We start from the raw sequence: 115,343 nt of genomic DNA, 5'->3' as shown, positions 1-115,343 counted from the left end.
CTGGCCTTGGGCAAAATGGGCATCCAGCGCAAGATCGCCCTGCGCTCGCAGCATTACCTGATGGCCTCCCAGGTGTTGCAGCAAACCGACATGGTAATGACCGTGCCCGAGCGTTTTGCCCGGCGTCATGACCTGCACGCCTTTTATCTGCCGGTCAATGATGTGCCGCCGGTGGAGACCCACCTCTACTGGCACGAAAGCACCGATCAGGACCCGGCCAACCGCTGGATGCGTGAGCAGATGATCGAGTTGTGCCAGCAAGTGACGGCGCATGAGAAGAAGCTCGACAAAATGTAGGAGCGGGGGGACGCCTAGTTCTTGCCTGCGATGGGGTCGCTGCGGTGCACCTGATCGCCCGTGTAATCGTTCATCGCGGGCAAGAACTAGGCGTCCCCCCGCTCCTACAGGTGCTCGATCTGCTTGACGTTTACGTCAAGCTGGAATTAGCTTAGCGCCATGACCTCTTTTTCGAGCGCGCCCATGAGCAGCCAGACCTATAGCATTTCCGACCTCGCCCGCGAGCTCGACATCACCACTCGCGCCATTCGCTTTTACGAAGAGCAAGGCCTGCTGAGCCCCGAGCGTCGCGGCCAGGAACGTATCTACTCGCCACGTGACAAGGTCAGCCTGAAGCTGATCCTGCGTGGCAAGCGCATCGGTTTTTCCCTGGCCGAGTGCCGCGAACTGATCGAGCTTTACGATCCCTCCAGCGGCAATCAGAAACAGCTGCACAGCATGCTGGCGAAAATCACCGAACGCCGTGAACAGCTTGAACAGCAATTGCTGGACATCGAGCAGATGAAACTGGAACTCGACACCGCCGAAGAACGCTGTGTCCAGGCGCTGGAACAGACGATCAAGAGCCAGCAGGCTATCTGATCGTTCCCACGCTCTCAAAACAACAGGTGAATTCCTTATGCCCCTCCCCACCCATGTACGCCTGATCGAAGTCGGTCCACGCGATGGTCTGCAGAACGAAGCCCAGCCCATCAGCGTTGCAGACAAGGTGCAGTTGGTCGATGCACTCAGCGCCGCTGGCCTTGGCTATATAGAAATCGGTAGTTTCGTTTCGCCGAAATGGGTACCGCAAATGGCCGGCTCGGCCGAGGTTTTCGCGCAGATCCAGCGCAAGCCCGGGGTGACCTACGGTGCACTGGCGCCGAACCTGCGCGGGTTCGAAGACGCGGTGGCTGCCGGGGTTAAGGAAGTCGCGGTATTCGCCGCCGCGTCCGAATCCTTCTCGCAACGCAACATCAATTGCTCGATCAGCGAAAGCCTGGCGCGCTTCGTGCCGATCATGGAGGCCGCCCGGCAACACGGGGTCAGTGTGCGCGGTTACGTGTCCTGTGTGCTCGGCTGCCCTTACGAGGGTGACGTGGCGCCCGAGCAAGTTGCCCTGGTTGCACGCGAGCTGTATGCGATGGGCTGCTACGAGGTCTCTCTTGGCGACACCATCGGTACCGGCACTGCCGGCGCAACGCGCAAGATGTTCGAAGTGGTTTCAGCCGACGTGCCACGGGACAAACTGGCCGGGCATTTCCACGACACCTACGGTCAGGCCATGGCCAACATCTATGCCAGCCTGCTGGAAGGGATTGCGGTATTCGACAGTTCTATCGCCGGCCTCGGCGGCTGCCCGTATGCCAAAGGCGCCAGCGGTAACGTCGCCACCGAAGACGTGCTGTACCTGCTCAACGGCCTGGGTATCGAGACCGGCGTCGACATGGACAAACTGATTCTGGCCGGCCAGCAGATCTGCAACGTCCTGGGCCGTCCTACCGGTTCACGCGTGGCCAAGGCCCGTAGCGCCCAGTGATGTGTCGGGGGTGTTACCGCACCCGCAACAAAACGAGTAACACGGAAACAACCTGACCGAATTTTTATGAACAATTTGTCCTACAAAATGTTAATTGCTTGATTTTAAAGGACTTTAAAAAGTTGGCATGGCTTCTGCTATCTCTATGGCATAACAAGAATAAAAAGCAGCAAACCTAATAAAAATAAGACGTAACGACTCTGACATAACAAAAACAACACGGCAGAGACGCAGCTAACAGATTTTTTTGGAGAAGGTGTGCTTTTCAGGGTGCTGCTTGCAGTAACCCGCAACCGGGCAGAGAACAATAAAACTACCTTCAGGTAGCTCCCGAACTGGTTGGATCGCTTGGCGAAAAAGCAGATCAGCGCTCAAAAAAATACGTTTGCTCTTGACCCCGGATGGGGGTCGCCCGAAACAGCGGTAAAGGGTCACGGTTGCCAAAAACAACAACAGACCGCCCCTTAATAATAAAAAAAGAGCAGGCAACGACAAATTAAAGGGGAGCTTCGGCTCCCCTTTGTGCTTTCTGGCGTTTGGTTTTTTTTGTCTGAAACATCAGCCCCTCCCACTTCCCCATTGCTTTTCACCGCTTGTCAGGACTGTCAAACCTGACAGGTCACAAACCATGCTCAACGTCCTATAACACGACAGCCTATCCCATACGGGTTAGCAGGGACGCTCATGATCCATCCCCCAAAGGCTTGGTGCTTTTCCGTTGCCTGAACCGTGTTCACTCAACGTCGCTTCGAATGAGTATCCGTCCCTTTATCTGGATCAAAGGAGACGAACATGACTGATTTACAGACATTCAAACTGCCAGACACGGTAACGGGCCTGACCGCCGATATCAGCTTGGGAGTAAAACTGATTCACGCCTGGCAAACTGATGGCATTTTTCAGATCGAAACTGAAGAGGAGCAGGATTACAAGACCCAAGCGGCAATCACTGCCAGCAAGGACTTTTTCAAGAAAAAAATGGAATTCAAGAGTAGCCGCATCAGCGATCTGACCTACAGCGGCTATATCGCTTCACGCGAGGAGGTCACCGCCGGCAAAGCGGATTACTCGGAGATCTTCACCATCTGCAAGGATCTGCCCGAAACTGATCCGCACGTCGAAGCCGGCTGGCCTTGCCATGGTCCGGTGCCATGGCCCGATGACACTTATCGAATAAGCATGAAGGCGTTCATGGACGAACTCGGTTTGGCGGGCGAGAAGCTGCTAAAACTGACAGCCCTTGGCCTGAAGCTCCCTATCACCACGTTCACCGACCTCACACGCGATGGCTGGCACCACATGCGGGTCTTGCGCTTTCCGACCTCAACCTCCGAGTCTTCTCGCGGCATTGGCGCACACACTGACTATGGGTTGCTGGTCATTGCCGCTCAGGACGATGTCGGTGGCCTTTACATCCGCCCGCCGGTCGAGGGCGAAAAGCGTAATCGCAACTGGCTGCCCGGCGAGAGCTCAGCAGGTCTGTTCGAACACGAGGAACCCTGGACCTTCGTCAAACCCACCCCAAAGGTATGGACGGTATTCCCCGGTGATATCCTGCAGTTCATGACCAACGGTCGCCTGCTTTCCACCCCGCACAAGGTCAAGCTCAATACCCGCGAACGCTTCGCCTGCGCCTACTTCCACGAACCGAACTTCGAAGCGGTTGCCCGCCCGTTGTTCGATCCGGATAGCAAGGAACGCATTCATTATGGTGAGCACTTCACCCACATGTTCATGCGCTGCTACCCGAAGCGGATAACCACCCAGCGCATTCATGCCGAGAAACGCCTGAGACACCTGGAAGACCTGAAAAAATCCGAGACCCGAACAGCACGGTACGCGACAATTTCATAAGCACCATTGATACCCTGCCCGGCTACCGCCGGCAGGGAATTTTCAGCAGCTAGCGACGAACACGCGCCAACTCCTCAATGCTGATCTCGCGCATCCGGAACTTCTGGATCTTGCCGGTCACAGTCATCGGAAATTCCTCGACGAACTTGAAGTATCGCGGCGTCTTGAAGTGCGCGATGCGTTCTTTGCACCAGGCTTGCAGCTCCTGCTCGCTCACACTGTGGCCGGGGTGAAACTTGATCCAGGCAACGATCTCCTCGCCGTACTTCTCGCATGGAATACCGACGATCTGCACATCCGCCACCGCTGGATGGGTGAAGAAAAACTCTTCCAGCTCCCGCGGGTAAATATTCTCGCCACCACGAATGATCATGTCCTTGTTACGTCCGGCGATGCAGACGTAACCCTCTTCGTTCATGGTCGCCAGATCGCCAGTGTGCATCCAGCCAGCCTGATCGATCGCCTCGGCCGTGCCTTGCGGGTTGTTCCAATAACCGAGCATCACACTGTAACCGCGAGTGCACAGTTCACCGATGGTTCCACGGGGCACCAGATTGCCCGCCTCATCAATGATTTTGCTTTCCAACTGCGGCTGGGTGCGGCCGACCGTGGTGACGCGCAGTTCCAAATCGTCTGACGGACCGGTCTGTAACGACACCGGACTGGTTTCCGTCATGCCGTAGGCAATCTGCACTTCGCTCATGTGCATCTCGCTGATAACCCGACGCATGACTTCAATCGGGCACGTTGCCCCGGCCATGATCCCGGTACGCAACGTCGACAGGTCAAGCTCTGCACGGCGCGGTTGATCGAGCATGGCGATGAACATGGTCGGCACACCGTACAACGCGGTGGCTTTCTCTTGCGCAACAGTGGTCAACGTCAGCAACGGGTCGAAGGCGTCGTTGGGGTAAATCATGGTGCTGCCATGAGTAACACAACCCAAGTTGCCCATGACCATGCCGAAGCAGTGATACAGCGGCACCGGGATCACCAGGCGATCATTGGCGGTCAGCCCTAGGCTTTCGCCGACCATGTAACCGTTGTTGAGGATGTTGTAGTGACTGAGGGTCGCGCCCTTGGGAAATCCGGTGGTGCCGGAGGTGTATTGAATGTTTACCGCCTGGTCGAAATGCAGGCTGTTTTGCCGTGCCTTGAGCTGTTCAACCGGCACCCCGGCACCGAGATCCGCCAATTGCGACCACGGCAAAAAGCCTGATGGCGGTTGCGCGTCGAGGCTGATCACACCGCGCAAATCCGGCAAGCGCTCAGAGTGCAGGTGGCCAATGGATTGCTCGGCCAGTTCCGGTGCCAGGCCTTGCAGCATGGCGTGGTAATCGGAAGTCTTGAATGAACCGGCACACACCAGCCATTGGCAGCCGGACTGCTTCAGCACGTACTCGAGTTCGGAACTGCGATAAGCCGGATTGATGTTGACCAGAATCACCCCGATCTTCGCGCTGGCAAACTGGCTGATGCACCACTGCGCGCAGTTTGGCGCCCAGATGCCGAGACGGTCCCCCGTTTGCAAACCCAGCGCCAATAACGCTCTGGCGTGCAAATCGACCGCTTCGGCCAATTGCGCCCAGCTGTAGCGAAGTTGCTGATGACGCACCACCAATGCGTCACCCTGGGGATACTTCGCGACGGTGTTATCAAACGCTTGGCCAATGGTCATCGCCAGCAAGGCTTTGTCCTGTGAACCACGGCTGTAGCTGTGCTGTGGGGGAGCACTGTGTTGATCCATGACGACCCCTATTGTCTTTATTTTAGGAGCGAGGCTTACCTGCGACAGGTCTGCCCCGGCGTTACTGAAAGTCCGCGCTATCGTTCATCGCGAGCAAGCTCGGCGCCTACAGAGTCGCTCAAGTTGACGTTAACGTAAAGGGTGATTGACAGCCATTCGTCACAGGCTTACGTTAACGTAAAGGTGACAGTCGATTCGGCGCGCTATGCAGGCCGATTCTCCATTTATAAAAACAAGTTTGAAGGTGCCCCATGAGCTATCCGACCCTGAACTTTGCCCTCGGCGAAACCATCGACATGCTGCGTGACCAGGTCCGCGCCTTCGTCAGCAAAGAGATCGCCCCGCGCGCAGCACAGATCGATATCGATAACCTGTTCCCGGCTGACTTGTGGCGTAAATTCGGTGACATGGGGTTGCTGGGGATTACCGTTCCAGAAGAATACGGCGGTGCCGGTCTGGGCTATCTGGCGCACGTGGTGGCCATGGAAGAAATCAGCCGCGGCTCGGCCTCGGTCGCCCTGTCCTACGGCGCGCATTCCAACCTCTGCGTCAATCAGATCAACCGCAACGGCACCCACGAACAGAAAGCCAAATACCTGCCGAAGCTGATCAGCGGCGAGCACATCGGCGCCCTCGCCATGAGCGAGCCGAACGCCGGCTCCGACGTGGTTTCGATGAAACTGCGCGCCGACAAACGTGGCGACCACTATGTGCTCAACGGCAGCAAGACCTGGATCACCAACGGCCCGGATGCCAACACTTACGTGATCTACGCCAAGACCGACCTGGAAAAGGGCCCGCATGGGATCACCGCATTTATCGTCGAACGCGACTGGAAAGGTTTCAGCCGCAGCAACAAATTCGACAAGCTCGGCATGCGCGGCTCGAACACCTGCGAGCTGTTCTTCGATGATGTTGAAGTCCCGGAAGAAAACATCCTGGGCGTGCTCAACGGTGGCGTGAAAGTGCTGATGAGCGGCCTCGATTATGAGCGCGTGGTGCTCTCCGGCGGGCCAACCGGGATCATGCAGGCCTGCATGGACCTCATCGTTCCGTACATCCACGACCGCAAACAGTTCGGCCAAAGCATCGGCGAATTCCAGCTGATCCAGGGCAAGGTCGCCGACATGTACACCCAGCTCAACGCCAGCCGCGCCTACCTGTACGCAGTGGCACAAGCCTGCGAGCGTGGCGAAACCACCCGCAAGGACGCTGCCGGCGTAATCCTTTACAGCGCTGAACGCGCCACGCAAATGGCCCTCGATGCGATCCAGATTCTGGGTGGCAACGGCTACATCAACGAATTCCCGGCAGGCCGTCTGCTGCGTGACGCCAAGCTGTATGAAATCGGTGCGGGAACCAGTGAGATCCGTCGCATGCTGATCGGTCGCGAACTCTTCAACGAAACCCGCTAACGGAGCTGTCCATGGCAATCCTGCACACCCAGCTCAACCCTCGTTCGGCGGAGTTCACGGCCAACAGCGCGGCGATGCTTGCCCAGGTCGACGCCTTGCACACCCTGCTCGCTCAGGTCCGGCAAGGCGGTGGCGCCAAGGCCCAGGAACGGCATACCTCACGCGGCAAACTGCTGCCTCGTGAGCGGATCAATCGCCTGCTCGACCCTGGTTCGCCTTTTTTGGAAATCAGCCAACTGGCCGCTTACGAGGTCTACGGTGAAGATGTCCCCGCCGCCGGAGTGATCGCCGGCATCGGCCGGGTCGAAGGCGTCGAATGCATGATCGTCGCCAACGACGCGACCGTGAAAGGCGGTTCGTACTACCCGCTGACGGTGAAAAAACACCTGCGCGCCCAGACCATCGCCCAACAGAATCGCCTGCCGTGCATCTACCTGGTCGACTCCGGCGGCGCCAACCTGCCACGTCAGGATGAAGTGTTCCCGGACCGTGAGCACTTCGGGCGGATCTTCTTCAACCAGGCCAACATGAGCGCCATGGGCATCCCGCAGATCGCTGTGGTCATGGGCTCCTGCACCGCCGGTGGCGCCTATGTGCCGGCCATGGCCGATGAAGCGATCATGGTCCGTCAGCAGGCAACGATTTTCCTTGCCGGCCCGCCACTGGTGAAAGCCGCGACCGGTGAAGTGGTCAGCGCCGAAGACCTGGGCGGTGCCGATGTGCACTGCAAGATTTCCGGTGTGGCCGACCACTACGCCGACAGCGACGAACACGCGTTGGCCCTGGCTCGGCGCAGTGTTGCCAACCTCAACTGGCGCAAGCTCGGTGAACTGCAACAACTTACGCCAATCGCACCGCTCTACAGCAGCGACGAGTTGTACGGCGTGGTGTCGGCCGATGCCAAGCAACCGTTCGACGTGCGTGAAGTCATCGCTCGCCTGGTCGACGGCTCAGTGTTCGACGAATTCAAGGCGCTGTTCGGTACGACGCTAGTCTGTGGTTTTGCACACCTGCACGGCTACCCGATCGCGATTCTCGCCAACAACGGCATCCTCTTCGCCGAAGCTGCGCAGAAAGGTGCGCACTTTATCGAACTGGCCTGCCAGCGCGGGATTCCATTGCTGTTCCTGCAAAACATCACCGGCTTCATGGTCGGCCAGAAGTATGAAGCTGGCGGCATTGCCAAGCACGGCGCAAAACTGGTCACCGCCGTGGCCTGCGCCAAGGTGCCGAAATTCACTGTGATCATCGGCGGCAGCTTCGGCGCCGGTAACTACGGCATGTGTGGACGGGCCTACGATCCGCGGTTCCTGTGGATGTGGCCGAACGCGCGAATCGGCGTGATGGGCGCCGAGCAAGCCGCGGGCGTGCTGGTTCAGGTCAAGCGCGAACAGGCTGAACGCAGCGGTCATCCGTTCTCCGACGCCCAGGTAGCCGAGATCAAGCAACCGATCCTCGATCAGTACGAAGAACAGGGCCACCCCTACTATTCCAGCGCCCGGTTGTGGGACGACGGCGTCATTGACCCGGCGCAAACCCGCGACGTGCTGGCCCTGGCCTTGTCTGCATCGCTGAATGCACCTATCGAACCGAGCCGCTTCGGCGTGTTCCGGATGTGATCTGGAGAAAACCATGAGCGACTTCAATACCCTCGAACTGCTGACCGACCCGCGTGGTTTCGCCACGCTGTGGTTGAGTCGCGAGGCGAAAAACAACGCCTTCAACGCCGAAATGATCCGCGAACTGATCCTCGCGCTGGACAAGGTCCAGAGCAACCCGAGCCTGCGTTTTCTGCTGGTGCGCGGACGTGGCAAGCATTTCAGCGCTGGCGCTGACCTGGCCTGGATGCAGCAATCGGCCGAACTCGATTACCACACCAACCTTGACGACGCTCGCGAGCTGGCTGAGTTGATGTACAACCTGGCCAAGCTGAAAATCCCGACGCTGGCGGTTGTCCAGGGCGCGGCCTATGGCGGCGCTTTGGGCTTGATCAGTTGCTGCGACATGGCGATTGGTGCCGATGACGCGCAATTCTGCCTGTCGGAAGTGCGCATCGGCCTGGCGCCGGCGGTGATCAGCCCTTTCGTTGTGCAAGCCATCGGCGAACGGGCCGCGCGCCGTTATGCACTGACCGCTGAACGCTTCAGTGGCCAACGTGCCCAAGAAATCGGCCTGCTCAGCGAAAGCTATCCTGCCAGCGAACTGGAGTCGCAGGTCGAACAGTGGATCAACAATCTGTTGCTCAATAGCCCACACGCCATGCGCTCAAGCAAGGAGCTGCTGCGTGAAGTCGGCAACGGCGCCCTGAACCCGGCGTTGCGCCGTTACTGCGAAAACGCGATCGCCCGAATTCGTGTCAGCCCTGAAGGTCAGGAAGGCTTGCGGGCGTTCCTGCAAAAACGTCCGCCAAGCTGGCAGTCCGAATCCACCACCAAGGAGCTGCGTTGATGAGCGCGCCTGTTCTCACCACCTTGCTGGTGGCCAACCGTGGTGAAATTGCCTGCCGAGTGATGCGCACCGCCAAGGCGCTGGGCCTGACCACTGTGGCCGTGCACAGCGCTACCGATCGCGATGCGCGGCACAGTCGCGAGGCAGACATCCGCGTCGACCTGGGTGGCAGCAAAGCCGCTGACAGCTACCTGCAAATCGACAAACTGCTCGCTGCCGCCAAGGCCAGCGGCGCTCAGGCGATTCACCCGGGTTATGGTTTTCTCTCGGAGAACGCCGGATTTGCGCGCGCCATTGAAGCCGCCGGTTTGATTTTCCTCGGCCCACCCGCTTCGGCCATTGACGCCATGGGCAGCAAATCCGCCGCCAAAGCCTTGATGGAAACTGCGGGTGTGCCGCTGGTACCGGGTTATCACGGCGAAGCTCAGGACCTGGAAACCTTCCGCGATGCCGCCGAGCGCATCGGCTATCCGGTGCTGCTCAAGGCGACTGCCGGTGGCGGTGGTAAAGGCATGAAAGTGGTCGAGGACGTCAGCCAGCTGGCCGAAGCCCTGGCCTCGGCGCAGCGTGAAGCGCAATCTTCGTTTGGCGATTCGCGGATGCTGGTGGAAAAGTACCTGCTCAAACCGCGGCATGTGGAAATCCAGGTCTTCGCTGATCAGCACGGTAACTGCCTGTACCTCAACGAACGTGATTGCTCGATTCAACGTCGCCACCAGAAAGTCGTCGAAGAGGCGCCGGCCCCTGGCCTGAGCGCGCAACTGCGCAAAGCCATGGGTGAAGCGGCAGTCCGCGCGGCGCAAGCGATCGGTTATGTCGGCGCAGGCACCGTGGAATTTCTGCTGGATTCGCGCGGTGAGTTCTTCTTCATGGAGATGAATACGCGCCTGCAGGTCGAACACCCGGTCACCGAAGCCATCACCGGTCTCGACCTGGTGGCGTGGCAGATTCGCGTCGCCCAAGGCGAGCCGCTGCCCATGACGCAGGCGCAGGTGCCGTTGCTCGGCCATGCAATTGAAGTGCGTTTGTATGCCGAAGACCCGAGCAATGACTTCTTGCCGGCCACCGGACACCTGGCGCTGTACCGCGAGTCGGCTGCGGGCCCGGGCCGGCGTGTCGACAGCGGTGTCGAGGAAGGCGACAGTATTTCGCCGTTCTACGATCCGATGCTTGGCAAGCTGATCGCCTGGGGCGTGGACCGCGAACAGGCACGTTTGCGGCTGCTGAGCATGCTGGAAGAGTTCGCCATTGGCGGGCTGAAGACCAACATCAACTTTCTGCGCCGAATCATCGGACACCCGGCCTTTGCTGCGGCGGAGCTGGATACAGGATTCATCCCACGTTATCAGGACCAATTGCTGCCAGCGCCAAACGAACTCAGCGATGCGTTCTGGCAAGCCGCTGCCCAAGCCTTTGCGCAAAGCCAGGCACACCACGTACGCGCCGATGACCCGGGTTCACCATGGGCCGTTGGCAGCGGTTTCCGTGCCGGGTTGCCGGCAGAAACCACGCTGCACTTAAGCTGCGAAGACCAGGACCGGGCCATCACCCTGGCAACGGCCGAGACCCGTAACACCGAGCTCAACGGTGAGCAATTGCTGGTCGAGCATCACGGCTTGCGCCGTCAGCATCGCGCCATCCGTCAGGCTGAAACCCTGTACCTGCAATGGGAGGGTGAGCTGCGCTGCATCAAGCTTTACGACCCTATCGCCGCGGTCGAAGCCAGCCATAGTCATCAGGGCGGTCTGACCGCGCCAATGAATGGCAGCATCGTCCGTGTATTGGTAACGCCAGGGCAAACGGTCGAAACCGGTGCGCAACTGGTGGTACTGGAAGCCATGAAAATGGAGCACAGCATTCGTGCGCCCCATGCAGGCGTGGTCAAAGCCTTGTATTGCCAGGAGGGCGAGATGGTCAACGAAGGCAGTGCGCTGGTGGAGCTGGAATAATCGCGTTCTGATAACAGGTCCTACGCCGTAGGACCTGTCTGACTAGAACTTGGCAGTTGCCTGCACCACGACTCCGATAATTCGGCACTCGTCGGTAAACAGGGCTTTCGGGTAAGTCGGATTCAGCGGCACGAGATACCGTTGACCGCCCTCTTCGATCAATTTGCGGAACGTCGCTTCGGCACTGTCTGGCCACTGCGCGATCACCAGTTTACCGGGCACGGCTTCAACCGCCGGGTCGACCAGAATCAGCATGTCTTGCGCAATACTGATACCGCTCGGTGCGGTCATCGCATCGCCGACCACGACCAGCCAGAACGCCGGACCTTGGGCGTGATAATCCGATAACTCGTGACGCCCCTTGGCATAAGCAGCCGGCGCAGCCTCGCGCACCTCACTGATACCCTGCCAGTCACTGACCGGGTAACGGAAGTACGGGTTGTACTTTTGCGCCAGCGATACCTCGTAATCGCCCTCTTGCGGCTCGTCACTCGCAAGCTCGGGTTCCCTGATCACCAGGGCGACTTCGAGAAACCCCAGCCCCAACTCCCGAAGCACCCGGTTCATATCCTCGAGGCTGGGCTGGCGACGCTTGTTCAGCCAATGGCCGATGCCGCCCTGAGACATTGCGAGACGCTCTGCGAGCTTTTCCTGAGTGATTTTGAGCTCACTCATCTTGGCCTTGACCAACTCAATCCATTTATCCATGGGCGGAACAATACTTCGCGTAGTCGGACCCTCAACACACACATTGTAGTATTTAATTTTTCGTCATGAATACAGTTTGTACTAGGATTCGAATTACCCAATCGCCCCACCCACGGAGCATTACCCACCATGGACATCACCCGCAAAGACACGGCCGAACAAGAGATCGACGCGAACTTCACCTCGCTCAAGGGCTGTGCAGCAGCCCAACGCGCCCTGGACTATTACTTGAAACCAACTGTTTCAGAATTCGAAGTCGCGGAGCGATTCTTCGATGTAAACCGTAACATCAGCAGCGAAGAAGCTCTGGTCCATGCATCGGACTTGCTGCGCTGTGCGGCCGCGACTGCTTATGAGTCGGCAGACAACCTGCATGGCGCAAGCCGCGATCTGGCATTTTCAGTCGTACACATGATCGACATGGCCAAGGCCATGGTGGACAGGTCCCTGGACGGTGACCAGAAAGGATGAACAGGAAAACACGATTAGAAAACGCTGCGATCTGACTCAAGCCACAGACGTTTGGGGCAGCCACAGGAAAAATTCTTCCTATAAGGCAGGTGAAAACATTTGACTTGCAAATGATAATGATTATTATTGCATGCAGCTGGTCGCGAGATCAGTCGATAGACCAAGAGACCTTAGGTCGGACTCCTGGAATATCTCCTCATCAGGCTAATCACGGTTTTTGACCCGGCTTTTTGCCGGGTCTTTTTTTGCCAGTTATTCTGGCTATGGCTTCAGGCTAATGAAGTCGGGTGCTGCTGAATTCGATGGCTCGGATGATATCAAAAGAGCATCTTTTTGCAACAGACCGCTCAAGCACGGGCTTTAGGGCGCCAAAAATAGCACTTGAGAATCAATCGCATAAACACTAAGCTGCGACTGCGTCAAGGACGACGCCCCCCATTTTATCCCCGCGCAAATTGCCCTCGGCTTTCCCACCCTTGCGTGTAAAGTAACAGCCATAAAAATCATACTCAGGAATAGATTATGACCGTGGCCCACCGCTCCTTTGAGATCACCGCCAACTTCGACAGCGGCAACATCGAGGTGCTGGACATCAGCAATCCGCTACAGGCCTTGCTGGCCATCAAACCCGATACCCGCAGTCAGCATTTCCAGTGGTTTCACTTCAAGGCCAGTGGTCTGCACGTCGGCCAGGAACATTGGTTTCGACTGAACAACGCCAGTAAATCCTCCTATCACAAGGCATGGGACGGTTACCAGGCGGTGGCCTCGTATGACCACGTCAACTGGTTCCGTGTGCCGACGATCTTTGAAGGCGACTGCCTGCGCTTCAGCCTCGAAGCCACCGAGACTCACGCCTGGTTCGCCTACTTTGAACCCTATAGCCGCGGACGCCACGATTGGCTGATCGACCAGGCGTTGAGCAAGGCTGGCACCGAACTGCTGGCCACCGGCAAAAGCGTCGAAGGTCGGGATATTCAATTGTTGCGCAAAGGCAGCGGCGCCGAGGGCCAGCGCAAGATCTGGATCATTGCCCAGCAGCATCCTGGCGAACACATGGCCGAGTGGTTCATGGAAGGTGTCATCGAACGTCTGCAACAGCACAATGATCCTGAGTTGAACAAACTGCTGGCCAGTGCCGATTTGTATCTGGTACCAAACATGAACCCGGACGGCGCTTTCCATGGTCACCTGCGGACCAACGCCATGGGCAAGGACCTCAACCGCGCCTGGCAGAGCGCGAGCCAGGACGCCAGCCCGGAAGTACTCTTCGTTCAACAGCAAATGGAGAAGTACGGTGTCGACCTGTTCCTCGATATCCACGGTGATGAAGAAATCCCCTACGTGTTCACTGCTGGCTGCGAAGGCAACCCGGGCTACACGCCGCGAATCGCACAGCTCGAAGAGCACTTTCGCAGTCATCTGAAACACCTGACCCGCGACTTCCAGACCACCCACGGCTACACCCGTGACCTCCCGGGCAAGGCCAACATGACCCTTGCCTGCAACAGCGTCGGTGAGAAGTTCGATTGCCTGTCGTTGACGCTGGAGATGCCATTCAAGGACAACAACGACGCACCGAATGCCCGCACCGGCTGGTCGGGCAAGCGTTCGATGCAGTTGGGCAAGGATGTGCTGTCGACGATTGCGGAGATGGTCGGCACCCTGCGTTGATGCCTCTCAATGGCTGCGTGCCGGTACGGCGTGCAGCCATTTTTCACTCGACGGCGCTGATCTATTGGCTGCTGATGCTGAAAAGCGGCGCACCTGAGCGATGCGCCGTGCCAGCCAATCAGTGATCCTTGCTGTGCAACATGCTTTGCAACACCCCGTCACGACGCACCCAGCCATGGAACAACGCCGCTGCCAGGTGCGACAGAACGGTCAGAAACAGCAGGTACGCCAGATAACCGTGGGCCCTGCGTAGAAAGGCAAACAGCAACGCATTCGCCGGCACAATCGCGGGCAATTGCCACGAACTGCCGAGCATCACCGGGTCCCCTGCTGCCGATATCATCGCCCAGCCCAGCAACGGCAAGATCAGCATCAATGCGTAAAGCAGCCCATGCGATGCCTTGGCCGCCAATGCCTGCCAGCCCGGCAAGTCTGTCGGCAACGGCGGCTGGCGAGTCGAGAAGCGTACAAACAGACGCACTATCACCAACAGCAGAATCGCCACGCCCAACGGCTTGTGCAGGTGGATCAGCCATTCATGGCGTTCGGATACAGACGCGACCATGCCAGCACCGATAAACAGCATGGCGACGACCATCACCGCCATCAGCCAATGCAGCAGCCGCGCCAGCGGAGTGAAATGATGAGGGTGCGCGCTCATTGTGGCGACTCCTGTTTGGCGGTGGGTAACTGGTCGACTTGAGCGGTTCGACGCAGGTAAGAACGGGCATAAGCTGCCGAACGTGCGGCCAGCAACGGGTCATCGGAACCCTCGATACCGCTCGGCAAGACCAGCGGGTCGTAATTGATGTCGCGGCATTCGCCATCGTTCTGTGCCTGGGCGCTTTCCAGCACCAGCGTCCCGGCGTTCAGGACCTTGCGCTCACCCAGCCAGGCCTTGCTGGCGTCGTTGGTCGGGTCAGTAGCATTGGCCAGCGTCATATTCAGTTGCCAACGCAACGACCCGCTCTTCAAGCGCTGGAGCAAATCTTTTTCAAGAAAGTCCGCACCTTCAGGGGCACTGGCGCCGACCGCATCACGCGCCACGGGGACCACGCTCCAGCGCACTGCCTGACGCTGACCCGCAGCGTTGACCAGATAGAAAGCGTTGATGCCGTTGTAGGTCTCGGTCACGTAACTGGCCGACGGCTTGGCGCTCTTGACCCATTGCAGGAAAGGCGCGGTTTCCGGGTGTGTGGCAAAAAACGCCGGGACGCTGGCAGGATTGGGTTTGCCGGTGGCCGGATCGGGTGTCTGGGCCTGTTGTAGCTGATAGAAGGCTTCAGGCGTGCCCACCGGGAACACCGGCATGCTGTTCATTCCCGTGCGCCATTGTTGACCATTGGCCTGCTTGAAGCGCAACGCCAGGCTGCGGATCGGTACGCTGCTGTCCGGTGCATAAGGATTGCCGCTGGGCAACGCAAAACGCCCGACAACCGGCGTTCGCGCCGCGCTGAAGACCTGGGCGGTTGAATACGGGCGCGCCTCGCTGGTGCTTTCAAAATACCCGGCCACGCACACGCCCTTGGCGTGATTGCGCCGAAAGCCCGGGTGTACACCATTGTTTTTCTCCAGCACGTCGACCAGCGCTTTTGGTGTCAGACGCTGTGGGTCAAACGTGCCATTGACGTAGGCAAAAGCCCCGGCCAGGGCAGCGACTACTGCGCCGATACCGGCCAGGCGCAAAGCCAGGCTCATGCGGCTCAAGGGGATTTTGTCTGGCCGTGGCGGCGGTGAACGATCAACCATGTGAACATCTCCAGGGCCGTGGGCCACCGGTGGAAAGGATCAATCAGACGAAGCCCGCAGAGGTTTATTCCCTGACCCGGTGTTTATTTTTCCACTGCTGGAATAACCTCCACTGCCGGACGTCTTCCTGATCCAAAGCGTAATGACTAGCCAGCATTCCATGAACGATCTCGACGAACCGTTACGTGAACTCATCCCCAGGCTGCGGCGTTTTGCCGTGTCGCTGACGCGCAACCCCAGCAACGCTGACGATCTGGTGCAGTCGTGCCTGGAGCGGGCGCTGTCGGGATGGGGCGACAAACGCCCGGACGGCGATTTGCGCGCCTGGCTGTTTTCGATTCTGTATCGACAGTTTCTCGACGCCCATCGACGCTCAAGGCGCTACGCGCGAATGCTTGAGTTCTTCACCGGTCGCGACGATGCCCAGCCCTCGGTCGAGCGCACGGTGCTGGCGCAATCGACGCTGCAAGCCTTCGACAAACTGACCACCGAACAACGCGCGCTGTTGCTCTGGGTCTCGGTGGAAGGCTTGAGTTACAAGGAGGTCGCCGAGATTCTCGACGTTCCTACCGGCACGGTGATGTCTCGTCTGTCCCGCGCTCGCCAGGCCTTGCGCCAACTCAGCGATGGCGAAATCACCAGCCCCTCTTTGCGGATACTCAAATGATCAGCATGCCCCCAAGCGTCAATGACCTGCACGCCTACGTCGACCATCAACTCGACGACGCGGACCGGCGACTGGTGGAAACGTACCTGGCGGCCAATCCGCACGTTGCCGAGCAGGTTCAGGCCTGGCAACAGGACGCCCAGCAATTGCGCGCAGCCTTGAGCGGCGCCTTGCAGCAACCGCCCAACCCGAACCTCGACCCCAGCGTGATTCGCCGGCGTCTGAAACGACAGTCCCGCCGCCACTTGGCCAGCGCCGCCGTGTTGCTGATCGCGGTCAGCGTCGGTGGCTTGGGCGGCTGGCAAGCACGGGAAATGACCACGGTTGGCGCAGCACTGCCGATGACCGATGCGATGCAGGCGTACCGGATGTTCGCCCAGCAAGGCATCCTGCCGGCCGATTACACAGTCACCGATGACGGCGATATGCAGGGCTGGCTTGACCATTACTTCTCCCAGGCCAATCGCCTGCCGAACCTCGCCAACTCGGGGTTCAAACCGGTCAGCGGACGGTTGTTGAGCACCGAGCAAGGTCCCGCAGCGATGGTGATGTACGAGGACCAGAGCGGCCGCAAGATCAGTTTCTACGTCCGTCCGCCAGGCCCGAAAAACTACCTGCTACCACGCGGCAGTCGCAGCGACGGCGAGTTGCAGGCCGAGTACTGGTCGGGGCCCGGGTACAACTACGCGATGGTCAGCGAGGCCCGGGATCCGGCGACGCAGATGCTCAAGCAGATGCAGCGGTTTTAACCCTTGAACACTGAATGGCAGGCTTCCAGTGCCAGCTAAAACCCCACATCCAGCACCACATTGTCCACGTAGGTGCCGGCCGGTGGAGTGCTCTGGTCGGTGTAGATCCTGGCGTTGTAATTGAAGATCTGGCTGCCATTCCCCAGACCGTTGCCGGGATTGACCTCGGCGTCGGAACTGGCCCGTCGCGCAGTCGTAACACTGCCCCAGCGGGTGCTGCCGGCACTTTTGAAAATGTCATAGGCCAGGTAATTGCCGCCCGAGATCATCCGCCGGCGCCCGCCAACGCTGACAGCGTGCTGGCCATCGTCCAGCCCCACGGTGTAGGCGCTGCCCTTGGTGCACGTGAGGTTGACCGTCTGATTGGTGACCGCCGCAAACCCGCTGATGACCGGAGCGCTACCGAAACTGATATTGGGTGCGGTGATCAGGCAGTCGTTAGTGACCGTCATCGAGACCGTCAGGCTGACGGTACCGCTGCCGGTATCACGCAACGCGCAAATCCCCCCCGTACCCAGTGCATAGCAATAGTTCCAGCTCCAGGCAACGCTCAGGGTTTCCGAGTACACACCTGCAGCAACATTGCTGCCGATGATGCTGTCCAGATAGATCGGCACTGTCTTGGCCACCAGCGGGTTGCTCAGCAGCCCCAGGTTATCGGCAATCGAGTTGCGGGCGAAGTCGAACGCCGTGCCGCGCAGGATCGGATAACTGGTGCTGTTATCGCCATACAGCGTGTAGCTGATCACATCTCCGGTAGGACCAACCAACCCTGAAGTCGCCGCAGTAAACGTGGCATACAGGTGGTCAGTGGCCGTCAGTTGCGACGCCAGCGATCCGGTGCAGCTCAACCCGGCATTGGTGGTCGAACTGGGCTGCGAAGTAGTGCGCACCGTGATCGAACTGACCGAGCCGAAGCTTGCAGGCACGGTGCTGACCGTCGAGCACAGCGCCCAGGTATGCCCCGACAGTGCCATCGCAAGCAGTCCCAGCCCTCTGCCGACCCATCGACTACATTCGTGCACAACCCACCTCCGTGCTGGTTGCCTGGCCACTCATTGGCACACCAAAGGCCCGATCAACGGCACCTGTTCCTGTCTGATATCGACGTTGAACTGCGCCCCGCAGGTGCGTCCGTCGGCCAGGGTCACGTGCAAGGTGTTGCGCGTTTGCAGGTTCTCCAGGTAGACCAGACCGTCCCAACCGACGACCGCGTTCACTCCGCTCTGCTCGTGCAGCACGTTACTGCCCAGCGGCAATTCCTGTTGCCGAGTGTCCACCAGCACCACGCTGGCGGCGACGACCCGGGTCAACGGGAACTCCAGCAAATACCCGCTGCCACGCCGGACCGCGACACGCTGTTCGACATTCGGGCTCTGCACGTTACTCGGCAAGTTCAGCGGATCGATTTCGTATTTAGCGCGGTAATAAGCGCTGCTCCATGGCACCAGAAGATGCCCCTTACCGTCCGTCTGGCCGACCAGCTGGTTTTCATAACGCACTGGAATGTCGGCGAAACCCTTGGTGCTGACCACCACAAAGGCGTCGTCGATACGGTTGGCGGCAAACACCTGACGGTCCATCCACACCAGCGATCCACTGGCATCGGCCCAACGGGTCTCGGCTTCACTGCTGCCATACACGCCGGCCTGCAACTGCACCGACTGCAAGCGCCAGGTCAGGTCGGCCTGGCGGTAATCCGGACCCTGGCCATGGGCGTATCCAAGATTGAAGCCCAGTCCGCCTTGCGTGGGCACGGCCTGGCTGTAGTTGACTCGCTGCCGGCTTTCGCCGGTTTTGCTGCGCTCAGTGCTTAGGGCAAGACTGCCGCGCAGGTCGAACGGAATCACCAGCTGCGCCTGCATCGCCCAGTTGCTGTCACCGATTTCACGGTTAGCCGACAGGTAGAAACTGGTGTTGCGCCACAACGGTTTGCTCCAGGTCAGGTTGAGCAAGCGCGTGCGCGAGTCATCGCCGGCGCGCACATCGAAATAACCGGCCCCCAAACTACCCCAGGTGTCGAGATTGAGGTTCAGTGTCACTTGTTCGCTGCGCTGGCTGAGGCTCGCGAAGGGGCTGTCGATCATGCTCAGGTCAGCATATTGATCACGCCGTTGCACGCGCTGATACGACAGGCTGTAACGCTGGCTGCTGTATTGATAACCCAGGCTCAACTGCTGACCGCGGGTGCCGTCGAACTGGCTTTGACTGACCGCCGTATTGAGCACCCCGACGTTGCCCAGCCGCAGGTTGCCGCCAACACCGCCAAGGGTCAGTGAGTCCGAAGCTTCGGCGTGACTTTCCAGGGTCAGGCTGTCCGTCAGGCCATAACGCAGGCTGCCGGACGTGACACCGGGTCCATAGCCGAAATCGCGTATCCCGAAGTCACGACGCAAGGTGCCCGCCGCCACCGAAAAATCGGTCAGACCTTGTTGCAGCAGACTGCTGGTCACGTAAAACGGTACCGTGGTCGAGACTTGCCGACCCAGCGCATCAGTCGTCACGACCACCGCTTCACCGGCACCGTTGATGAACGGAATGTTGGTCAGGGTGTAAGGGCCGGGTTGCAGGTCGGCGCTGCTGGATTTGTAGCCGTTGATGAACAGGTCGACCGAAGAAGGCACCGCGGCCTCGCCGGCAAACTGTGGCAAAGGGTATGTCACCAAGTCTGGCCGCACACCGAAATCGCGCGACAACTGCACGCCTCCCAGGCGCACCGAACTGCTCCAGGGCAAGGCGCCGCTGACCAGGTCACCGGCCTCGTAGGTCAGTAAACGATCGTCATCGGAGTAACGCCACGTGGTGTCGTATCGCAGATAACCGTTGTTCAGCGTACTGCTCGCGTCCCCGGATAGCGTGCGTCGGTACTGCCCGGTGTTGGACAGCGTGCCCCAGCTGTCGAAGAACCGCACTTCGTTCCAGGCAGCCAGGTAGGTGCCACCATCATCGGTGTCGTTGAGGTAAAGGTCGTAGTTGAGCAACGCGCCGAAACTGCTCAGCGCCGGCGTGCGTGGATAGGCTTGCCGGTTACCGATAAATTGCTCCGGCAACCACTCTGGCGGAACGTTCAAGAGCAAGCGCTGCCCCTGGCTGTCGTATTCGCTGTGCAAGCCCTCGAGGCTGTCGAGACCGACTTCCGCGCTCAGGTGCTCGGGCAGTTTCATACCGGTCTCACGCAACACTGAAGCTGGCAGGAACAAGCGCCCGCCCCGCTGCTCGACCGCCACCACCCGTCCGGTATTCATCTGGTTGACCACCAATTCCAGAAACAACTGCGCATCCGCCACCGCCTCCATGCCGGTGGGAGGTGGCGGTAAATCACCGGCGTTGCTGTGAGGAACACCGGCCAGCCAGCAAACCCCGACCACCGCCCACGACAGACACTGAATACTGCGAGCCTGATCCTGGCTCAATACCGCTTTACGCCCCTCTATGGACATATCCCTCCTGTTCACGGGCGCTCTCTATCTGCCCGTCACCTCCTCCTGGCTCCCGCTATCAATGCGCCGGGGCAACACTTTGCACCTGCGGTGCACCGTTGACCCGCACCTGCAACGCCGGATCACCGGCAATCGCCTCGGGAGCCGGCCAGCGCATGATTGCGCCAGGTAACACATAGCCCAGCAGCCCCTCCGCCAGCGGCCGGGTCTGGCTGCCCTGCTTGAAGGCCACATCGGTCAGACGCGCATGCACCGCCCCCTGATTGCGCACCTCCACATAGGAACGACCATTGACCGCGACTTTGCGCCAGCTCAGGTCAGGCACCCCGGCACCTTTCGGATCGCGCTTGCGGGTCGCGTCCTCCTTGCTCCACAGACCTGTCCCGTAGGCGAACAGCGGCACCGAATAGCGCATCTGGAAACGAATCGCCGCTGCCGTCTTGCCGTCTTCAACGGAGGGCGGTGCGGCTGAAGGGATTTCATCGATGATGATGCGGTAGGCCAACTCCTGACCGGGGGGCACGTCACGGGTGCGGGTCAGGCGCACCAATTGCTTCTGGCCGGGTTCGATCTTCGCCACCGGTGGGCTGCCGATCACGTCGCGCTGGTTCTGATACTGATCGTCGAAACCGCTCTGGCTCCAGGCGAACACCCGGATCTGCAGGTTCGCAGTTTCCGTACCGCGATTCTCCAGCCACAACGCGCTAGCCTGCTGGTCAGCTTCCAGCACCGGATCGATCGGCCAGATCAGCACCGAACTGGCGGCCTGTGCCAAGACCGGACCCAGCATCAACAGGGCGAGCACCGCGCAACGCACGGCCTGCTGCCGCTGCGAAGGTAAACACATACGCCTACTCCTTAGCCTTGCGGGCCTGATCAAAAACGCCGCATTACCACGACAGCTGCACCTGCAGCACATCGCTGTACGTCCCCCCAGGCTGATTGCCCGGCAACTGCACTTGCCCATAAATCGGCAAGCTGATGTCATTTGCATCGCTATAAGCCACGGCCACGCTTTGGCCGATTCCCAGGCTCTGGCTATAGGCCGCATCGCTAAACAACGAATAGGCCACCCGGGCACTGCCGCTATCGAGCTGCATGTGCCGACCGCTGCTGTTGTACAGCCCGCCATCGACCGTCATGTTCAGCGTGACACCCGGCGTGCATTGCAATTGCACCCCGCCGGTCAACGTGACCTGCACGGAGCTGGTCGACAGCGCCGAGCTGCTGCCAAAGTTCAGGCTGCCGTAATTCGACACCCCGCCCACCACCAGACACCCCGCCACTACCGTCGCACTGACCTGAAAACTCTGGCTGGTCACCGCCGACAATGGCATCGGCAAGCAACTGGCACCTATCAGCAGCAGGCACCTATAGCCATGACTGGCCATCGCACTAGAACGCCAGTTCAACCGCAACGGTGTCGGTGTAGGAGCCCGCTGGCAGACCTGCCTTGCCCACCGCTTTACCGTAGATGTTCACTGTTTGCGCTACACCGGTGCTGGTGGCCAGGCTGATAACGTCATCTATCGCCAGAAGCGTTGTGTGGCCCGAGTCGGAGTAGAGGTCGTACGGTACGAAGTTGCCACTGCCATCGGCCAAGGCCCGGGTACCGCCGGCCGATTGTCCGTCATTGGTGCCCGCCCGAACCTTGACCGTAGGGCTGGTGCCACTGGAGCATAGAATCGATAGCGCCCCACCGCTGCCGCTGAGTACCTGACCACTGGCGGTGGTAAACAGACTGGTCGCTGTACCGAAGCTCAAGGTACCGAAGTTGATGCCAGTCCCCGCCCCCGTGCCGGCACCATTGACCTGACAGGCCGCGGTCAGGGTCAGGTTGGCAGAAATCTGCCCGGTGACAGTGGTGACCGCCTGGGCACTGGAGGCCAGCGCCAGACCGAACAACGACACGGCAATCCTGGATATAAACATGTGCATGAGGTTCCTCCTCTTGAGGGTTACCAATCCAGCCGTACCTTCAGGGTGTCGGTGTAGACCCCTGCCGGTACGGCTCCGGTATTCACGACCACTGAACCAAACACCGGAATCGGTACCTGGACGCCTCGGGCAACCGCGAAATTGCGTTGCTGCCCGATGCTGTAGCTGTCATTGCCAGCAGCATCGAGAAACAGTCGATAAGGAATGGTCTGGCGTCCGTTGCTCAGGCGTCGAGTGACGCCGTCACCATGAGCGCCGCCATCGATGGTCACGGTAAAACCGGTGACCGAAGGATTGCAGGAAACTTTCAGCTTGCTGCCGCCGGCATCGCCGAGCCCTGTCTTGAGCGGACGGGTCCAGGTTGGCCCTTGATCACCGAAGTCCAGCAGAGCAGCACCTGTAACCGGGTTGGTGAGGTCGATGACCCCCTTGGTCACTTCGCAGCCGGCAATGATCAGCAGGCGCACGTGGATTTGCCCGCTAACCGTTGCGCTAGCGTCATTCGCCAACAAGAGTAAAGCGCCCAGGGCAAACAGCGTCCGGTGTTGTTTATTCATTGCGTCGATCCTAATTCCATCAGGATTGAAACCAGTGACCCTTCGCCTGCGAAGGCCCTTCCCTGCACTGCCCGGTTTCCATCAGGCAGGTCATGCACAAACGTTGCTACCAGGTGACCGTGACCTTCACCAGGTCGGAATAACGGCTGACCCATGGCACTTCGGCCAGGCGTTCAATGCGCCCGTACAACGGCAAATTCACCGAACCTGAATCCGGCACGCGCCCGCTCAACGGCACATTCACCGGCAACGGCAGCCGCCGCGCGGCGTCCTGAAAGAGTCGGTAAGGAATGGGTTTGCCGTGTTCGGCACTGGCGGCCAGATAGCGCATCTCGCCGACGCCGCCATGCAGGCCACCGTCGACGCGTAATTGAAAAGGAGTGTCGGGATTGCATTCCAGCCGTGGCAGGCGTCCGCTGATCAACGCGGCGCTCAGGGGACCTGCCGGGTCGTCCAGGCGTGCGGTACTGCCGAAGTCCAGCACACCGAGTTGCTCGATGCCGGCGACGCGCTGCTGACCCACCAGCTGACAGCCACGCTGCACATTGACCCGCACCTCCACCTGGAGTTCTGCGGCCGATGCCGTCGCACTGAGCATCATGCTCATGACTACCACCACCCTGGATCCTTTCACGGCCTCAATCCTTTTGAGCGTGACTGATGTAGGGTCAGGTTAGCTACGTAGGGCAAATCCGCCAGTTAAACCGGGCATTCCCCCCTATCAATTCTGTCTGTGCATCGAAATCGCTGAAGCCACAGCATTATTCACTGGCAATAAGCTGTACAGACCGCATATTCCTGTCGAATAAACCATGATATTCATCAAGGCCAGCGCAGGAAAATTCACCGTCCAGTCAGATGGGTTTTGTCGTTATCATGGCGGCGTTTTTTGTGGGCGACTTGCCGTTCTCTTCTCATTGGTTGGATGTGTTCATGCATACCCTTGCACAACTGCGGGCCGGCGCGCTTGCAGGGCTCAAACGTCTGGATCTGTCGTGCGGCCTGACCGAGTTCCCCCGGGAAATCTTCGACCTGGCAGACACGCTGGAGGTGCTCAACCTCAGCGGCAATGCCTTGAGCAGCTTGCCGGATGACCTGCATCGCCTGACGCATCTGCGCGTGCTGTTTTGCTCGGACAATCAGTTCCGCGAGTTGCCGACCTGCCTCGGTCAATGCGCGCAACTGACGATGATCGGCTTCAAGGCCAATCGCCTTGAGCGAGTCCCGGCCGCCGCGCTGCCGCCGCTGCTGCGCTGGTTGATCCTGACCGACAACTGCATCAGCGAATTGCCAAGCGAATTGGGCGAACGGCCGCACCTGCAAAAATTGATGCTGGCCGGCAACCATCTGCAAAGCCTGCCTGCAAGCTTGAGCCAGTGCCATCAGCTGGAGCTGATCCGCATCGCCGCCAACCGCATGACCGAACTGCCGCAGTGGCTGCTGACATTGCCCGGGCTGGCCTGGTTGGCGTACGCCGGCAACCCGCTGGAAACCGAAGCCGATGCCGCCGCTCTCGAAGCCACGCCGAACATTCCCTGGTCGCAACTGAACCTGCAGCAACAATTGGGCGAAGGCGCTTCCGGGGTGATTCACCAGGCCGTGTGGGAGCAACCGTCGCAGCCTGAGCGCAAGGTCGCGGTGAAACTCTATAAGGGGCACATGACCAGCGACGGCTCACCGCTGCATGAAATGAATGCCTGCATCACCGCAGGTATTCATCCCAACCTGATCAAGGTCGAGGGGCGGATCGTCGGGCATCCGCAGGCTCAGGCCGGGCTGGTCATGCACTTGATCGAGCCGAGCTATCGCAACCTGGCGGCGTTACCGAGCCTGGCCTCCTGCAGCCGTGATGTGTACGCAGAGGACACCCGTTTCAGTGCAGCGGTGGCGCTGCGGATCGCCAGCGGCATTGCCTCGGCGGCTGCGCACCTTCATCAACAGGGCATCACCCACGGCGACCTGTACGGCCACAATACGTTGTGGAATGAGCACGGCGATTGCCTGTTGGGCGACTTTGGCGCCGCATCCTTCCATGCCACGTCTGACACGCTGGAGACGCGCGCGCTGCAACGCATCGAAGTGCGGGCCTTCGGGATTCTGTTGGGTGAGTTGCTGGAACGGATCGACTCAGGCTTGAGTGCTGAGCGCCGTGAACGCTTGATGGATTTGCAGAGCCGCTGCTGTCAGCCAGACGTGCTGGCGCGCCCGGGATTCAGCGAGATCGTGCAGGAGTTGGCTGCCTGTAACTCAAATCACTAACGGCACATTCAAAAACCCGTGGCGAGGGAGCTTGCTCCCGCTCGGCGGCGTAGCAGCCGTCGTTGTTGGGACGGCTTTGCCGTCCAGCGGGAGCAAGCTCCCTCGCCACAGGTCAGGTCAAAATCGACAGTGCGGTTTAACCTGCCAACCCGACAAACATGTCCTGCACGTCGTCATGGTTATCGAGGCCTTCGAGGAAAGCTTCGACTTCTTCCATTTGTGCATCGGTCAGACCGCTGACCGGGTTCTTCGGCTTGTAGCCGAGCTTCGCCGACAGCACCGTGAAACCCTGCTCAGGCAAGGCTTTCTGGACGGAGTCCAGATCGGTGGCTTCGGTGATGAACAGGGTCGCGCTGTCTTCGCCCGGCTCGAAATCCTGTGCACCGGCTTCGATAGCGGCCATTTCCGGATCGGCATCCGGGGTGTCCGGGGACGCCTCGATCATGCCCACGTGGTCAAAGTCCCAAGCCACGGAACCGGAAGCCCCCAGCTGGCCTTTACGGAACGCCACGCGGATTTCTGCCACGGTACGGTTGATGTTGTCAGTCACGCATTCAACGATCAGCGGCACCTGATGCGGGGCGAAGCCTTCGTAGGTCACGCGGTGGTACTGCACGGTTTCGCCGAGCTGGCCCGAGCCTTTCTTGATTGCACGCTCCAGGGTTTCACGCGGCATCGAGGCTTTTTTCGCCTGTTCGACCACCAGGCGCAAGTGCGCGTTGGTGCTGACATCCGCGCCGTTACGTGCAGCAATGGTGATTTCCTTCACCAGTTTGCCGAAGATCTTGCCCTTGGCGTTGGCTGCCGCTTCTTTGTGTTTAACCTTCCACTGTGCGCCCATTACTCACTCTCTTGATCTGTGGCGCCGAGACATCTATTGGCCGACGCTTTGTGCAAGTTTATACGGCAAAAAGTTGGCAATCGACCAAAAAGTGTTGTGAGTGATCGACATCTTCACAACCTGTTGTAGGGCTTTTCTGAAAAGCAGGTTTACGGTGACTATTGAGCGCCAGTGTTTCGTAACCTCTGTGCCCCGTACTTCATGGCAGAAGAGTGTTTGATGCACAACGACATGGAAAGTCCCTTCATCCTCACGCTCACCGAGCTCGCCTTGGGTTTTCAGGTCCGACAGTTCAGCGGCCGCGAAGCCCTCAACCAGGTCTATCGATTCGACATCGAAATGCGCAGCCCGCAGCCCGCAATGAATCTGGACCTACTGCTGCATCAACCGGCATTCCTCAGCCTGAGCCCCACCACCGGCATCCACGGCATCATCCACAGCGCCGGTTTGCAGTACTGCGGCGCGCAGCAGATCGGCTACAGCCTGAACCTCGCACCCCGTCTGCTTACACTTGAGCAACAGCACCGTCGAAGGGTATTCCAGCACCTGAGCGTGCCAGAAATCTTGCGCCAGTTGCTGGCCGAGCATCGACTGCCACCCGACAGCTACCGTTTCGAGTTACCAAACGGTGAATACCCGCCGCGCCCGTTTTGCATCCAGTACGACGAAACCGACCTGAACCTGCTGCAACGATTGTGTGAAGAGGAAGGCATCCACTATCACTTCGAACATCAACACGACCGGCACGTGTTGGTGTTCGCCGATGACAGCGACAGCTTTGCGCAGCGACCGGTCGAGAGTGCTTTTCACCCCACAGCACGGGATGCCGGACACCCGCGGATCAGCCGGCTCTTCCAATGCCATAGCCGGCCGACCACAGGGCCGCAAACCACCTTTGCGCAGCACGCCAACGCTGACCCCGCATCCACCGCACCTGACGCCTGCGCCAACCAGACCTACCTCGCCAGCCCGCACCCAACGGGTCGAATCGACCCGGTGCAAGCCCGTCGCAACCAGCTCGGTCGTCGCGAACTCGAACGTCTGCGCAGCCTGCATCGTCTGGTTCAGGGCCACAGTACACTGCCCGAACTGCTCAGCGGGCGGCTGCTGCAAGTCACCGGGCATCCGGTCCCGGCGTTCAACGATCAATGGTTATTAAGCGAAGTGCTGCACCAAGGCGAAACGCCTGGCGTGGACAAGGTGTTGTCCGAGGCAACGGGTTATCGCAATCAATTCAAGGCAATTCCCTGGTCAACCGCGTTCCGCCCGGCCCTCAAACATTCCCGCCCAAGTATCTGCGGTTACCAGACCGCTGAGGTCATCGGCCCGGCAGGAAAGCCGCCGCACCTCGACAAACACGGGCTTATCAACATCTGCCTGTGGCCTGACGCGCAATCCGACAGCCAAGGTTCCTCAGGCATCTGGTTGCCAATTGCCCATACGGGGACGGGACGTCCAACCTTGCCACTGGCCGGCAGCGAGGTACTCGTGAGTTTCCTCGACGGTGATCCTGATCGACCAGTGCTTTGCACGGGTTTCGCTGATGCACAAGCACGCGAACCGCAGCCGGTGGTGGCGGCTGAACCGAAGGCGCCGCCGACAGGCTGGAGCGGCGAGATCTACTTGTTCGAGCGCCCCCCCGCCACCACCGAACGCCTGGCCGACACCACGTGGTACATCGTGCGCATGCCGCGTCCCGGGCTCAAGGATCTGGGGAGCCTCAACCGTGACGATGTGCTGATGACCGGTAAAAGCCAGGCACTGGGCAACCTGTCGCTGACGATAGAACAGAAACAACGCCTGGCCAGCGAGTTCGCCCGTACTCCCGAACAACTCTGCCTGCTGTATCCGGGGCAATGCGTGGCGCTGGCCGATTATTTCCAGCAATACTGGAACAGCGAACAACGCCTGGGCTTCATCGAAAGCGCCAACCCCGCCAGCGCTCAGCGCCAACCGCGAGAAGCGCGTCTGCTGTTCGACTGGCTGGTGAACGGCCCGGACACTACGCCCTAGATCGCCGCCCCTGAGATGTTCACCCCCGCGTAGCAGCTGCCGAAGGCTGCTACGAGGTACCCCGTGCCAAGCCGAAAAACGCCTGTATCAAGCGCAAATCCCGGCGCCGTTCCATGCAACCGATCATGTGCCGGTTGACCAGTCCTTCGCCAATGATCGGCACCGCCCGCACACGCGGGTCGTGGCTGACTTCCACTGAAGACACCACGCCCACCCCCAACTCGGCCGCCACCGCCTCAGTCACCGCCTCCCGACTGTCCAGCTCCAGCAGCACCCGAGGATTGACCCCGACCTGGGCGCAAGCCTCATCGAACGTACGACGGGTGATCGAGCTCGGCTCGCGCAATACCATGATCACCTGATCCAGTTGCTTGAGCGCGATACCTTCGTGCAGCGCCGACCACGGGTGCCCCGCCGGCACCAGCGCACAGATCCGCGACTCGCTCAAGGCTTGCAGGTGCAAACCTTTGCGCGGCTCGACCTCGGTCAGCACCGCCACGTCGGCGTGCTCGGACAACAACGCCGCAAGGGTTTCCTGGGCATTGCCCAGCCGTAAATTCACGGTGATCCCCGGATACCGCGCACGCAGGCTGGCGAGCATCGGCATGACCAAGTGCGGACCGTCCGCTGCCACTTCCAGCCGACCGGTCAACAACTGCCGATTGGCCTCAAGCATCACTTGCGCCTCTTCGGCCAGGCCGAACATCGCCCGGGTGATGGCCGCCAGTCGGGTGCCCTCCTCCGTCAAATCAACCCGCCGAGCGGTGCGCCGCAGCAGGGTGACCTGATAGTGCTCCTCCAGCGCCTTGATATGCCCGGTGACCGCCGGCTGGCTGATGAACAAACGGGCAGCAGCCCGGGTGAAGCTGCCTTCGCGGGCCACGGCATCAAATGCGCGGAGTTGGAACAGGTTCATAGCTATCGGCCTGACTGATGACTGGCATAACAACAAACAATTTGATTGATGGAGCGGCAAATTGCAATTTATCTCCCGCAGCTTCATCCCACCGATTGCGAGAACACCCGAATGAGTACTGCCGAACCCATCCTGCTCACTCCCGGCCCATTGACCACCTCGCAGCGCACCCGTGAGGCGATGATGGTGGACTGGGGTTCATGGGATGAGCGCTTCAACCAATTGACCGCCAGCCTCTGCGAACAACTGCTGGCGATCATCAACGGTGCCGACAGCCACCACTGCGTGCCGTTGCAGGGCAGCGGCACCTTCGCCGTCGAAGCGGCCATCGGCACTCTGGTGCCCCGCGACGGCAAGGTGCTGGTGTTGATCAACGGCGCTTACGGCAAACGCCTGGCGAAAATCTGCGAAGTGCTCGGTCGTTCCTTCAGTACCTTCGAAACCGCTGAAGACCAACCGACCACCGCCACCGACGTCGACCGCCTGCTACACGCCGACAGCAGCATTACCCACGTGGCGCTGATCCACTGCGAAACCAGCACCGGGGTTCTTAACCCGCTACCGGAAATCGCCCACGTCATCGCCCAACACGGCAAACGTCTGATCATCGACGCCATGAGTTCTTTCGGTGCACTGCCGATTGACGCCCGGCAAGTACCGTTCGAAGCGCTGATCGCCGCCTCGGGTAAATGCCTGGAAGGCGTACCGGGGATGGGTTTCGTCTTCGCCAACAAGTCCGCCCTGGAGAATGCCGCCGGCAATTCCCCCTCGCTGGCGATGGACCTGTTCGACCAACACACCTACATGGCCAAGACCGGCCAATGGCGCTTCACCCCGCCGACCCACGTGGTCGCGGCGCTGCACGAAGCGTTGCTGCAATACAACGAAGAAGGCGGCCTACCGGCGCGGCATCAGCGTTATGCGAACAACTGTCAGGTGCTGCTCGATGAAATGGCCAAACTCGGCTTGTGCAGCTTCCTGCCAACCGCGATCCAGGCGCCGATCATCATCACCTTCCATGCGCCGAAAGACCCGCGCTACCAGTTCAAAGCCTTCTACGAACGCGTGAAGGCCAAGGGTTTCATCCTCTACCCGGGCAAGTTGACCCAGGTCGAAACCTTCCGCGTCGGCTGCATCGGCCACGTCAATCAGGCCGAGATGCGTGCGGCAGTGGCGGCGATCGGCGAGGTGCTGCGCGAAATGGAAGTCCTCGATACCTGACCTCCCCCCGCCCGTAGCAACTGCCGAGCCCGCGAGGCAGCTGCTACGGGCGAGTCATGGCTTTGCTTGCCATTCCCCCAATTACAGGATTTGAGACATGAACTACAACAACCCGACTCAGCTGCAAGCTGCCATCCTCGACTGGGCAGGCACCGTGGTCGACTTCGGCTCTTTCGCGCCGACCCGGATCTTCGTCGAAGCCTTTGCCGAATTCGACGTCCAGGTATCCATCGAAGAAGCCCGCGGGCCGATGGGCATGGGCAAGTGGGACCACATCCGCACGCTCTGCGATCAACCCGAAGTGGCCGAGCGTTATCGCCGGGTCTTCGGTCGTACGCCGACCGACGATGACGTAACCGCCATCTACAAACGCTTCATGCCGCTGCAAATCGAAAAAATCGCCGAGCACTCGGCGCTGATCCCGGGCGCCCTGGAGACCATCGCCAACCTGCGCCAGCAAGGGATCAAAATCGGCTCGTGCTCCGGTTATCCGAAGCAAGTCATGGACAAAGTTGTCGAACTGGCCGCCTCCAACGGCTATGTCGCCGACCACGTGGTTGCCACCGACGAAGTGCCGAATGGCCGCCCATGGCCGGCTCAGGCCCTAGCCAACGTGATCGCCCTGGGTATTGACGACGTCGCCGCCTGCGTAAAGATCGACGACACCGTGCCGGGTATTCTCGAAGGTCGCCGTGCCGGCATGTGGACTGTCGCGCTGATTTGCTCGGGTAACGCGCTAGGCCTGACCTACGACGGCTATCGCGCGCTGAACAGCGACAAACTGGCCAGCGAACGCAAGCGTATTCATGCCCTGTTCGAAAGTTCGCGTCCGCACTACATGATCGACACCATCACCGACCTGCCGGAAGTGATCGCCGACATCAATCAGCGCCTGGCCAACGGTGAGATGCCGCAAAGCAGCTGATTACCGCCTCAAGTGCCAAAAAAAGCGCCAGTCCCTGAACCGGGACTGGCGCTTTTTTCTAGCCAATAGGCTGTCGCAGAGCGCTCGATAAGGTACGAAGCCTGATCTGACTCAGGCAAATCCTCGCAAACAGGATTACAGTTAACCCACTCCGTCATACAAGAACGGGGGCTTCAGACCTGATAAGCGAGGAAAAACCGTATGCCCTGGAAGAATTCCGAATCACGCTACAGCACCGTATCAATCATGTTGCACTGGTTGATGCTGGTACTGTTGGCGCTGGTTTACGCCAGTATCGAACTGCGGGGGATGTTTCCCAGGGGCAGTGGCGGCCGAGCCCTGATCACGGAAACGCACTACATGCTCGGCCTGACCGTGTTCACACTGGTCTGGTTACGGCTGTTCGCCCGCAGCCTGGGACGCGCTCCGCAAATCTTCCCGGCATCGCCCCAGTGGCAAACCGTGCTTGCCCGGCTGATGCACTGGGCGTTGTATATATTCATGATCGCCACACCGATTCTCGGTTGGCTGGTCACCAGCGCCAACGGTCATCAGGTGATGTTCTACGGCATCGACCTGCCGTTGCTGATCAGCGAGGACAAACCGCTGGCCAAGCAGATCAAGGGCTGGCACGAACTGGCCGGCACCCTCGGCTATTGGCTGATCGGCCTGCATGCCGTGGCCGGGCTGTATCACCATTACGTGGTTCGCGATAACACCCTGCTGCGGATGATGCCCAAGCGCGTCAGCCCTGACTGAGTGACGCAAAACCCCGACGCCCCTGCAAGCCGCCGGTGTGCACGAAGATCAAGCGTGTGCCGGCGGCAAAAAATCCGGCATCAACCTGTTGCTTGAGTGCCCATAGCGCTTTACCGGTGTACAGCGGCTCCAACGGGATACCGCTGGCCCGCTCGCAGTGTTCGATAAACGCCAGCAACGGCGGGGCGACTTTGGCAAAACCGCCACAACTGCCGTCGAACAGCTCATATCCCCCGTCCGGCAAGCCGCATTCGCCGAGAATCGCCTCGACCTGCTGCGCCACGCCATGATCATCGGGCACCGCCAGCACGCCATACACCGGATGCCTCCCCGCCTCGGCCTGCACCAACCCGGCCAGCGTGGTGCCGGTTCCGCAGGCCAGCCACCAGCCGTCATGGTCATTCCAGCCCAACTGGTTCAACTGATTGCCGACCTGAGTCAGTAACTGCCCGCAACCACGCGCACCGAGCAGACCGCCCCCGCCTTCGGGGACCGGATGCAGGTGCGGGTATTGCGCTTGCCATGGCTGCCAGAAACCCGGCTCGTGGCGCGCACGATAACCACCGTAACCCAACCAGTGCAGTTGCATGCCAAAGGCCTGTAAATCCTCCACGGTCGGGGTGTCTTGCGGATGCCCGCGCAACAGGCCGACGGTAGGAAAGCCAAAACGTTTACCGGCTGCCGCCAACGCATGCAGATGATTGGACCAGGCACCACCCAGGCTGATCACACCCTCGGCACCGGCCTCGCGGGCCACCCTTAGATGCTCAATGAGCTTGAACCACTTGTTGCCGGAGATCAGCGGGTCGATCCGGTCCAGGCGCAGGATCGCCACCTCGATCCCGGCGCTGGTGAGCCAGTCGAGATGAAGACGTTCAAGCGGGGCATGGGGCAGCCAGTCGCTGGGAGGAGAAAGCATTGATGCCGGCTCTTTGGGAAAGAGCCGGCATCTTAGCAGCAGACAGAACGCCATCGCAGGCAAGCCTTGCTCCTACGGGTCATGTGTCGACACATAATCCGTAGGAGCAAGGCTTGCCCGCGATAGCCATTGGCACGCTTGACCTGCGTAGCTGATTACAACTCAGCTGCCAGGCGCGAACCCTGATTGATCGCACGCTTGGCATCCAGCTCCGCCGCTACATCCGCGCCACCGATCAAATGCACGTTCTGCCCGGCAGCTACCAGGCCGTCGTGCAATTCGCGCAACGGATCCTGCCCGGCGCAGATCACGATGTTGTCCACCGGCAGTACTTGCGGCTCACCGGTTTCACCGATGCGGATATGCAGGCCTTCGTCATCGATCTTCAGGTACTCGACGCTATTGAGCATCTGTACGTGCTTGTTCTTCAGCCCTGTACGGTGAATCCAGCCGGTGGTTTTGCCCAGACCGTCGCCAACCTTGGATTTCTTGCGCTGCAACAGGAACACCTGGCGTGCTGGCGCGTGAGGCTCGGCCTTGATCCCTGCGACACCGCCACGGGCCTCAAGGTGAGTATCGATGCCCCATTCTTTCCAGAACGCTTCACGGTCCTGGCTGGTGGCGACGCCTTGATGCACGAGGAATTCCGAGACGTCAAAACCGATACCGCCGGCGCCAATCACCGCAACGCTCTTGCCGACCGGCTTGCGTTCGAGGATCACGTCCAGATAGCTCAAGACCTTGGCATGCTCGACGCCCGGAATCGCCGGCACACGCGGCGCAATACCGGTGGCCAGAATCACCTCGTCATAACCGCCCTCCACCAGTTGCGCGACATCGACCCGCGTGTTCAGGCAGACCTCGACATTCGTGGTCTGCAACTTGCGCTTGAAATAGCGCAGGGTTTCGAAGAACTCTTCCTTGCCCGGCACACGCTTGGCGACGTTGAACTGGCCGCCAATTTCGCTGGCGGAATCGAACAGCGTCACTTGATGACCACGCTCGGCAGCCACGGTGGCCGCGGACAAACCCGCAGGGCCAGCGCCGACCACGGCAATTTTCTTGATCTGCTGCACCGGCAAGTAATTGAGCTCGGTTTCATGGCACGCCCGCGGGTTGACCAGACACGAGGTCAATTTGCCGCCGAAGGTGTGGTCCAGGCAGGCCTGGTTGCAACCGATGCAGGTATTGATTTCATCACTGCGACCGGCGGCGGCCTTGTTGACGAACTCCGGATCGGCGAGGAACGGCCGCGCCATCGACACCATGTCGGCATCGCCTTCGGCGAGGATCTGCTCGGCGACTTCCGGGGTGTTGATGCGGTTGGTGGTAATCAGCGGAATGCCCACCTCCCCACGCAACTTGGCCGTGACTTTGCTGAACGCGGCACGTGGAACCTTGGTGGCGATGGTCGGAATCCGCGCTTCGTGCCAGCCGATCCCGGTGTTGATAATGGTCGCACCTGCTTGCTCGATGGCCTTGGCCAACTGAACGATTTCTTCCCAGGTGCTGCCACCTTCCACCAGGTCGAGCATCGATAGTCGGAAGATGATGATGAAATTCGGGCCTACCGCCTCGCGAACGCGACGAACGATTTCCACCGGCAGGCGCATACGGTTTTCATAGCTGCCGCCCCAGCGATCGGTGCGGTGGTTGGTGTGGGCTGCGAGGAACTGGTTAATGAAATAACCTTCCGAGCCCATGATCTCGACACCGTCGTACTCGGCTTTTTGCGCCAGGGTCGAACAGGTGACGAAGTCGCTGATCTGCTTCTCGATGCCTTCCTCGTCCAGCTCTTTGGGCTTGAACGGGTTGATCGGTGCCTGGATCGCACTCGGCGCGACCTGTTTCGGGCTATAGGCATAACGCCCGGCGTGCAGAATCTGCATGCAAATCTTGCCACCCGCCTCGTGCACGGCACGGGTGACGACCTGGTGCTTGAGCGCCTCATCGAGCGTGGTCAGCTTGGCAGCGCCGGAGTACACCCCGCCCTCATCGTTCGGACCAATACCGCCGGTGACCATCAGGCCAACACCACCGCGAGCACGTTCGGCGAAGTACGCCGCCATGCGCTCGAACCCGCCAGGCTTCTCCTCAAGGCCGGTGTGCATCGAGCCCATCAGGGTGCGGTTGCGCAGCGTGGTAAAACCCAGGTCCAGCGGGGCCAGCAGGTGCGGGTAATGAGCGGCGGTCATCGGTAGCTCCACAACGAACAATCACGAAAATAGTGCGGGTGCTCTTTGGCACCCATCGGTTATGTGCCACAGACTAAGAGCAGGCCTGTCATCGCTCAATGACCGTAACTGACAACTTATTGATCCAAACGCGCAGCACCTCTTGGCATTCCTCGGCATGGGGCCTACCCTAGTCGGCGAATCCTGCACAAGGCCGCTGACTGTTTCCCCATGCGCAAACTTCTTTATCTGACCGTCACCATGGCATTTGTCGCCCTCATCGCCGCGTACGCGATGTGGACCGCCGATCGTCCGGTTGGCCATTACCTCTCGGACCTGCGCATCAACCTCGCCGTCAACCAGGGCGTTCCTGCCGATCGCGGCAACTTGCTGGGCATCCAGCCCGAATTGTTCCCCACCGATTATCAAAGCCCCGAACACCTGCACCGCAAGCTCGCGGCCTATCTGCAGCGGGCTCGCGAACAAGGCCTGCTGAACGAAAAAACCATCGTTGTGCTGCCGGAACACATCGGTACCTGGCTGATGGTCAGCGGCGAGAAAGACGAGCTGTATCAAGCCAGCACGCTGGACGAAGCCATGAATTGGCTGGCGGTGAGCAATCCCCTGAGCTTTTTGCGCGCGTTGATCAGCGCCAAGGGCGACAACCGCCTGGATGACGCGCACCTGCGCATGAAAGCCAAAAGCATGGCCAGGCAGTACCAGGCGCTGTTCGGTGGGCTGGCCAACGAGTTCGGCATCACCCTGGTGGCCGGCAGCATCGTGTTGCCCGAGCCCAGTGTCAGCGACGGCACACTGAAAATCGGCCGTGGTGCGTTGTACAACAGCAGCCTGGTGTTCGGTCGCGATGGCTTGCCGATCGGCCAACCGCAGCGCCAGCTGAACCCGACCTTCGATCAACGGGGCTATATCCAGCCGAGCACCGATCAAGTGATCAATGTCATCGACACCCCGGCCGGACGTCTTGGCGTATTGATCGGCAACGACAGCTGGTACCCGGACAACTATCGCAAACTCAATGATCAGGGCGCTCAGTTGATCGCCGTGCCGGCCTTTGTCATCGGCCGAAATGCCTGGGACAAACCCTGGCGCGGTGACAAAGGGCCATCGACCCCGAGCAAAATCGGCCTCGAACCCGGCGCGCTCAGCGAGGGCCAGGCCTGGCATCGCCTGACGTTGACCAGTCAGCACCCGGCCAGTCAGGCCAGCGCTGGTGTCAGCGCGTTCCTGCGTGGACAATTCTGGGATCAGGGCAGCGCCGGCCAGAGCTTTCTCAGCAGCAACGGCCAACACTTCGCCGACCGCGAGGCCCGCGGCGCACGTTTGCTCAATATCTGGTTGTAAGTGATGAAACCACAGCCGATGCGCCTCGGGGATCTGTCGGTCGGCTTCGTCCATAGCCTGGCTGACGCAGTGTCCAGCCACGGTCTGGACCCGCAGCCGCTGCTGGAACAATACGGGCTCGACTCGGCGCGGTTAGCCGAAGCCGGTGCGCGGCTGTCGATCCCGCGCTACATGCGCCTGGGCCACGCGGCCATTCAACTGACTGGCGACCCGGCGCTGGGTCTGCGTATGGGCCAACTGAGCCGCCTCAGCCAGGTCGGGCTGGCCGGCGTGACTGCCGCTCAGGCGCCAACCGTGCGCGAAGCGGCGCGTTGCCTGATTCGCTTCGAGGCCTTGTACGGCTCCAATTACCGCGGCCAGTCGAGTTTTCATGAAGATGCCCAGGGCGCATGGCTACGGTTCTATTCCATCAGCCCGTACAACGCCTATAACCGCTTTGTGGTGGATTCGATCATCGCCAGCTGGTTGCAGCAGTTATCCAGCGTGAGCCACCAGCCGCTGCACGCCGAACGCATCGATATCGAGTTCGCCGAGCCGGATTACCGCGAGCGCTACGCACTGCTGGGTGATTGTCCGATCCAGTTTGGTGCCGAGCACAACCAACTAAGGCTGAGTCAGGCCAGCCTCGCACTGCGCAACCCCGAGCACTGCCCGAGTACCTGGCGTCTACTGCTCAAGCTGTGTGAACGGGAACTGGAGCAATTGACCCGCACCCGCAGCCTGCGTGAACGCATCACTCAGTTGCTGGGGCCGTTGCTCAATGGAGGTCGCGAACCCGACCTGGAAGAAGTGGCGGCACGCCTGAAGCTGCCGACCTGGACCTTGCGTCGCAAGCTCGCCGAAGAGGGTACGCAGTTTCGCGCGATTCTCAACGACACTCGCCGCGATCTGGCCATGACCTACATCCGCGACACGGAACTGGCCTTTGGCGAAATCGCCTACCTGCTGGGGTTTGCCTCGGCCGAAGCCTTTCAGCGCGCCTTCAAACGCTGGAGCAACCAGACACCTGGCGAGTTCCGTCGCAGTCACAGGCAATCAGCCTGACGGCTAGCCTGCAGCTGCTTTGTTACAACTCGGTGGCGTCTTCGGCAGGCTCCAGAGGGTCCAGTTCAAACGCCTGGTATTCAAGCAGCTCTTCTTGATAATCGTCCATAGGGATGTCCTTTTGAGTCGAGTTAAACCGTTATACCAATGACCTTCGCCCTCAGCATAAAGTGCCCGTATGAAAGAAAAATGACGCGGGCACAGCGGTACGTTCCTGCTAGTAAAACGTAGCAGGCACTCAAGAATTTATCACGGTGGACTTTGAATAAAAGCTGAAGAAAATCAGCCTCTGGTGGTGCAGATGACTCTGAACAAACGCTACGGGGGTTGCCCCCGCAGCGCTCGCCTTCAGATTACTTGCCGGACGATGGCAGTGCCGGAATCGGCTCGGTCGGCGGCGGCAACGAACTCGGATTCGCCGGTGGCGTAATGACTTCAGGTGCCGGTGTAGGCTCAGCATGGCTCGCAGGTGCAATCGACGACGCAGGCGCTGACGCCACAGGCACCGATGCGGCAGATACCGGATCTATCGGCGCACTCACCGCGGGTGCTGGCGCGACCGTCACAGGCTCGGCCGCCGCGGGTACGACAGGTGCTGGAGCTGGAGCTGGCTCAGGCGTCGCTGCGGGCGCTGGGGCTGGCGTTGCGGGGGCTGCCGCTGGCTCAGGCACACCCAGATCGGCCTTTGGCTTCTCGACGATATGCGCCTCTTTCTTCACCTCAGGCGGCAGGAACAGCTCGACCAGGGTGAAAAACCGCTCGTAGAACTTCCCGGAGGACACGGTTTCACTGGCGACCTTGACCATCGAATCATCGGAAGAACCAATCGGCATCGACACCGAGCCCAACACACCGACGCCGAGGCTGGCGGAGTTGTTAGTTTTCTTCAGCGCGTAACGGTCCTGCAAGGCATTGGCGAACATCGTCGCGTGATGCTTGCTGTCTTCGGCGCAGACCACGTTAAAGCTGATCTCCATATGCGTGTCGCCGGTCTGCTGAAAGCTCTTGTGACCGCTGACCAGTTTCGGATCAGTGCTGGTGATGATGTAGCCCTGGCTCAACAACGCCCGACGAGCGGCCTCGCAGGAAGCAACATCGGTAACCGGGTATTTGCGCGAAAACGTCCCGGAATCATCGAAATTTTCATGCTCATAGATGGCCTGGTCCTTGGTACAACCGGCTGCTGCAGCCAGTACCAACGCCAGCCCGGCGGCACGCACATGGAATGATTTGAACATTGAACATCCTGAAGAAAACGATCCGGGGCCTATTGTGCAACAGATCACCCCGTAACGGCGCATGGATTAGTGTCTTGTAAACGATACAAGTTTACTGACCTTCGTTTACCGGAAAAAGTCGCTGGCACAAATGATCGATGAACACCCGTAATTTGGCCGCTGCGCGCTGACCGGGTGGCCAAAGAATTCAGTCGACCGTCGAACCGCACAAAACAAAAGACCCCGGCCTTTCGGCCAGGGTCTTTGTTTACCACTAACGGGTCAGTCAGGCATCAGTAACGCTTGATGTCCGCCTGGCTCTCCAGTTGCTTGCGATAGGCCGCGAAGTCTTGCTGGCCAACGCGCGACGCGAGGAAGCGACGATACTGAGCCTTCTCTTCTTCAGAAGGCGCTGCGGCTTCGCTCACACCGTTCAGACGCACGATCACCAGACTACCGTCAGTCAGGGTCACGCTGCTGAAAGTCGGCTTGTCCTTGGCTGCAGGCTTCGGCATGCGGAACAACGCTTGCAGCACGGTTGGATCAACACCTTCCTGAGCACGAGTTGCCGCATTGGTGACTTTCCAGCCCTGGCTGGCGAGCGGCGTCTTGCCATCACGCAGGCTGGCAATCAGCTCATCAGCCTTGGTCTTGGCAGCAGCACTGGCGTGCTCCTTGGTCAATTGCACGCGAATGCTCGCAGCAACGCTTTCCAGTGGCAGCTGTTCAGGCTTGCGATGCTCTTTGGCACGCAGCACCACAACCGTTTCCGGATCCAGCTCGATGCCGGTGCTGTTGGCACCTTCATCCAGAACTTCCGGGCTGAACGCAGCAGTGACCACGGCACGGTTGGCCGCGATACCTTCGCCACCTTCACGGCCAAACGGTGCGGACGTGTGGACGGTCAGTTTCAGGTCCGCAGCTGGTTGAGCCAGGTCGGAAGCTTCGAACGCGGCATCTTCCAACTGTTTGGTCGCATCCACAAAACGCTGCTCGACCTGTTGGGTTTTCAGTTCCTTGGTCAGCTTGTCTTTCAGGCTGGCGAAGCTTGGCACTTGCGGTGCTTCAACGCCCAACAGCTTGATCAAGTGGAAACCGAATTCAGTGCGCACCGGCGCCGACACCTGGTCTTTGCCCAGCGCATACAGCGCTTTCTCAAAGGTCGGGTCGTAAACGCCCGGGCCAGCGTAACCGAGGTCACCGCCGTTGGCAGCCGAACCTGGATCCTGCGAGAACTCCTTGGCCAGGGCCTCGAAGCTTTCGCCTTTGGCCAGACGCGCCTGAATCTCTTCGATCTTCGCCTTGGCTTGCGCCTCGTTCACCTTGTCATTCACTTCGATCAGAATGTGCGCAGCCCGGCGTTGTTCGGCCAGGTTCGCGGTTTCTTTCTGATACAGCGCTTGCAGGTCTTCGTCCTTGACGGCGACCTGATCAAAGAAGGAAGCCTTCTTCAACTCGAGGTAATCGATGACCACCTGATCAGGTGTCATGAACTCTTTGGCGTGTTCGTCGTAGTAAGCCTTGACCTCTTCATCAGTCAGCTTCACCGCCGCTGGATCTGCCTTGACGTTCAGGGTCGCGAAATCGCGGGTCTGTTTTTCCAGACGAGCGAAAGCCTGCACCTGTGCATCGGTGACGAAACCGCTACCTGCCAGGCCGGCGCGCAACTGGCCGATCAGCATTTCCTGAGCCAGCATCTGGCGGAACTGCATACGGCTGTAGCCCAGTTGACGGATCACCTGGTCGAAACGCTCAGGACTGAACTTGCCGTCGACCTGGAATTCAGGCGTTTGCAGGATCACTTGGTCCAGTGCAGCTTCGGAGAAAGCGAATTTCGATTTTTCTGCGCCTTGCAGCAACAGTTTGCGGTCGATCAGCCCTTTCAAAGCAGCATCGCGCAGCATTTTTTCATCAAGCAAGGATGCATCGAAATCCTTGCCCAGCTGTTGCATGAGTTGACGGCGTTGCATATCAACCGCCTGACTCAGCTCGTTCTGGCTGATTTCTTCACCATTCACCTTGGCCGCATCATTACGGTGGGTAGTGGCCTTGAAGATGGCGTCGAAACCGGTCAAAGCCATCAGTGCAACGATGACCCCGATAATGGTCTTGGCAATCCAGCCTTGTGAATTGTCCCTGATATTCTGCAGCATGCGTCCCCCAGAAACGGTTGAACTTCAAATTAGGCAACCGTGGAGCGTGGGTAGAATCCGGATAGAAGAAAGGCGCATCCGAGGATGCGCCTTCTCGTAACTGGCGGAGCGGACGGGACTCGAACCCGCGACCCCCGGCGTGACAGGCCGGTATTCTAACCGACTGAACTACCGCTCCGCTGCCAAGTCAGGGATGACCCCGACCCGGATAGGCAAAAAACCGAGTGAGGCTTAGTTAACAGCTTCTTTCAGTGCTTTACCGGCTTTGAAACCTGGTTTTTTGGCTGCTGCGATTTCCAGCGTCTTACCGGTCTGTGGGTTACGACCAATGCGAGCTGGACGATCAGTCACGGAGAAAGTACCGAAACCAACCAGAACAACAGAGTCGCCAGCCTTGAGAGCGCCAGTGACGGATTCGATTACAGCGTCCAGCGCGCGGCCAGCAGCAGCTTTCGGGATATCAGCGGATGCAGCGATAGCATCAATCAGTTCCGACTTGTTCACTCTAAGTCCCCTTATATCTATTTGAGATGATTCTAAGTTTTTTGGTGAAAGCAAAAACGAGTGCTGAATGGCCTACAGACACTTAAGAGCCGCTTTATAACAAGGGCTCTAAAAAGCTGTCAAGAAAGCCCCCCAGGCTAATACGTACTAGTGCGTGCTAATTCTTTCCTTAGAGTCAGACTCGCGTTTCTCATCCTTTGCAACTATCTCGGGAGCCACATCCGGCAAGGGCTCCGGCGCGTATTGCAGCGCAATTTGCAGGACCTCGTCAATCCATTTAACCGGTTTGATCTGAAGATCTTGCTTGATATTGTCAGGAATTTCCTTCAAATCGCGAACATTCTCTTCAGGAATGATCACTGTCTTGATCCCGCCACGGTGTGCCGCCAGCAGTTTTTCCTTAAGTCCACCGATCGCCAGAACCTGGCCGCGCAAGGTAATTTCGCCGGTCATGGCAACATCAGCGCGTACAGGAATCCCGGTCAATGCCGACACCAGTGCCGTACACATGCCTACACCCGCACTAGGACCGTCTTTGGGCGTCGCCCCTTCCGGCATGTGGATGTGGGTGTCGCGCTTCTCATGGAAGTCCAGCGGGATCCCCAGGCTTTTCGCGCGGCTGCGAACGACCGTCAACGCAGCAGTGATCGATTCGACCATCACATCGCCCAGCGAACCGGTCTTGATCAGTTGCCCTTTACCCGGCACCACTGCAGCTTCGATGGTCAGCAACTCGCCGCCCACCTGAGTCCAGGCCAGGCCAGTCACCTGCCCCACCTGATCCTGCTGCTCGGCCAGGCCGTAGCGGAATTTGCGCACGCCAAGGAAGTGCTCCAGCATCTCGGCCGTGACTTTTACCGAGAAGCGTTTTTCCATCGCATGCTCTTTGACCGTCTTGCGGCAAACCTTGGCAATCTGGCGCTCGAGCCCACGCACACCGGCTTCACGGGTGTAGTAACGAATGATGTCGCGGATCGCCTCGGTGTCGAATTCCAGCTCGCCTTTTTTCAGGCCATTCGCCTGAATTTGCTTGGGCGAAAGGTATTTGACAGCGATGTTGATCTTCTCGTCTTCGGTGTAGCCCGGCAGACGAATCACTTCCATCCGGTCGAGCAGCGCCGGCGGAATGTTCATCGAGTTCGAGGTGCAAAGGAACATCACATCGGACAGGTCGTAGTCGACTTCCAGATAGTGATCGTTGAAATTGTGGTTTTGCTCGGGATCGAGCACTTCCAGCAAAGCCGATGCCGGATCGCCACGCATGTCGCTGCCCATCTTGTCGATTTCATCGAGCAGGAATAGCGGGTTGCGCACGCCCACCTTTGTCATCTTTTGTATCAATCTTCCTGGCATCGAACCGATATAAGTCCGGCGATGACCACGAATTTCCGCCTCATCGCGCACGCCGCCGAGGGCCATGCGTACAAATTTGCGGTTTGTCGCGTGAGCAATCGACTCCGCCAGAGAGGTTTTACCCACCCCAGGAGGACCGACCAGGCACAACACCGGACCGCGGATTTTCTTCACGCGTTTTTGTACGGCGAGGTATTCGAGAATCCGCTCTTTGACTTCTTCCAGACCATAATGGTCGGCATCAAGAATGTCTTCTGCACGCGCAAGATCCAGACGAACCTTGCTTTGTGCCTTCCACGGCACCTGAACCAGCCAGTCAAGGTAGGAACGCACCACGGTCGCTTCAGCAGACATCGGTGACATTTGCTTGAGCTTGTTCAGCTCAGCCTGGGCCTTGATCAGCGCGTCTTTTGGCAAGCCTGCGGCATCGATGCGCTTTTTCAGCTCTTCGACTTCGTTATGGCCTTCTTCGCTATCGCCGAGTTCTTTCTGAATGGCCTTCATCTGCTCATTCAGGTAGTACTCGCGCTGGCTGCGCTCCATTTGCTTTTTGACGCGGCCACGAATGCGTTTTTCGACTTGCAGCAAATCGATCTCGGCGTCCAGCAATGCCAGAACGTGCTCGACCCGGGCCGACAAATCGATAATCTCGAGGATTTCCTGCTTCTGCTCGATCTTCAGCGCCATGTGCGCGGCCATGGTATCGACCAGGCGGCTTGGCTCATCGATGCTATTGAGCGATGACAGGACTTCAGCCGGAACCTTCTTGCCCAGTTGAACGTACTGTTCAAATTGAGACAGCAAGCTGCGAACAAACACTTCCGATTCGCGCTCGGGAGCGTCGACTTCGTCAATCAGCGAAACCTCGGCACGGCAATGGCCGTCGACTTCGCTGAAACGCTCGACCGCGCCACGCTGCTCGCCCTCAACCAGCACTTTGACCGTGCCGTCAGGCAGCTTGAGCAGCTGCAGAACCGTTGCGATCGTACCGACACGATAAAGTGCGTCTTCACCGGGATCGTCGTCGGCAGGGTTTCTCTGGGCCAGCAGAAGGATCTGCTTGTCGCCCGTCATCGCCGCCTCGAGGGCTTCGATAGATTTCTCGCGCCCCACAAACAGCGGGATAACCATGTGCGGATAAACCACAACATCACGCAATGGCAGGAGAGGCAATTCGATGGTTGTCTTCATGATTTCGCCTCTACGGCGGCCATAAGGCCGGAAACAGATGGAAGTAAGCTTGAAACCAAGATGGGGGCTGCTTTCGAAAAAAACAAGCTGATTAAAAGACCGCGGTAAAGATCGTCCAAACGCGGCCCAAACCTTCGGCAGCTCCTGCAAAAGCAAAGGGGCCCGAAGGCCCCTTCTTTTAATCCGGCAGTGCGACGCTTACGCGTCTGGCGCCGCCTTGGCAGCCGGCTCACTGTTTTCGTAGATATACAGTGGCTTGGACTTGCCTTCTATAACGCTTTCATCGATCACTACTTTACTCACCTCGGATTGCGAGGGGATTTCATACATAGTGTCGAGCAGCACACCTTCGAGAATCGAACGCAATCCACGAGCACCGGTTTTGCGTTCCAGTGCGCGCTTGGCGACCGATTTCAGTGCATCGGCCCGGAATTCCAGGTCTACGCCTTCCATCTCGAACAGCTTGGCATACTGTTTGGTCAGAGCATTTTTCGGCTCGGTGAGGATCTGCATCAGCGCAGCCTCGTCGAGCTCGTCCAGCGTTGCAAGAACCGGCAGACGACCGACGAATTCCGGGATCAGACCGAACTTGACCAGATCGTCAGGTTCGACTTCACGCAGGGACTCACCCACCTTCTTGCCTTCTTCCTTGCTGCGAACTTCTGCATTGAAACCAATGCCGCCACGGGTGGAACGGTTTTGAATAACCTTTTCCAGACCGGAGAACGCACCGCCGCAGATGAACAGGATGTTACGGGTGTCGACCTGAAGGAATTCCTGCTGCGGGTGCTTGCGACCACCTTGAGGCGGAACGGAAGCGACCGTACCTTCGATCAGCTTGAGCAGGGCCTGCTGCACGCCTTCACCGGAAACGTCCCGGGTGATGGACGGGTTGTCGGACTTGCGCGAAATCTTGTCGATTTCATCGATGTAGACAATGCCCATTTGAGCTTTTTCTACGTCGTAATCGCACTTCTGCAACAGTTTCTGAATGATGTTTTCAACGTCTTCACCCACGTAACCCGCCTCGGTGAGGGTGGTTGCGTCAGCGATAGTGAAAGGCACATTCAGCAAACGGGCCAGTGTTTCAGCAAGCAGGGTTTTACCCGAGCCTGTAGGGCCGATCAGCAAGATGTTGCTTTTGCCGAGTTCGACATCGTCATTCTTTTTGTCACGCTGGTTGAGGCGCTTGTAGTGGTTGTACACCGCTACGGCCAAAACCTTTTTCGCACGTTCCTGACCAATCACGTACTGATCAAGGATGCCGCTGATTTCTTTAGGCGAAGGCAATTTATGCGCGCTGCTTTCGGCCTGTGCTTCCTGCACCTCCTCGCGGATGATGTCGTTGCACAGGTCGACGCACTCGTCGCAGATAAAGACCGAGGGGCCGGCAATCAATTTGCGCACTTCATGCTGGCTTTTGCCACAGAAGGAGCAATAGAGCAGCTTGCCGTTGTCCTCGCCGTTGCGGGTGTCAGTCATTCGATCGATCCAAATCCGATAGGCTTGCAACACAAGATGAAGGCAATTGCGGGCTTTTTCAAGCCCGCTGGTGGCCAGTTAAACCAACCACCTGCATTTGAGCTGCTTAGGCGGGCATTTTACGCTTGTCGATCACCGAGTCGATCAGGCCGTATTCAGCCGCACGCTCTGCGCTCATGAAATTGTCACGCTCGGTGTCGCGCTCAATGGTTTCGAGGCTTTGACCGGTGTGATAAGCCAACAACGAGTTCAGACGCGAACGGATATGGAGGATTTCCTTGGCATGGATGTCGATGTCCGACGCCTGACCCTGGAAACCGCCCAATGGCTGGTGAATCATCATGCGCGAGTTCGGCAGGCAGTAACGCTTGCCCGCAGCACCACCGGCAAGCAGGAAAGCACCCATACTGCAGGCCTGACCGATACAGGTAGTGGAAACGTCAGGCTTGATGAACTGCATGGTGTCGTAGATCGACATGCCCGCAGTCACCGAACCGCCTGGTGAGTTGATGTAAAGATGGATGTCCTTGTCCGGGTTTTCCGCTTCAAGGAACAGCAGTTGCGCGGCGACCAGGTTGGCCATGTAGTCTTCTACCGGGCCGACAAGGAAGATCACTCGTTCCTTGAGGAGGCGCGAGTAGATGTCATAGGCACGTTCGCCACGGGCGGACTGCTCGATAACCATCGGGACCAGACCACCTGCGGCCTGGATGTCAGAGCTCTGCTGATAATAAGAATTGCGGGACATGTCTCGCAGTCACTCCCAAATAGTTATGTCTTGAATACGCATAAGCCAGCTCGAAAGCTGGCTTATGGTGTGTGCTTCTAACGCAAAAACAATCAGTCGGCTTGTGGAGCTTCTACCGGCTTGACCGCTTCTTCGTAAGAGACCGATTTGTCGGTCACGCTAGCTTTCTGAAGAACAGTATCCACAACTTGCTCTTCCAGCACAACCGAACGGACTTCGTTCAGTTGCTGGTCGTTCTTGTAGTACCAGGACACGACTTGCTCAGGCTCCTGATAAGCCGAAGCCATTTCCTGAATCAGCTCGCGAACGCGGGTTTCGTCAGGCTTGAGGTCGTATTGCTTGACCACTTCAGCCACCACCAGACCCAGCACAACGCGACGCTTGGCTTGCTCTTCGAACAGCTCGGCCGGCAGTTGGTCAGGCTTGATGTTGCCACCGAACTGCTGAACCGCCTGAACGCGCAGACGATCAACTTCGTTGGACAGCAGGGCCTTTGGCACCTCGATCGGGTTGGCGGCCAGCAGACCGTCCATTACCTGATTCTTGACCTTGGATTTGATCGCCTGACGCAGCTCGCGCTCCATGTTCTTACGAACTTCAGTGCGGAAACCGTCGATACCAGACTCTTTGATACCAAACTGAGCGAAGAATTCTTCGGTCAATTCAGGCAGTTTCGGCTCGGAAACAGTGTTCACGGTGACGGTGAACTCGGCTGCCTTGTTAGCCAGGTCGAGGTTCTGATAGTTCTCAGGGAAGGTCAGGTTCAGAACGCGCTCTTCGCCCGCTTTAGCGCCAACCAGGCCTTCTTCGAAGCCAGGGATCATGCGGCCGGAACCCAGAACCAGCTGAGTACCCTTGGCGGAACCACCGGCGAACACTTCACCATCAACCTTGCCAACGAAATCGATGTTCAGTTGGTCTTCGTTCTGAGCTGCACGATCGGCAATTTCAAAACGAACGTTCTGCTTGCGCAGGATTTCCAGCATTTTGTCCAGATCGGCGTCCGCCACGTCAGCGCTCAGGCGCTCGACAGCGATGGATTCGAAACCGGCAACGGTGAACTCGGGGAACACTTCGAACGTTGCAACGAATTCCAGATCCCTGCCCTTCTCCAGGACTTTAGGCTCTACCGAAGGAGCGCCAGCCGGGTTCAGCTTTTGCTCGACAATCGCTTCGTAGAAAGAAGCCTGGATCACGTCGCCTACAGCTTCCTGACGCGCATCAGCTTCATAACGCTGACGAATCACGCTCATTGGCACTTTGCCAGGACGGAAGCCTGCAATCTTGGCCTTTTGGGCAGTCTGTTGCAGACGCTTGTTGACTTGAGTCTCAATGCGCTCAGCTGGCACGGTGATGCTCATGCGGCGCTCTAGAGCAGAAGTATTTTCAACAGAAACTTGCATGGATATTCCTCGTTGCACAGACGTTAGCCGGCCGTTTCCGACCACAGAATCAAGGGCATGCATTCTAGTGGGTCAAACTCAAGAAGTCACCCTACTGAAAACGGGTAAAAACGCAGCAGACAATTTATCGGTGTGGATGCACGAATACACCTCACCCCGGAGGCAAATACAGTCAATCACGCCAGGTCTCTGCGCCAACCCTCCTATATATAGAAGGAGAGCCAATCAGCTCCCTGGCAGCCGACCTTGCGAGCAAGCCCGGCGGGCAATGCGGCATCATCGAGCAACATGAATACGACGAAACGCCCCGCCCTTGCGACCCGGAACCTGCAGTCGCTGAACATACAAATACTGAAACAAAAAAGGCGCCAGACTGTTAAATCTGGCGCCTTTCGAAATATGGGGTGGACGATGGGGATCGAACCCACGACAACGGGAGTCACAATCCCGTGCTCTACCAACTGAGCTACGCCCACCATATTGCGTAACAAAGAAGCCAAAAAACTTCTTCGCTGAGCTCCAACCCGGCCAACGGCCTGACTGAAGCTTTAATTGGTGCGGATGAAGAGACTCGAACTCTTACGCCTCGCGGCGCTGGAACCTAAATCCAGTGTGTCTACCAATTCCACCACATCCGCGGTTCACAACTATTAAAGCAAAGGCGCCAGACGGTTAAATCTGGCGCCTTTCGAAATATGGGGTGGACGATGGGGATCGAACCCACGACAACGGGAGTCACAATCCCGTGCTCTACCAACTGAGCTACGCCCACCATATCGCGTTACTTGTGCCAAAGCTGCCTAATGGCGCACCCGGCAGGACTCGAACCTGCGACCATCCGCTTAGAAGGCGGATGCTCTATCCAGCTGAGCTACGGGCGCCTTATTAGCTGTACCCTTGAAGGACTACAAACTAAGTGCTTTTCAGCCTTGCAGAACCGTAATTCCGCCTGACCTTCTTAACCAGTGCTAGGCTGTGCCCGACAAGTGCGACGAATAGTATAGGCACCCCTGGAGACCGTCAAATCCTTTTTGAAAAAAATTCATTTAATTAAAGGGCTTAGGGGAATTTGCAGACCAAGCGCCTTTGCCCTCACGTTCTGACATGCGAGAATGCGTTCTCTTTTCTTCCCCCTCTCGATGGTTAATCACGCGCAATGACTGCACAACTAATCGACGGCAAATCGATCGCCGCCAGCCTGCGCCAGCAGATCGCCAAACGTGTTGCCGAGCGTCGCCAGCAAGGTCTGCGCACGCCCGGCCTCGCGGTGATCCTGGTCGGCAGCGATCCCGCCTCTCAGGTTTATGTCTCGCACAAGCGTAAAGACTGTGAAGAGGTCGGCTTCCTCTCCCAAGCCTATGACCTGCCCTCCGACACCACCCAGCAGGCCCTGACCGAACTGATCGACCGTCTTAATGACGACCCGAACATTGACGGCGTGCTGCTGCAACTGCCTCTGCCAGAACACCTGGACGCGTCCAAACTGCTGGAACGCATTCGTCCGGACAAAGACGTGGATGGTTTCCATCCTTATAACGTTGGCCGCCTGGCACAACGCATCCCTCTGCTGCGCCCGTGCACCCCTAAAGGCATCATGACCTTGCTGGAAAGCACAGGCGCCGATCTTTACGGGATGGATGCAGTGGTCGTTGGCGCCTCCAATATCGTCGGTCGCCCAATGGCGATGGAATTGCTGCTGGCCGGTTGCACCGTAACCGTGACCCACCGTTTCACCAAGGATCTGGCCGGCCACGTCGGTCGCGCCGACCTGGTTGTAGTCGCCGCCGGCAAACCTGGCCTGGTCAAAGGTGAGTGGATCAAGGAAGGCGCCATCGTCATCGACGTTGGCATCAACCGCCAGGAAGACGGCAAGCTGGTAGGCGATGTGGTTTATGAAACCGCCCTGCCCCGCGCTGGCTGGATCACACCAGTACCCGGCGGGGTCGGACCGATGACTCGCGCCTGCCTGCTGGAAAACACGCTGTACGCAGCGGAAACCCTGCACGGCTGATTCAAGGCTCGCCCTGACGCACAAACAAGGAACCCCGCCAATTGGCGGGGTTCCTTGTTTTATATCACCCTGAAATAAAGAAGTTGACACTAACAACTTCATCTAGATCAAAGCACCTCTTCACACACTACTGAATTTTCAGGAACGGATCAAAGGTCATCTGCTTCCCATCCATTGAAAGCACTACCGAATACTGCACGTTCCCTTTATAACCCTGCGCCTCGACCTGCCCCTTCCAGTAATTACCTGATGGATCGGGCACTGACTTAGGAAGGCAAATCCTATCATTAACCATCTGACCAGTAAAACCAACTATCTGCACGTCATTGGAAGGAGAGAGAGGCGCTACAGCCCAATTAATGTATTGCCCTTCAACACATGCCGTATAGAGCTCTGCCTGACCCTCACTACTCGAACCGCAGTGTTTGTTACTGTCTATCAGGTACACATTACCCTGGAGATCACCTGATGCCAGCGCGTTCTCAACATCGACAACAATCAAAACATTTACTGATTTCATCACACTATTCCTTTTGTGTAAGTTGTCTTTAGCGTTGTCAAGTCACTTGAACCATCAGCACCTGGGCGTGCTCGCTTAGGGGGAAGCATGAGGTGTCCGGACAGCGTACATTCACGCCCTTCCATAGGCTTTGGCACGAGGCATTCAATGCCCGATTACAACTGCCCCAGCCATACAACTGGATCAAAAAACCAACTCGCAACATTTCACCGAGTCGACAGCATTAGTGACAATCAGCCGCATATCGTCTTTCCGTGAGCGGGCCTGATGACGCTGTATAACTTGTCGCTCAATGCGAAGGTGAGATTAGCACCACTCATTTAAAAGTAAAGGCGCAAGCTTCTATCCCTACAAATAAAAAAACCACATAACCGCCATATTTTTGGCGAGCGTTTTTTTCCTAACAACAACAAACACCTTACATTCAGGACTCAACAGTCACCCTATTACGTGACAAAATTTTGAACCGCCTCCCACCACTCACCACTCGCCGTGACCACTGACAATTAGTGTTAACCCCTAAACTTAAACCCACCCACAACCACTTTAATAGTTACCACTGTTTAATAGAGCGTTTCTCTATATCAATTTTAACGTTAAATTCGCTATTAACAGATCTGAAACCACAACCGTTCGAAATAACCTGCCCGCATGACCAGTCCCACCCTACCTGACCACACGAAGCCTTTTATTGTCTTACACCAAAGCAATCACATCATGTGCTTCCCGAGCATCGACGACACCTGTGAATCAGACCGTTACAGAGCCGATACAGCCTAAAATATTTTTCATCTGAAGCACCTCTGCAGCAGGCGTATAGCGCTTTCCTAGCACATACTCATAAAATGTTACGTTTCTCCCAGAAAGCCCGTTGCAGAACGGCATATTCATTTCTTACCGAGTCCGCCCGCGTGAAAATCCGTCTATCCATCCTGAGCCTATTTTTTGTACTTACAGGCCCTCTTGTCACCTCAAACGTCTACGCACGTGACACCACCGCGGCACCTCGAGACACCTCACAACTGCGCATCGCCTCCGGCAGTGCGATGGTGATCGATCTGCAAACCGACAAAGTCATCTACGCCAGCAACCCGGACGTGATCGTGCCGATCGCCTCGGTGACCAAATTGATGACCGGGCTGATCGTGCTGGACGCCAAGCAGAACATGGACGAATACATTTCCGTTACGATCAGCGAAACCCCGGAAATGAAAGGTGTGTTCTCCAGGGTCAAACTCAATAGCGAGCTGTCGCGCAGGGAAATGCTGCAGATTGCACTCATGTCCTCGGAAAATCGTGCTGCCGCGAGCCTGGCCCACCACTACCCAGGCGGTTACGCTGCTTTTATCGCCGCAATGAACGCCAAAGCCAGGGCGCTGGGCATGACCAGCACCCATTACGTCGAACCGACCGGCCTGTCAGAGCACAACGTTTCCACGGCCCGCGACCTGAGCAAACTGCTCCAGGCTGCACGCAAATACCCGATGCTGAGTGAACTGAGCACGACCAAGGAAAAAACCGTGACGTTCCGCAGACCCAGCTACTCCTTGGGTTTTCACAACACCGACCACCTGATCAACAAAGCCGACTGGGACATCAAGCTGACCAAGACCGGCTTTACCAATCAGGCCGGCCACTGTCTGGTGTTGGTGACGAACATGGGTAATCGCCCTGTTTCGCTGGTGATTCTCGATGCCTTCGGCAAGTACACCCACTTTGCGGATGCCGGACGGATTCGTCAGTGGGTTGAAACCGGCAGGAGCACCTCTGTGCCGAGTGTTGCCCTGCAATACAAAGCCGAGAAAAATCTGCAACATCGTCAAGGTAGCGGCATGGCGCAGACCGGCAAATAAGCGCACGAAAAAAGGCCTGCGACGCGAGTCGGGGCCTTTATCGATAACGGCGCCTCAAGGTGCCGTTTTTATTCGGTTCGATTAATGGGCAGCCAGTGCTTTGGTCGCCGTGGTTGCTGCCTGCTCCTGTCCAGCCCGAGCCAGATCGTCAGCGGCCTTGAGCCAGCGCTGCGAGTCAACCTTGGCCGGAATCTGGGTCGGCCCCTGAATCAACACTGCCCAACCGCCAGCATTTTCGAACGCGGACTCGAACGACGTGAAGCTCATCAGCAACCGGCGGTCCATTCCTGAACGCAGCAGCACCGTCTGCTTGTGACGGTTGTAGCCGGCGAGAATCGCGTACCTCGGCTCTTTCCAGAATGCCGAACCTTCGCTGAAGCGCAGCAACACCGGGTAACCCGCCGCGACCTGGGCCAACAGCGCCGGCAGATTGCTGTCCAGCGGATACACGACCATCCCGTATTCACGCGCCAGGTTCTGCATGTTCTGCTGCAACTGCGCCTCGGCGCCCGGCAAATGCAGCGGCTTGTCGAGCAGCCCCGGGGTAATCACGATGCCTTGCTGGGAAAGCATGCTGGCCAGCGATTGCGGCCCGCTTTGATAGGCTTCGCCACGGTAAAACGGCATGCCACTGAGCTCGACGCGCTCAGGCAGACGCTGGATTTCAGGTTGTACGCTCCCGGCACAACCGGCCAGGCTCAAGACGCAGGCCGCGGCCAGCAGGGCGCAGCGGAATCGGGAAAGTACCGGCAACATCATCACTCACTTGTTCAGGCGCCAGGCAAACGGTCTCCCGGCTTCGCTGATGATCATAGCAGTGGTATAGCCTTTAACGGCAGTCGCATGCAGTTGATAGAGCGAACGGGTTGGAGACTCATCACACTTGGTCAATTGCCTGCAACACATCAGCGACTAGACTGACGCTTGTACAAAGTGTGTGCCCGAAGCAGGGCAAAGAGGAGGCACTGAATGAGCCTGACGATGATAATACTGATGCTGATCGGTGGCTGGCTGGCCGTTGCCGCCGCGATGCTGTGGGGCGTATTGCGCATTACCCGCAGACACCAGCACGCCTATATTCCACCTGCGGCACCCGGCAAAGTCGAGAAACCTGCCCGGCACCACGTCACAGCACACTGATCGATTCGGTTCAAATCCCCCACAAATCAAAACGGCCACCTGCACGTTGTCGAGTGCAGATGACCGTTGGTGATTTACCTTAACGCTTACGCCTCAGCAGCGACTCGCTTCTCCCGGGCCCGACGCGACAGCATGTTCAGACCTTCAATCGTTGCCGAGAATGCCATGGCCGCATAGATGTAGCCTTTCGGTACGTGGGCGCCGAAACCTTCGGCGATCAGGGTCATGCCGATCATGATCAGGAAGCCCAGGGCCAGCATCACCACTGTTGGATTGTCATTGATGAATTTGGCCAGAGGCTCGGCCGCCAGCAACATCACCATCACCGACACCAGCACCGCAATGATCATGATCGGCAAATGCTCGGTCATGCCGACAGCGGTAATGATGCTGTCGATGGAGAACACCAGGTCGAGCATCAGAATCTGACCGATTGCCGCGGCAAAACCCAGTGTCACACCGGACGTTTTCGACGTCGGATCCTCGGCTGGCGGATCCATGCTGTGATGGATTTCAGTGGTCGCCTTCCACAACAGGAACAGGCCACCGGCGATCAGGATCATGTCTTTCCACGAGAACGCGTGATTGAACAGTTCAATCACCGGCTCAGTCAGCTGCACGATGAACGCGATGGTGCTCAGCAAGCCCAGACGCAGGACCAAGGCCATGCTGATACCAATACGGCGGGCCTTGGCACGGTGCTGCACGGGCAGCTTGTTGGTCAGGATCGAGATGAAGATCAGGTTGTCGATGCCGAGCACGATTTCCATCACGATCAACGTAGCCAGGGCGACCCAGGCTGTAGGGCTTGCTGCAAGTTGTAAAAGATAGTCCATGGGTCAGTCCTGACTCGGTGTTGAACGGGTTAGATTTCCTGCGATGTGCCAGGTTTTTTCTCGCTATCGTCAGCGGGTTTTTCCTTGTTGCCGACGATGTTCGAAGTGGCGTCGCTCAGCGCTTGCTCCGCCGCCTTATGCGTATCGTCGATCGCCTGCTTGGCGGTTTCGGCGGCTTTGCCCATCAGTTGCTGGGCACTTTTCTCGGCCTGGTCACAGCCTGTCAGCAGCAGTGCAGAAAGGGCCAGCAACGAAGCGGCGGCCAGGGAGTTGAGTTTCATCATGCTTTCCTCGATAGAGCGAACTTGACCAAGGGAGTGGCCCGTCGATAGCGAGGCATTCTAAGGAGGCAAACACTTCAGGAAAATTCGTATTTTTAGCAGCTATACTTCGGTTTTTCCGAATCGGCAAAGCGCATGCTCAATTATCGGCAATTGCATTACTTCTGGGTCGTGGCCAAAACCGGCAGCATCGTGCGTGCCTGCGAGCAATTGAACCTGACTCCGCAGACCATCAGCGGGCAGATCAGTCTGCTCGAACAAACCTATGGGATAGAGCTGTTTCAACGGGTTGGCCGGCAACTTGAACTGACCGAGGCCGGACGGCAGACACTGCCGTACGCCGAGCAGATGTTTCAGCTGGGTGGCGAGCTGGAGGCCATGCTTCGGGCGCAGCCCAATGAACAGCAGATTCTGTTCCGGGTGGGCGTCGCCGATGTGGTGCCCAAATCCATCGTCTATCGCCTGATTGCACCGACCATGGAGCTGACTGAGCCGCTACGCATCACCTGTCGCGAGGACAAACTGGAGCGCTTGCTGGCTGATCTGGCCATTCAGCGGCTGGACCTGGTGATCTCCGACAGTCCAATGCCGTCGCACCTGGACATCAAGGGTTACAGCCAGAAACTCGGCGAATGCGGCATCAGTTTTTTCGCCACCACCGAATTGGCACAACGCTATGGCAAAGACTTCCCGCGCGGCCTGCACGGTGCGCCCCTGTTGATTCCAGGGCAGGAAACCGTGGTACGCAGCCGCTTGCAGCGCTGGTTCGCCGAACAGCAGATTCAGCCACGCATTGTCGGTGAGTTTGATGACAGTGCCTTGATGCAGGCGTTCGGCCAATCCGGCAGCGGGATTTTCATCGGCCCGAGCGTGATTGCCGACGAGGTGAGACGCCAATGCGGCGTTGAGTTGATCGGGCAGACCGATGCGGTGACCGAGTCGTTTTACGCGATCTCGGTCGAGCGCAAGGTCAAGCACCCCGGCATTGTCGCAATTACCGAAGGAGCCCGCCGCGAGCTGTTTACCGCGCTTTGAAGCCTCAGGCGCAGACGGCTGGGGCTTTGACCTTCATCAGCAACAAGGCCAATACAATCGACACCAGGATAAAACCGGCCGCCGCAAACCCCAGGCTGCCCAGGCCCAAGGTGTCGATCACGTGCCCACCGACCATCGCCCCCAAGCCAATCCCCAGATTGGCCCCGGCGATGTTCAGCGACGCAGCAAAGGCTGGCGCCTGCGGGGCGGCTTTCATCAAGCGCACGTGGCTGACCAGGAACAACGCGGCCTGGGTCACGCCCCAGACGCCCATCGCCGCCGCCAGTCCCAGCGTCGAATGAATACTTGGCACCAGCGCCACCATGCCGCCGATCATGAAGCCACAGAACACCATCGACGCGATCAACGGATGGCGATCGACCATGCGCCCGCCCAGCGAGTTGCCGATCAGCCCGACCGCACCAAAGCCCATCAGACACCAGCCGACCACAGTGCCGTTGAAACCGGCCAACCGCTCAAGGATGTCGGCCAGGTAGGTGTAAGCGGTAAACATCCCGCTGAAGACCAGAATCGACAACAGCACGTGCCCTTGCATCAGTGGGCTGCGCAAAATCTTGAACTGTGAACGCAAGCTCACCTGCTGGTTGTGCAGGTTGGTTTTCGGCAAATAGATAAACAGCAGCAGCGCCTTGGCCAAGGCAATGACCGCGAGAATGCCGAACGCCGTGCGCCAGCCGAACGCATCGGAAATCAACGTGCCGACGGGGATCCCGAACACGGTCGCGCAGACAATCCCGAATCCGATCTTGGCAATCGCCCGCCCCGCATAGTCCGGCCCGACGATGTCCACCGCCGTTTCACTGGCCAGCGCCCAGAACACCGGTAAACCCAGCGCCGGTATCAGCCGCGCGACGGCCATCACGCCAATGTTCGGCGCCATGGCCGCCAGGGTGTTCGCCAGCCCGAACATGATCAGCACGCTGATAAACAGACGCCGACGTTCAAAACGCGCGAAATACGCGGTCAGGAAGGGTCCGAAGGCGGCGACGGTAAACGCGAACAAGGTCACCAGCAGTCCAGCCTGGGAAACGCTGACATCGAGGTCGCGAGCGATCGACGGTAACAGACCGACAATGATGAATTCTGTGGTCAGCACGGTGAAACCGGCGGCTGACAACAACAGGATGGGCAACAGCATGGGTAACTCCAGAAAACGACAACGCCAGCGACAGCCCAAGGGCTCACTGAGGGGAGATGAAAAAGTGGATGGCGAAGCTTAACAGAGTGTGTCCGACAGCGCTGGCGCAAACCTGACACATCCTCTTAAACACTCGGGTGGCAGATCGTCACAGGTCTGAAGGATCGCGACTACGCTGTGATAAAGTCCGCGCCCGCAAAAAAATTCAACCTTGCTCACCCGCCAACGCAGATGACGCAATGTGCGCTTGCCCGGTCAGCCTGCCCGTTTGTTGCTGACCGGGTTTCTCGATTCACGGCACCTTAAAAAAATCAGAGATACCGCTATGACTGCTGCTCCGCCTACTCTTTTGCAAAGACTCAAACACACCAGCCTGGTCACGCAAATCGTCATTGGCCTGATCGTCGGCATTGCCTTGGCGCTGTTTGCGCCTGAGGTGGCGAAATCCACCGCATTCATCGGCAAAGTGTTTGTCTCGGCACTGAAAGCCGTCGCACCGATTCTGGTGTTCGTGCTGGTGATGGCCTCGATCGCCAACCACAAACACGGTCAGGAAACCCATATCAAGCCGATTCTGTTCCTGTATCTGCTGGGCACCTTTGCCGCAGCCGTAGTGGCAGTGGTGGCCAGCAGCCTGTTCCCTTCGAGCCTGGTGCTGTCCACCCACGACGTGGCGATCAGCGCGCCCGGCGGAATCTCCGAAGTCTTGCAAAGCCTGCTGCTGAGCGTGGTCGACAACCCGATCAGTGCACTGATGAACGCCAATTTCATCGGTATTCTGGCCTGGGCAATCGGCATGGGCATTGCGATCCGCCATGCCGGCGAAACCACCCGCACCGTACTCGGCGACCTGTCCAACGGTGTCACGCTGATCGTGCGCCTGGTGATTCGTTTTGCTCCGCTGGGGATCTTCGGCCTGGTCGCCTCCACGCTGGCCACCTCGGGCTTCGGCGCACTGATCGGTTACCTGCATCTGCTGGCCGTACTGCTGGGTTGCATGCTGTTCGTGGCGCTGGTGATGAACCCGGCCATCGTCTATTGGAAGCTGCGCCGCAACCCTTACCCGCTGGTGCTGACCTGCCTGCGGGAAAGCGGAATCACCGCGTTCTTCACCCGCAGTTCGGCGGCGAACATTCCGGTCAATCTGGAACTGAGCAAGCGCTTGGGCCTGCATGAAGACACTTACTCGGTATCGATCCCGCTGGGCGCGACCATCAACATGGCCGGTGCGGCGATCACCATCACGGTACTGACCCTGGCGGCGGTGCACACGCTGGGGATTGCCGTGGACATCCCGACAGCCGTGCTGCTAAGCGTCGTCGCGGCGATCTGTGCCTGCGGCGCTTCGGGTGTGGCTGGTGGTTCGCTGCTGTTGATTCCGCTGGCGTGCAGCCTGTTTGGCATTCCGAGCGAGATCGCCATGCAAGTGGTGGCGGTCGGCTTCATCATCGGCGTGTTGCAGGACTCGGCGGAAACCGCACTGAACTCCTCCACCGACGTGCTGTTTACTGCTGCAGCGTGTTTGGGTGAAGACGAGAAGGTTCAGCGTCTGGCGTAACGCATCTGTAGGAGCACGGCTTGCCGGCGATGGCGTATTTGAGATCGCCATCGCCGGCAAGCCGTGCTCCTACTTTTTTTTGGGGGGTTAGAACGCGCCCATGTAATCGCGCTTGCCGACTTCAACACCGTTGTGACGCAGGATCGCGTAGGCGGTGGTGACGTGGAAGAAGAACTGCGGCAGGCCGTAGGTCAGCAGGTAAGCCTGGCCACTGAAGCGTTTTTCTTTCGGGGTGCCTGGGCGGGTAACGATCTCGATACCTTCCTTGCCATTGATTTGCTCAGGCTTGATACCGTCGATGAAGGCCAGCACCTTGGTGATCAGGGCTTGCAGCTCGGCGAAGGTCACTTCGGTGTCGTCGTACTTCGGCAGTTCGATTTCGGCCAGGCGGGCAGAAACGCCTTTGGCGAAATCGACGGCGATCTGCACCTGACGCACCAGCGGGAACATGTCCGGGTACAGACGCGCTTGCAGGAAGGCGTTCGGGTCGATGTTTTTGGCGGTGGCGTGAGCTTCGGCCTTGTTCAGAACATCGCTCAACGCGTTGAGCATTTGCTTGAAGACTGGAACGGAAGCAGCGTACAGAGAAATAGTCATGGCAGTCTCGTAGGGTGGAGGGTGTTGTGAAAGAGTAAAACGTGGGCGCGATTATAGCCCTGCTTGCAGCGACGTGCGGCGTGTCTTTGATCCCGCACGACCGGCCAGTGTATCCATTCTCCCTAGCGCCCCTGAACAAACTGCACGATGACTTCAAAGCCGTCTTGTTTACCCGTCGCGGGCGACACGAGCGTCATCGTCGCGTTGACGCCTTGGGCAATCGTCAGCGCGATGGCCAGGCCAAGCCCCGAACCCTCAGCGCCGCTTTCACCGCGCACGAAGCGCTCGGTCAGGCGTTTCAATATCGGCTCAGGCACCACCGGACCGGCATTGACTACCCTCAAAAGTGCCTGACTGGAAAGGCTCACCTCAATGGGTTGATCCGGCGCGCCGTGCTTCATCGCGTTCTCGATCAGGTTACGCACAAGAATGGCAAACGCGTCAGGATCAATTGCCGACAGCACGCTTTGCACAGCGGGCAGAACCAGATGAACCCGCTGGCCGGCTGCGTGATTGCACTCATCGACCACATGCGCCAGTAACGGTATGAGGTCTTGCGGCACCTCGGACAGAAGCCCACCGCCTTCGGCCTTGGCCAGTTGCATCAGCTTTTCCGAGAGTCGCGTCAGCGCCTGGAGAGACGCCTCGATCTTCGCGGCGCGTACTTGAAGCGGGCCCTCAGGCGCCTCGCGGCGTAACCGCTGAATGTGTGCCAACGTCGCTGCCAGCGGGGTGCGCAGCTCATGGGCACTGTTGGCGGTAAAGCTGCGTTCCGTCTCCAGTGCCTTGCGCAGTCGCTCCATCAGATGGTTGACCGCCTCGGCCAACGGATCGATTTCCGCAGGCAATCGATCCACCTTGATCGGGGACAGGTCACCGACCCCGCGCGTCTCGATGGCCCGGCGGTACGCCCGAACGCTGCGCAGGCTGACGTGCACGAACAACCAGGTGCCCAGCAAGCTGATCGGAATCAGTGCCAGCAACGGCAGGAGCAACGCGAGCAAAGCCTCCTGAGCAGCTTCGCGTCGATGGGCCAAGGGCTCGGCCATCTCGATAAAAACGCCTTCGCGCGGAGCGCTGGTCCCGTACAAACGGTACCTGGAAGTGGTCGTGAAGCCCTCCACCGGCAGCGGATTGAAAATGTCAGGGTCGGCATCATGAGATTGCATCAGTATCTCGCCCCTGGCATCGCGGACCAGGTACGTCAGGTATTCCTTGCGCACTTTGAGCGGTGCAATATGCCGAGCCTGGCGAGGCTCATCAGGGCTGCCGATTTCGAGCACGGCCAAGGGCAGGATTCGCTGTGCCGTCTCCTCCAGTGCACTGTCGAAGGCCTCGTTCAATTCGTGTTGCACCACGACCCAGGCGCCGACGGTCGCCCCCAGCCAAAGCAGGGTCATGCCCAGCGTCAGCCCCAGCCCCAGGCGCTTTTGCAGACTCGAGGCGGGCTTCATTCCGGCATCAACCGGTAGCCCATCCCACGGACCGTCTCAATCATCTCGCGGCCGAGTTTCTTGCGCAGACGGCTGATATAGACCTCGATGGTGTTGCTTTCAATTTCGGCACCGAATGCATACAGGCGATCTTCCAGCTGGGATTTCGATAACAATGCGCCGGGGCGCTGGATGAAGGCTTCGAACAATGCCCACTCGCGCGCGGTGAGGTCCACCGTCATGCCGGCGCGCAGCACCGTGCGAGCGGTCATGTCGACCTGCAACCCGCCCACTTTGATCTGCGGATTGGGATTACCACTGTAGCGCCGCGCCACCGCCGCAACTCGGGCGGACAACTCGAAGAGATCAAAGGGTTTGACCAGATAGTCGTCAGCCCCCGCATTCAGGCCTTCGATGCGATCGGATATCTGGTCCCGAGCCGTGAGAATAATCACCGGAGTGACATCCCCCGCCCCGCGTTGCTGGCGCAAAAAATCCAGCCCTCGCCCGTCCGGCAGCATCAGGTCAAGCAAGATCAGGTCGTAACGCGTCGTTCGCACGCTGGTCTGAGCGTGATCGAGGCGCTGCACCCAGTCCACCGCGTGGCCGTCATCCGCGAGTTGCTCACGTACTGCCTCGCCGAGCCCCACAGCGTCCTCAACCAATAAAACCCGCATTGCCACCCTCCTGTGATGGTTCGTCGTACAACACCTTGGCTGACGAACCTGACAAAGGCCTGAATTCCCCTTCAGGTTGCTGTCAGCTTACAGGCGCAGGATTCAGCCACAACGCTTGAACGGGAAATCCACCATGAAAAAGCTGACTGCTGCGATTTGTCTCGCCACCGCCATTGCACTGCCGGGTCTGGCCCAGGCGCGGGAAGTCACCCTGACCACCCGACTGAAAAATTACGACGGCAATGACGCGTACCTGGCGTTTTACGTGACCGATGCCAACGGTAAATACCAGAAAACCCTATGGGTGGCCGGCAAAAAGGCCAAGTACTACAGGCATTTGTCCGACTGGGCCCGTGGCAGCGGCTTGAACCCCAGCGAGTTTGACGGGGTCAGCGGCGCCAGTGTCGGTAGCGGGCGCACCCTGAAAGTGAGTGTTGAGCTGGCAGACACGCTGATTGATGCCGGCTATCAGATCCGCGTCGACAGTGCTGTCGAAAATCAACGTGAGGCCCGCTCCGATATTGCCGTGCCATTGACCACCCAAGGCGCGGGAAAACCTTCGACTGGCAGCGGTTACATCGAGTCCTTTACCTACGACATGTGACACCGGCACCCCTTGGAGGCTGACCATGCTACGCCAGTTTCACTCACTGCCCGGCCTCGTCGCGGCCCTGCTGGTCATGCTGCTGGCGATCAGCGGTGCGATCCTGTCGATCAATCCGGCCCTGGAAAGACTGAGCGCGACAGTACCGGCATCCGGTCAGGTGAACGTTGCCGAGTTGGCCGGTCGAGTGGCGAACCACTACCCCGGGGTCGAAAAAATCCGCCGTACCGCCTCGGGTTCAGTCATCGTGTATTTCACCCAGGACGGCCAGACCGGCGCCGAGCGCGTCGACCCGCTGACCGGAGCAGGTGTTGCGAGCTATACGCCCTCGGCGTTCACCCGCTGGGTCAAAGACCTGCACCGGTCATTGCTGTCAGGCACACCGGGGCATGCGGCAGCCGGCATCGGCGCGCTGTTCATCCTGATACTGTCGATTTCCGGGGCTGCGCTGCTGGCACAGCGCCTGGGCGGCTGGCGGCGCGTGATGCGGCCACTGCGCGGCAGTTTCAATCAGCGCTGGCACGCTGAAGTCGGGCGTTTGGCGATTCTGGGCTTACTGTTGTCCGCGTTGACCGGGCTGTACATGTCGGCCACCACCTTCGGCCTGATCCCGGACGGGACGCAACGCGAGCCGGTATTTCCGAGCACGCTCAGCAGCGGCACGGCAGCACCGGTCGCAACCTTGCCAGCACTGCTGGCGACTGACCTGAACGACCTGCGCGAGCTGGCCTATCCCAGCGTCGGCGATCCCGAGGATTTCTTTTCGTTGCGTACTGCGCAGGGCGACGGCTATGTCGACCCCACCAATGGAGCGCTGTTGTCTTACGTGCCCCACGACTCCATGCGTAATGCCTACGAATTCATCTACCAGCTGCACACCGGCGAAAACCTCTGGTGGCTGGGCCTGTTCCTCGGCGTTTGCGCGCTCAGCGTGCCGTTGATGAGCGTTACCGGTGCGCTGCTGTGGTGGCGTCGTCGTCAGTCACAGCCGAAAATCCGCCACAACAGTGGCGCTCAAAACGCCGACACAGTGATTCTGGTCGGCAGCGAAAGCAACAGCACCTGGGGCTTTGCCAACACCTTGCATGAGGCGTTGCAGCAGACCGGCCACCGCGTCCATACCGCGCCCATGAACCGGCTCGCGGTGGAGTATCGCAGCGCCCAGCGGCTGTTCATCCTGACCGCCACGACCGGCGACGGTGACGCACCCGCCTCGGCCTCGCAATTCTTGAAACGACTGGCGAATGCCCGCCTAAAGCCTGGCCTGGGTTTTGCCGTACTGGGATTTGGCGATCGGCAGTTCCCGAAATTTTGTCAGTTTGCCAAGGACGCTCAGGCGGCTCTGCTGGCTTCAGGCGGGACGCAGCTGCTGGAACTTGAAACCATCAATCGCCAATCCGCCCAGGCGTTCACCCGTTGGGGCAGCGCCGTTGGCCGGTTGCTGGGCCATGAACTGACGCTGGTACACGTCCCACGGCTGCCGGAAACCACGACCCTGGCGTTGATCGATCGCACACACTACGGCGAACACGTGAACGCTCCCACCCAGATCCTGCGTTTCAACGCAGCCGCAACGTCTCACTCGCCGGGCGAGCTCAAACACAGACGCAATAGTGGCCTACCCCGGTTCCAGGCCGGAGATCTGGTTGGCGTGCTGCCGCCCGGTTCCAGGGTGCCGCGCTACTACTCACTGGCCAGCGGATCAGATGACGGCGTTCTGGAAATCTGTGTGCGTAAACACGCCGACGGCGTGTGTTCCGGGTTCCTTCATGATTTGCCGCTGGGAGGACAGATTGAAGCCTTCATACAGCCCAATCCCGAGTTTCGTCCCGGCCGTGGAAAACAGCCGGTGATTCTCATCGGTGCCGGTACGGGGATCGGCCCTTTAGCCGGTTTTATCCGCAACAACACAGCCAGGAAGCCCATGCACTTGTACTGGGGCGGACGTCACCCGGCGTCCGACTTTCTCTATGAACCCGAGCTCAACCGCTATCTGGCGGATCAGCGCCTCACCCGGTTGCGCGCCGCCTTCTCCCAAACCCATGAGCGCAGCTATGTGCAGGACCGCCTGATCGCCGACGCGCTGGCACTCCGTCGCCTGATTGAAAAAGGTGCCCACGTATTGGTGTGCGGGAGTCGCGAGATGGCCAAAGGGGTGATGAACGCCCTGGATGAAGTGCTGGCCCCGCTCGACTTGAACGTGCTGACGCTCAAAGCACAAGGACGCTACCGTGAAGATGTCTACTGACCCCCAGCGCTATAGCCTGAGCGGGGAAACCATGGGCACCCGTTACACTGCGGTGTTTTACGCCGAGCCGCCGGTGGATGAGGCTGCCATCAATGAGAGTCTGTTTGCGGCTGTCGACACGGTGGATCAACAGATGTCGACCTGGAAGGCCAATTCCGCACTCAACCGTCTCAACGCAGCAGCCGAACAGCAATGGCTGCCCATTCCCGAGGAACTGGCCACCGTCCTGGCTACGGCGCTGCGGGTGGGTCGTCAATCCAACGGGGCGTTTGATATCGCCGTGGGCGATCTGGTCAATGCCTGGGGCTTCGGGCCTGGCGAACAACAACCCGGCGCAGCGCATATCAGTGCCTCGGATCGTCAGGCGCGCGTGCCAGCCACGCAAGCGCTGGAGATTGATCCGCTGCGCAACCTGGCCCGTAAACGCTCAGCGACTACCCTTGATCTATCAGGCATCGCCAAGGGCTTTGCGGTGGATGAAATGGCACGTTGCCTCGATGGTTGGGGGATAACCAACTATCTGGTAGGAATCGACGGTGAAATGCGCGCGCACGGGGTCAAGCCGGGTGGAGAGTCCTGGGTTGTGGCAATTGAAAGACCCCGCCGTGGCGTTCGTGAAGTCATGGGGGTGATGGAGATCAGCGATGCGGCGATTGCCACGTCCGGGGACTATCGTCACTGGATCGAGGTCGCGGGTCGGCATTACTCGCATACGATGGATCCGGCTCGCGGAGCGCCCTTGTCCAACTCACTCGCGGCCGTGATGGTGGTCGCCGCCACCTGCATGCTCGCCGATGCATGGGCCACCGCGCTGATGGTCCTGGGGGAGAAAGTCGGTCCTGAGCTTGCGCAGGAACGCGGTATGGATGCGTTGTTCGTGATACATGATGGCGAGCAGTTCAGGGAGCTATCGGTTGTTGCCGGACAGCTCCAGGCGCAGATTGAAACTCGCTGAAACGACCAGGCCAGTGGTTGATTTATCCAGGCATTTTTTTGATTGGTATCAATTCAACGACAGTGAGCAGATTTCAACGATGAAGTTCTTTCGCAGACACGCTGAATCCCATAAGCATGAGCGAATCGGCTGGCTTCGGGCCGCGGTATTGGGTGCCAACGACGGCATTGTATCGACCGCCAGTCTGCTGATCGGCGTCGCCGCGGCCAATGCCACCCACAGCACGTTGCTCGTCACGGGAGTTGCCGGGCTGGTGGCGGGTGCGATGTCGATGGCGGCAGGCGAATACGTCTCCGTGCATTCCCAGGCCGATACCGAACGGGCCGATCTGTTGCGCGAACAAACAGAGCTTGAGACAGCGCCGCTTGCCGAACACCGGGAGTTGGCGGCCATCTATGTGGATCGTGGTGTTGAACCCGAGCTGGCCAGTAAAGTCGCCACGCAGCTCATGGCACACGATGCACTGGGCTCACATGCACGCGACGAACTGGGCATTTCCGATGCGCTCAGTGCAAAACCGCTGCAGGCGGCAATGTCCTCGGCGGCCAGCTTTGTAGTGGGCGCCGCATTGCCGCTGGGCGTGACCATCCTCGCGCCGACCCACAGTGTGATTGCCTGGATATCCGGCATGTCACTGGTATTCCTGGGCACTTTGGGCGGCATTGCCGCCAAGGCAGGCGGCGCCAATCTGCTGATCGGCGCCTGGCGGGTGACGCTGTGGGGCGCACTGGCGATGGCTATTACTGCCGCAGTCGGTATTTCATTTGGTGCCGTTGCCTAGCGCTTTTATGAAACGGACCTGAGCGTTACCCGGTCACGGTCAGCGATGAGCGACTACATTCAGGGCTTGGGCCGGGGGACCTGACTGACTACGTTTGATTTGATTTTGATCAATCATGGAATTTCGGTGTGCTGTAGGTTGAAAAAACAGAATCCCGCTATTTCATTACCGGGGAAGTTCCATGTTCTGGTTTCGCCATCATCGTGCTGTGGGTATTACGGTGTTGTCCTCATCCTTTGGAGATTGCCATGCATGCCTCATTGAAATTGATCCTCGCCGCCCTGCTTGTGAGCGGCCCGCTCGTGGCCTCGGCCGTCGATGAACACCACCCGGAGCTGAACCCGACCGACCCCGCTCAAACCAGCACACCCGCCACACCTGAGCAGAACAAGGCCATGGCCGAGCAAATGAAAAAAATGCAGGCAGCACACGACAAAATCGCCGCCGCCAAAACCCCTGCCGAGCGGCGAGCCGCCATGCAGGAGAGCATGAAGACGATGAAGGACGGTATGGCCATGATGAATGCAAACTGTAATGACATGGGTATGCCGGGCAACAAGGACAGAATGGGCATGATGAACATGATGATGAATATGATGGATCAGCAATCGAACATGATGAAGATGCCGATGAACCAGTGATCCAGACAAGCCTGTCGTAACGGCCACGGCGGTTTCACCCTGAAACCGCAGTGTTGATCCTGTTCAGCGTATTGGCAGCGCTCACTCCCCAGGAGCACCCGACCATGATCAACTCACAGCACTCGACCAACACGTCTCCAGCATTTTGGAGAAGCAAATCCGGCATCGCGCTAGGCATGTTGCTGGTCATTGCATTGTTCTATCTGGCCCGTGAGCACTACGGCCATATTCTCGGCCTGTTGCCCTACTCGATTTTGCTGTTGTGTCCGCTGATGCATTTGTTTGGGCACCACCATCACGGTGGTCACAGCCATCGAAGTGAAACCGCAGACCCGGTCAAGGACGAGAACAGGAATTGACTCATGCACGGCGTTGAGCATCATCAAGAGCACAACCCGCCCCCCCCGGTCGATCGGATGCCCGCAGCCCGCTTGTCAGCTACTTCTGAATACACCTGCCCCATGCACCCGGAAGTCCGCCAGACGGGCCCCGGTACCTGCCCCAAGTGCGGGATGACCCTGGAGCCGGTGATTCCCGAACTGGAAGAGGACGAGAACCCCGAGCTCAAGAGCTTCACCCGGCGCTTCTGGTGGACATTGCCGCTGACCGTGATCGTCACGGTGCTGGCCATGAGCAGTCATGTCCTGATGCTGATCCACGGTTCCCTACAAAACTGGATCGAGCTGGCACTGGCCACCCCCGTCGTGCTGTGGGCCGGATGGCCCTTTTATGTGCGCGGCGTGCATTCGGTGATTCGGCGCAGTCCCAACATGTGGACGCTGATAGGTCTTGGCACGGCAGCGGCCTTCCTTTACAGCGTCGTCGCCACCCTGGCCCCCAATACCTTCCCCGACACGTTCATGATGGACGGTCGCATCGGCGTGTACTTCGAAGCGGCGGCGGTGATCATTTCGCTGACCTTGCTCGGCCAGATGCTCGAACTCAAGGCGCGTTCGCAAGCCTCGGCAGCCATCAAGTCGCTGCTTGGGCTGGCACCGAAAACCGCCCGCCGGATCAATGCCGACGGCACGGAAGAAGACATCCCGTTGACCCACGTACACAGCGGCAACACCTTGCGCATACGCCCGGGTGAAAAAGTGCCGGTCGACGGTCAGGTGCTGCAAGGCGAAAGCGCGGTGGATGAGTCGATGCTCACCGGTGAGCCGATACCGGTCATGAAAAAGGCCGGCGACGTATTGATCGGCGCCACCCTCAACCTCCATGGCAGTCTGGTGATGCAGGCACAGAAGGTCGGGGCGGCTACCCTCCTCGCGCAGATCGTGCAGATGGTTGCGCAGGCACAGCGTTCGAAAGCGCCAATGCAACGTCTGGCCGATGTGATCGCCGGTTACTTTGTGATCGTGGTGATCAGCATCGCGCTGCTGACGCTGTTCGGCTGGGGCCTGTGGGGGCCAGAGCCAAGCTGGGTATTTGGCCTGATCAACGCTGTCGCGGTCATGATCATTGCCTGCCCCTGTGCCCTGGGTCTGGCGACACCGATGTCGGTCATGGTCACCACCGGCAAGGCTGCCAGTGTCGGCGTGTTGTTTCGCGATGCCGCCGCCATCGAGAACCTGCGCAAGATAGACACCTTGATCGTCGACAAGACCGGCACCCTCACCGAAGGTCGGCCAGCGTTCCACAGTGTCGAGGCTGCACGCGGATTTACCCAGGACGAAGTGCTGCGCCTGGCGGCGTCTCTCAATCAGGGCAGCGAGCACCCGTTGGCACATGCCATCGTCGAGCAAGCCCGGCGCACGGGTCTGACACTGAGCACACCTGAAGCCTTTGAGTCCGCCTCCGGTATTGGCGTCAGCGGTCAGGTCGAGGGGCGAGGCCTGAGACTGGGCAATACGGTGTTGATGGATGAGGCGGGTGTTTCCATACAGAGCTTGCAAGCCCAGGCAGAAACGCTACGCAGTGATGGCACGAGCATCATGTACCTGGCGGTCGATGGTGTCCTGGCGGGGTTGTTGGCGGTAGCCGACCCCATCAAGCCCACCTCGAAACTGGCAGTCGGCCGTCTGCAAGCGGACGGCGTCAAGGTCGTCATGGCGACTGGCGACGGCCTTACGACGGCCCGTTCGGTGGCGCGTCAATTGGGTATCGAGGAGGTGCATGGCGAGGTCAAGCCGCAAGACAAGGAGCGCCTGGTCGCGGCGCTGCAACAGGCCGGACACCGGGTGGCGATGGCTGGCGACGGCATCAATGACGCCCCGGCACTGGCGCGCGCCGATGTGGGTATCGCTATGGGCACGGGCACTGACGTGGCAATGAACAGCGCTCAGGTGACCCTGGTCAAGGGCGACCTGCTCGGCATCCTGCGTGCGCGCAGCCTGTCAGTGGCCACAGTGAGAAACATGCACCAGAACCTGACCTTCGCCTTCCTTTACAACGCCATGGGCATTCCGCTGGCCGCCGGTGTGTTCTACCCGCTGACCGGTCATCTTTTATCGCCACTGATTGCGGCGCTGGCCATGAGCGTGAGCTCGGCATCGGTAGTGTTCAATGCCTTGCGCCTGCGCCAGACCGCGATTGAATAAGCGAAATACGCTGACACCCAACGGCCGCTCAACCGCTCGAATCCTGAGAGTATTCCACCCCTTTTCTACGTGACACAGCGGCGCACACGCCCATGGGGTTTATCCCTTGTGTCCTTCGTGCGGTTTGCCATTCCTCTGATCTACATCAACTCCCGACAGCCCATTCGCGCAGACATTAATCATCAGCGTTCGCGCTCTCGCATTGGCGATAGCCGATGAAGAAATTGTCTCGTGGAGGTTTGCATGGCAACGCATGTGCACGGCACCCAACCGACTATTCCGGGCATTTCGCCTCGTCCTGCGGCGGGAAGCTTGCGCCAACTGGAGCCCCGGCGCCTGTCCTTGAGCCTGTTGATCGCTCTGGTGGTCGGTTCGATGATCGGCAGCGGTATTTTCAGCCTGCCCCAGAACATGGCCGCGGGCGCTGGTGCCGGCGCGATCCTGATTGGCTGGTTGATCACCGGCGTCGGCATGCTGTCGCTGGCACTGGTCTACCAAACCTTGTCCAACCGCCAGCCCGAACTGGATAACGGCGTGTTTGCCTATGCCCGCGCATTGGGCGGCGAATTCCTCGGTTTCAACTCGGCCTGGGGTTACTGGATCAGCGCGTGGATCGGTAACGTCAGTTACCTGGTGATTCTGTTCGCGGCGCTGAGTTACTTCTTCCCGCTATTCGGTGAAGGCAATAACAAAGCGGCCATTGCGGCGGCGTCGCTGGTGCTGTGGTCGTTGCACTGGATGATCCTGCGGGGCATGCGCACCGCAGCGCGAGCCAATGCCCTCACCACCTTGGCCAAGATCGTTCCGTTGCTTCTGTTTATCGGCCTGGTGATTGCGGCGTTCCAACGCGAAACGTTTATGGTCGACTTCTGGGGTGCGCCGGCACTGGGCAGCACCCTGGATCAGGTCAAAAGCACGATGCTGGTCACCGTCTGGGTGTTTATCGGCATCGAGGGCGCCAACGTATTTTCCGCCCGTGCGGCAGAACGGGTGAATGTGGGACGGGCCACCGTCATCGGCTTTGTCCTCACCTTGTTGCTGCTGATTGCGGTGTCCCTGCTGTCACTGGGCATTCTCAGGCAACCGGAACTGGCCGCGCTGAAAAATCCTTCGATGAGTGGCGTGCTTGAGGCGGTGGCCGGCCCTTGGGGAGCGATGCTGATCAGCGTCGGCCTGATCATCTCGGTCGGCGGCGCGCTGCTCGCCTGGACGCTGCTGGCGGCAGAGTCGGTGTTCACACCGGCCAAGGAAAAAGTCATGCCGGGACCGCTGGCCCTGGAAAACACCCATGGTGCACCTGCCAATGCCTTGTGGATTACCAACGGCTGCATTCAGCTATTCCTGCTGCTGACGCTGTATTCGAGCGCCAGTTACCTGGCCCTGATCTCTCTGGCGACCTCGATGATTCTGTTGCCGTACCTGTTCAGCGGCCTATACGCGTTGAAGCTGACGTGGCAGGGCGCGACCTATGCCGGACACAAAGCCCTGCAACTGCGCGACATGGCGATTGCCTCGGTCGCAACCCTGTATTGCTTGTGGCTGCTATTCGCCGCAGGGCCGAAATACATGCTGCTCAGCGCCCTGCTCTATGCCCCCGGCTCACTGATTTACCTGGCCACCAAACGGGCTCGCCAGGGTCAAGCGCTGAACGGCTTTGAGTGGGGATTGTTGATCGTCATCTGGGCGGCGGCCGCTTTCGCCGGCTGGATGCTGTGGTCAGGGAAACTGGCCTTGTAAGGCCAAATCAAGGGATGTGTTTTTTCTCGAGGCAGGCGCAGGTGCCCAAAACGTTTGCAGCCCACCTCGACATAGCCAAAGAGGAGAACTGAAAATGTCCAATTCCGTGAAAAAAGTACCGGTTCATACCGAAAAAAAAGCAAGTCCGCTCCCAGCGACGACTGACCTTTGGCGTCCTCTGCAAAAACTGCGGGAACAGGTCGATCACCTGTTCGAAGACTTCAATCGAGGTCCTTTGGGATTATCGCCATTCAGCCGTGGCCTGTTCGACGTCGAGCCGCTTTTATCTCGTGAACTGATGGGTTACGGCGTCCCTGCCGTGGACATCACCGAGAAAGATAAAAGCTTCGACATCACTGTCGAACTGCCCGGTATGGACCAGAAGGATGTCGAGATCAAACTGTCCAACGGCAGCTTGATCATCAAAGGCGAAAAACAGGAAGACAAGGAAGAAAAAAGAAAGGGCTATTACCTCTCCGAGCGTCACTACGGCTCCTTCGAACGGATGTTCAACCTGCCTAAAGGGGTCGACGCCGACAAGATCGAAGCGAGCTTCAGCAAAGGTGTGCTGAGCATATCGCTACCGAAAAAGCCCGAAGCCATGAAACCGGAGAAAATTGTACCGATCAAAGGCAATTGAACCGATGACCGTCCTCCTCACCTTGCCGGGAAACCGGCAAGGTTTTTTTTGCATCGAACATTATGACGGGACACACACCGTCCCCTATTAGCAACCCGTCTATCCGTTTGCCCGTGTGTATGCCGGTTTTCTGATGTGGATCAGATTCTCCCTATGACCGACTCCTATTCTCGAGTTGCCCCCCACGGTATCGAAAGGAGCAGGAGATGAAGAAATCAGGCTTGATCGGCCAATGCCTGTTGATCACGGCAAGCGTCTTACTGTTGCCATCAACCAACACGTTTGCCTACCCTCCCATGTCTTCACCCGGCGGCATGATGTCCAGTCGTCACTCGGATTTCGACTGGGTCAAACACACACAGCAGACCCTGGATGATCTCAAGGGCAAGCTCAATCTCAAGCCGGAGCAAATGTCAGCATGGGATACATGGGCCGCGGGGGTGATAGCGGATGCCAATCAGCAACTGGAAAAGGACAAGCCCGGACCCGCTGAAGCAACGAGCACGCCGAAAGCCCTGATTGATCAAACGACACCGCAAAGAATGGCCAGGGGGATAGAGCGTTTGCGTGCGCAAACCAACTGGATGCAGGCGCAGTTGGCGCGTCTGGACGCGGCTCAGGTGCGCACCAAAACCTTCTACGACGTCCTGGACCCTCAACAAAAGACCATTTTCGACCTGTTCTGGACGGTGATGCATCACCGTTTCTCCGGCCATGACGGTGGGCAGATGCCAATGCACATGTTCAAACACCGGATGGATGGCGACCAGGACGAAACAGGCGAACAGTAAACGTTACTCACAGCGCTATTGAGTAGACATCATGAACATCGACTCGGTAAAAAGTTGCACGCTGATAGGGGCAATCCTGATCGCCACGTGCCTTGCATTACCGGCCAACGCCGACCGACACGGAGGCGGTCATATCGGCGCTCCGTTCTGGTGGGGCATCGGTCTTGGCTTGGGACTGGGCTGGGAAGGCGCGTACCTTCGTGGTCCGTATTACTACCCCTCCTACCCGGTTTACTACTACCCGCCCCCTGTTTATTACTACCCGGCCAACCCGCCCGTGGTGGCAGCGCCCCCCCCCCCCCCACCTGCGCAAAGCTGGTATTACTGCCCTTCAGCCAAAGGCTACTACCCTTATATACGCCAATGCCCTGAAGCGTGGCGCCTGGTTCCGGGGACTCCCTCGGGGCCCATACACTGACAGGCACAACTACGAGCCCACGTCTGGCAGCCCCGAAACGGCTGTGACGTCAGCCAAAGGCTTACCTCATCGACCCAAACGTCCAACGTTTATCACCTGACGGGAGGGTCGACGGGGTGCGCTGCCTTTTTCAATATCCGGCAGCGACTCCGGTACTTGCGAAACTCTTCCAGCACGATCAACGCCAGTGCGAACGGTATTAAAAACACCCAGACCTGCCCGGAAACCGGAGCCGTCCCCAGCAACCGGTTGCCCCATGATGTATAGGCGAACAGCAGGATCAGCAGGACCTCCAGCAACACCCCCCACATGATCAGGCGATTGCCCCGCAGCCCGGTTTGCAGGCACGAGCGGCTGGCACTGCGGCACATGAAGACATTGACGATCTGTAAAACAACAATCGCAATGAGGCTGGCAGTCGTTCCCTGCAAATAGAGCGGGTCATCGAACGCCAATGCCTGCCCCCATGCCCAGCCTCCCCGTGTCAGCACAAAAAAGAACGCGGCCAACGTGCCCAGTGCCTCAATCAGTCCCAGCACCAGATACCCGCGCAATGCCAGGGCCAGATTGAACAGGCGTTGCGCAGGAGGCCGTGGAGGCCTGCGCATGATCTCAGGATCAGCGCGCTCGACCCCAAGCCCCAGCGCCGTCAATGAATCGGTTCCCATGTCGATGGCTAACATTTGCAGGGGCGTGAGCGCCAGGGGAACCCTGACGAGCGCGAAAGCCAGATAGGGAATCAGCTCGGCCATGTTGTGGGCCAGAATATAAGTCAGGAACTTGCGGATATTGTCGAAGACCGCCCGGCCTTCCGAGATGGCGTAAGCGATGCTCGCAAAGTTGTCGTCCAGCAGCACCATGTCCGCCGCTTCCCTGGCGACATCAGTGCCCGACAGGCCCATGGCAATCCCGACATGAGCACTCTTGAGTGCCGGTGCATCGTTAACCCCATCCCCCGTTACTGCAACAATCTCGCCCTTGTCTTTAAGTGCCGTGACAATACGCAGTTTCTGATCCGCCGAGATACGCGCACAGATGATTTGTGGGGCGTCGAGCTCCAGCAACAGCTGGGTTGGCGACAAATGCGTGATCTGCTCGCCGCTGAGCACCAGCGGTGCCGCAACGGTTACCAGACCGATTTGCCGGGCAATGGCGACAGCGGTATGCGGATGATCGCCAGTGACCATGACGATTTTGATGCCGGCTTGCCGACAGGCCGTTACCGCCGCAGGCACTTGCGGCCTGGGTGGATCCTGCAGACCTGCCAACCCCGCCAATACCAAGCCTTGCTCGCAAGGCTCCTGCCCCGGCGCCAACCAGCGCCAGGCCAATGCCAACACGCGTAATCCTCGGTCGGCCATGTTCTCTTGCGACGCCAGGATGTTCGCCCTCATCTCGGCAGAAAGCGGCTCTGCTCGCTGCGAATGCCAGGTTGACTCACAAAGTGGCAGCACTTTCTCCAAGGCCCCTTTACACAGCAACACCCGTCCCTCGGGAAAGTCGTAGACCACAGACATGCACATACGACGGGGGTCGAAAGGCAACTCGCCAACACGCTGCGCCTCACTCCACTGCGCTATCTGTGGCCTGGCCAATTGCACTAACGCCTGTTCCATCGGGTCGCCGCAGTAGGTCTGTGCCTCACCCTGCCCTGTGAGATGCAAGTTGTGACAAAGCCCGGCCGCCCAAAAAAAAGGCAGGTTCGCCGTACACAACGCGGAGGACAGGTCGTGTTCGACGTCCGGGTACTCATTGCCATCCAGCCACGCAGCCTGCACGGTCATTCGATTCTGGGTCAGTGTCCCGGTCTTGTCGGTACAAATCACGGTCACGGACCCGAGCGCCTCCACACAGGGCAAGTGACGAATCAACACCTGGTGGCGAGCCATCCGCTGGGTGGCCAGCACCAGTGCAAGGGTCAACGTTGGCAAGAGCCCCTCAGGCACCATGGCCACGATCAGGCCGATGGCAAAAATGAAGTCCTCCCAGAACGGCACGCCGAACAGGCTACCCAGAAAGAAGAACAGCACACTGATACCCAGTGAAAGCGCCAGAATACTGCGACTCAGACGGATGATCTGCAGACGCAATGGCGAGGTCTCGTCACCACTGACTTCGGTCAGATGGGCGATACGCCCGAACTCGGTCTGTACGCCTGTGGCAAACACCACGGCGAGGCCTTTGCCCGAAATGATTGATGTCCCGGCCAGCACAATGTTTCGGGCATGCAGCCGGTCGTCGCTCTCACAGGCACCAGCATCCCGGGTTTCAGCAGAGGACTCGCCGGTAATCGTGGCGTTATTGACCCGCATACCGCTGGCTTCGATCAGTCGGCCATCGGCCGGGACACTGTCGCCTTCGCTTAACAGCATCAGGTCGCCGGGCACCAGCTCATCAATGGCAATCGCCCGGACGGTTCCATCACGCTGCACTTGCACCTGTTGTGGCAGTAGCTTGATCAAGGCACTCAAGGCCTTTTCGATACGGTATTCCTGCCAGTACGAAAACAGCCCACTAATCAGGATGACCGCAACAATCGCCACGCCCAGGCGCCCCATTCCCTGCCCCGGCACTTGCCACTCGACCGCAAAGGACAGCAGTGCTGCGATCCACAGCACAATGGAGAACAATTGAGCGAACTCTGCGAGCAGCGCCCACAACCGGTTGCGACGCTTGGCCGGTGCAACGCGGTTTGGCCCGAACTGCTGCAAGCGCCGCCGAGCCTCGTCAGAAGACAATCCCTGGGCCGTGGTGTGAATGCTGGCCAGAGCCTCGGCGACCGACTGCTGATGAATGTTCATCTGGGCGCCATGGGTGGTGAAAAGGAATCGCCCACTTCAATCCTCATCAATAGCCATTTATCCCCGGGCAGAACAGGCGCTCAGGAACGCCTTGAGTTCCTTCAGGGGACGGGTGTTGAGCACGTCGGTTTTTTCCAGCCAGGCACGCCGTGCCTGAGCGATTCCATACTGCAAATAGGCAAAGTCAACGGTGCGATGCGCATCCGAGTTGATGGCAATGAGCACCCCTTCATCCTTGGCGTAGCGGCACTGCAGGTCGAACAGGTCCATGCGTTGCGGCTGCGCATTGAGTTCCAGGCAGCAACCACGCTGCCGGGCCGCCTTGATGATGACCGGCAGATCCAGGTTCAGCGGGTCGCGCTCATTGATCAACCGGCACAACGGGTGCGCCAGAATCGTGAAATAGCGATGATCCATGGCCCTGAGCAAGCGTTGGGTCTGCTGACGCAACGTCAGGCCGAAATGGCTGTGTACGGCGCCGACCACCAGGTCCAGGCGCCCGAGGATATCGTCCGGCAGGTCCAGGCTACCGTCTTCGAGAATGTCCACCTCGATGCCCTTGAGCAAGGTCACGCCCCGCAAGCGGCTGTTGAGCGCATCGATCTGGTCGATGTGCTTGAGCAGCCGGTCGGCATCCAGGCCATGGGCCACTCTGAGGGACCGCGAATGCTCGGTAATCGCCAGATAGTCCAGCCCGGCCTCCCGCGCGGCAAATGCCATCTCTTCCAGGCTGTTGCCCCCATCCGAGGCGCGGGTGTGAGCATGCAAATCGCCCTTGAGGTCACTCAACTCGATCAGCCTGGGTAAATGACCTGCCTCTGCCGCGGCAATCTCACCGCGATTCTCGCGCAGTTCCGGTGTCATCCATTCCAGCCCCAGCGCCTGGTAAACGGAATCTTCGGTGGTGCTGGCCACACATTTTTTTGCCCTGAAGAGGCCATATTCACTGAGCTTGAGACCTTGCTTCTGAGCCCGTTGGCGAATCGCGATGTTATGCGCTTTGCTGCCGGTGAAATACACCAGGGCGGCGCCATAGACCGCCGGCTCGACCACCCGCAGATCCACTTGCATGCCGGTGCCCAGTATCACGCTGGTACGGGTGCGACCCTGCGCCAGCACAGTGGCAATGTCCGGATGCTGGATAAAGTGCGCCGTAACGTCCACCGACGGTGCCGCGGCCACCAGAATATCGATATCGCCGATGGTGTCGCGCATCCGTCGCAAGCTGCCGGCAACCGTGGCTGCCTCAACGCCTGGCAGCTGCTGCAGGTACTCGGTCAGTCGCTGGGCCAGCGGCGCCACAAAGGCCAATGGCAACCGGCGGTCCCTGCCGATGCCCTTCTGCGCGGCGTTCAACAGTCGGGCCTCCATCTTTTCGCCGAAGCCAGGCAGATGGCGAATGCGTCCGTCTTTAGCCGCCTGACACAGTTGCTGCGCGGTTTCGATGCCCAGGTCGTGATAAAGGTGTTTAACGCGTTTGGGCCCCAGCCCGGCAATGGAAAGCAGCTCGACCAGCCCCAAGGGCAATGTCGTGCGCAGGCGTTGGCGCAGAGCGCAATCGCCGGTGGTGACGATTTCGTTGATCTTGCCGGCAAGGTCGACCCCAATGCCCGTGAGTTTGGGCAGCGGTTCACCCCGCACGATCAGCTTCGCGACCTCAAAGGTCAAAGCCCTCAGGGTTCGCGCGGCATTGCGGTAAGCGCGGATACGGAAGGGATTGGCGTCCTCGATTTCCAGCAGATCGGCGATATCGTCAAAAATCGCAGCGATTTGATCATTGCCGATCGCCTGCCCGACCTTGGCCGATGAAGAGGGTGAGGTTGGCAACGGATCTGGAAGCGGTGCCGCAGTGAGCTTCATGGCGCAATCCTGACTCAGTGGAGGTCACTGGATCAGGATTGCCGATCCCGCCACACGGTCATTGATATAGATCAGACAGTGCCTGAAGGCCTGGAACCGCGACGTGCCCTCAGGCTCATCGCCGGTGCCGCGAAGGCCCTCATTTTTTTGCCCCGAGTGTCGCAATGTAATGCGCGACAGAGGCGGCATCTTCGTCAGACAGGGAATGAGTGACCTGCTTCATCAGCTCGCCACGCGGGCGCTGGTCGGTCTGCTGGAACACCTTGAGCTGGCGGATCATATACTCGGCATGTTGACCTGCCAGGCGCGGAAACTGGCCATTGCCCTGGCCCTCGGCACCATGGCAGGAGCTGCACTGGGCGACGCCCGAGCCAGGCAAGCCCTTGCGGAAGATCAATTCGCCGCGTGGATCAAACTTGTCGGCGTCAGCCTTCATGGGGCTCTGGCTGGAAAAATAGTCCGCCAGTTCGCTGATCTGGGTCTCTGTCAAATGGGTAAATCCCCACATGTACTGGGTCCCGGTTTTATCGCTGCGGACATGGCCCTTGAAGTCAGTCAGTTGCAGCTTCAGGTACTCTTTTTGCTGGCCGGCCAGCTTGGGAAACATCGGTGAGACCGACTCCCCCGTCAATCCGTGGCACATGGAGCAAACCTTGTCGACCATGGCGATGCCGGACATCGGCGAGGTTTTTTCCGAGGCCTGTTCGGTCGTACCGGTGCAGCCCGTGAGCGCAACCACGCAGAGGGCAAGCAATAAATGCGATCGATTGAAAGTACTCTTCATGCCCGTTGCGTTCATGGTCTACGCCCCTGCGTTCAACTGATCAAAACGCGTACCACATATAAAGATAGGTGGTGTCGTTTTCGCTGGCATCACGGCCATTGCCGTCATAGTTGTTCGTTGCGCCCAAATAGCGGGTGAAATAGTTGTATTGGAGCCCGACCCTGAGGTTCTGCATCGGTAACCAGAACACCTCTGGCGTCCACATTTGTGTATCGGGTGAAAAACTGGCGCTGTCCGGGTACGCCGTGGCATCCGAGCTGCCATTGACATTGGTATACGCCAGGCTCGCACCATACTTGCCACCGTACACATAACTGCCCTTCAGTTTGAAGGATCGCAGGGTTGCAGGTCCGTCGAAGAGGGTCTGGGTGCCATCCCTGATTTCTTCCCTGACATAACGTATCTGTGCCGTGAAAGTATGGGGCTCAAGGAGGTACTGATACTGGCCATCGAAGCCTACGTCCCGGTACTCGGTACTGCCCTGGCCATGGATCGGATTGTTGGAGTCGTCCAGGGGCAGAATTTTGGCATTCATCGCAAAGGCCCCCAGCATCACGTTTTGGGCCCCCCATTCGTAGGTATAGGCCAGCCGTGCATAAGGGCTTGAGCCATCCATGTACGTCAACGGATGGTAGGTGTCGCCCTTCTTGTTGCCCAGGCTCAGAAACTGCCATGTGTCTTTGGCGGTCTGGTAGGAAGTCAGCTCCAGATACAACGACTTGTTCAAATAAACATAGGCACCGATACCCGCCACCTGTTGAGCCAATCCCCCCTCGATCAGCGTCGAGGCAGGGACCCCGCCAAAGGCGCCCAGGGTTGAACTGACATACGGATAGCCCCACGCAGGCGTGCTGTTCCAGACATCCTGAACCGTGGGGTTGTTATGCAATGTGACGCCCCAGATGACATCTCGTGAGGCATCCAGCCGGCTGTCTGCATAACGCAGGTCAAAGTTGTCCGAGCCCAGGTGACTGACCCAATTACCCGAGGCGTCCTGGTGGTCATAGGAGCTGTAGGTGAATTGGGCAAAGCCGCCGATAACGTCAGTGATTTTTCCACCGAGGAACACGCTGCCGAAATCAATGATGAATTGCTTGTCTTTGGGTGAAATCGAGCTGCCCGCACCGTCGCTGTTGTTACGCGTCGAGGTGAAATCGCCGACGATCATCGCGGCCAGGGGGTTGGTTTGTACGCCGTTGGTGTACCCCGTCAGCTTGAACAGACGCCCATAAGGTGTCAGCTCGGGAAATTGCCCGCCGGCATGGCAGGCAATGCAACTTTGTCCGGTTTGGCGTGCAAAGGAAGGCAAGGCCTGCGCTGACTGACAAAACAGCAGCACTGATAACGCCACCAGCAGGGTGCCCGGTCGCCGGAGTAATGTGGTTAAAAAAGCTGACCCGGAAAAAAACGACTGCGCCACCGACTTCATCCCGCCTGCTTCGCCGTCCTTCACATTCATCTCAGCTCCCTCTGAAAAGAGACTGTCGAACGATTTAAACCTGAATGGAGCCTAGTCAGACGCTAGCCATTTACAAGTGCTGGCGCGCGCTGCGCCACTCAAGTCCGCAACGCACATCACGCACATCGCGTCAGGTCATCTTCAGCAGCCTGCGGACGCGCGATCCAGACACGTTCTCCTGGGGCATTGCAGCCTTTGTTGACGAAACTCAATGAATCGTCTGGACCAAGGTGTAGGAATAATCAAAGAGGCAGCCCAGCGGGCTGCACGTCGGTTAACCCCTCCTCTTGATAGGGACGACGCTCATGACCTCTCCTTCGCAAAAACTGCTGGAAAAACTTTACGGTCCGCGCAGCACTGTTGCGAGAACCACTATTGCCCCTCTGTTACGTCAATATGCGGAACCGCTGCCGGAATTGAATTCAGACGCCTTCGGTGAAATGTTCGACCGTTACGCTGATGCGCGGGTAGTGATGATCGGTGAGGCCAGCCATGGCACCAGCGACTTCTACCGAACCCGGGCGGCGATTACCCAAAGACTGATTGAACAGCACGGGTTCACGATTGTGGCGGTTGAAGCGGACTGGCCAGATGCCGCGCATGTTGACCATTATGTCCGCGGGCTGGCCCATACAGCCTGGAAACGGCATATCTTCAGCCGATTCCCGACCTGGATGTGGCGCAATACCGATGTGAAAGCATTCGCCCACTGGCTGCATCAATACAACCACAAGCACGCCCCCGAGCGTCGAGTCGAGTTTCGCGGATTGGACGTCTACAGTTTGCGCAATTCCATCCACGAGGTCCTGAGTTATCTGGAGCGGGTCGACCCGCATCTGGCACACGAAGCACGACGGCGCTATGGCTGCCTGACTCCCTGGCAGGATGAGCCTGCGTTGTACGGCCACTTTGTTGAACGTGGTGGGCTGATGCCCTGCGAGCAAGCGGTGGTCGAGCAGCTCCATGACATGCTGGCCGAGCAGCTGGCCGGGCTTATCCACGACGACGAGGCGTTCTTCGATGCCACGCAAAACGCCCGGGTCGTCCGGGCGGCGGAACAATACTACCGAGCGATTTATCGAGGCTCGACCGCCTCCTGGAACCTGCGTGACCGGCACATGTTCGACACACTGCGGGGGTTGCTTGAGCACCGAGGCGCTCACGCCAAGGCCGTGGTCTGGGCGCACAACTCCCATATCGGCAATGCCGCTGCCACGGAAATGGGCTGGAAGGGCCAGTTCAACATCGGTCAGCTGTGTCGCAGCGCCTATGGGCGCGATGTCGTTCTGATCGGCATGAGCACCGACCGTGGCCAGGTGGCGGCAGCCGATGACTGGGACGCCGACATGCTCATCAAGGACATCCGGCCATCTCGCCCGGACAGTTGGGAACATCAGTTCCTTAAAGCCGGCGTCCCCGCGTCTTTGACCGACTGGCGAGATCCCCTGCGCGAAGACCTGCGCAAGGCGCTGTCCGAGCCTCTGCTGGAGCGGGCCATCGGGGTGATTTACCGCCCCGAAAGCGAGCGCAGCAGCCACTATTTCGAGTCGGTGCTGGCCGAGCAATTTGACGCCATGGTGTGGATTGAACAGACGCAAGCGGTGACGGCGCTGCCTCTGCCGAAAAGCCAGGCGCTGGAACCGGAAGACGAAACCTTTCCGTTTGGCGTGTGATACCGGTCAGGGACTGATGGAGGTCTCTGAACGAGTGCCACGCAGATGTCTCTCGAACCAGTCGCCAGCAAGTCTGGCGACTTCTTCGAGGGTGCCTGGTTCTTCAAACAGATGCGTAGCGCCCTCCACGACTTCCAGACGCTGTTCACAGCGCAGAACGTGACTGCTTTGCACGTTCAGACGCACTACCACCGGGTCCTCTGCTCCGACGATTTGCAAGGTCGGCGCCCTTACCTGGGACAGCGCCGCACCTGCCAGGTCGGTCCGCCCTCCCCGGCTGACCACCGCATGGACCACGTCCGGGCGCTCGGCCGCCGCCAACAGCGCCGCAGCGGCCCCGGTGCTTGCGCCAAACAGCCCGATCCGCAGCGATTGCAGTTCCGCGTCCCGGCCAATCCAGTCGATCACCTGCACCAGTCGCCGGGAAAGCATCGCGATATCGAAACGCAGCTCCCGCGTCACGTTATCCAGGCGCTGCTCCGGCTCCGTGAGTAAATCGAACAACAACGTGCCCAGTCGTCGGCGGCCCAGAGATTCTGCAACCTGCTGGTTACGAGGGCTTGAACGGCTGCTGCCGCTGCCATGGACAAAAACCACCAATCCGGCAGCATTCATCGGCAAACGCAGGTCGGCTGACAGCTCCACGTCCTCCAGGCTCAGTTTTCGATAGTGAGACTCAAGCATCGGAGTTCTCCCGAGGGGCAATGCCCGTACTGGACTCGCGTTGCCAGGCTCTTTGCAATAGATCGATGACTTCCGCATCCGAGGTCTGGGTGAAGTTCATGTACCAATAGCCGATCGACATCAGCCACTCGGGAATGAGCGGACACACCAGTTCATCCACTTCGGTGCGCAACGCCTCGACCGTCTCAAGCGGCGCCACGGGCACGGCAACGACAATGCGCGACGGTGCTTGCAGGCGCACAGCGTGGATCGCGGCCATCATCGAGGCCCCTGTCGCCAGGCCGTCATCGACCAGAATCACCACCTGGTCCTTGAGTACCACCGGCGCACGCGTTGACCGGTACAAATGCTCACGACGAGAGAGTTCCCGGGTTTCCCGGGCGACCACGGCATCGAACGTATCCTGATCAATCGGGTGAGCCCGTAGCGCCCCCTCATTGACGATTTGTACGCCGCCACTGGCAATGGCGCCCATGGCGTATTCTGGCTGGGAAGGAACTCCCAACTTGCGGACCAGCATCAGGTCCAGGCGAACCTCCAGGGCTGTCGCTACTTCATAGGCCACCGGGACACCGCCACGGGGCAAGGCCAGAACGATGACATCCGGTCGATGAGCGTATTTGCGCAGCGGCTCAACCAGGGTTCGACCGGCAGCGGTCCGGTCGCGCAAGGTGGTTTGCAGTAAGGGACTGTGTGTCATTTGAAAACCTCCTGAAGCCATCGGGCCAAATCCATACCGCCAGAACGCCGCAAGGCAGCCATACAGGACAGGTTCAGTCGTACTACCGAGAAGCCTTTACAACCCATGAGCGCGCGGCAAGTGCTCAGCTATGTGCCAATACCCTTTTTTAAATTCAGAATCCTCCCATGAAGTCTCCCCGGTCTTGATTTATATCAAGTCCCCGCGCAAGGCACAGATGCCCGGCGCCGTCAGCTACGGCCCCCTTGCGCTATGATCAATCTATCGGCCCTGAACGGGAGACTGCCATGCCGACCCTACCTGCGAGTCAGCGGTTGCGCGTGTACGACAGCGATGAACTCGACAGGGTACTGCAGGCGATGGCGCGCCAGGCTGCGGCACTGTTGCCGCCTACTCAAGCGGTACTGATCGGCATCCAGCGCCGCGGCGAGCCGCTGGCACAGCGTTTACAGCACCATCTGTCGCGTCAGACCGGCCAGCCGGAACTGCCTCTGTACCCCCTGAAGGTCAAGCGCTATGCCGATGATCTCAGCGTGCTGCATGCACACACGCAATTGACCGAAAACCCGCTTCTGGGCGCACTGGACCTCGCCAGTACCACCCTGCTTGTTGTCGATGACGTGCTGTTTGAAGGCCATTCGCTGCTGCGCACCTGCGCGTATCTGGCGCAACTCGGTGCGCGTCGGGTCTACACCGCGGTATTGGTCGATCGGCACGTCTGCCAGCAGCCGATTCATGCCGATATTGTCGGCGTGCATCTGCAAGTTGCCGCCAATGACATCGTCGAATGCAACGTACCGCCCTACGAAGCGGAGTTTTGCATCGAAGTTCTGCGTCATGGTGCCGCCCACTGACGGCAGTGCCTTGAAGGAGCCATCACATGCTCACCGAACGCCCGCTTCTGTTTGCCCTGCAAGGCAGTGAGCACTACGCGAGCCGCGTCGCGCAGCGGCTTGGCTGTCAACTGGCGCGCCACGAAGAGCGTGACTATGAAGATGGCGAGCATAAATGCCGCCCGTTGGAATCAGTCAACGGTCGCGAGGTGGTGGTGTTCCATTCCTTGTATGGGGATGACCGGCAGAGCGCAAACGACAAGCTGTGTCGCCTGCTGTTTTTTTGCGGCGCACTCAAGGATGCCGGCGCTCGCCAGGTGCAGGCCGTGACGCCCTACCTCTGCTACGGGCGCAAGGATCGTCGTACCCAACCTCAGGACCCGACGATCACCCGCTACGTGGCGGCCATGATTGAAGCCTGCGGCGTGGATCGCCTGGTGGCGCTGGAGGTGCACAACCCGGCAGCGTTTGATAACGCCTTTCGCATTCCCACCTGGAACGTGCAGTGCGCGGAATTGTTCGCCCGGCATTTCGCCGGGTTCGTCGGCGACGCCGAGGTGGTGTCGGTTTCCCCGGACGCCGGCGGCACCAAGCGCGCCGAGCAATTTCGCCAGGCCCTGGAGCGGCAACTGGGACGCGTGGTGGGCGGTGCGCTGATGGAAAAACACCGTGCTCAAGCAACGTTCACCGGCACGCTGCTGGTGGGTGAAGTGCTGGGTAAAACCGCGATCATTTTCGACGACCTGATCAGCACCGGTGAAACGCTGATGCATGCGGGCCTCGCCTGCCAGCAGGCCGGTGCCACCCGGTTATTTGCAGCCGCCACCCATGGTTTGTTCACTGGTGGCAGCGACCTGCTCGACAAGCCCCTGTTTGAACACCTGGCGGTTTCCGACAGCGTGCCTCCGTTTCGGCTGCCCCCCGACTGTGTCGCCCACCGTTTGCACGTACTCGACAGCACCGCACTGATTGCCACCTTGCTGGCTGAAAACGGAGCGTTTGCTACCGTCTGAGCACATGCGGCCTCCTGCTCAGCCAATCCAGCGGATCTCGGGGTCCTTGTGCTGGACGGGCGCAGGCGCAGACTTCGGATGGCCAACGATGATCGGCGCCACGGGCCTCGATCCGGCAGGGAGACCCAATACATGCTTGCCCTCCGGCGTATTGAGAAAGCCCTGGGCAAAACCGATCCAGCAGGTGCCGAGTCCTTCAGCGTACGCGGCAAGCATCAGATTCTCGGCCGCCAGGGCGCAGTCTTCGACGATCCACGGACCTGGCGCGCTCCCCGAAATCAGGATGAGCACCGGTGCGTGATAGAAGATCTGGAAGCCTGGATCGTTGAGCATCGAATAAAAGTGCTCGGACTGGGTCCCTGCGGGCACTGTCGCGAGCAGGTGGGCCTTCGCTTCGCGCGAGACCCGGTCCAGCAGTTCCTGATCGCGGATCACCGTGAACGTCCACGGTTGTTGGTTGACTGCGCTGGGCGCCTGGATGGCGGCATTGATCAAGCGACGAATGATGAATTCATCAACAGCTTCTGTCGTGTACTCACGCGTCGAGCGACGGCCCGAGATCGCCTCATTGATATTCATGGCGGCAAGCCTCAAATATTGTCGTTTCATACAGTGGCCCGCCAACGAACATCTACTATTGATTTAGATCAAATCAGGGCAAACCTGCCAAACGGGGGGCTTATATGAGCAGCGCGATCCGGCTTCTGGTGTGCGCTGTGCTGGTGTGCATCGGCGGGCTGGCCTGGGGCGCAGACGCTACCGCGCCAAGCGCCGAACCGCGCGTCACGATCCTCGTTTACCACCGTTTTTCGCAGACGCTGGATGACTCGATGACCGTGCGCATGAGCACCTTCGAAACCCAGTTACGCGTCCTCCACGAGCATGGCTACCACATCGTGCCGCTGCGTGAGGTGGTCAATTGGTTGCAGGACCCAAGTGCGACGCTACCGCACAAGCCGGTGGTGATCACCGTCGACGACGGGCATCGCTCGGTATTCGAAAAACTGCTGCCCATCGTGCAGCGCGAGCGTTTTCCGGTCACGCTGTTCATCTATCCATCGGCGATCTCGAACGCCTCCTACGCAATGACCTGGGAGCAACTGCGCAGCCTGAAACAGACCGGACTCTTTGACATCCAGGGGCACACGTACTGGCATCCCAATTTCAAGGTCGAGCGCAGACACCGTACGCCGGCAGATTTCCAGCAATTCGTGCGTATGCAACTCGACAAATCCCGTCAACGCCTGGAGGCGCAAACCGGTACGCATATCGACATGCTCGCGTGGCCTTTCGGGATCTACGACGACGAGTTGATCGCACTCGCCGCCGACGACGGTTATGTGGTCGCCTTCACCCTGGACGCGCGCAAGGCGGACCGGCATGCGCGGCTGCTCGCGCTGCCGCGTTTTCTGATGACCGATGCCTACGGCGCCAGCGCATTCGCGCACCTGCTTGGCGAACCGAACACCCCGACGATGCCCGCAACGGAGAGCGCACGATGACCTTTATCAGCGCAGTGAGGCGCTATGCAATCCCGACGCTGCTCGTCGTCTTTACTACCCTGTTGAGCCAGCGAGGCGCCCTGGCCGTCACGGGTGTCGTGCTCGACTCAAGCACGCAGAATCCGCTCGCCGACGCGATCATCACCACATCGGCGGGTGTGATGCGTACCGACGAACACGGGCAGTTCGAAATCGCTCAGGCGGTGGAGAACGTTGCGGCCCGCGCTCCAGGGTATTTGCGCACCGAAGCCAAGGTGTCCGGCGATACACCTGTGACGCTCGCGTTGACCCCGTTTCGCCCGAAAGCGCTGTATTTGTCGGTGTTCGGCGTGACCAACAAGACGTTGCGCAATAATGCCCTCAGCCTTGCCGAAAGCAGCGAGATCAATGCGCTGGTGATTGACGTCAAGGGCGACCGCGGCCTGACGCCGTATCGCAGCGCGGCGCGCGAGGCCATCGGCGCGGCTGCCCAAGTGACGGTGCGCGCACCACAGGACCACGACTTTGCGGCGCTGCTTGCCCGGCTACATGAGCAACACCTGTATCTGATCGCGCGCATCGTGGTGTTCAAGGACGACCCGCTCGCCAGCGCGCATCCAGAGTGGAGCGTGCACACCACAGACGGCCAACCGTGGCGCGATCTCGAGAAGCTGCAATGGATGGATCCGTTTTCGCAGGATGTATGGCGGCACAATCTGGACGTCGCCGAGGAGGCGGCGCAGATGGGCTTCGACGAGGTCCAGTTCGACTATGTGCGCTTTCCCGACAAGAGTGGGCTGCACTTCGCCCTGTCCAATACCCGGCGCAACCGGACCGCGGCGATCGTCGGTTTCCTGCAGGCCGCACGCACACGGCTGGCGCCCTACAATGTATTCGTCTCTGCGGACATCTTCGGCTACGTCTGCTGGAATCTGGACGATACCGCGATCGGCCAGCAAATCGAATTGCTCGGCGAGCCGCTCGACTATATTTCACCGATGCTCTACCCGTCCGGTTTTACTTGGGGGCTGCCGGGCTTGACCAATCCGGTCAGCGATCCCGCTCAGATCGTCAGACGCTCCCTGGCGGAAGCAATCAAGCGCACCCATCTGCCGGGGGTGCGTTTTCGTCCGTGGCTGCAAGCCTTTCGCGACTATGCATTCGATCGTCGCCTGTTTGATGCGGCAGCGATCAGTGCCCAGATCAACGCCGCCAATGCAGCCGGCACCGATGGATGGATGTTATGGAATCCACACAATCACTACAACGCCGCCGATATGCCGCACCCTTGATCGGTGCGCTGAAACGCTGGGTAATGCTGCTTGCAATGGTGGCGGCGCAGTTCGCCGGTGCCGCCGATTTCGATGCGGTGGCACGCCTGCAAGCCGCACAGATCGTCGAGGGGCAGATCACTGCCGGACGGATTCCGGGGGCCGTCGTGCTGATCGGGGACGCCACGCATGTGTTCTATCGCCAGGCCTTTGGGCAACGCGCGACAACGCCCGACCCCGAACCGATGACGCTGAGCACCGAGTTCGATCTTGCGTCGCTGACCAAGGTCATCGCGACCACCACGGCGATCATGCAACTGGCCGAAGCCGGCCGCATCGACCTGGACGCACGCGTTGCACAGTATTGGCCGGCCTTTGCGGCCTTCGGCAAAGACCCGGTGACCGTTCGTCATCTGCTGGCGCACACCTCCGGCCTGCTGCCAGACCTGCCGGTGCGGCCACTGCATCCGGACCGCGAAGGCGTCTTGAGCGCGATTGCGGCGCAGCGTCTGCGGAGCGTGCCAGGTGAGCGCGTCATCTACAGTGACCTGAATTTCGTGGTGCTGGGCGAACTGGTCGAGCGCATCACCCACCGCACGCTCGACGCGTATTGCCAGGCCTACATCTTCGGCCCGCTCGGTATGCGCGACACGGTCTTTGTGCCGGACCCCGGGCGAGCGGCCCGCAGTGCACCGACACTGGCGAACAAGGCCGGTATCCGCCGCGGCCGCGTGCACGATCCGACTGCTGAATGGATGGGCGGCGTCTCCGGCAACGCCGGGCTGTTTTCCACCGCGGATGACCTCGCCCGCTTCGCGCAGATGATGCTCAACCAAGGGCGCGCTGGCAGCGTGCAAATTCTGCGGCCAGCAAGCATCGCCGCGCTCACCAGTGCCGCCTCGCCGCTCGCGACTCCACCGTGGCGCGGACTCGGCTGGGACCTGGCCGCACCGTTCGCGTCGAACCACGACCGTCTGCCACCGATTGGCATGATCGGCCACACCGGATACACCGGCACCGGCCTGTGGATCGATCCGCTGACGCGCCAATTCATCGTTATCCTGACCAACCGCGTGTACCCGGACGACCGCGGTGACGCCCGCCCGCTGCGTGCGCAGTTGCTCGCGCTGCTGGCAAGCCGGGCTCCACCTGCGAGCGTCGCGCAAATCGGCCAATGGCTGCCATCGACGTTGCCGGCGCTGAGTGCCGCCGAACGCCTGCCGGTCTCGACGGGCCCGGTGCAGACCGGCATCGACGTGCTCGAGACGCAGCGGTTTGCGCCGATCGCCGGCAAGCGCGTGGGCTTGATCACCAATCGCAGCGGCTTCGACGCCGAAGGCCGGCGCACCGTCGACGTACTCGCGCACGCGCCTGGCGTCAGGCTGGCAGCACTGTTCTCGCCGGAGCATGGGCTGAATATCGATGTGGACGAGCGGGTCGGCGACACCCTCGACACCGCGACCGGTCTCACCGTACACAGTCTCTACGGCGCGGCGCGGCGCTTTCCGGCCGGTTCGCTCGCCGGACTGGATGCGCTGGTCTTTGACATCCAGGATGCCGGCGTGCGCTTCTTCACCTACGAGACGACGCTCGGCTACGCACTCGAGGCCGCGGCGGCGCGGCGCATTCCGCTGTTCGTGCTGGACCGGCCCGATCCGCTCGGTGCGCAGCAATTCGGCGGACCGGTGCTGGACAGCCGTCAAGAATCGTTCACCGGCTATTTTCCGGCGCCGCTGCAACCGGGCATGACGGTCGGCGAACTGGCGAGTCTGTTCAACCGCAACAAGCACATTGGCGCGGATCTGCGCGTTGTGCCGATGCAGGGCTACCGGCGTGAGATGACCTTCGCCGACACCGGGCTCGGTTGGGTGCCGCTCTCGCCAAACCTGCGCACGTTGTCCCAACTGGACCTCTACCCGGATGTCGGTTTGCTCGAGGGCGCGAGACTGAGCGTGGGACGCGGCACAGCGCATCCGTTCGAGTGGATCGGCGCGCCGTGGATCAACGCGACCCAGCTCGCCCATGCGCTGAATGCCCTCAACGTTGGCGCGCATTTCGAGCCGATCGACTTCGTGCCCACTGAATCGAACTGGCACGGTCAGCTCTGTCATGGCGTGAGCATCACGCGCAACCCGGTGCCTGAGCAACGGCCCGTCGCACGCCTGGGATTGGCGCTGCTCGCCACGCTGCATGCGCTCTATCCCGGTGCGTTCGATATTGCGGCGACCCGCGGCTCAATCGGCTCGCAAATCGTCTGGCAAGCCATTCGCGACGGCATAGCGCCTGACGCCGCGCTAGCACTCGATGCCGCAGCGCTTGAGCGTTTCGCGCGACTGCGGCAGGAGAACTTGTTCTACTGACCTTGATGCGACGCGCAAACCGTCGTGGCATCGACAGACGCGATTGACTGATATGGGTCAAGGTTTCGCAAGGGTCACGCGCTAGGGTCTGTTGACGTTTGGTGGCGGCCGCGACGGATGCCCGCTTGGTGCAGGGCAAGGCGCGAGGAACGCGGTTTGGTTGTTCCAAATAAGTTCCGAGCAACGCAGCCCTGCACCAAGCGGGCCCCGTCCCTTCGGGTTGCGTGCCAACGTGCGCGAGGCTGCGTTGCGGGATTTGCTAAGGGAACAACCATTAGCGGCATCCCGCGCCTTGCCTCGCACACGTTGGCCCAGCAACGCGGCTCGCCACCAAACGTCAACAGACCCTAGGGTGAGATAGCCGGTCTAGCGGAGTCGCAGGGCATCATGACCATCGCACTGATCGTATTGAATTTCGCGGCATTTCTACTGGAAATGTCGGACCCGAACCGCATTGTCAGCGAGTTCGCGCTTTGGCCACTTTCCCCCGCGGACGCCGATCAGCCGCCGTTTTACCTCTGGCAGATGGTGACGTACAGCGTGCTGCACGCTAACGTGACGCACCTCGCCTTCAACATGCTCGGCCTCTACATGTTCGGCCGCGATGTCGAGCGGACCCTCGGGCGCGTGCGCCTGGTGACGCTGTATCTCGCCAGCGTCGTGAGCGGTGCCGTCGTGCAGGTAGTGGTGGCGCTGCTGAGCCTTCATAGCCATCCGACGATTGGCGCATCGGCCGGCGTCTTCGGCCTGCTGGTCAGTTACGCGATGCTGTTTCCGACACGTCGGGTGATGCTGCTGTTTCCGCCGATCCCGATGCCGGCATGGGTGTTCGCAACCGCCTATGGCTTGATCGAACTGTTTCTCGGCGTCAGCGGCACTGAGGCCGACGTGGCTCACTTTGCCCATATCGGCGGCATGCTCGGCGCGATTGCCCTGCTGCTCTACTGGGCTCGCAACCACCGTCGCTCATGGACTGACTGAGATCAGCGGGTGTTCGGCACCGGGTTTACCCTTTTTGCACCAGATAGTTGATGAGCCTGTCCAGAGTATCCACCTGCAGGTAATCGGCTTCAGGAATGGCTATACCGACACGCTTGTTCAAGGCGTCGATAAACCGCAGCCAGTCCATGGAGTCCAGGTCGACCTCTTCGCGCAGCGGCCGGTCATTGCGTAACTGCTCGATATCCACTTCCGGAGCAATACCTTTCAAAGCGCTCAAGACCTCGTTGCGGATCATTTCCGGGCTCATGTGTTCACTCCTCAAAGGTTCTCTGGCGATTGCAGCCAGTGACGGACTTCTCCCAGAAAGCGCGCGCCATAGTGACCGTCGCTGACCCGATGATCGGCTGACAAACTGCTGACCACGGTGGGCATGACACACAGTTGACCCTCTTTCACCCACGGTCGCTCACAGATGCGACCGAAACCGACCAGGGCCACTTGCGGCGGGTAAACGACGCCCAGCACGCTGTCGACGCCCTGATCGCCGAGTTGAGTGACCGTCAGGCCTGCACCGCTGAGTTCGGAACTGCGCAGAGAGCCACTGCGAGCACGCTCCACCAGACTGACGAGGTCACTCATCAAGCGGGCCAATGGCGTATTGGCGACATCGTGCAGTACCGGGGCGACCAAACCGCCCTGACGCAAGGTGATCGCCACCCCCAGATCAGTAGCGGTCGCCGACACAAAGGCGCCGTCCTGCCAGAAACCGTTGAGCTGCGGATAATTGCCCAGCGCCAACGCCACCGCCTTGAGCAGCAATACGCTGGGCAACAGGCGTTCCTGCAACGGGCTTTGCGCGTTGTGGGCCTGTAGCCAGGCCACGGCATTGCCCAGGGCAATCGTTTCACTCAGGTAATAATGGGGAATCTCGCGTTTTGAACGACTCATGGCCGTGGCGATTGCGTGACGCATGGCCTGCTGGCGATCGGGTTCTGCAACCGTGCGGCCGGCCGTCTCGACATCCTCCAGAGTGATGACACCCCGTGGGCCATGGCCCTTCAGTTGACTGACGTCCAACCCCAATTCGGCGGCGCGCCGGCGGGCCACCGGCGATAGTCGCGGACGGCTGGCGGCGAGGTTTTGCCCTGCAATCACCGCGGGCGCAGGCGTCGCTGTTCGTCGTACGCTCTGCGGGCTCTCTCCCGGCTCCAGCACCAGCGCCATAGGCGTGCCTACCGGGACTTTGGCGCCAACCTCGAGCAGCAGTTGCAAGACCGTACCGTCATGCCAGTACTCCACGTCTATGGCCGCCTTTTCCGTATCGACTACAGCAATCACCTGACCGGGCTTGAGCGTATCGCCTGGCTGGATCTTCCACTCCAGCAACGTGCCTTCGTCCATATCGGCGCCCAGGGACGGCAGATTGAACTCGATCATGCTTGATACTCCCGGACTGGCCCACCGGTGCGACACGCTGCGGGCATCCTGTTCATGTCGCCTGACACAGCTCACGAGCGGCCGCGACAATCGTCGACACCTGTGGCAGCGCCGCCTCTTCCAGATGCCTGGGATAGGGTATCGGCACCTCGGCGCTGCACACGCGTGACGGCGGCGCATCCAGCTCGAAAAAGCCCTGCTCGACGATCCGCGTGATGATCTCGGCCGACAGGCTGCCGCTGCGCCAGCCTTCATCGACCACCAGCGCCCGACGGGTTTTGCAGACCGATGCCATGATGGTCTGGTCATCCAGAGGGCGCAGTACCCGCAGGTCGATGACTTCGCAATCGATGCCCTCCCCGGCCAGTTGTTCTGCCGCCGCCAGGGCCTTGCCAAGTGTGCCGCCGTAAGCAATCAGGGTCAGGTCCTTGCCGGCACGACGGACCTTGGCGGAGCTGATGTCGAGGGTCTGCCACTCACCCGTTTCACCTTCCAGGCTGTAGAGCTGGGCATGTTCGAAAATCAGCACCGGATCAGGGTCCAGCAATGCTGGCCAGAGCATGCCGCGTGCGTCTTCAACGGTCGCCGGTGCGAGAATTTTCAGTCCGGGAATGTGTGCGTACCAACCTTCCAGGCTGTGGGAATGCTGGGCGGCAAGCTGGCGTCCCGCGCCCGTCGCCATGCGCACGACCAGAGGGACGGAGAATTGTCCGCCGGACATATGCCTCAAGGCTGCCGCCGTGTTCATCAGCGGATCGAGCGCGAGCAGACTGAAGTTCACCGTCATGATTTCTACAATCGGCCGCATGCCACCCAGCGCCGCGCCGATACCGGCCCCCACGAAGCCCAGTTCGGACAACGGCGCATCGCGAATACGCTCGGGGCCAAACGCCTCCAGCAACCCCAGGGAGACGGCATAGCTGCCACCGTAACGGCCGACGTCTTCACCCATCAGAAACACTCGAGGGTCGCGCTGCAAGGCTTCACGCAGTGCCTCGCGCAGCGCTTCGCGGTACGTCGTGCGCGGGCTCATGATGCCGTCCCCGGGGTGTAGACATCACGGGACAAATCCTCGACCGGCTCCAGGCTCCCGCTGTCGGCAAAAACGACGGCGGCCTCCACTTCAGCGTCCACCTCGGCGAGGATCGCCTGAAAACCGGCCTCGTCCAAAAGCCCTTCGGCCTTGAGCCGGGCGCTGTAGGTATGAATCGGTCCGCGGGTCTTCCATTGCTCCACCTCGGCCTTGTCACGATACAGCTGCGGGTCGAACATCGAGTGGGCACGAAATCGATAGGTGCGAAACTCCAGAAAATAAGGCCCGCGTCCCGCCCGGATGTGCTCGACCGCAAGACAGGTCGCCTCGTACACCGCGATCACGTCCATGCCATCGACGGATCGAGCCTCGACTTTATACGCCGAGGCTTTGCTGCACAGGTCGGTTTGCGACTGCGAACGCGCCAGGGCCGTGCCCATCGCATAGAGGTTGTTCTCACAACAAAACAACATGGGCAATTGCCACAAGGCGGCGAGGTTGATCGACTCATGAAACGCGCCTTCAGCCATCGCGCCTTCACCAAAAAAGCACGTCGAGAGGCGCGATCCGCCCTGCATGTGCTCGGCCAGCGCCAGGCCGACCGTGAGCGGCAAGCCACCGGCGACGATGGCATTGCCGCCGAAGAAGCGGGTGCTGACATCGAACAGGTGCATTGAACCGCCGCGTCCTCGCGAACAGCCTTCCTGGCGACCATACATCTCGGCCATGATCGTCTTCATCGGGACACCCTTGATCAGGGCATGCCCATGTTCGCGATACGTCGCAACCAGCGCATCGTTGGCCGCAAGCGCATGCAGAGCGCCGACGGCGACCGCTTCTTCACCGATGTAAAGGTGCAGGAAGCCACGGATCTTGCCCTCGCCGTACAGCTCGCCGGCGCGCTCCTCAAGACGGCGGATACGCAGCATGTCCCGGAGCAGGCCCAAGGCTAGCTCCTTGGGCAGTGATGAGAGACTCATGACGGATTCTCCAGGCTTGAGGTATCGCCTTCAGGCAAACCCAGCTCCCGGGCCTTGAGCAGTCGCCGCATGAGTTTTCCGCTGCGGGTATGCGGAAGGGCCTCCACAAATTCCAGCTCCTTGGGCGCGACCACGGCCCCGAGGCGCTTGCGTCCATGGCCGAGCAACTCGTCGTGCAGGGCCTGGCTGGCAGTGAAACCGCTCTTGAGCGAGACAAAGACTTTCACGGTTTCGCCCAACAACGGATCGGGCTTGCCAATCACCGCGGCCTCGGCCACGGCCGGGTGTTCCATGAGCGAGCTTTCAACCTCGAACGGACCGATCAGGTGCCCGGCCGACTTGATGACATCGTCGCTGCGACCAATAAACCAGTAGTAGCCATCGGCATCGCGACGCACGAGGTCGCCGCTCAGGTACCACCCTGCGACAAAGCACTGGCGATAACGCTCCTCCTGTCCCAGGTAGGTGCGGAACATCGCAGGCCACGGCTGTTTCAGGGCCAGCTCACCGACCTCATTGTCACCCAGATAGTCCAACTCCCCCGCCGCGCCGCGCACGACGACGGCCGCCTCGACACCGGGCAACGGCTTGCCCATGGAGCCTGGCTTGATGGTCATGGCGACGGTGTTGGCAATCATGATGCCGCCGGTTTCGGTCTGCCACCAATTGTCGTGGATCGGCAGCCCCAGCACCTCCTGGCCCCACCACACAGCCTCGGGGTTAAGCGGCTCTCCGACGCTGGCAATAAACCGCAGACAGGGGAAACGATGGCTGTGTGCCAATTCGGCGCCCGCTTTCATCAAGAGACGGATGGCCGTCGGTGCCGTGTACCAGACCGTTACCTGTTGCTTTTCAAGAGTCCGGTACCAGCGTTCGGCATCGAATTCACGGCCCTCCACCACACTGGTCACGCCCAGCAACAACGGCGCGATGATGCCGTAGGACGTCCCTGTGACCCACCCCGGATCGGCACTGCACCAATAGATATCGTCGGGGTGCAGATCCAGCGCGTATTTTCCGGTGACCCGGTGAGTGAGCACTGCGCCGTGGACATGCAACACGCCTTTGGGGGTGCCTGTGGTGCCGCTGGTGAAGTGTAAAAGTGCCGGGCTGTCGGCCGTCGTATGAGCAATCTCGAAATGGTCCGTGGCATTGGCCAACAGTCGATGCAGACTGAGCGTGCCTTCCACAGGCGTCGTATTCCCACCCTCTTCGTCATACAACAGCACATGCTTGAGTGCCGGCAGACGTTCACGAATTGCCGCGACCTTGTGGCGGTAGAGCGTTTCGCTGGTCAACAGCACACTGCCTTCGCCAAGACGCAGGCGGGTTTCGATGGGCTCCGGACCGAATGCGCAGAATAATGGCGAAACCACGCAACCGAGCTTGAGCCCCCCGAGCACGCCCAGGTACAGCTCCAGTCCTCGGCCACACAGCACAAATAGTCGTTCGCCGGGAACCACGCCGAGTGTTTTCAGCACATTGGCGAATCGGTTGCTGAGGAGACTCAGCCGGGCGTAGCTGATGTCGCAGCGTCCACCATTGCGATCGAGAATTCGCAACGCCGTATGCCGTCGATGCTTGCCTTCTGCATGCCGGTCCACGGCCTCATACGCAAGGTTCAATCCGCCCCCCGGCAAACCGGCCAGAGCGCTGGCTTCCCCCTGCCAGGAAAAGCCCTCGCGGGCCTGCACGCTATCGAGCCAGTTCGGTGTTACCGGCAAGTCGGTCAGCGTTTTCCTGATGATCGACGCATGCATCATCTGCCCCTCGCCCATGGTGCTGGCTCAATCGCAGCCCACAAAACCGGTTGCCGGTTTGGCTTGGGCTCCCAGCCAAACCGGCCGTCAATCCACCGCCAACAGCCCCTAGACCGCGAGAACGCTGCAAGGCACCTGATACAGGATATGTTCGGTCGTACTGCCGAGAAGCTTGTCCAGCCCGTGGGACTGGACTCTGCCCATCACGATCACATCCACCTGTTGCTCATCGGCAAACTCGCTCAACGCCGAGACCGGGCTCCCCATGATGAAATGTCGACGGTCAGAGGGCACACCGAATCGACCGGCCAAGCGCAGGAATGACTTTTCCAGTTCTCTGCGCAGTTCCCGGGTAAGGTCTGCCAGCGTCAACCCGCCACCGCCCATATCGCCGAGATAGGCCGCCGAAATGTCACAGGCATACAGCAGGTGCAATTCGGCATTGCACTGCAGCGCCAGGCTGTTGGCCTGCTGGATGATCCGGTCATTCAGCTCACTGTTCGAAGACGCGGTATCCGACGAGTCAACCGCTGCCACCACCTTGCGCGGCAAGGCATGACCACTTGCGCCCACCAGATACATCGGTATCGGGCAGTGGCGCAGCAAGTGCCAGTCCAGAGGGGTGAAGAATGCACGTTTGAGCGCAGGCTCATGCTGCACTTGCTTGATCAGCAGGTTGGGCTGCATTTCGCTGACGTGATCAAGGATCGCCTGCTGCATGTCGTCGGCCCATGCCACCTCGGTGGTCACCTCGATGCCCCTGCCGCGCATCTTTTCCGCCTGATCCTTGAGCCAATCGCTATGGTCCTGGAGGTAACTCTGCCGAGCTTTTTCCCGCACGCCTTCTTCAAGCAGTGACAGGATGTCCAGCGATGGTACTAACGCGGCAATATGCAGGCTCGCCCCGCTGGCCTTGGCCAGGGCAGCGGCATGGTGTATCGCAGGGGAATGGCGCTGGGCCGGGTTGATGATCAGTAATAACCGTTGATACTGGCTCATGATCTGAACTCCAGACAGGTTGGACTTCGACGCCTGCCGCTGCCCCTTGCTGGTGGTCAGCCATTGCGTCCTCGCTGGATCAAATCACCAGCGTTGACTCAGCGTCCTCCCCACAAGCCTGCTTGATCTTGATTTATATCAAGTCACCGCGCACCGCCGCAGCGCGGTGCGGGTCATTCAGGAAACGGGGGCTGGGCAGGCGTTTCCTTTTCCGGGATATCGGTCATGGTCGCCTCGGTCAGCAGCAGGATACTGGCGACTGAAACGGCGTTTTCCAGCGCGATACGCACCACCTTGGTCGGATCGATGATGCCGGCTTCATACATGTCCACATAGACATTGGCTGACGCGTCGAAACCAATATTCCCCGGTTCCGCCAGCATACGGGCAACGACCACGCCGGCATCCACCGCCGAGTTTTCCGCGATCACCCGGGCCGGCGCTTCGAGCGCTCGGCGAAGTATCTGCAAACCGGTTTTGGCATCGCCTTCATAGCCGGCCTCCTCGGCCGCGATAATCGGTACCGCCTTGAGCAATGCCAGCCCGCCCCCCGGAACGATGCCCTCGGCAATCGCCGCCCGAGTCGCCGAAATGGCATCATCCAGCGCGTCCTTGCGGGCCTTCATCTCGGCCTCCGACGGCGCCCCGACCCGGATCACCGCAACGCCGCCAGACAACCTGGCCAGTCGTTCCTGGAGTTTTTCACGGTCGTAATCGCTGGTAGTCGCGTCCATTTGCACGCGGATCTGTTGCAGGCGCGCCTCAATCGCCTCACGTTGACCGGCGCCACCGATCAACGCCGTGCTGTCTTTTTGCACCACCACGCGATGCGCTCGTCCCAACTGGCTCAAGTCCACCTGTTCAAGACTGATGCCCAGCTCATTGGAGACCACCGTTGCCCCGGTCAGGACGGCAATGTCCTGGAGCATTTCCTTGCGTCGATCACCGAAGCCGGGGGCCTTGATCGCCACCGCGCGCAATACGCCACGGATCTGGTTGACGACCAGCGTGGTCAGCGCCTCGCCCTCTATGTCGTCGGCGATCAGCACCAGTGGCTGGCCACTTTTGGCGATCAACTCAAGCAGTGGCAGCAGGTCTTTGAGCGCGCCGATCTTATGGTCACAGAGCAGCAGGTAGGCATCATCGAGTTCGACCTGCATCTTCTCAGTATCGGTTACGAAATACGGCGAGACATAACCACGGTCAAAACGCATCCCCTCCATCACCTCGACCACGGTCTCAGTGGTCTTGGACTCCTCGACACTGACCACGCCTTCAACGCCGACTTTTTCCAGAGCATCTGCAACCAGCTGGCCGATAACGGCATCGTTATGCGCCGAAAGCGTGGCCACCTGGGCCTTTTCCTTGGGGGTACTGACCGGGCGCGATTGGGCTGCCAGCGATTGCACGACCAGCAATAGCCCGCGATCCAGGCCACGCTTCAAATCAATCGCGCTGGCACCAGCGACGACGTTGCGTATGCCGTCAGCCAGGATGGCATGGGCCAGCACCGTTGCCGTGCTGGTCCCGTCCCCTACCGCATCGCCGGTACGTTCCGCCGCCTGACGCAGCATCTGGGCACCCAGACCCTCCTCGGGGTCTTGCAGGTCGATTCGCTTGGCAATCGTCACGCCGTCGTTGCAGACCGTCGGATTACCCCACTTGTTCTGAATCAACACCGATTTCGATTTGGGCCCAAGGGTCACCCGAACCGCATCCGCCAGCTGGGTGGCACCGCAGAGGATTTTCTCGCGAGCGGCGGCACGAAACAGAATTTTACTGTGAGCCATCAGGTTGTTCTCCCGAGTCATCCTGCAACAGGCAGGTACTTGCAGCTTCCCTGAAATGGCTCACGCGACGTTGATTTTTATCAACAAAGTCACGACGTCGCGGGGCCTTCACAGGTGCCTGTATGCGGGCGCATGCAGCGCACCTGGTCCAGATGACTGACCATCAGCCATTGACCTCGAGTTGACAAAAATCAACCTGTACAACAACCAGCCGCGGCCAAATGAACCCGTGAATTCCACGGTTCTGTCAGCGGGCACTATCGGTAAAAATCGATCTGAAAACAGAGCTGGGGGCGCAGTTTTTATCCTTCTCATTTGCGAGGAACAGGTCATGGACAAATATCAGCTCAGTCAAAAAAACCAACTGTTCAAGACACCTGCCCATGACCCCTACTTATTGCAGCGAGTCGCAGGCTCGGCCATCTGTTCGAAGTGCGATGCAATTTATCAGGCCGGTAACTGGACCTGGAAGCAGCCTGAAAACACGGTGATCGCTGATGCCGAAACGGTGACCTGCCCGGCCTGTCGGCGCATCGATGACAACAGGCCGGCGGGCACGCTAACGCTGTCCGGCAGCTTCTTGCTCAAGCATCGAAAAGAAATCGTCAATCTGATCGAAAACACCGAGCGGCAGGAAAAAGCCGATCATGCCCTTGAGCGCCTCATCAAGCTGACCGACTCCGAGGGTGCTCTGGTCGTGACCACCACCGGCATCCATCTCGCCAACCGCCTGGGTCATGCGCTGACAGGCGCTTTCAAAGGCCACGCGAATTACCATTACGATGATGACCAATATCAGTTGAGCGTCAGCTGGACACGTGACGAGTAAAGAAAAACCGGTTGATGACAACGGTCAGAAAAACAGGCAACAGGGATTGCGCACCCAGAACTCCCGTCACCCAGCGAAAGCTGTTGGCCAAAGGCCCCTCGCCGCCACACCGGCAAGGGACTTTCGGTCATCAGGATTTCAGGCCGGGACCGGAACGCCGGTCAACTCAACGCAGTCACGGTACTCAGGCACCGAGACCGACCACCCCAGCTCCAGGCTGATGCGCCGGCGCAGCACATCCGATGCATTGGGTTCTCCGTGCACGACGTAGGTGTGTTTCGGTGGCCGCTTGAAGCCCCTCAGCCACTGCATGATTTCATCCCCGTCGGCATGCGCGGACAAGGTCCCCATGGGCACCACTTCGGCTCGAATCGGCACGTCCTTGCCATGAATCCGCACCGAAGGCGCACCGGCGATGATCTGCGCACCGCGAGTTCCCCCGGCCTGGAAACCGGGAACCAGCAGCGTATTGAGCGGGTTGGGTGCCAGCGCCTTGAGGTGGTGAAGCACCCGCCCGCCGGTGGCCATGCCGCTGGCAGCGATGATCACCGCGGGGGTGCGCTGTTGGTCAAGGTCCATGGAGTCTTTGACCGAACGCACGAAATGCGCGGCATGGCACATGCCTTCGCATTCCTCCAGCGACAGCCGGTGCTCACTGCGAAAACGCTGGTACAAGCGAGTGACATCGGTGGCCATGGGGCTGTTGAGGTAGATCGGCAGGTCGGGGATCGCCTTCTTCTGTTTCAGGCGATAGAGGTGATACATCAGCAATTGCGCACGCCCGACCGCAAATGAGGGCACCAAAGTAATGCCGTGGCGCAATGCCGTGCGGTTGATAACGTCGGCCAGTTGCTCCTCCGGGGGCTCGGCGGGGTGCTGACGGTCGCCGTAGGTCGACTCCACCAGCAAATAGTCGGCCTGTTCGATGGTTTCCGGGGTGAACATCAACGGATCATTCGGCCGCCCCAAGTCCCCGGAAAACACCAGGCTAATGCCTTCTGCACGCACTTCCACGGTGGCCGCTCCAAGGATGTGTCCGGCACAGCGCAATTGAATGCTGATCCCCGGAGCAATGTCGACCTCATGGTGCAACTCCACTGGCCGCAACAGCTTCAGGGCCCTGTGCGCGTCCTGTTCGGTGTACAGCGGCAAGGCCGGATCATGTTTGGAGAAGCCATGGCGGTTGGCGTATTCAGCCTCCTCTTCCTGCAGGCGGCCACTGTCGAGCAGCAGTATCTTGACCAGCTCACAAGTCGCCGCCGTGGCATAGACCGGGCCGCGATAACCGTTGCGCACCAACACCGGCAGGTAGCCGCTGTGATCGATATGAGCATGGGTCAGAACGATGGCTTCCAGATCCCGGACCGGCAGGTGGAAAGGGTCCCAGTTGTGCAGGCGCAGTTGTTTGTAGCCCTGGAACAGGCCGCAATCGATCAACACATGTTTGTCGTTGTGTTCCAGCAGGTACTTGCTGCCCGTTACCGTGCCAGCCGCACCGAGAAATGTCATTCGCATGCCCGTCTCCTTGAACACTGATGGGTACGCTATTGATCCCCCTTTACGTCACCCGGCACTTGATATTTATCAACAGCAGCCGGGCTGGCTCCGTCTTATCGAGGCTCAGCCTCTGAAAATGTCGAATGGCTCGATTTTCAGCACCTTGCGTATGCCCACATAACTGGAAACCCCGGCGATCAACAGCACCAGGCCAAACGCCAGCCCCAGGTTCCAGAACGTAATCATCGCTGCGTAATTGGGCAGATAGGTGCGCACCGTGAAGATCATCAACGTGACCAGCCCGACCCCCAGTCCGTACCCCGTCAAGCAGGTGAACGTTGCCATGAAGAGGATCATGTAGATCAGCTCGCGGCCCTTGGCGCCAATGGCCTTGAGGGCTGCGAACTTGTCGAGGTTTTCCAGAATGAAGGTGTAGAACGTCTGACCGGAGATGGATAACCCGACCAGGAAACTGATCACCGTCATCGTCAGTATGTTGGTGCCGACCCCGGTCTGATAGATGTAGAAATCGGTAATCCGCTGGTTGAACTCTCCCCGGGTCAAGGCGACATAGCCCAACTGCGCAACCTGCTGTTTGATCCCGGCCTCTGCGGCCTTGTTTCTGGGTTCCAGCAGAATGTAAGACACTGTGAAACGAGTGGTCGGGATGTATTCGATGGCTCGCCGGTAGGTGGTGTAGAGCGTCGGTATGCCGGTCAATCCACTGGTCAGTACCTTGGCGATGGCGACGATGGTGCCGCGGTGGTCATTGAGCTCGAAGGAGGTGCCAATCCGTGGATTCTCCAGTTTCGAAAATTCGGCGTCGTGGACCATGATGAATGCGTTTTCCGCGTAAATGTCCTCGATAGAACCCTCTTCAAGCTCAGGGCGACCGAACAGGCTGGTGTCGTCGAGACCTATCACACTGACCGCCTGATAGGTGCCACTGGCCAACCTGACCTGGGCGCCGCCAATGAATACAGGCACCGCGTAGCGCACCTGCTCCATGCTGCGTACGGCATCGAGCAAATAGTCGGGCAGAGGAATGACAATGGTCGGTGTGTTCACGGCCGGGTCCATGATCCACATCGCAGCGCCGATATTGGTCACCGTCGAGTGGGCGCGATTGAGGATGCCGGCAAACAGTGCGGTCATCTGCAACATCAGGAACACCGAGAAAGTAATCCCTACCAGCAGTGCCGAAAACTTGGCCTTGTCATTGACCAGCAGCTTGAAGCCGATCCGCAGGATGCCCGAGTATTTCATGGTGTCTGCCTGCTGCCCGCAGGGGGCGGAGTGTTCCACCAGCCGCCGCCCAGCGCGACGAACAACCCGACGGTGTCCTGATGACGCTGGGCGAGTGCTTGCAGATAAGCGATGTTGACCTGATGCAACTGCACATCGGCCGCCAGCAGATCCAGATAGGTCACCAGGCCCGATCGGTAGTTGGCTTGCAGCAAACGCAGCGCCTCTTCAGCGGTAGCCTGTGCCTCGGTCTGTTTTTGCAGGGCCTGTGCATCGAACTCCAGGGCCTTGAGGGCATCGGCCACTTGTGCGAAAGACTCGAGCACGGTTTGCCGATAATTCGCTGCCGCCTGCTGATAGGCATCGATCGCCGCTTTTCGGCCAAACCACAGGCTACCGCCCTGGAACAGCGGGACATCGATGGAGGGGCCAACACTCCAGAACCGCCCACCACTCGCAAATAATGACCCCAGGTTCGACCCGGCCGTACCGTAGGTCCCGGTCAGATTGAAACTGGGAAACATCGCCGCCGTGGCCACCCCGATGTTGGCACTGGCCCGGTGCAGCTGTGCCTCTGCGGACAAGATATCCGGCCGCTGCCGGACCAACCTCGAAGGCAGGCTGACCGGCAAATCGGTGGGCAGCGAAAGACCGGTCAGCTCGATGTCAGGAAGGCTGACATCGGTGGGTGCTACACCTTCGAGGGTGGCCAGCAAATGCTCGGCCTGACTGATTTTCTGCTCCAGCGCCGGCAACAAGGCCTCATTGCTGGCAATCAGGCTGCGCAAACTGAGCACCGCCGAATAAGGCGCCGTACCGCTGCGCACCTGGACCTCGGTGGTCTGAAGCTGTTGTTTTTGCAGCGCAATCAACTGCTCGGTGGCGCGCCATTGCGCGACATAGCCGGCACGGGCGATGGCGGTATTCACGACATTGGCGGTCAGGGTGAGGTAAGCCGCATGGGTCAGCCAGGCTTGATGGTCGACCTCGGCTTGCAGGCCTTCCACCGTTCGACGCTGTCCGCCAAACACATCGAGGGTGTAGCTGATCGTGCCACTCAGGGTCACGACGTTGAAGATCGTCCCTCCCGTCGACAGCCCTTGCTGGAGCGGAGCATTGCGTTCGCGGGTCGCGCCGGCGTGAAGATCCAGGTGCGGATAGAAAACCCCATGACCGGCCATGAGCGTGTCCTGGCTTTGCCGCAGGCTAGCCTCGGCAGCCTGCAAGGTCTGGTTGTTGGCCGTCGCCTGGCGAACCACTGCATCCAGAGAGCCGGACTTGAACAACCGCCACCAGTCAGGCACCACTTCAGCCCCCGGCAAAAAATGCTGCGCCTGACCCTGCGCCGCCACGGTCGTCGTCGCCGGATTGCCGGTGTAACCGCTCTGCGACGGCGTTGGCGGACGCGAAAAGTCCGGGCCTACGGTGCAAGCGCTCATTGCCATCAACATAATCGCGGGGAGCACCCGGGCATGCAATCGCAGAGGTCGATGGACGCGGAACTGGCACATCATTTCTGCCCTATGAAGACATCCACCAACTGCCCCGGATACACCATCGGGAGGTCTTTTTTCTCGAACCGGAAAACCACCGGCAACACCCTGAGGTCGACTTTCTCCTGACGCTGATTGGACAACTGGATTTTCGGCGACACATACGGCTGCACGCGAACGAACTCCAGCGGCACCTTGATATCCGAGCCATGGATCAACATCTGTGCACGGATATGTTCGGGCGTCGGCAAGCGGGCAATCAGGATCTCGTCCACGTAGCAACGTACCGCCAGATAAGTCTGTTCAGCGCTCATCACCAGCAACGGGCTGAATTGCTGGATATACGGATCATAGGCACCCTGCGGTGACACATAGCTGCCCACGGTGGTATTGATGGCCAGGACCACGCCATCCACCGGGGCCTTGATCGCATATTGTGCAAGCGTGGCATTCGCGGCCTTGAGCGCTGCCTGTGCCTGGGCCGCGGTATCTTTTGCGGTGTCCAGCGTGTCCTTGCTGATGGACTTGGGATCAATCCCGTAGGACGCCAGGCGCTTGGTGTATTGGTCCTGAGCGGTTTTCAGACTGGCTTGCGCCAATTCGAAGTTTGCCCTGGGCACGGCGTCATCGATGGTCACCAGGGGCGTACCGCGGGTGACAGCCTGCCCTTCTTGCACCAGCACTTGAGTGATCGGCCCGGAAACCTGCGGGTAAATCACGATGTTGGAACCGCCGGGCTGCTCGCTTTCGATAATCCCGTTCGCATAAATCGCGGTGTCATAAGTGCTGCTCGCCGGGGCGAAGGCTGGCGGCAATGGACGGGGCGTGCGTCCGAGCAGGTAGGCGGCGGTCACCCCGGCCAATACACCGATGACTGCCAGCACAAACAGCACCCGGTTCTTCATGACGAGGTCCGGTCAGGTTCGCTGATGCGGCCATCTTCCATGTGAATGATGCGGTCGGCGTACTCATTGATCCGCGCGTCGTGAGTGACGATCAGAATGCAACGCTGCTGGTTGAGAATATTCGACTTCACGAAGGCAATGATCATCTTCCCGGTGTCACCGTCGAGGGACGCGGTGGGCTCGTCGAGAATCAATAGCTGCGGGCCGCCGATGATCGCCCGGGCGATCGCCACCCGCTGTTGTTCGCCGCCGGACAGCTTGACCGGCAGAATGTCGCCGCGATCCTTGAGGCCGACCACTTCCAGGCTCTGCTTCGCCTGCGTTATGGCCTTGTCCCAATCACAGTGCTTGAGGATCAAGGGAATCGCGACGTTCTCGGCAGCGGTCAGCCGTGCAAAAAGATGGTAGTCCTGAAACACGAAACCGATGTTATTGAGGCGTAATTCCGCCAACTGATCGGTGCTCAGGCTCCAGATGTCATTGCCATTGATCTTCACCGTACCGGCATCCGGCCGCAGAATGCCGGAGATCATGCTCAGCAGGGTGGTCTTGCCGCTCCCTGACGGGCCGACGATGAACACCATTTCACCGAACTGTGCGACCAGTGAGACCTGATCGACAGCCTTCATTCGTACGTCCCCTTCCCCGAACCATTTGGTCAGGCCGCTCGAATCAATCGCCGGATGATCGGCAGAACCCGTTTGATCCGAACTCATGAGCGCTTCTGCTCCCGATCGGCCGATGCCCCTGGGCACTGGCAGTTATCGAATACCGCCACCACGATACGCCATCAATACGGCGGCTTGACGATCATCAGACTGCAGGGAGCCCGGTTCAGGGTGTTCTCGGCGGTACTGCCGAGAAATACGTTCACGCCCCGATAGTGCACGGTGCCCATCACAATCATGTCGAACTCATTACTCGCCGCGAAACGCTCGATCATCTTGTGCGGGACACCGGTCAACAGATGCCGTTTCGCCTCTGGAATCTCATAGCGTTCGGCGAGCGTATCAAAGGCTTCAATCTGGGTATCGCTGACCGCGTCTCTCAAGCTTTCCCGCATGGTCAGGTATTGCAGGTTCACGCCGGAGTCGCCGTTCACAATCCAGCCGCTGACATTGAGCAGGTGTAACTTCGCGCCACAGGACAAGGCCAGCTTCGAAGCAATATCGAGGATCTGGTCATTCAGCCCCTGCGTCAGCTCTTCAAGATGGGACAGGTCGATAGCCGCCAGTATTTTCAAGGGCAACGGGTTTCTGGCATCGGTGACCAGGTGCAAGGGGGCTGGACAGTCGCGCAGTAACAGCCAGTCCAGAGGCTTGTAGAAAACCCGTTGAAATGCCGATACATGCTGTACATCCTTGATCACGATGTCTGCCCCGAAGTCGTTTACGTACTCAAGCACCTCCTCGATACCCGGCTTGGCCCAGACCACTTCAGTGCTTACGTGCAGGCCTTTGCATTGCCCAAACCGGGCCTGCTGCTCTAGCCAGTGACGGTGCACCTGCAAATATCCCTCGCGCGCCTGCGCCATGGCCTGATGGTCAAACAGGCCAGCGACCGCCAGCGCTTCGACATAATCGAACGCCACGATGTGCAGCATCGCGCCCGTCGCTCTCGCCAGGGATTCCGCCCGATCAAACGCGGGGGTACGGGACATTTCGCTCGGAGCGATCAGCAGTAAACGGCGAATTTCAAACATCACACACCTCGTCGGCAGATGCTTGGTCAGTCGAAACCGATGAACAGCACTCCCGTGCCGGCCTTCCATCAGCACACGGATCGACGAACACCCTCTCTGGTTAATGTCGATAGTGAGTGGGCAGGTGCTGTCCGGGGTTGATAAAAATCACAAAAAGTCGTTGTGCGCCCAAGCACCGCTGCTGAAAGAAGCATTGTTGATTCAGCTCAATAAATGCTCAGCCGCCAGGCGTAAAAACATACCCAGTAATCGGGCTCATGTTGTCCGATGCTCGCGCCAAATCGACCACAGAGGACACGATCATGAACGATTTGAGTCTGCGCCAAACCATTCTGGATGAGCTTGAGTTCCAGCCGGATATCGATGCCGCCAATATCGGCGTCGCTGTGGACAAGGGCGTCGTCACGCTCTCCGGCCATGTCCGGACCTATGCCCAGAAAATCGCTGCTGAACAGGCGGTAAAACGCATCAAGGGCGTACGCGCGCTGGCCGAAGAAATACAGGTCAGGCTGGACCCCGGGGAAGGCACGGCAGATGACACCATCGCGACCCGCGCGTTGAAGATCATTGCCTGGAGTTCTGACGTCCCCATAGACACCATCAAGGTCATCGTACAAAAGGGCTGGGTAACGCTGGAAGGCAAGGTGGACTGGCAGTACCAGAAAGAAACCGTCGAACGGGCGGTGCGCAAGTTGTCCGGGGTGGTGGGCGTGGACAATCGGCTCACCCTTTATCCTCGGGTGGAAGTGGCCGATATCCAGCACCGCATCGAAGAAGCCCTCAAGCGCAATGCCGAAGTGGATGCCAAGGGTATTCACGTCAAGGTAGACGGTGATGTCGTGAAACTTGAAGGCCGGGTCCATCTGTGGCGTGAACGCCAGATCGCCACCCGCGCTGCCTGGTCCGTACCGGGTGTGAGAGCAGTGGAAGATCACCTGCTGATTGCCTGATGTCAAACAGGGAATATCAGCTCGACGTCCGGCGTAAACCCCGGCGTTCGGGCTGATGGCGTCTAGAATCGTATTCAGATGCCCAACGAGCTTGAGCCTCGGCGTTCGGCAATCAAACCGTCACGCATCGGGCCAGCCCGCCTTTTTTCCCTGAGCCAAGGCCATGAAAAAGAATCACCAATGGAACCTTTCCTACTTCGCGATCACCTTTCTGGTCCTTGCACTCGCCCAGCTGTTTTTTGTTGACCGCCATTCGGTGCAGAGCATCCCCTACAGTCAGTTCCTGCAACTGTTGGGCGAGCACAAGGTCAGCGAGTTGCGGGTCGACAAGGAGCAGATCAGCGGCAAGCTGCAAGAGCCCATCGACGGCCACGACCTGTTCACCACCGTGCGGGTCGATCCCACGCTGGCGACTGAGTTGGCACAATCGGGTGTCGGCTTTTCCGGCATCAGCGAAAACACCCTGCTGAACGCGCTGCTGGGCTGGTTGCTACCCTTTGCGATGATCATGGTGCTCTGGCATTTCCTGTTCCGCGGCATGGCCGAAAAACAGGGCCTTGGCGGACTGATGAATGTCGGCAAGTCGCGGGCCAAAGTGTTTGTCGAACGCGATACCGGAGTGACGTTCGCCGATGTCGCGGGCATCGATGAAGCCAAGGCCGAGCTGGTGGAAATCGTCTCGTTCCTGAAGGACAAGGCCAAATACGCACGCCTGGGGGCGCATATTCCCAAGGGCACCCTGCTGGTCGGCCCACCGGGCACCGGCAAGACCCTGGTGGCCAAGGCGATTGCCGGTGAAGCCGGGGTGCCGTTTTTTTCGATTTCCGGTTCCGAGTTCGTCGAAATGTTCGTCGGTGTCGGCGCCGCTCGAGTGCGCGACCTGTTCGAGCAGGCACGGCAGGCGGCACCGTGCATCATTTTCATCGACGAACTCGACGCCCTGGGCAAAATGCGCGGTATCGGTGCGTTTGGCGGCAACGACGAAAAAGAACAGACCCTCAACCAACTGCTGGCCGAACTGGACGGTTTCGACCCGCGCGAAGGTGTGGTCCTGCTGGCAGCGACCAACCGGCCGGAGGTCCTCGATCCGGCGTTGCTGCGGGCCGGGCGCTTCGACCGTCAACTGGTGATCGACCGCCCCGATCGAAAAGGCCGACAAGCCATCCTCAAGGTCCATCTGAAAAAAATCACCGTAGCGCCCGACATCGACTCCGAACGTATCGCCGAAATCACCACGGGCTTCACCGGTGCCGACCTGGCCAATCTGATCAACGAAGCCGCGATCGTGGCCACCCGCCGGGGAGGCGAGACCGTCAACCTCGACGACTTCACCGTCGCGGTGGAACGCATCGTCGCCGGGGTCGAACGCAAGAGCAGCCTGTTACTGCCTGACGAACGTCTGGTGGTGGCCTATCACGAAATGGGCCATGCCCTGGCGGCTGGCACGTTGCCAGGGATGGACCCGGTCCACAAGGTCTCGATCATCCCCCGCTCCATTGGCTCGCTGGGCTATACCTTGCAGCGCCCGACCGAGGATCACTTCCTGATCAGTTGTCAGATGCTCAAGGACCGCATCGCCGTGCTGATGGCCGGTCGGGCCGCCGAGTTCATCGTCTATGGCCAGATTTCCACGGGTGCCGCCGATGACCTGACCCGGGCGACCGACATCGCCCGGCAGTTGATCACCCGTTTCGGCATGAGTGCCGAACTCGGTCAATCGGTACTCGAACGGCAAACCCCGACTTATCTGGGCGAACACATGGCCGGACTGGGCCAGAAAGACTATTCGGAGCAAACCGCGCGGGAAATCGACCTGGGCATCCGCGCCCTGCTCGAAGAAGCCTATAACCGGGCCAAGGCGCTGCTCGACAGTCGTCGAGCCGACCTGGATGCCGGTGCTCATTTACTGCTGGAAAGAGAAACGCTGACGCCAGAGGAGTTTCCGCCGCTGCTACCGCTCAAGGCCGCCCCCGATGGCTCGCCATGATTGAGGTCACGCTGATCAATACGCTGGTGGTCATCGTTGCCGTAGTGATCCACTACGAATGCCTGTCACGCCTGAACGACTGGCTACCCAGGCTCAGGGCCTGGAGTCGATTCAGAATCGTCGTCGGGGTATTCGGCGCGATGCTGGCCCATGCAACAGAAGTCTGGTGCTTTGCGCTGGCCTATTACCTGATGGCGCGCTCCGGTGACTGGGGCAGCCTGAACGGCAACTTTGATGGCTCGTTCATGGATTGCGTGTACTTCTCCTTCACCACCTTTACCACCATCGGTTTTGGCGATATTTCGCCCGTGGGCAAACTCAAGTACCTGACCGGGTTGCAGGCACTGACCGGCCTGGTGCTCATTACCTGGACGGCGTCCTTTCTGTTTCTCGAAATGCAGAAATACTGGAAGAGCAAGTAGCGGCCGCCGGTGGACGACCGCTTCCACGGGACCTAAACGGCCAGGATGCTGCAAGGCACTTGATAAAGAACATGTTCGGTGGTGCTGCCAATCAACCATTGCAGGCCATGGTGCCGGCCCCGGCCCATGACGATCACGTCAGTCTGGTTGTCGTTGACGAATCCGGCCAGCGCCGACACCGGATCGCCGAAGATAAAGTGCCGACATTCAACAGGCACCCCGAAGTCGTGAGCCAGTGTGACAAAGGATTTTTCCAGTGCCTGGCGCAGATCTTTCCTGAGCTTCGACAGCACCGGCTCATCTCCATCTGCGTCGTCCAGATAGTCGGAGGACATAGGGCAGACGTGCAGCAAAGACAATTGGGCATCACATTGCAACGCCAGGCTATTGGCCTGCTGCAGGATCCGCTCGTTCAGCTTGCTGCCCTGCGGCTCGGGATCCACCGCCGCGACCACCTTGCGCGGCAACGCATGACTGCACGGACTCAGCAGATAAACCGGCACCGGGCATTCGCGCAGCAAGTACCAATCCATGGGCGTGACAAAGGCGCGCTTGAGCAGCGGCTCATGCTGAATCTCCTTGAGCAACAGGTCGGGGCGCAGTTGCATCACATAGTCCAGGATCTCCAGACGGGCGTCGTCGCTCCATCTCACTTCGCTGGTCACATCAAGCCCTTTGGCGCGTAGTGCGTGCACTTCATTCTTCAACCATCGGCTCTGCTCCTGCAGGTAACGCGTGCGCGTCTCGTCCCGTGCCGGCGGTTCAAGCAGAGAAAAAAGCCTGACCGGTTTGGTCAGCCCGAGAATATGCAGAGTGGCACCACAGGCCTTGGCCAGAGCGCTGGCCTGGTGGATGGCCGGGGAGTGACGCAGGGTCGGATTGATGATCAGCAGCAACCGTTGATACTGGCTCATGGTCTGGCTCCAGAACGTTCAGGCCTGGACGCGAACGGCTTCTTGCCTCTGCGCTCATGCTGGATGGATGACGGCATCGATTGGGGCTCCTCAACTGCCGGCCGCAGGCGTCCATTGCCAGTTCATCACTTCGGGCAAGTCCTGCCCGTGTTCGATGAGGTAAAGCTTGTGTTTCTCCATCGTTGCCCAGTAACGCGCCCGGGCGGTTTCGATCTGCTCGTGCAGGCGCGGAACCCGCTCGATCACATCCAGCGCCAGCTGATAACGGTCCAGGTTATTGATCACCGCCATATCGAACGGTGTCGTGGTCGCCCCCTCCTCCTTGAAGCCGCGCACGTGGAAGTTTTCATGATTGCTGCGTTTGTAAATCAGCCGGTGAATCAGTGCCGGGTACCCGTGGAACGCAAAGATCACGGGCCTGTCGACGGTGAACAGCTCGTCGAAAGCCGAATCCGACAAACCATGGGGATGCTGAAATGACGGTTGCAGCACCATCAAGTCGACGACGTTGATCACCCTGACGCGCAGATCCGGCACGTACTCGCGAAGCAAGGTCACGGCGGCCAGCGTTTCCAGGGTCGGGACGTCTCCGGCGCAGGCCATGACCACGTCCGGGTCTTGATCGTTCTGGCTGGCCCAGTCCCATCGACCGATGCCGCACAGGCAATGACGGATGGCCGAACCGATATCCAGCCACTGCCACTCCGGTTGCTTGCCGGCAACGATGACGTTGATGTAGTTGCGACTTCTCAGGCAGTGGTCGGCAACCGACAGCAGGCAGTTGGCGTCGGCCGGCAGGTAGATCCGGACCACATCGGACTTCTTGTTCGCGACCAGATCGATGAAGCCCGGGTCCTGATGGGAAAAACCGTTATGGTCCTGACGCCAGACATGCGAGGTGAGCAAGTAATTGAGCGAGGCTACCGGTTTGCGCCAAGGCACCTCGGCGGCGGTTTTCAGCCATTTGGCGTGCTGATTGAACATCGAATCGACGATGTGAATGAACGCCTCGTAACAGGAGAACAGTCCATGCCGGCCCGTCAATAAATAGCCTTCCAGCCACCCCTCGCACACTTGCTCACTCAGAATCTCCATCACCCGGCCTTCGGCCGTCAGGTCGATATCCTCGGGCTCCAGGTTACCCATCCAGGCCTTTGCGCTGACGTCGTAGACTGCATCCAGTCGGTTCGAGGCGGTTTCATCCGGGCCGAACAACCGAAAATTGCCTGAGGCCAGATTGTTTTTCATCACATCGCGCAGAAACGCCCCCAGCACCCGGGTCGCTTCTGCGCGCAGGCAGCCCGGCGCGGGAAGTTTCACGGCGTATTCGGTAAAGCGCGGCAGATCCAGCGGTCGCAGCAGCAGGCCACCATTGGCGTGAGGATTGGCGCTCATTCGCCGGTGCCCCGTCGGTGCCAGCGCAGCGATTTCGGGTAACAAGGCACCGTTGACGTCAAACAGCTCATCCGGACGATAGCTGCTAAGCCACTCCTCCAGTTGCCGCAGATGAGTCGGCTGGCCGAAATCCGCCAGCGGCACCTGATGCGCACGACACGTGCCTTCAATGCGCCGGCCATCGACGAATTTGGGGCCTGTCCAGCCCTTTGGCGTACGCAGCACCAGCATCGGCCAAAGCGGGCGCTCCGGCACCGGAGGCTGTGGGTATTTGCGCGCAATACGCTGGATCTCGCGGATTTTCAACAGCATCGTGTCCAGGGTTCTGGCCAACGCCTGATGAACCTCTTCAGGCTCGTCACCCTCGACAAAATACGGATCGTAACCGTAGCCATACATCAGGGCCGACAGTTCGTCTTCGCTGATTCTGGAGAGCACCGAGGGGTTGGCGATCTTGTAGCCATTGAGGTGCAGAATCGGCAGGACAGCCCCGTCACGCACCGGATTAAGGAATTTGTTGGAATGCCAGCTGGCCGCCAGCGTTCCCGTTTCAGCCTCACCGTCGCCGATCACGCACGCCACGATCAGGTCCGGGTTATCGAACGCCGCGCCGTAAGCATGGGCCAGGGAATAGCCCAGTTCGCCGCCTTCATGGATCGACCCGGGAATCTGCGCCGAAACATGGCTGGAAAGCCCATAAGGCCAGGAAAACTGCCGAAAGAGCCGGACCAGGCCGTTACGGTTCTGCTCCACTGAAGGATTGAACTCGGTGTAAGTCCCTTCCAGATAGGTCTGCGCCACGATCGCCGGCCCACCATGCCCAGGGCCGGTGACGAAGATCATGTTCAGGTCGTAGCAGGTGATCAGGCGGTTGAGGTGCACGTAGATCAGATTCAGCCCTGGCGTTGTTCCCCAATGCCCCAGTAATCGCGGTTTTACATGTTCCAGTGCCAGGGGTGCGCTGATCAGCGGGTTGTCCTTGAGGTAGATCTGCCCCACTGCCAGGTAATTGGACGCTCGCCAATAGGCATCGAGACCTTCCAGCTGCTCGGCACTCAGAAAATCGCTCATGAAGCTCTCCGCTCTCGACAAAGAGCAGCGCCGGCCATCGATGACAGGCCCGCGCTGCGAACAGGGCATTTGTCGATTCTGGGAGTCTGGGAGGTTCAAGACTTGATTTACATCAAACGCGCCTTCTCTGAAGAGGAGATCTCGAGAGCGTCAACGCGGCACCTTCTGTCATTGAATCTGCTGGGCCCCCCTCCCCGTTCGTCGTACAAACGCCCCCGGGTTACGCATTAAGGGTTTGACCGGGCTCTCAGCGCCTATGCTTCATACACCGATAGAGGGACGCAAAATGCCGCCGTATGACCTCCGCCCCCTTCACGCCCATTACCTCAAGGCTGCCTGCGCCAACTGCAGCGTGCTGGAACTGTGCCTGCCGATTGGCCTGACCGACCAGGAAGTAGAGCGATTGGATACCCTGATCATCCAGCGCGTAAAAGTTAAAAAAGGTGCAGCGTTGTATCGCACGGGTGATTCATTGCGCTCGCTTTACGCAGTGCGCATCGGTTCTTTCAAGACCACAGTGTTGTCTCTCGACGGTCGCGAGCAAGTCACCGGTTTTCAAATACCCGGCGAGATGCTCGGCCTGGACGCCATCAGTGAAGAGCAGCACACCTGTAATGCTTTCGCTCTTGAGGACAGCGAAGTGTGTCCCATCCATTTCGCCCAGCTGGAGAAGCTTTCCCGGGAGCTGCCTACACTGCAGCACAATCTGAACAAACTTCTAAGCCGCGAAATCGTGCGCGATCACGACATGCTGATGCTGATGGGCAAGATGAACTCCGACGAACGTCTGGCGGCCTTTCTGCTGAACCTGTCGCAGCGGCTTAGCCTGCGCGGTTATTCGTCCAGGGAGTTCGTACTGAAGATGCGTCGCGAAGAGATCGGCTCCTACCTGGGGCTGCGTCTGGAAACCATCTGCCGAGGCATTGCCCACCTGCGGGATCAGGCACTGGTCGAGATTTCCGGGCGTAACGTCACCATCCTCGACATGGACAGGCTCAAGCAACTGGTCACCGGCTGTCATCGGGACGCGCCAGCTTGACAGCCTGAATGCCTTTGATTCCGGAGAATCGTCATGCGCGCCATGGTGCTACAGACTCCTGGCCAGCCACTGCAACGGGAAGAGCGCGCGATCCCGACACCTGATGCTCAGCAACTGTTAATCAAAGTCCTGGCCTGTGGCGTGTGCCGCACCGACCTGCACCTGGTCGATGGTGAGCTGCCGCAAGCGACACTGCCGCGAGTGCCGGGGCACGAAATTGTCGGGGAAGTGACCGCGGTGGGGGCCGACGTTGCGCCCGACTGGATCGGCCAGCGGGTCGGCGTTCCCTGGCTCGGATCGACTTGCGGCCGGTGTGAATTCTGCCGCTCGGGCCGGGAGAACCTCTGCGATCAGGCGCAGTTCACCGGTTGTAATCTGGACGGCGGTTATGCCGACTACACCGTGGCCGACGCGCGCTTCTGCTTTCGCCTTCCGGACACGCTCTCGGCCACCGAAGCCGCACCGTTGCTATGCGCCGGGCTGATCGGCTTTCGAGCGCTGCAAATGGCCAAAACCGCACGTCATCTGGGCCTCTACGGGTTCGGTGCCGCCGCGCACCTGGCAATCCAGGTGGCGCTGGGCCGAGGTCAACAGGTATACGCCTTCACCCGACCGGGCGACAACGAGGGCCAGGCGTATGCCCGAACGTTGGGCGCCGCCTGGGCTGGCCCTTCGGACCAGAAACCGCCACACCTGCTCGACGCCAGCCTGATCTTCGCCCCCGTCGGAGCGCTGGTGCCGTTGGCGCTGGAGGCCACCGTCAAGGGTGGCTGTGTGATATGCGCCGGCATCCACATGAGCGACATCCCGGCGTTTCCCTATCGTCTGCTCTGGGGTGAGCGCAGCGTACGTTCGGTGGCCAACCTGACGCGCGAAGACGGCACGGCGTTTTTCCAGGAGATTCGCCATACGCCCGTGCACAGCGATGTCACCTGTTTTGCACTGGACGATGCCAATCAAGCGCTCGCCCAGCTGAGGAGCGGTCAGGTCAAAGGCGCCATCGTGCTCACCCCCTGACCGCAAAACCGGGTGACCGGACCGCCAGAATGCTGCCAGGCACCGAGTAAAGCGCCCGTTCGGTGGTGCTGCCAATCAACCGATCCAGCCCGACCCGGTGCACCGTGCCCATCACCACCACGTCGGCCAGGTATTCTTCGACAAACTCGGTCAATGCCCGAACCGGTTGGCCCATGACAAAGTGCCGACGTTCGGGCGGTATACCGTAGCGGTCGGCCAGGGTCACGAATGCCAGGTGCAGGGATTCACGCAGCTCCTCCATGTAATCCATGCTCCAGCCGCCGTTGACCAACGGTGCATCGCCATTGAACGCGGGCGACAGGTCATAGGCGTAGAGCAAATGCAGCGGCGCATCACACTGCAGGGCCAGGGCGTTCGCGGTTTGAATGATGGTGTCGTTGAGGCCACTGATCTGGGTTTGTGGGTCGAAGGGGTCGACCGCCGCCACGATCCGGTGAGGCAAGCTGTAACGGGCCTGGTTGACCAGGTGCACAGACACCGGGCATTCGCGCAGCAGGTGACAATCAAGTGGCGTGATGAATACCCGTTTCAGCACCGGCTCCAGCGTGGCGTCCTTGATTAGCAGGTCAGGCTTGAACTCCTCGACATGCTTCAGGATATCCAGCAGCGGATGGGTGGTGAAGACCACTTCCACCGAGACTTTCAGCCCCTCACCGCTCAGCCGCTGGATTTCCTCCGACATCCAGCGACGATAGCGACGCAGGTAGCTCTGAAACGCCGCCTCATCGACTTTTTCATCCCACAAATGAACGATCGGCACCGGTTCGACAAAGGCACACACGTGCAAGACCGCCCCACTCGCCTTGGCCAGGGCGACCGCGCGCAGCAAGGCTGGAGATTGATGCAAGGTTCGATCGGCGATCAGCAGTAAC

At 59.5% G+C, this 115,343-nt stretch carries 101 protein-coding genes and 5 tRNA genes (2 of these 106 running past the window's edge); 48 read left to right on the top strand and 58 right to left on the bottom strand.

All coding sequences use genetic code 11. The features are described from left to right. From AO353_RS20375 to AO353_RS20360, 4 genes are all read left to right on the top strand, one after another. Positions 1-297, top strand: the 3' portion of a protein-coding gene (locus tag AO353_RS20375; RefSeq protein WP_054596575.1) for a LysR family transcriptional regulator. The gene continues 633 nt to the left of window position 1, outside the view; 297 of the gene's 930 nt are visible here — the last part of the coding sequence; the start codon falls outside the window, past its left edge; it ends in the stop codon at positions 295-297. A gap of 183 nt (positions 298-480) precedes the next feature. Next, a complete protein-coding gene (locus AO353_RS20370; protein WP_054596574.1) occupies positions 481-879 on the top strand; it encodes a MerR family transcriptional regulator in 399 nt (132 codons plus the stop codon). A gap of 37 nt (positions 880-916) precedes the next feature. Further along, complete coding sequence (locus AO353_RS20365) at positions 917-1,816, top strand: hydroxymethylglutaryl-CoA lyase (RefSeq protein ID WP_054596573.1); 900 nt, start codon at positions 917-919, stop codon at positions 1,814-1,816. A gap of 792 nt (positions 1,817-2,608) precedes the next feature. Next, on the top strand, positions 2,609-3,670 hold the full coding sequence (locus tag AO353_RS20360) for a 2OG-Fe(II) oxygenase family protein (protein WP_054596572.1): 1,062 nt from the start codon (positions 2,609-2,611) through the stop codon (positions 3,668-3,670). A 49-nt stretch (positions 3,671-3,719) separates the two neighbouring features. Here the strand turns inward: AO353_RS20360 and AO353_RS20355 are convergent, their stop codons facing one another. After that, the gene (locus tag AO353_RS20355) at positions 3,720-5,417 is read right to left on the bottom strand and encodes an AMP-binding protein (RefSeq protein WP_054596571.1); all 1,698 of its coding nucleotides are present in this window, start codon (positions 5,415-5,417) and stop codon (positions 3,720-3,722) included. A 251-nt stretch (positions 5,418-5,668) separates the two neighbouring features. Here AO353_RS20355 and AO353_RS20350 point away from each other — a divergent pair, with 251 nt between their 5' ends. From AO353_RS20350 to AO353_RS20335, 4 genes are read left to right on the top strand one after another with little or no spacing between them, the layout of a single operon-like run. After that, complete coding sequence (locus AO353_RS20350; RefSeq protein ID WP_054596570.1) at positions 5,669-6,832, top strand: isovaleryl-CoA dehydrogenase; 1,164 nt, start codon at positions 5,669-5,671, stop codon at positions 6,830-6,832. Between the two features lie 11 nt (positions 6,833-6,843). Then, the gene (locus AO353_RS20345) at positions 6,844-8,451 is read left to right on the top strand and encodes a carboxyl transferase domain-containing protein (RefSeq protein WP_054596569.1); all 1,608 of its coding nucleotides are present in this window, start codon (positions 6,844-6,846) and stop codon (positions 8,449-8,451) included. A 13-nt stretch (positions 8,452-8,464) separates the two neighbouring features. Beyond that, on the top strand, positions 8,465-9,280 hold the full coding sequence (locus AO353_RS20340) for a gamma-carboxygeranoyl-CoA hydratase (protein WP_054596568.1): 816 nt from the start codon (positions 8,465-8,467) through the stop codon (positions 9,278-9,280). Further along, complete coding sequence (locus tag AO353_RS20335; RefSeq protein WP_054596567.1) at positions 9,280-11,229, top strand: acetyl/propionyl/methylcrotonyl-CoA carboxylase subunit alpha; 1,950 nt, start codon at positions 9,280-9,282, stop codon at positions 11,227-11,229. Before AO353_RS20340 ends, AO353_RS20335 begins: the two co-directional genes overlap by 1 nt. A 42-nt stretch (positions 11,230-11,271) precedes the next feature. Here the strand turns inward: AO353_RS20335 and AO353_RS20330 are convergent, their stop codons facing one another. Next, positions 11,272-11,937, bottom strand: coding sequence for a LexA family protein (locus AO353_RS20330; protein ID WP_054596566.1), 666 nt, complete (start codon positions 11,935-11,937; stop codon positions 11,272-11,274). Positions 11,938-12,066: 129 nt separating this feature from the next. Between AO353_RS20330 and AO353_RS20325 the strand changes: the two genes are divergently transcribed. Then, positions 12,067-12,408, top strand: coding sequence for a DUF6124 family protein (locus tag AO353_RS20325; RefSeq protein WP_054596565.1), 342 nt, complete (start codon positions 12,067-12,069; stop codon positions 12,406-12,408). Between the two features lie 522 nt (positions 12,409-12,930). Continuing rightward, the gene (locus AO353_RS20320; RefSeq protein WP_054596564.1) at positions 12,931-14,082 is read left to right on the top strand and encodes a M14 family metallopeptidase; all 1,152 of its coding nucleotides are present in this window, start codon (positions 12,931-12,933) and stop codon (positions 14,080-14,082) included. Between the two features lie 118 nt (positions 14,083-14,200). Here AO353_RS20320 and AO353_RS20315 read toward each other — a convergent pair whose 3' ends face one another. Together AO353_RS20315 and AO353_RS20310 are read right to left on the bottom strand one after the other, a co-directional pair. Then, positions 14,201-14,743, bottom strand: coding sequence for a cytochrome b (locus AO353_RS20315; protein WP_054596563.1), 543 nt, complete (start codon positions 14,741-14,743; stop codon positions 14,201-14,203). Next, entirely contained in the window at positions 14,740-15,831 is a 1,092-nt protein-coding gene (locus tag AO353_RS20310; protein WP_054596562.1) for a catalase family peroxidase, read from the bottom strand. Before AO353_RS20310 ends, AO353_RS20315 begins: the two co-directional genes overlap by 4 nt. Before the next feature lie 160 nt (positions 15,832-15,991). Here AO353_RS20310 and AO353_RS20305 point away from each other — a divergent pair, with 160 nt between their 5' ends. Both AO353_RS20305 and AO353_RS20300 read left to right on the top strand, forming a co-directional pair. Next, positions 15,992-16,498, top strand: a complete 507-nt coding sequence (locus tag AO353_RS20305) for an RNA polymerase sigma factor (RefSeq protein ID WP_054596561.1) — start codon at positions 15,992-15,994, stop codon at positions 16,496-16,498. Next, on the top strand, positions 16,495-17,247 hold the full coding sequence (locus tag AO353_RS20300; protein ID WP_054596560.1) for an anti-sigma factor family protein: 753 nt from the start codon (positions 16,495-16,497) through the stop codon (positions 17,245-17,247). The genes AO353_RS20305 and AO353_RS20300 overlap by 4 nt, the downstream gene beginning before the upstream one ends. A gap of 35 nt (positions 17,248-17,282) precedes the next feature. On the opposite strand, the gene AO353_RS20295 is transcribed toward AO353_RS20300, so the two are convergent. The 7 genes from AO353_RS20295 to AO353_RS20265 form a co-directional block, all read right to left on the bottom strand. Beyond that, positions 17,283-18,224, bottom strand: a complete 942-nt coding sequence (locus AO353_RS20295) for a spore coat U domain-containing protein (protein ID WP_054596559.1) — start codon at positions 18,222-18,224, stop codon at positions 17,283-17,285. A 78-nt stretch (positions 18,225-18,302) separates the two neighbouring features. Next, entirely contained in the window at positions 18,303-20,660 is a 2,358-nt protein-coding gene (locus AO353_RS20290) for a fimbria/pilus outer membrane usher protein (protein ID WP_054598285.1), read from the bottom strand. A gap of 85 nt (positions 20,661-20,745) precedes the next feature. After that, a complete protein-coding gene (locus AO353_RS20285) occupies positions 20,746-21,477 on the bottom strand; it encodes a molecular chaperone (RefSeq protein WP_371917670.1) in 732 nt (243 codons plus the stop codon). A gap of 100 nt (positions 21,478-21,577) precedes the next feature. Further along, positions 21,578-22,078, bottom strand: a complete 501-nt coding sequence (locus AO353_RS20280) for a spore coat U domain-containing protein (protein WP_054596557.1) — start codon at positions 22,076-22,078, stop codon at positions 21,578-21,580. 4 nt (positions 22,079-22,082) lie between these two features. Continuing rightward, complete coding sequence (locus AO353_RS20275; protein WP_054596556.1) at positions 22,083-22,625, bottom strand: spore coat U domain-containing protein; 543 nt, start codon at positions 22,623-22,625, stop codon at positions 22,083-22,085. 20 nt (positions 22,626-22,645) lie between these two features. Then, on the bottom strand, positions 22,646-23,182 hold the full coding sequence (locus AO353_RS20270; RefSeq protein ID WP_054596555.1) for a spore coat U domain-containing protein: 537 nt from the start codon (positions 23,180-23,182) through the stop codon (positions 22,646-22,648). A 106-nt stretch (positions 23,183-23,288) separates the two neighbouring features. Then, complete coding sequence (locus AO353_RS20265) at positions 23,289-23,789, bottom strand: spore coat U domain-containing protein (RefSeq protein ID WP_054596554.1); 501 nt, start codon at positions 23,787-23,789, stop codon at positions 23,289-23,291. A gap of 326 nt (positions 23,790-24,115) precedes the next feature. Here AO353_RS20265 and AO353_RS20260 point away from each other — a divergent pair, with 326 nt between their 5' ends. Further along, on the top strand, positions 24,116-25,441 hold the full coding sequence (locus tag AO353_RS20260) for a leucine-rich repeat-containing protein kinase family protein (protein ID WP_054598284.1): 1,326 nt from the start codon (positions 24,116-24,118) through the stop codon (positions 25,439-25,441). A 136-nt stretch (positions 25,442-25,577) separates the two neighbouring features. Here AO353_RS20260 and AO353_RS20255 read toward each other — a convergent pair whose 3' ends face one another. Then, positions 25,578-26,282, bottom strand: coding sequence for a YebC/PmpR family DNA-binding transcriptional regulator (locus AO353_RS20255; RefSeq protein WP_054596553.1), 705 nt, complete (start codon positions 26,280-26,282; stop codon positions 25,578-25,580). Positions 26,283-26,501: 219 nt separating this feature from the next. Here AO353_RS20255 and AO353_RS20250 point away from each other — a divergent pair, with 219 nt between their 5' ends. Continuing rightward, positions 26,502-28,295, top strand: coding sequence for a type VI secretion system Vgr family protein (locus tag AO353_RS20250; protein WP_081013774.1), 1,794 nt, complete (start codon positions 26,502-26,504; stop codon positions 28,293-28,295). Positions 28,296-28,344: 49 nt separating this feature from the next. Here the strand turns inward: AO353_RS20250 and AO353_RS20245 are convergent, their stop codons facing one another. Continuing rightward, positions 28,345-29,211, bottom strand: coding sequence for a LysR substrate-binding domain-containing protein (locus tag AO353_RS20245; RefSeq protein ID WP_054596552.1), 867 nt, complete (start codon positions 29,209-29,211; stop codon positions 28,345-28,347). Between the two features lie 111 nt (positions 29,212-29,322). Between AO353_RS20245 and AO353_RS20240 the strand changes: the two genes are divergently transcribed. From AO353_RS20240 to AO353_RS20230, 3 genes are all read left to right on the top strand, one after another. Next, positions 29,323-30,432, top strand: coding sequence for a 2-aminoethylphosphonate--pyruvate transaminase (locus AO353_RS20240; protein ID WP_054596551.1), 1,110 nt, complete (start codon positions 29,323-29,325; stop codon positions 30,430-30,432). 97 nt (positions 30,433-30,529) lie between these two features. Beyond that, positions 30,530-31,357, top strand: a complete 828-nt coding sequence (gene phnX, locus AO353_RS20235) for a phosphonoacetaldehyde hydrolase (RefSeq protein ID WP_054596550.1) — start codon at positions 30,530-30,532, stop codon at positions 31,355-31,357. 201 nt (positions 31,358-31,558) lie between these two features. Further along, the gene (locus AO353_RS20230; protein WP_054596549.1) at positions 31,559-32,116 is read left to right on the top strand and encodes a cytochrome b; all 558 of its coding nucleotides are present in this window, start codon (positions 31,559-31,561) and stop codon (positions 32,114-32,116) included. Here AO353_RS20230 and AO353_RS20225 read toward each other — a convergent pair. Both AO353_RS20225 and AO353_RS20220 read right to left on the bottom strand, forming a co-directional pair. Beyond that, the gene (locus tag AO353_RS20225) at positions 32,103-33,035 is read right to left on the bottom strand and encodes a 1-aminocyclopropane-1-carboxylate deaminase/D-cysteine desulfhydrase (protein ID WP_054596548.1); all 933 of its coding nucleotides are present in this window, start codon (positions 33,033-33,035) and stop codon (positions 32,103-32,105) included. The genes AO353_RS20230 and AO353_RS20225 overlap by 14 nt on opposite strands. Before the next feature lie 155 nt (positions 33,036-33,190). Next, positions 33,191-35,230, bottom strand: coding sequence for an FAD-dependent oxidoreductase (locus tag AO353_RS20220; protein ID WP_054596547.1), 2,040 nt, complete (start codon positions 35,228-35,230; stop codon positions 33,191-33,193). 210 nt (positions 35,231-35,440) lie between these two features. Here AO353_RS20220 and AO353_RS20215 point away from each other — a divergent pair, with 210 nt between their 5' ends. Beyond that, on the top strand, positions 35,441-36,571 hold the full coding sequence (locus tag AO353_RS20215) for a carbon-nitrogen hydrolase family protein (RefSeq protein ID WP_054596546.1): 1,131 nt from the start codon (positions 35,441-35,443) through the stop codon (positions 36,569-36,571). Positions 36,572-36,574: 3 nt separating this feature from the next. Continuing rightward, complete coding sequence (locus AO353_RS20210) at positions 36,575-37,615, top strand: AraC family transcriptional regulator (RefSeq protein WP_054596545.1); 1,041 nt, start codon at positions 36,575-36,577, stop codon at positions 37,613-37,615. A 353-nt stretch (positions 37,616-37,968) separates the two neighbouring features. On the opposite strand, the gene AO353_RS20205 is transcribed toward AO353_RS20210, so the two are convergent. The 12 genes from AO353_RS20205 to AO353_RS20150 form a co-directional block, all read right to left on the bottom strand. Further along, entirely contained in the window at positions 37,969-38,853 is an 885-nt protein-coding gene (locus tag AO353_RS20205) for a DUF2242 domain-containing protein (protein WP_054596544.1), read from the bottom strand. A gap of 272 nt (positions 38,854-39,125) precedes the next feature. Next, complete coding sequence (locus tag AO353_RS20200) at positions 39,126-40,985, bottom strand: SurA N-terminal domain-containing protein (protein WP_054596543.1); 1,860 nt, start codon at positions 40,983-40,985, stop codon at positions 39,126-39,128. Positions 40,986-41,086: 101 nt separating this feature from the next. Beyond that, positions 41,087-41,163: transfer RNA gene (locus AO353_RS20195), tRNA-Asp, on the bottom strand. Between the two features lie 53 nt (positions 41,164-41,216). Continuing rightward, complete coding sequence (locus AO353_RS20190; protein ID WP_002552737.1) at positions 41,217-41,489, bottom strand: HU family DNA-binding protein; 273 nt, start codon at positions 41,487-41,489, stop codon at positions 41,217-41,219. Between the two features lie 147 nt (positions 41,490-41,636). Further along, positions 41,637-44,033 (bottom strand): endopeptidase La, encoded by a 2,397-nt coding sequence (lon, locus tag AO353_RS20185; protein ID WP_054596542.1) that lies wholly within the window; start codon positions 44,031-44,033, stop codon positions 41,637-41,639. Between the two features lie 198 nt (positions 44,034-44,231). Then, positions 44,232-45,515, bottom strand: coding sequence for an ATP-dependent Clp protease ATP-binding subunit ClpX (gene clpX / locus AO353_RS20180; RefSeq protein WP_054596541.1), 1,284 nt, complete (start codon positions 45,513-45,515; stop codon positions 44,232-44,234). Between the two features lie 106 nt (positions 45,516-45,621). Then, entirely contained in the window at positions 45,622-46,263 is a 642-nt protein-coding gene (clpP, locus tag AO353_RS20175; protein WP_054596540.1) for an ATP-dependent Clp endopeptidase proteolytic subunit ClpP, read from the bottom strand. Positions 46,264-46,355: 92 nt separating this feature from the next. After that, entirely contained in the window at positions 46,356-47,666 is a 1,311-nt protein-coding gene (tig, locus tag AO353_RS20170) for a trigger factor (RefSeq protein WP_054596539.1), read from the bottom strand. 400 nt (positions 47,667-48,066) lie between these two features. Next, positions 48,067-48,142, bottom strand: a tRNA-His gene (locus AO353_RS20165). A gap of 77 nt (positions 48,143-48,219) precedes the next feature. After that, positions 48,220-48,304, bottom strand: a tRNA-Leu gene (locus tag AO353_RS20160). Between the two features lie 58 nt (positions 48,305-48,362). Beyond that, positions 48,363-48,438 (bottom strand) — tRNA-His (locus AO353_RS20155). Between the two features lie 32 nt (positions 48,439-48,470). Continuing rightward, positions 48,471-48,547, bottom strand: a tRNA-Arg gene (locus AO353_RS20150). Between the two features lie 275 nt (positions 48,548-48,822). Between AO353_RS20150 and folD the strand changes: the two genes are divergently transcribed. Next, the gene (gene folD / locus AO353_RS20145) at positions 48,823-49,677 is read left to right on the top strand and encodes a bifunctional methylenetetrahydrofolate dehydrogenase/methenyltetrahydrofolate cyclohydrolase FolD (RefSeq protein WP_054596538.1); all 855 of its coding nucleotides are present in this window, start codon (positions 48,823-48,825) and stop codon (positions 49,675-49,677) included. 127 nt (positions 49,678-49,804) lie between these two features. Here folD and makC read toward each other — a convergent pair whose 3' ends face one another. Next, on the bottom strand, positions 49,805-50,197 hold the full coding sequence (gene makC, locus AO353_RS20140; RefSeq protein WP_054596537.1) for an alpha-pore-forming tripartite toxin MakABE regulator: 393 nt from the start codon (positions 50,195-50,197) through the stop codon (positions 49,805-49,807). 911 nt (positions 50,198-51,108) lie between these two features. Between makC and pbpG the strand changes: the two genes are divergently transcribed. Continuing rightward, positions 51,109-52,050 carry a D-alanyl-D-alanine endopeptidase gene (gene pbpG / locus AO353_RS20135; protein WP_054596536.1) on the top strand — a complete coding sequence of 314 codons (942 nt, stop codon included), beginning with the start codon at positions 51,109-51,111 and terminating at the stop codon, positions 52,048-52,050. A gap of 81 nt (positions 52,051-52,131) precedes the next feature. Here pbpG and AO353_RS20130 read toward each other — a convergent pair whose 3' ends face one another. After that, positions 52,132-52,806 (bottom strand): peptidase C39 family protein, encoded by a 675-nt coding sequence (locus AO353_RS20130; protein ID WP_237142909.1) that lies wholly within the window; start codon positions 52,804-52,806, stop codon positions 52,132-52,134. Positions 52,807-53,019: 213 nt separating this feature from the next. Here AO353_RS20130 and AO353_RS31395 point away from each other — a divergent pair, with 213 nt between their 5' ends. Continuing rightward, positions 53,020-53,190, top strand: a complete 171-nt coding sequence (locus tag AO353_RS31395) for a hypothetical protein (RefSeq protein WP_173860006.1) — start codon at positions 53,020-53,022, stop codon at positions 53,188-53,190. A gap of 86 nt (positions 53,191-53,276) precedes the next feature. Here AO353_RS31395 and AO353_RS20125 read toward each other — a convergent pair whose 3' ends face one another. Then, a complete protein-coding gene (locus AO353_RS20125) occupies positions 53,277-54,026 on the bottom strand; it encodes a TerC family protein (protein WP_054596534.1) in 750 nt (249 codons plus the stop codon). A 29-nt stretch (positions 54,027-54,055) separates the two neighbouring features. Continuing rightward, positions 54,056-54,307 carry a hypothetical protein gene (locus AO353_RS20120; RefSeq protein WP_054596533.1) on the bottom strand — a complete coding sequence of 84 codons (252 nt, stop codon included), beginning with the start codon at positions 54,305-54,307 and terminating at the stop codon, positions 54,056-54,058. 135 nt (positions 54,308-54,442) lie between these two features. Here AO353_RS20120 and nhaR point away from each other — a divergent pair, with 135 nt between their 5' ends. Then, positions 54,443-55,342 carry a transcriptional activator NhaR gene (gene nhaR, locus AO353_RS20115; RefSeq protein ID WP_054596532.1) on the top strand — a complete coding sequence of 300 codons (900 nt, stop codon included), beginning with the start codon at positions 54,443-54,445 and terminating at the stop codon, positions 55,340-55,342. A gap of 4 nt (positions 55,343-55,346) precedes the next feature. Here the strand turns inward: nhaR and AO353_RS20110 are convergent, their stop codons facing one another. Continuing rightward, positions 55,347-56,501 (bottom strand): MFS transporter, encoded by a 1,155-nt coding sequence (locus AO353_RS20110; RefSeq protein ID WP_054596531.1) that lies wholly within the window; start codon positions 56,499-56,501, stop codon positions 55,347-55,349. Positions 56,502-56,826: 325 nt separating this feature from the next. Here AO353_RS20110 and sstT point away from each other — a divergent pair, with 325 nt between their 5' ends. Then, entirely contained in the window at positions 56,827-58,059 is a 1,233-nt protein-coding gene (sstT, locus tag AO353_RS20105) for a serine/threonine transporter SstT (RefSeq protein ID WP_054596530.1), read from the top strand. 87 nt (positions 58,060-58,146) lie between these two features. Here the strand turns inward: sstT and AO353_RS20100 are convergent, their stop codons facing one another. The 3 genes from AO353_RS20100 to AO353_RS20090 all read right to left on the bottom strand — a co-directional run bounded on the left by AO353_RS20100 (position 58,147) and on the right by AO353_RS20090 (position 60,766). Continuing rightward, positions 58,147-58,656 carry a DUF1993 domain-containing protein gene (locus tag AO353_RS20100; protein ID WP_054596529.1) on the bottom strand — a complete coding sequence of 170 codons (510 nt, stop codon included), beginning with the start codon at positions 58,654-58,656 and terminating at the stop codon, positions 58,147-58,149. A gap of 122 nt (positions 58,657-58,778) precedes the next feature. Continuing rightward, positions 58,779-60,110 carry a sensor histidine kinase gene (locus AO353_RS20095; protein WP_054596528.1) on the bottom strand — a complete coding sequence of 444 codons (1,332 nt, stop codon included), beginning with the start codon at positions 60,108-60,110 and terminating at the stop codon, positions 58,779-58,781. Further along, positions 60,107-60,766 (bottom strand): response regulator transcription factor, encoded by a 660-nt coding sequence (locus AO353_RS20090; protein ID WP_054596527.1) that lies wholly within the window; start codon positions 60,764-60,766, stop codon positions 60,107-60,109. Before AO353_RS20090 ends, AO353_RS20095 begins: the two co-directional genes overlap by 4 nt. A gap of 133 nt (positions 60,767-60,899) precedes the next feature. Between AO353_RS20090 and AO353_RS20085 the strand changes: the two genes are divergently transcribed. From AO353_RS20085 to AO353_RS29955, 11 genes are all read left to right on the top strand, one after another. Further along, positions 60,900-61,370, top strand: a complete 471-nt coding sequence (locus AO353_RS20085; RefSeq protein WP_054596526.1) for a DUF2271 domain-containing protein — start codon at positions 60,900-60,902, stop codon at positions 61,368-61,370. A 25-nt stretch (positions 61,371-61,395) separates the two neighbouring features. Further along, positions 61,396-63,618, top strand: a complete 2,223-nt coding sequence (locus AO353_RS20080) for a PepSY domain-containing protein (RefSeq protein WP_054596525.1) — start codon at positions 61,396-61,398, stop codon at positions 63,616-63,618. Further along, positions 63,608-64,573, top strand: coding sequence for an FAD:protein FMN transferase (locus AO353_RS20075; RefSeq protein WP_054596524.1), 966 nt, complete (start codon positions 63,608-63,610; stop codon positions 64,571-64,573). The genes AO353_RS20080 and AO353_RS20075 overlap by 11 nt, the downstream gene beginning before the upstream one ends. Before the next feature lie 79 nt (positions 64,574-64,652). Continuing rightward, on the top strand, positions 64,653-65,354 hold the full coding sequence (locus tag AO353_RS20070; RefSeq protein WP_054596523.1) for a VIT1/CCC1 transporter family protein: 702 nt from the start codon (positions 64,653-64,655) through the stop codon (positions 65,352-65,354). A 248-nt stretch (positions 65,355-65,602) separates the two neighbouring features. Beyond that, positions 65,603-65,995: a hypothetical protein gene (locus AO353_RS20065; RefSeq protein WP_054596522.1), complete on the top strand. Its 393-nt coding sequence runs from the start codon at positions 65,603-65,605 to the stop codon at positions 65,993-65,995. Positions 65,996-66,099: 104 nt separating this feature from the next. Further along, entirely contained in the window at positions 66,100-66,354 is a 255-nt protein-coding gene (locus tag AO353_RS31615) for a DUF2933 domain-containing protein (protein ID WP_054596521.1), read from the top strand. Between the two features lie 57 nt (positions 66,355-66,411). Continuing rightward, a complete protein-coding gene (locus AO353_RS20055; RefSeq protein ID WP_102668608.1) occupies positions 66,412-68,538 on the top strand; it encodes a copper-transporting P-type ATPase in 2,127 nt (708 codons plus the stop codon). A gap of 243 nt (positions 68,539-68,781) precedes the next feature. Then, entirely contained in the window at positions 68,782-70,275 is a 1,494-nt protein-coding gene (gene arcD, locus AO353_RS20050) for an arginine-ornithine antiporter (RefSeq protein WP_054596519.1), read from the top strand. Between the two features lie 94 nt (positions 70,276-70,369). Further along, positions 70,370-70,915, top strand: coding sequence for an Hsp20/alpha crystallin family protein (locus AO353_RS20045; RefSeq protein WP_054596518.1), 546 nt, complete (start codon positions 70,370-70,372; stop codon positions 70,913-70,915). A gap of 206 nt (positions 70,916-71,121) precedes the next feature. Continuing rightward, positions 71,122-71,706: a Spy/CpxP family protein refolding chaperone gene (locus AO353_RS20040; protein ID WP_054596517.1), complete on the top strand. Its 585-nt coding sequence runs from the start codon at positions 71,122-71,124 to the stop codon at positions 71,704-71,706. 31 nt (positions 71,707-71,737) lie between these two features. Continuing rightward, positions 71,738-72,124, top strand: a complete 387-nt coding sequence (locus tag AO353_RS29955) for a hypothetical protein (RefSeq protein ID WP_081013772.1) — start codon at positions 71,738-71,740, stop codon at positions 72,122-72,124. 92 nt (positions 72,125-72,216) lie between these two features. Here AO353_RS29955 and AO353_RS20035 read toward each other — a convergent pair whose 3' ends face one another. The 4 genes from AO353_RS20035 to AO353_RS20020 all read right to left on the bottom strand — a co-directional run bounded on the left by AO353_RS20035 (position 72,217) and on the right by AO353_RS20020 (position 79,028). After that, on the bottom strand, positions 72,217-74,925 hold the full coding sequence (locus AO353_RS20035) for a cation-translocating P-type ATPase (RefSeq protein WP_054596516.1): 2,709 nt from the start codon (positions 74,923-74,925) through the stop codon (positions 72,217-72,219). Positions 74,926-74,982: 57 nt separating this feature from the next. Then, on the bottom strand, positions 74,983-76,785 hold the full coding sequence (polX, locus tag AO353_RS20030; protein ID WP_081013771.1) for a DNA polymerase/3'-5' exonuclease PolX: 1,803 nt from the start codon (positions 76,783-76,785) through the stop codon (positions 74,983-74,985). Between the two features lie 139 nt (positions 76,786-76,924). Then, the gene (locus AO353_RS20025; RefSeq protein ID WP_237142908.1) at positions 76,925-77,569 is read right to left on the bottom strand and encodes a c-type cytochrome; all 645 of its coding nucleotides are present in this window, start codon (positions 77,567-77,569) and stop codon (positions 76,925-76,927) included. Positions 77,570-77,609: 40 nt separating this feature from the next. Beyond that, complete coding sequence (locus tag AO353_RS20020; RefSeq protein WP_081013770.1) at positions 77,610-79,028, bottom strand: cytochrome C; 1,419 nt, start codon at positions 79,026-79,028, stop codon at positions 77,610-77,612. Between the two features lie 305 nt (positions 79,029-79,333). Here AO353_RS20020 and AO353_RS20015 point away from each other — a divergent pair, with 305 nt between their 5' ends. Beyond that, positions 79,334-80,701, top strand: coding sequence for an erythromycin esterase family protein (locus AO353_RS20015; RefSeq protein ID WP_054596514.1), 1,368 nt, complete (start codon positions 79,334-79,336; stop codon positions 80,699-80,701). A gap of 6 nt (positions 80,702-80,707) precedes the next feature. On the opposite strand, the gene AO353_RS20010 is transcribed toward AO353_RS20015, so the two are convergent. Then, a complete protein-coding gene (locus tag AO353_RS20010) occupies positions 80,708-81,385 on the bottom strand; it encodes a dienelactone hydrolase family protein (RefSeq protein ID WP_054596513.1) in 678 nt (225 codons plus the stop codon). Further along, positions 81,378-82,085, bottom strand: coding sequence for a phosphoribosyltransferase (locus AO353_RS20005; RefSeq protein WP_054596512.1), 708 nt, complete (start codon positions 82,083-82,085; stop codon positions 81,378-81,380). Before AO353_RS20005 ends, AO353_RS20010 begins: the two co-directional genes overlap by 8 nt. A gap of 287 nt (positions 82,086-82,372) precedes the next feature. Here AO353_RS20005 and AO353_RS20000 point away from each other — a divergent pair, with 287 nt between their 5' ends. Next, positions 82,373-82,939, top strand: a complete 567-nt coding sequence (locus AO353_RS20000) for a bifunctional pyr operon transcriptional regulator/uracil phosphoribosyltransferase PyrR (RefSeq protein ID WP_054596511.1) — start codon at positions 82,373-82,375, stop codon at positions 82,937-82,939. Positions 82,940-82,965: 26 nt separating this feature from the next. Beyond that, on the top strand, positions 82,966-83,931 hold the full coding sequence (locus AO353_RS19995; protein ID WP_054596510.1) for a ribose-phosphate diphosphokinase: 966 nt from the start codon (positions 82,966-82,968) through the stop codon (positions 83,929-83,931). A gap of 18 nt (positions 83,932-83,949) precedes the next feature. On the opposite strand, the gene AO353_RS19990 is transcribed toward AO353_RS19995, so the two are convergent. Beyond that, complete coding sequence (locus AO353_RS19990; protein WP_054596509.1) at positions 83,950-84,510, bottom strand: nitroreductase family protein; 561 nt, start codon at positions 84,508-84,510, stop codon at positions 83,950-83,952. Positions 84,511-84,614: 104 nt separating this feature from the next. Here AO353_RS19990 and AO353_RS19985 point away from each other — a divergent pair, with 104 nt between their 5' ends. The 4 genes from AO353_RS19985 (at position 84,615) to AO353_RS19970 (ending at position 90,024) form a co-directional block, all read left to right on the top strand. Continuing rightward, positions 84,615-85,433, top strand: coding sequence for a polysaccharide deacetylase family protein (locus AO353_RS19985; RefSeq protein ID WP_054596508.1), 819 nt, complete (start codon positions 84,615-84,617; stop codon positions 85,431-85,433). Beyond that, positions 85,430-86,704, top strand: coding sequence for a putative glycoside hydrolase (locus AO353_RS19980; protein WP_054596507.1), 1,275 nt, complete (start codon positions 85,430-85,432; stop codon positions 86,702-86,704). The genes AO353_RS19985 and AO353_RS19980 overlap by 4 nt, the downstream gene beginning before the upstream one ends. Then, positions 86,656-89,043, top strand: coding sequence for a serine hydrolase (locus AO353_RS19975; RefSeq protein WP_237142907.1), 2,388 nt, complete (start codon positions 86,656-86,658; stop codon positions 89,041-89,043). The genes AO353_RS19980 and AO353_RS19975 overlap by 49 nt, the downstream gene beginning before the upstream one ends. Positions 89,044-89,430: 387 nt before the next feature. Next, entirely contained in the window at positions 89,431-90,024 is a 594-nt protein-coding gene (locus AO353_RS19970; protein ID WP_054596505.1) for a rhomboid family intramembrane serine protease, read from the top strand. Positions 90,025-90,049: 25 nt separating this feature from the next. On the opposite strand, the gene AO353_RS19965 is transcribed toward AO353_RS19970, so the two are convergent. From AO353_RS19965 to groL, 7 genes are all read right to left on the bottom strand, one after another. After that, positions 90,050-90,292: an acyl carrier protein gene (locus AO353_RS19965; protein ID WP_054596504.1), complete on the bottom strand. Its 243-nt coding sequence runs from the start codon at positions 90,290-90,292 to the stop codon at positions 90,050-90,052. Between the two features lie 11 nt (positions 90,293-90,303). After that, complete coding sequence (locus AO353_RS19960; protein WP_054596503.1) at positions 90,304-91,422, bottom strand: dihydrolipoamide acetyltransferase family protein; 1,119 nt, start codon at positions 91,420-91,422, stop codon at positions 90,304-90,306. Positions 91,423-91,474: 52 nt separating this feature from the next. Continuing rightward, positions 91,475-92,455 carry an alpha-ketoacid dehydrogenase subunit beta gene (locus AO353_RS19955; protein WP_054596502.1) on the bottom strand — a complete coding sequence of 327 codons (981 nt, stop codon included), beginning with the start codon at positions 92,453-92,455 and terminating at the stop codon, positions 91,475-91,477. Next, positions 92,452-93,435 (bottom strand): pyruvate dehydrogenase (acetyl-transferring) E1 component subunit alpha, encoded by a 984-nt coding sequence (gene pdhA, locus AO353_RS19950; protein WP_054596501.1) that lies wholly within the window; start codon positions 93,433-93,435, stop codon positions 92,452-92,454. Before pdhA ends, AO353_RS19955 begins: the two co-directional genes overlap by 4 nt. Continuing rightward, positions 93,432-95,213 (bottom strand): acetate--CoA ligase, encoded by a 1,782-nt coding sequence (gene acsA, locus AO353_RS19945; protein WP_237142906.1) that lies wholly within the window; start codon positions 95,211-95,213, stop codon positions 93,432-93,434. Before acsA ends, pdhA begins: the two co-directional genes overlap by 4 nt. A gap of 90 nt (positions 95,214-95,303) precedes the next feature. After that, complete coding sequence (locus tag AO353_RS19940) at positions 95,304-96,194, bottom strand: universal stress protein (RefSeq protein WP_054596500.1); 891 nt, start codon at positions 96,192-96,194, stop codon at positions 95,304-95,306. A 173-nt stretch (positions 96,195-96,367) separates the two neighbouring features. Continuing rightward, positions 96,368-97,984 (bottom strand): chaperonin GroEL, encoded by a 1,617-nt coding sequence (groL, locus tag AO353_RS19935; RefSeq protein WP_054596499.1) that lies wholly within the window; start codon positions 97,982-97,984, stop codon positions 96,368-96,370. 331 nt (positions 97,985-98,315) lie between these two features. Between groL and AO353_RS19930 the strand changes: the two genes are divergently transcribed. Further along, positions 98,316-98,813: a BCAM0308 family protein gene (locus AO353_RS19930; RefSeq protein ID WP_054596498.1), complete on the top strand. Its 498-nt coding sequence runs from the start codon at positions 98,316-98,318 to the stop codon at positions 98,811-98,813. A 138-nt stretch (positions 98,814-98,951) separates the two neighbouring features. On the opposite strand, the gene AO353_RS19925 is transcribed toward AO353_RS19930, so the two are convergent. From AO353_RS19925 to AO353_RS19900, 6 genes are all read right to left on the bottom strand, one after another. Then, complete coding sequence (locus AO353_RS19925; protein WP_054596497.1) at positions 98,952-100,328, bottom strand: MBL fold metallo-hydrolase RNA specificity domain-containing protein; 1,377 nt, start codon at positions 100,326-100,328, stop codon at positions 98,952-98,954. A gap of 105 nt (positions 100,329-100,433) precedes the next feature. Continuing rightward, the gene (locus AO353_RS19920) at positions 100,434-101,576 is read right to left on the bottom strand and encodes an ABC transporter permease (protein WP_054596496.1); all 1,143 of its coding nucleotides are present in this window, start codon (positions 101,574-101,576) and stop codon (positions 100,434-100,436) included. Next, on the bottom strand, positions 101,573-103,000 hold the full coding sequence (locus AO353_RS19915; RefSeq protein ID WP_237142905.1) for an efflux transporter outer membrane subunit: 1,428 nt from the start codon (positions 102,998-103,000) through the stop codon (positions 101,573-101,575). Before AO353_RS19915 ends, AO353_RS19920 begins: the two co-directional genes overlap by 4 nt. Before the next feature lie 65 nt (positions 103,001-103,065). Continuing rightward, positions 103,066-103,953, bottom strand: a complete 888-nt coding sequence (locus AO353_RS19910; RefSeq protein WP_054596494.1) for an efflux RND transporter periplasmic adaptor subunit — start codon at positions 103,951-103,953, stop codon at positions 103,066-103,068. Beyond that, complete coding sequence (locus tag AO353_RS19905) at positions 103,950-104,669, bottom strand: ABC transporter ATP-binding protein (RefSeq protein WP_054596493.1); 720 nt, start codon at positions 104,667-104,669, stop codon at positions 103,950-103,952. The genes AO353_RS19910 and AO353_RS19905 overlap by 4 nt, the downstream gene beginning before the upstream one ends. 74 nt (positions 104,670-104,743) lie before the next feature. After that, positions 104,744-105,655 (bottom strand): universal stress protein, encoded by a 912-nt coding sequence (locus AO353_RS19900; RefSeq protein WP_054596492.1) that lies wholly within the window; start codon positions 105,653-105,655, stop codon positions 104,744-104,746. A gap of 302 nt (positions 105,656-105,957) precedes the next feature. On the opposite strand from AO353_RS19900, the gene AO353_RS19895 reads away from it, so the two are divergent. From AO353_RS19895 to AO353_RS19885, 3 genes are all read left to right on the top strand, one after another. Then, a complete protein-coding gene (locus AO353_RS19895; RefSeq protein WP_054598280.1) occupies positions 105,958-106,605 on the top strand; it encodes a BON domain-containing protein in 648 nt (215 codons plus the stop codon). Between the two features lie 163 nt (positions 106,606-106,768). Next, positions 106,769-108,592: an ATP-dependent zinc metalloprotease FtsH gene (gene ftsH / locus AO353_RS19890; protein ID WP_054596491.1), complete on the top strand. Its 1,824-nt coding sequence runs from the start codon at positions 106,769-106,771 to the stop codon at positions 108,590-108,592. Next, positions 108,589-109,014 (top strand): potassium channel family protein, encoded by a 426-nt coding sequence (locus tag AO353_RS19885; protein ID WP_019692802.1) that lies wholly within the window; start codon positions 108,589-108,591, stop codon positions 109,012-109,014. Before ftsH ends, AO353_RS19885 begins: the two co-directional genes overlap by 4 nt. Before the next feature lie 32 nt (positions 109,015-109,046). Here the strand turns inward: AO353_RS19885 and AO353_RS19880 are convergent, their stop codons facing one another. Together AO353_RS19880 and AO353_RS19875 are read right to left on the bottom strand one after the other, a co-directional pair. After that, positions 109,047-109,928, bottom strand: coding sequence for a universal stress protein (locus AO353_RS19880; RefSeq protein ID WP_054596490.1), 882 nt, complete (start codon positions 109,926-109,928; stop codon positions 109,047-109,049). Between the two features lie 90 nt (positions 109,929-110,018). Next, a complete protein-coding gene (locus AO353_RS19875; RefSeq protein WP_054596489.1) occupies positions 110,019-112,394 on the bottom strand; it encodes a phosphoketolase in 2,376 nt (791 codons plus the stop codon). A gap of 286 nt (positions 112,395-112,680) precedes the next feature. Here AO353_RS19875 and fnr point away from each other — a divergent pair, with 286 nt between their 5' ends. After that, entirely contained in the window at positions 112,681-113,433 is a 753-nt protein-coding gene (gene fnr, locus AO353_RS19870) for a fumarate/nitrate reduction transcriptional regulator Fnr (RefSeq protein WP_054596488.1), read from the top strand. Between the two features lie 33 nt (positions 113,434-113,466). After that, positions 113,467-114,450 (top strand): zinc-dependent alcohol dehydrogenase family protein, encoded by a 984-nt coding sequence (locus AO353_RS19865; RefSeq protein WP_054596487.1) that lies wholly within the window; start codon positions 113,467-113,469, stop codon positions 114,448-114,450. Here the strand turns inward: AO353_RS19865 and AO353_RS19860 are convergent. Then, positions 114,440-115,343, bottom strand: partial view of a universal stress protein gene (locus tag AO353_RS19860; RefSeq protein WP_054596486.1) — the 3' portion only. Its footprint extends 17 nt past the window's final position; 904 of the gene's 921 nt are visible here — the last part of the coding sequence; the start codon falls outside the window, past its right edge; the stop codon is at positions 114,440-114,442. The genes AO353_RS19865 and AO353_RS19860 overlap by 11 nt on opposite strands.

Source organism: Pseudomonas fluorescens (assembly GCF_001307155.1).
GTDB classification, from domain to species: Bacteria; Pseudomonadota; Gammaproteobacteria; order Pseudomonadales; family Pseudomonadaceae; genus Aquipseudomonas; species Aquipseudomonas helvetica.
This window is presented reverse-complemented; position numbering and strand designations above follow the sequence as displayed.

Bases quoted from the DNA above. Each gene is read 5' to 3' on its own strand.
- AO353_RS20370 (WP_054596574.1), top strand. From the start codon at position 481: ATGAGCAGCCAGACCTATAGCATTTCCGACCTCGCCCGCGAGCTCGAC.
- AO353_RS20365 (WP_054596573.1), top strand. From the start codon at position 917: ATGCCCCTCCCCACCCATGTACGCCTGATCGAAGTCGGTCCACGCGAT.
- AO353_RS20360 (WP_054596572.1), top strand. From the start codon at position 2,609: ATGACTGATTTACAGACATTCAAACTGCCAGACACGGTAACGGGCCTG.
- AO353_RS20355 (WP_054596571.1), bottom strand. From the start codon at position 5,417: ATGGATCAACACAGTGCTCCCCCACAGCACAGCTACAGCCGTGGTTCA.
- AO353_RS20350 (WP_054596570.1), top strand. From the start codon at position 5,669: ATGAGCTATCCGACCCTGAACTTTGCCCTCGGCGAAACCATCGACATG.
- AO353_RS20345 (WP_054596569.1), top strand. From the start codon at position 6,844: ATGGCAATCCTGCACACCCAGCTCAACCCTCGTTCGGCGGAGTTCACG.
- AO353_RS20340 (WP_054596568.1), top strand. From the start codon at position 8,465: ATGAGCGACTTCAATACCCTCGAACTGCTGACCGACCCGCGTGGTTTC.
- AO353_RS20335 (WP_054596567.1), top strand. From the start codon at position 9,280: ATGAGCGCGCCTGTTCTCACCACCTTGCTGGTGGCCAACCGTGGTGAA.
- AO353_RS20330 (WP_054596566.1), bottom strand. From the start codon at position 11,937: ATGGATAAATGGATTGAGTTGGTCAAGGCCAAGATGAGTGAGCTCAAA.
- AO353_RS20325 (WP_054596565.1), top strand. From the start codon at position 12,067: ATGGACATCACCCGCAAAGACACGGCCGAACAAGAGATCGACGCGAAC.
- AO353_RS20320 (WP_054596564.1), top strand. From the start codon at position 12,931: ATGACCGTGGCCCACCGCTCCTTTGAGATCACCGCCAACTTCGACAGC.
- AO353_RS20315 (WP_054596563.1), bottom strand. From the start codon at position 14,743: ATGAGCGCGCACCCTCATCATTTCACTCCGCTGGCGCGGCTGCTGCAT.
- AO353_RS20310 (WP_054596562.1), bottom strand. From the start codon at position 15,831: ATGGTTGATCGTTCACCGCCGCCACGGCCAGACAAAATCCCCTTGAGC.
- AO353_RS20305 (WP_054596561.1), top strand. From the start codon at position 15,992: ATGAACGATCTCGACGAACCGTTACGTGAACTCATCCCCAGGCTGCGG.
- AO353_RS20300 (WP_054596560.1), top strand. From the start codon at position 16,495: ATGATCAGCATGCCCCCAAGCGTCAATGACCTGCACGCCTACGTCGAC.
- AO353_RS20295 (WP_054596559.1), bottom strand. From the start codon at position 18,224: ATGGCACTGTCGGGGCATACCTGGGCGCTGTGCTCGACGGTCAGCACC.
- AO353_RS20285 (WP_371917670.1), bottom strand. From the start codon at position 21,477: ATGCTGGGTCCGGTCTTGGCACAGGCCGCCAGTTCGGTGCTGATCTGG.
- AO353_RS20280 (WP_054596557.1), bottom strand. From the start codon at position 22,078: ATGGCCAGTCATGGCTATAGGTGCCTGCTGCTGATAGGTGCCAGTTGC.
- AO353_RS20275 (WP_054596556.1), bottom strand. From the start codon at position 22,625: ATGCACATGTTTATATCCAGGATTGCCGTGTCGTTGTTCGGTCTGGCG.
- AO353_RS20270 (WP_054596555.1), bottom strand. From the start codon at position 23,182: ATGAATAAACAACACCGGACGCTGTTTGCCCTGGGCGCTTTACTCTTG.
- AO353_RS20265 (WP_054596554.1), bottom strand. From the start codon at position 23,789: ATGAGCATGATGCTCAGTGCGACGGCATCGGCCGCAGAACTCCAGGTG.
- AO353_RS20260 (WP_054598284.1), top strand. From the start codon at position 24,116: ATGCATACCCTTGCACAACTGCGGGCCGGCGCGCTTGCAGGGCTCAAA.
- AO353_RS20255 (WP_054596553.1), bottom strand. From the start codon at position 26,282: ATGGGCGCACAGTGGAAGGTTAAACACAAAGAAGCGGCAGCCAACGCC.
- AO353_RS20250 (WP_081013774.1), top strand. From the start codon at position 26,502: ATGCACAACGACATGGAAAGTCCCTTCATCCTCACGCTCACCGAGCTC.
- AO353_RS20245 (WP_054596552.1), bottom strand. From the start codon at position 29,211: ATGAACCTGTTCCAACTCCGCGCATTTGATGCCGTGGCCCGCGAAGGC.
- AO353_RS20240 (WP_054596551.1), top strand. From the start codon at position 29,323: ATGAGTACTGCCGAACCCATCCTGCTCACTCCCGGCCCATTGACCACC.
- phnX (WP_054596550.1), top strand. From the start codon at position 30,530: ATGAACTACAACAACCCGACTCAGCTGCAAGCTGCCATCCTCGACTGG.
- AO353_RS20230 (WP_054596549.1), top strand. From the start codon at position 31,559: ATGCCCTGGAAGAATTCCGAATCACGCTACAGCACCGTATCAATCATG.
- AO353_RS20225 (WP_054596548.1), bottom strand. From the start codon at position 33,035: ATGCTTTCTCCTCCCAGCGACTGGCTGCCCCATGCCCCGCTTGAACGT.
- AO353_RS20220 (WP_054596547.1), bottom strand. From the start codon at position 35,230: ATGACCGCCGCTCATTACCCGCACCTGCTGGCCCCGCTGGACCTGGGT.
- AO353_RS20215 (WP_054596546.1), top strand. From the start codon at position 35,441: ATGCGCAAACTTCTTTATCTGACCGTCACCATGGCATTTGTCGCCCTC.
- AO353_RS20210 (WP_054596545.1), top strand. From the start codon at position 36,575: ATGAAACCACAGCCGATGCGCCTCGGGGATCTGTCGGTCGGCTTCGTC.
- AO353_RS20205 (WP_054596544.1), bottom strand. From the start codon at position 38,853: ATGTTCAAATCATTCCATGTGCGTGCCGCCGGGCTGGCGTTGGTACTG.
- AO353_RS20200 (WP_054596543.1), bottom strand. From the start codon at position 40,985: ATGCTGCAGAATATCAGGGACAATTCACAAGGCTGGATTGCCAAGACC.
- lon (WP_054596542.1), bottom strand. From the start codon at position 44,033: ATGAAGACAACCATCGAATTGCCTCTCCTGCCATTGCGTGATGTTGTG.
- clpX (WP_054596541.1), bottom strand. From the start codon at position 45,515: ATGACTGACACCCGCAACGGCGAGGACAACGGCAAGCTGCTCTATTGC.
- clpP (WP_054596540.1), bottom strand. From the start codon at position 46,263: ATGTCCCGCAATTCTTATTATCAGCAGAGCTCTGACATCCAGGCCGCA.
- tig (WP_054596539.1), bottom strand. From the start codon at position 47,666: ATGCAAGTTTCTGTTGAAAATACTTCTGCTCTAGAGCGCCGCATGAGC.
- folD (WP_054596538.1), top strand. From the start codon at position 48,823: ATGACTGCACAACTAATCGACGGCAAATCGATCGCCGCCAGCCTGCGC.
- makC (WP_054596537.1), bottom strand. From the start codon at position 50,197: ATGAAATCAGTAAATGTTTTGATTGTTGTCGATGTTGAGAACGCGCTG.
- AO353_RS20130 (WP_237142909.1), bottom strand. From the start codon at position 52,806: ATGTTGCCGGTACTTTCCCGATTCCGCTGCGCCCTGCTGGCCGCGGCC.
- AO353_RS31395 (WP_173860006.1), top strand. From the start codon at position 53,020: ATGAGCCTGACGATGATAATACTGATGCTGATCGGTGGCTGGCTGGCC.
- AO353_RS20125 (WP_054596534.1), bottom strand. From the start codon at position 54,026: ATGGACTATCTTTTACAACTTGCAGCAAGCCCTACAGCCTGGGTCGCC.
- AO353_RS20120 (WP_054596533.1), bottom strand. From the start codon at position 54,307: ATGAAACTCAACTCCCTGGCCGCCGCTTCGTTGCTGGCCCTTTCTGCA.
- nhaR (WP_054596532.1), top strand. From the start codon at position 54,443: ATGCTCAATTATCGGCAATTGCATTACTTCTGGGTCGTGGCCAAAACC.
- AO353_RS20110 (WP_054596531.1), bottom strand. From the start codon at position 56,501: ATGCTGTTGCCCATCCTGTTGTTGTCAGCCGCCGGTTTCACCGTGCTG.
- sstT (WP_054596530.1), top strand. From the start codon at position 56,827: ATGACTGCTGCTCCGCCTACTCTTTTGCAAAGACTCAAACACACCAGC.
- AO353_RS20100 (WP_054596529.1), bottom strand. From the start codon at position 58,656: ATGACTATTTCTCTGTACGCTGCTTCCGTTCCAGTCTTCAAGCAAATG.
- AO353_RS20095 (WP_054596528.1), bottom strand. From the start codon at position 60,110: ATGAAGCCCGCCTCGAGTCTGCAAAAGCGCCTGGGGCTGGGGCTGACG.
- AO353_RS20090 (WP_054596527.1), bottom strand. From the start codon at position 60,766: ATGCGGGTTTTATTGGTTGAGGACGCTGTGGGGCTCGGCGAGGCAGTA.
- AO353_RS20085 (WP_054596526.1), top strand. From the start codon at position 60,900: ATGAAAAAGCTGACTGCTGCGATTTGTCTCGCCACCGCCATTGCACTG.
- AO353_RS20080 (WP_054596525.1), top strand. From the start codon at position 61,396: ATGCTACGCCAGTTTCACTCACTGCCCGGCCTCGTCGCGGCCCTGCTG.
- AO353_RS20075 (WP_054596524.1), top strand. From the start codon at position 63,608: ATGTCTACTGACCCCCAGCGCTATAGCCTGAGCGGGGAAACCATGGGC.
- AO353_RS20070 (WP_054596523.1), top strand. From the start codon at position 64,653: ATGAAGTTCTTTCGCAGACACGCTGAATCCCATAAGCATGAGCGAATC.
- AO353_RS20065 (WP_054596522.1), top strand. From the start codon at position 65,603: ATGCATGCCTCATTGAAATTGATCCTCGCCGCCCTGCTTGTGAGCGGC.
- AO353_RS31615 (WP_054596521.1), top strand. From the start codon at position 66,100: ATGATCAACTCACAGCACTCGACCAACACGTCTCCAGCATTTTGGAGA.
- AO353_RS20055 (WP_102668608.1), top strand. From the start codon at position 66,412: ATGCCCGCAGCCCGCTTGTCAGCTACTTCTGAATACACCTGCCCCATG.
- arcD (WP_054596519.1), top strand. From the start codon at position 68,782: ATGGCAACGCATGTGCACGGCACCCAACCGACTATTCCGGGCATTTCG.
- AO353_RS20045 (WP_054596518.1), top strand. From the start codon at position 70,370: ATGTCCAATTCCGTGAAAAAAGTACCGGTTCATACCGAAAAAAAAGCA.
- AO353_RS20040 (WP_054596517.1), top strand. From the start codon at position 71,122: ATGAAGAAATCAGGCTTGATCGGCCAATGCCTGTTGATCACGGCAAGC.
- AO353_RS29955 (WP_081013772.1), top strand. From the start codon at position 71,738: ATGAACATCGACTCGGTAAAAAGTTGCACGCTGATAGGGGCAATCCTG.
- AO353_RS20035 (WP_054596516.1), bottom strand. From the start codon at position 74,925: ATGAACATTCATCAGCAGTCGGTCGCCGAGGCTCTGGCCAGCATTCAC.
- polX (WP_081013771.1), bottom strand. From the start codon at position 76,785: ATGAAGCTCACTGCGGCACCGCTTCCAGATCCGTTGCCAACCTCACCC.
- AO353_RS20025 (WP_237142908.1), bottom strand. From the start codon at position 77,569: ATGAAGAGTACTTTCAATCGATCGCATTTATTGCTTGCCCTCTGCGTG.
- AO353_RS20020 (WP_081013770.1), bottom strand. From the start codon at position 79,028: ATGAATGTGAAGGACGGCGAAGCAGGCGGGATGAAGTCGGTGGCGCAG.
- AO353_RS20015 (WP_054596514.1), top strand. From the start codon at position 79,334: ATGACCTCTCCTTCGCAAAAACTGCTGGAAAAACTTTACGGTCCGCGC.
- AO353_RS20010 (WP_054596513.1), bottom strand. From the start codon at position 81,385: ATGCTTGAGTCTCACTATCGAAAACTGAGCCTGGAGGACGTGGAGCTG.
- AO353_RS20005 (WP_054596512.1), bottom strand. From the start codon at position 82,085: ATGACACACAGTCCCTTACTGCAAACCACCTTGCGCGACCGGACCGCT.
- AO353_RS20000 (WP_054596511.1), top strand. From the start codon at position 82,373: ATGCCGACCCTACCTGCGAGTCAGCGGTTGCGCGTGTACGACAGCGAT.
- AO353_RS19995 (WP_054596510.1), top strand. From the start codon at position 82,966: ATGCTCACCGAACGCCCGCTTCTGTTTGCCCTGCAAGGCAGTGAGCAC.
- AO353_RS19990 (WP_054596509.1), bottom strand. From the start codon at position 84,510: ATGAATATCAATGAGGCGATCTCGGGCCGTCGCTCGACGCGTGAGTAC.
- AO353_RS19985 (WP_054596508.1), top strand. From the start codon at position 84,615: ATGAGCAGCGCGATCCGGCTTCTGGTGTGCGCTGTGCTGGTGTGCATC.
- AO353_RS19980 (WP_054596507.1), top strand. From the start codon at position 85,430: ATGACCTTTATCAGCGCAGTGAGGCGCTATGCAATCCCGACGCTGCTC.
- AO353_RS19975 (WP_237142907.1), top strand. From the start codon at position 86,656: ATGGAATCCACACAATCACTACAACGCCGCCGATATGCCGCACCCTTG.
- AO353_RS19970 (WP_054596505.1), top strand. From the start codon at position 89,431: ATGACCATCGCACTGATCGTATTGAATTTCGCGGCATTTCTACTGGAA.
- AO353_RS19965 (WP_054596504.1), bottom strand. From the start codon at position 90,292: ATGAGCCCGGAAATGATCCGCAACGAGGTCTTGAGCGCTTTGAAAGGT.
- AO353_RS19960 (WP_054596503.1), bottom strand. From the start codon at position 91,422: ATGATCGAGTTCAATCTGCCGTCCCTGGGCGCCGATATGGACGAAGGC.
- AO353_RS19955 (WP_054596502.1), bottom strand. From the start codon at position 92,455: ATGAGCCCGCGCACGACGTACCGCGAAGCGCTGCGCGAGGCACTGCGT.
- pdhA (WP_054596501.1), bottom strand. From the start codon at position 93,435: ATGAGTCTCTCATCACTGCCCAAGGAGCTAGCCTTGGGCCTGCTCCGG.
- acsA (WP_237142906.1), bottom strand. From the start codon at position 95,213: ATGGGCGAGGGGCAGATGATGCATGCGTCGATCATCAGGAAAACGCTG.
- AO353_RS19940 (WP_054596500.1), bottom strand. From the start codon at position 96,194: ATGAGCCAGTATCAACGGTTATTACTGATCATCAACCCGGCCCAGCGC.
- groL (WP_054596499.1), bottom strand. From the start codon at position 97,984: ATGGCTCACAGTAAAATTCTGTTTCGTGCCGCCGCTCGCGAGAAAATC.
- AO353_RS19930 (WP_054596498.1), top strand. From the start codon at position 98,316: ATGGACAAATATCAGCTCAGTCAAAAAAACCAACTGTTCAAGACACCT.
- AO353_RS19925 (WP_054596497.1), bottom strand. From the start codon at position 100,328: ATGCGAATGACATTTCTCGGTGCGGCTGGCACGGTAACGGGCAGCAAG.
- AO353_RS19920 (WP_054596496.1), bottom strand. From the start codon at position 101,576: ATGAAATACTCGGGCATCCTGCGGATCGGCTTCAAGCTGCTGGTCAAT.
- AO353_RS19915 (WP_237142905.1), bottom strand. From the start codon at position 103,000: ATGGCAATGAGCGCTTGCACCGTAGGCCCGGACTTTTCGCGTCCGCCA.
- AO353_RS19910 (WP_054596494.1), bottom strand. From the start codon at position 103,953: ATGAAGAACCGGGTGCTGTTTGTGCTGGCAGTCATCGGTGTATTGGCC.
- AO353_RS19905 (WP_054596493.1), bottom strand. From the start codon at position 104,669: ATGAGTTCGGATCAAACGGGTTCTGCCGATCATCCGGCGATTGATTCG.
- AO353_RS19900 (WP_054596492.1), bottom strand. From the start codon at position 105,655: ATGTTTGAAATTCGCCGTTTACTGCTGATCGCTCCGAGCGAAATGTCC.
- AO353_RS19895 (WP_054598280.1), top strand. From the start codon at position 105,958: ATGAACGATTTGAGTCTGCGCCAAACCATTCTGGATGAGCTTGAGTTC.
- ftsH (WP_054596491.1), top strand. From the start codon at position 106,769: ATGAAAAAGAATCACCAATGGAACCTTTCCTACTTCGCGATCACCTTT.
- AO353_RS19885 (WP_019692802.1), top strand. From the start codon at position 108,589: ATGATTGAGGTCACGCTGATCAATACGCTGGTGGTCATCGTTGCCGTA.
- AO353_RS19880 (WP_054596490.1), bottom strand. From the start codon at position 109,928: ATGAGCCAGTATCAACGGTTGCTGCTGATCATCAATCCGACCCTGCGT.
- AO353_RS19875 (WP_054596489.1), bottom strand. From the start codon at position 112,394: ATGAGCGATTTTCTGAGTGCCGAGCAGCTGGAAGGTCTCGATGCCTAT.
- fnr (WP_054596488.1), top strand. From the start codon at position 112,681: ATGCCGCCGTATGACCTCCGCCCCCTTCACGCCCATTACCTCAAGGCT.
- AO353_RS19865 (WP_054596487.1), top strand. From the start codon at position 113,467: ATGCGCGCCATGGTGCTACAGACTCCTGGCCAGCCACTGCAACGGGAA.